Genomic DNA, 112,414 nt, shown 5'->3' with positions numbered 1-112,414 from the left:
CTTTGGAAAGGCGATCAGCACATCTTCACAGCAGTAAACGAAAGCATTTCCGATATGAACTTCGGGGCGGCTATTTTAGCTACGTTGTTTGCTTATGACGGATGGATTCTCCTTGCCGCTCTCGGCGGAGAAATGAAAAATCCCGAAAAGCTGCTGCCGCGTGCAATGACGGGCGGATTATTAATTGTAACGGCGATTTATATTTTCATTAATTTTGCATTGCTCCACATCCTGTCAGCGAACGAAATAGTCACGCTTGGTGAAAATGCGACAAGCACCGCGGCAACCATGCTGTTCGGGTCAATTGGCGGAAAGCTGATCAGTGTAGGGATTATCGTCAGCATCTTTGGGTGCTTAAATGGAAAGGTGCTTTCTTTCCCGCGTGTTTCATTTGCAATGGCGGAACGCAAACAGCTTCCATTTGCTGAAAAACTGTCACATGTACACCCGTCGTTCCGCACACCATGGATTGCAATTTCTTTTCAAATTGCTTTAGCTTTGATTATGATGCTGATCAGCAACCCTGATAAGCTCTCAGAAATCTCCATTTTCATGATCTACATCTTTTATGTGATGGCCTTTTTTGCAGTGTTTATTCTCCGCAAGCGAGCAAAGGGAAAAAAGCGCGCCTACAGTGTTCCGCTTTATCCATTTATGCCAATTCTGGCAATCGCGGGCTCCTTCTTTGTGTTAGGCAGCACACTCATTACAGATACAATGAGCTGCGGATTATCCATCCTCATCGGCCTTGCCGGACTGCCTGTCTATTACGGGATGAAAAAACGAAAAGCAAGCTGATAAAACGGTTCCCTTGTTTAGGGAACCGTTTTTTGGTGAAACAGAAGATAAAAGTTGACAGGAAAAACACAACTTTTGATATACTTTTTACGTTAAGCAGAAAGTTTTTGCAAACTTGGGTCGTTTTTTTAAAGCGAAGTAGGTCAAAATAAGGAGACACGATTTATCAAAAAAGTCAAGATACGTTTTTTTCGACTTTACCTGTTTTTTTTCGACAAAAGGCTATATAATAATTTGATGTGTGCATTGTTCATTCAAACTATGGAGGGTTTTTAATGATAAGAAGAAAAAAAGATAAGTTCTCACTCCTTTTAACAGAAATTGCAAAGAACATAGACGAAACTGCAGAATATTTTGTGAATTTTAAGGTCACTAACCAAACGACTCTTAAAGAATTTGCAGATACGTTAAAGGAATATGAAACAAAAGGTGACAATCATGTTCATGTCATGATTAAAGAGCTTAACAAAGCGTTCATCACTCCTATTGAGCGCGAAGATATCCTTCAGCTGACAAACAGCTTGGATGATGTGCTTGACGGAATCGAACATTTCTCTGCCATGATGGAGATTTTCTCAATTACTTCATCAGACGAGCATATCGATAAATTCAGCGGATACATCAGAGAATGCGCGAAAGAGATTTTGATTACGATCGAGCTGCTGGCAGAAAATCGCTTAAAGGATATTCAGCCTCACGCAATCAAAATAAAAGAGTATGAGCACAGCTGTGACAACTTGCACAGAAAATCATTAAAGAATCTTTTCGGAAATGAAACAGACCCAATCAAAGTCATTCAATATCGTGAAATTTACGAAACGCTTGAAGAAATCGCCGACTCTTGTCAAAGTGTTGCCAATAATCTTGAAACCATCATTATGAAAAACGCGTAACGAGGGGTAAAAATGGATATTCTATTAATATTAACGATACTAATAGTCATTTGTGCTCTGGCGTTTGATTTCATCAACGGGTTTCATGATACGGCAAACGCAATTGCGACTTCGGTATCGACAAAAGCGTTGAAACCGCGCCATGCCATTATATTGGCTGCTGTGATGAATTTTATCGGAGCAATGACGTTTACAGGTGTTGCCAAAACCATTACGAAAGACATCGTAGATCCTTATACGCTGGAAAATGGCTCTGTTGTCATTTTGGCTGCGCTACTCGCTGCAATTGCCTGGAACCTTATCACATGGTACTACGGTATCCCAAGCAGCTCATCCCATGCCATCATCGGCGCTATTGCCGGTGCAGCCATTGCGGCAGCCGGATTTGCAGCGTTAAACTATAAGGGCTTCATTAAAATCATTGAAGCACTGATCCTATCACCAATTATTGCCTTTGTCCTTGGTTTTATTCTTTATAGCATCGTTAAGCTGATTTTCAAAGACAGCAACTTGGCGAAAACGAATAAGCAATTCCGCAGAGTGCAGATTGTAACAGCTGCCCTGCAATCGTATACACACGGAACAAACGATGCACAAAAAGCAATGGGAATTATCACAATGGCTCTCATCACAGCGAATTTACATACTTCTGCTAATGATATTCCTACCTGGGTGCAATTCGCCTGCGCGACAGCCATGGGTCTCGGAACATCAATCGGCGGCTGGAAAATCATCAAAACCGTTGGCGGAAAGATCATGAAAATCCGTCCGGTAAACGGTGTTTCCGCTGACTTAACCGGAGCAGCCATTATTTTCGGCGCCACGTTTATTCATTTGCCGGTCAGTACAACCCACGTCATTTCTTCATCAATTCTTGGCGTCGGTGCGTCACACCGGGTAAAAGGCGTAAACTGGGGTACGGCCAAGCGAATGCTCATTACATGGGTCATCACGCTTCCGATTTCAGCGACACTAGGTGCCATCGCCTACTTTATTTTAAATATGATATTTTAATGTCACACCGCTTCTGTCAAAGGAGCGGTTTTTTTGATGGAACAGGAAAACCATCCGGATCTCTCGAATACAATAAGCAGAACCTATTTCAGATGTGAGGGATTCGAATATGGTTTTATTCTTTCAGATCATGGTCTGGTGCATCGTGGCCGGACTGGGGTTATACGTGTATGCCACGTGGCGTTTCGAAACGAAGGTCAAAGAAAAAATGTCCGCCATCCGGAAAACTTGGTATTTGCTGTTTGTTCTGGGCGCTATGGTATACTGGACATATGAGCCCACTTCCCTATTTACCCACTGGGAACGGTATCTCATTGTCGCAGTCAGTTTTGCTTTGATTGATGCTTTTATCTTCTTAAGTGCATACGTCAAAAAACTGGCCGGCAGCGAGCTTGAAACAGACACAAGAGAAATTCTTGAAGAAAACAACGAAATGCTCCACATATACCTTAATCGGCTGAAAACATACCAATACCTATTGAAAAACGAACCAATCCATGTTTATTATGGAAGTATAGATGCTTATGCTGAAGGTATTGATAAGCTGCTGAAAACCTATGCTGATAAAATGAACTTAACGGCCTCTCTTTGCCACTATTCGACACAGGCTGATAAAGACCGGTTAACCGAGCATATGGATGATCCGGCAGATGTACAAACACGGCTCGATCGAAAGGATGTTTATTACGACCAATACGGAAAAGTGGTTCTCATCCCTTTTACCATCGAGACACAGAACTATGTCATCAAGCTGACGTCTGACAGCATTGTCACGGAATTTGATTATTTGCTATTTACATCATTAACGAGCATATATGATTTGGTGCTGCCAATTGAGGAGGAAGGTGAAGGATAATGGAACGTGCGTTTCAAAACAGATGCGAGCCCAGAGCGGCGAAGCCGTTTAAAATCCTGAAAAAACGTTCAACCACCAGTGTCGCAAGCTATCAAGTCAGTCCGCATACAGCAAGAATCTTCAAAGAAAACGAACGGCTGATTGACGAGTATAAACGAAAAAAAGCATGATCACACTAAAAGGACAAGGGAAAACAGCTCTTGTCCTTATTCCTTTTCTTAAAGGGTTACATATAATAAATACAAACAGAGGATAATGTCAGGTGATACAGTGAAAAAATTGGTGAGGCGTGTGAAGTTTGTTGATTACGGAAGGTTTGGGCTTTCCGGGTACTCGCTTCGGGTGAGGGAGCGCAGTGCTGGAATTATTAAAAAGTTGAAGAAGAAAAAATAAATCCCGGAACCAGCTCCGGGATTTTTGTGGTCTGTGATCAGCTTAATTGCGCTGCGATCTTCGCTTTCGTCGCAGGTCCGTAAATACCGTCGGCAGTCAGGCCGTTAACAGACTGAAAACGCGCGACTGCGTCAGCTGTTTTCGGGCCGTAAATGCCGTCAATTCCGTTGTTGACAGCGCCTTTATCAGGGTAAAAATACAGAGCCGCAAGTGCTCGTTGCACCTGAAAGACGTGTTCTCCTGAGGTATAAGGTGTTGTCAATTGAATGATACCATCAGGGAGCGGATAGAGCTCGGGTTCTTCAGTGGACGATGGAGCACTTACAATTAATACTTGACCAACGCGAATAAGATTCGGGTCTTCGATATTGTTCCACTCTTGCAGCTGAGCAACCGTAACACCAAATGCTCTCGCTATGGATGTAAGCGTGTCGCTCTGTTTCACGACGTAAGTTTGGCTGCCGCCTCCCCCAATTCCTGCTTTGAACGAATCCCACGTATCTAACAATTTTCGCGGACATTCCTTCCCTGACCAATACTTATGAGGGACGACATTGGCGAGACTGATATTTTGTTCAGCCATTAATGTTTTGATGAGCCACTGGGCATTTGCTGTTGCTTTTGCAAAATCGCCATCGGCATTTTCGCAAATTTCAATTCCGATAGAAGCCCGGTTGCCACTGCCATTTCCGTCTCCCGCATGCCAGCCGTTTTCATTTAAAGGCAAATGCTGATAAATTTCTGTATCATCAACTGTAAAATGCCAGCTTGTCGTCGTATCAGGATTTTTCAAATAGCGGGCATGCGCTGCAGCATCTGCTCCTACTGCGGTATTCGCTGTATTGTGCACCGTAATGTAGAGCGGCGTCATTGCGTAGCCTGGACGGTTATTTGCGCCAACCGGAATAAAGTCTTGAATAATGTTAACCATTTTCATCTCTCCTTATTTCGTCAGATTATTGTCCCTTAACAAGTCGCGCTGTTTTTTCCCTTTTTCTGTTACATAGTTGTTTTTAAACCAAGCGGCAAGTGTCGTTCCAATTGTAAATGCAATGGAACCGGCTGAATAAAGGGCGTCAGCGAGCTGATTGACCTGCTCCTCCTGAATATCCAATGGTGATTTGCCGAGCATCAGCATGGTCTGGTTGATTAAAGCAATTAAAAGAAGCACCGTCCTGATGACCGTGCCCTTGTCAAACGTGTTCATGAAAATCCCCCTTTAATGCTGCAGCAGGCTGTACATAATGGCGATGGCTCCGCCAATGATGCCTGTAGACACTGCTGTAATGATGGCACCTGTGATGGTGCGTTTAATCCACGTGGTGTTTTCTTCAATTTTGTTTAATTTTTCGTTCAGCGTCATGATTTGCTGGTCTTGCCGGTCAGACACGCGTTCTAATGCAGAAACCCTCTGCTCAAGTGCTTTGTGCTCGCCTTTCATGTCTGCTAAATCTTGCTGAAACACATTCACATCTGCCTCTTGCTGCATCTCTCACTCCTCCTTCACATGCAGATCACCTCCCTTCCGAGGGCCGAGACTGTTATGAAACCGCGGTCCCTTTTACCGAAAGAGTACCGCCGGTGATACTGATAATCTCCATGATAATCTCCTTAAACCCTTTAATATCAAAGGCCCATGCCTCGGCTTTTCCTAATGTACTGGAGGCAGTGGTAGCATCATCAGTTTTCACGCCTCTGATCGGCAGTTTCTGTCCTGACACCGATTTGCCCCAAAATTTGACTTCGCTCATTTCTGCTGTGCCGCAGACTTCAACGAGTAAATGCGCGGCACCGTCAACAGGTAAGGCAGTCCCCTCGCCGGCGGACTCTGCATTTTCATGAAAGACAAAGTCAAATGTTTTGCGAGCCTCGACTTTCAGCCGTCCATCGTGTGTTTGATTCTCCGCAAAGTCAATCTGTAAAGGCGTTTTTCCATTGACACGCACATCCATCTCACCCGCACCGACTGATTGGTATAATACAAACTCAGATTGCTGAAGATTCCCGTTCACATAGCGGAAGCGGTAATAGCGTTTAGAAAGATATACCCAGTCCGTCGCTGTCAGGACACCTGCTGCGACATTAACTGCTGCTGTCGTTGTCCAAACATTGTTGTTGTCGCTTTCTTCTATAAAGAGCGTACCTTCACGATCTGCATACGCCCAGCCCTTCACTTTCGAAATCAGAACTGCGCCAAGCCTGTCCTGCCCGAGCTGACTATATGCCTCAGTCGCCTTTAAGGAAGCATTTGTTAAAATCTCCGCTACGCCTGACAAATTCGAAACAGGTGTCACAAAATCATTTTTTCCTCCTCGATAGGGCTTTACAGCGCCGGCTTTTCCAGTCCTATCGAGAGGAAATTCATATTGATACTTCACCATCTTCATCCTCCTTTGATCTAAAAACAGGCAAAATAAAAAAGCCTTACTACATGGCTTTACCGGTAATTTCTTTATACTGGTCAGCTGTGATCAGCTTTTTGTTCACACCCTCTGCCAGATCCTCAATTGAACAGTCTTTATATGCTAATGCTTGCTTTACCATATCTGCTGTCGCCCACTCATAATAGAGGGCAAGCACCCAATAATTCATTCAGAGTAATCTCCTTTCAAAGAAAGTAGTGAAAGCTTAATACCTGCCAGCTCGCTTCCCAAAGTTTTGTTCAGCTCATCAAGCTGCTTGCGTGCCAACTTTTCCTGCGACAACTCTTGAGCGAGAAGCTCTACCTGATCGGGCGGCTCGTACGGCGGGTTTTTTTGCAGCTCCTCCCACCAGGTTTCGAGTTCTTTTTGGGTTGGGATGGGGGCGCGCAGGTTCCACTCGGCTATATAAGACCCTTCCCCGTCATTCTGAACGATAAAATCTCTTGTTGGGTCTGCACTGGGGTATTTAAACATGATTGCTTCTGCGATCATCATTTTGCCTCCTATCTTATACTGTAGGATAGTTAAGTCCTCCAAGTTCTTGGATGTCTATATAGTTGTATAGCTCGTTAAAATCGGATACACCTCTTCTATCATCACCGCTATAATTGCAATAACAATAGATCTCTATATAGTCACCTTTGTTCATAGGAACAGTTACATTACCATTTAATCCAAGGTACATTTCATTTTGCTTATCAACAAAGTCCCCTCTCTTATGGTCAATTGGTTTATACAATGATCCATTGAGATAGAGTTTCAGATGAAAATTGATGTAAGCCGGTGTATTTATCATATACAGCCCAACTCCCACTAAAAACATTCCATCATTAGGAGCAACGAATCTACTATTATTTGTGTCAAAAGCATTATGACTATCTTTTATTTTGCGTTTAAACTGAATTTTTGTATGGTTAGCTTTATTTAAATATTGTATGCTGTTGGCCCGAATATTGGCATGTGCAAATCCAGAAATTTTATGCCAAGCTGTCCAGCCTGACCCACTCCACCAGTGCCGTATCCATGTACCAGTATTATCAAAATAACTACTTGATTCATTTCCAGTACCATAAAAATATTGAGTGAATCTATAATCATGATATTTCTCATTTTTGACGATTCCATAACCTAGTGGATAACCAGTTGTATTACCTTGCCCAATATCCATTAAAGTTAACCCCGGAGGATATTCATTCCCTCCAGTTCTTGCGTCTTGAATTGCACTAGACCCTGTAAGTACAGTTAACTTTTGATTTGTATAATTTGTGTCAACATAGTTTTTTGCATCAGCTAGCGCTTTATCTGCTATGGTTTGAGCACTTGCCTCAGTCTCGATCTTATTCCAGCCTTTAAACACGCCGTCTGTATGGATCGTTGCTGTCCAAAAGGCTCCGTCATAACTTCTAGAGGCCAAAATTGTTTTTCGCCCGCCACTCCCTGTTTCGATTACATCATAGTTATACCATGATCCATCTCCTGAAACAGGGTTGTTTGTTATGACATTCCCTAATGCATAATAAAAGCCAGAGGGCAGCGTTAATAAGTCAGTCCCATCTGGGATTTTAGTCCGGCAGCCTTGAGTATCAGTTAATTTATATAGTTGTGCATTATTCCATTTGTCCTTATCGTATTGTGTTACATGGATATCTGTTCTATTGGCATGTGCATCTATCTTTGACTGCGCCCCCGTTATAGACTCAATTTGATACCAATTGATCGCGCTGTCGTTAGCGTTATAGTAAAACCACCAAGCGTTACCTCTCACATCCACAGCATATCCAATGCCTATTCCTAGCTGACCGACCAATTGCATACCTCGAAGACTTGTGTTTGACGGGTTATCTGTGACCGCGTTTGTTCCATAGAAAGTGACAGTCCCGACATCTTTAAGCGAATCATAAAAAGATCCAGATGACAGGTTAATCTTTTGTGTCCCGTTATCGGCAGTTATTTTAAATAACTGTCCAGAATTCCATTTGTCTTTATCGCTTTTATTTACATGTATTTCAGTTTTTTCTTCATGGCTCCTCACCTTAACTTGAGCGCCTTCTGAAGTTTCTAATTGAACCCAATCAGTCCAGCCGGAATCATTCAGGGTTTTTCGCCATGTACCTCCTTCATAATCCATTGCCAAAGCTTCTCCATAAGATTTGCAGCCAATATACAATCCTCTAGTGGCAAACGGTGGGGTATTGATTCCAGTCTTATCAGTATAAAAGAAAAAGGTTTGATCCAATTCTTCCACAATTTTGTGAAAATCCAGACCATTTTGGATGCTTGCTAGATATTTTCCGTTTTCATCAGTTAGCTTAGTTAATTGTGCGTTGTTCCACTTTGTCCTCTCGCTAGATGAAATGTGTATGGTTTCATCTGAAATATGCTTGTCAAAATCCTTCTTCGACGCCTGCTGCACATTATCCACATTCCCCAGCCCGATTTGCGCCTTTGTTGTGTTGTGGGGGTTGTTCATGTCGTTTTTGTGGTCGGCCAGGTCGGTGTGGGCGTCTTTTATGCCTTTTTCCCAGCGGTTGACGTCATCTTCGTTGATTGGGTCGTCCGGAAGCCAGTCTGTTTTTTCTTCGTATGCCATGTTTACACCACCTCAAAAGTAAATCTGAAATCGAGTGTTCTGTTTTCGCTGACGTCCAGGTCAGTCTTTCTCTCTGTAATGACGTTGCCCAGCTCGTCAAAAATTTGTACCGTTTCGATATGCTTGATGTCTTCCTCACGTTTTGTCAGAACGGTGACGGTCGCACCGTCAATGGCAAGCTCTACTATTTCTGTTTTTTGGCCGTTGAGCAGCACGTGATCGATTCTGCTTTTTAGATCAGCCGCTGTGCGTTCTCTGTATATGGTTGAAATCAAGTTAAAACCACCTCATTGTTGTTAAGAGTGACAGAATAACCGACCTTGAGCTCACTGGCTGTTCGGTATCTGCGGTGATTCAGGATGACTGTATCTTTGATTTGCAGCGTCTCGTTCAATCCGCCTCTGAGAGTATACGCCAAATGAGCGGGCTTCATGTTTTCTATCGCTTCGATCAGCTCATTCATGTGCTGGAGGTCATCAACATTGATATCGACGTTAAATCGGTATTCGCCGGGAAGCAGGCGGACCTGTGCAGACGGGTTTTTCAGGAAACGGTTTACCGCCTGCTCAATGGCCCTGTATGTGATTGGCGGGATGTTCGACATTTTGGAAATGAGCCTCAATCGTCTGATCTCATCAGTGTCACCTGATTCCCGCGGTACGTTTAAAATCTTTTCCCAGCGGCTGAGCCCCCATGTCGCCGTCGGTACGAATAACTGATCCGTCAGATCAAATATGCTGTCATTTTGTTTATCAAACTCAGGCGCTTCCGCTTTCAGCAGCTCAGCCATTTCTTTAAGGCTGGTAAGAAACGGCGGCAGATACGCTGTCATGTCATCTTGTTTGCTCAATGATCTTCACCTGCCCAAGCTTAGGAATTTCCACGTCGCTCAGCACCAGATTTTCAGACGTGCCGTTGATTTGAATATTGGAGTAGTCACTGACTGATGGTGAATTATAGACGATATTGTTAATTTGAGAAAGGCGGATGACGTTATCTTCAAAAGCCATTTTCTTAAAGAGATTTAAAACGCCTTCCTCAATTTCTGACTTCACTTCATCAATTGAGTGATTGATCTCAGGCAGCACTTCGGCAGAAATCTCAACTTCTTTCCAGACCGCGCTCTCCACTGTGACAACGGCTCCGATTGGCGCCTGTCCCTCTCCCTGTCCTGGTTCAGGGTCGATATAATCTTTCACTTTTTGAATTAAAATAGGAGAAGCGGGCTCAAGATTCGCATTGGTGACGACAATTTTGACCGTGCCTTCACCGTTCCAAAGCGGGAAGATCTTTGCCTTTCCCACACCGTCCACTTCCTCAGCCCACTCTTTATAATGCATTTTATTGGCACTGACGGCCTCACGCCGAACCCTTGTAAAATACCGTTCTCGCAAGCTGTCATCTCCCTCTTCCTCGCGCCCCGGAATCAGGATTTCTTTGACAATGGCCGTTTCTAAACCGGGAATGGTATCCAATGACAGTAAATTGCGTCCGGTCAGATTGGCGTTTCCCGCTTCACCAGGTGTTTCACAGATGAGCGTCCCGTCTGCCGTATATTGAAAATAAAGATTATCCACGTAAAAGCGGGAGCCGACAGGAATAGTAACTCCAGATGTAAACTCTCCCGCTCTGACCGCCTTTGTCGCGGCTGTCCGTTCAATTCCCGCTTCCGCTGCACGCCTGTCTAAAAATTCGCCTTGTGCGGTATCAGAAAAAACTAGCTCAAGCACAGTATCCAGCCATATATAAGACTTCGCAAGCTCGGCCGCCGCTGGGGCTAACGCATTATAAATGACGCTGCCTTCTCTTGTGTCAATATCTGCGGAAATGCTGTTCAGCATACGCTCCATAATCGCTTCAAAAGTCTGATCTTCAAACATCTTCGCCAATCACCTCCTCAATCTCAAGCGTTCCTTCATCCGTCTCCACCACGAAGGACACATGAAACGCATCGCCTTGTTTTTCAATCTCAAAATCTGTTACAGCAGATATCCGGTCATCATAAACCAGCGCCTCTTCTATCAGCCTCGGAATCTCCATCTTTTTATAGGCATCCGTCGTCTCATGATCTGTCAGCACGTCCTGAAGCTCATTACCGACATTATGGCTATATACGGAATACGCATAGCGTTCTGTCTGTAAGGCGATATACACGAACTGCCTGATCGCTTCAAGCCCTGTAATCAGCTCATTCGTAATTCTTCCGTTTTCAAAATCTATTTTATACGTTTGCGAGGTTTCAATGACTTCGCTCTCATCTTCAAAATCCTCAAACTCCACTTCTGGTGTCAGGGCCATGATGCCCACTCCTTTTACATGCTAAATAAAAACCCCTTCGTACTGAAGCGGTTTTGTCTATACCTTATCTAAAATAAAAAACGATTGCCCGCCAGTCAGAGCCGCGGTCATGAGGCGATCCCCCAGCTCGAGTGCATCGTCTCCTCCGGACTGCATTCGTTTTGGGATAATGATGGCGTCTTCCGGTATGATCAGTTTGCTGTTTTCTTTTAATTTGATTTCCACAGGAGAAACTGAAACGACTTCAGCCGGGAGCAGTTCTACCGGAGACTCAGCGTCAATTGCGCCGACTGCCAAATGTTTTATAGCCTCACTTAATCTCATCAGGATACTCCTTCCGGCATCGTATTCTTTTCGACAACATCGATCGTCATCGTATGTTTCGTTCCTTTAAATTCATGCCGGTCCGTATCTACCCAATAGGTTTTCTTGATACCGGCCTCTGGAATCGAAATATAGACGGGCAAGCCGCTCTGCACTTCCGGGATGCCCACTGCCTGAATATTTTTCAGTTCTTTTTTCACGCCCTTTTTTTCAGCAAGGCGTACATCTGCCCGCTGCTGAAGCTGTGCCTGGTTGATGTCATCTGTGACCGTTTCCGTATATTGAAGCACACCGTATTTATTTAAGCCTGAACTGTCCTTAGCAGAGGCTTTATATGTCTTATTGTCCTTTTGCCGGCGAAGCACCACCCGAGTAGCAGTGTCGTTTATAGAAGTGCTGTATTGGTAGCCTGTGATATTGACGCCCGTTTCAAGCACCCATACCTCTGACGGATCTGGCCAAGCGCGCAGACCGAGCTTTCCTTTTTCCGAATACAGCTGGTAATGTCGTCCTGTCTGGCTTTTCGTCTGTTTCAGCGCTTTTAATATGATGTCATACAATGTCGTATCATTTTTAATGACAAGACTTTTGATCGTATGGCCTGTGTTCGCGATCGAGGTTGTCGGTATCTGGAAGTCACTAGCAATCCTTCTGATGATCTGGTCGGCCCGCTGATTGGAAAACACGTACATATCCTGGTTTTTGACCAGGTACTGCAGCATGTCATAAGCGCTGAAGGCAAGCGTATGCTCGTCCGGGGTTCTTGCAAAAACAATGCCCCGAAACAGCTCTTTTCCCTTCCATTTAAACAAGACCGTATCTCCTTCTGAGACACTGTAATACGTCTGGTCGCCCTGTTTGGTGACGATGGTCGCTTCAATGGAGCGCGGCGCCTGATAACGATGGCCTTCAAGCGATACGCTTTCTGCAACCAGCTCAAGCCACTCTGTGTCTTTAATGACGAACAGTTCTATCATCATACATCACCTGTTTCATTGCGGTATCTTTAATTTTTGGCCGGGAAAAATCCAGTGGCCCGGCTGCCTGATGTTCCGTTTGCTTCGTTTGATCATTGCTGTTTTATTGGCGTTCCAAATTTTGCGCCATTGAGTGCTGTTCCCGTAAAATCTGCCTGCAATGTCCCATAGCGTGTCTCCCTTTTTCACTGTGTACGTCTTCGGCGCAGCCTTCGACGGACGTTTTGCCTTTGTTTTTTTCTTCTGCTTGATTTTCCGCGGGGAAGCGGTTTTGTATTCTTTTAATACAATATCAAAATCCCGATCTCCTATTTCATTATCTCCCTCACTATATTTAAGGCTTTCAATACTGCATGTCATATTGATTTTTGTTCCCGTAATTAAAAATTGAACAGGCTTTTTTGCCTTCATCCATTTTTCAATTTTCGCAATGGCATTTTCCGGAGACGGGAGATTTTGATATTCAGCTATCGGCGTATACTTTTTTGGAAAAAAAGAAGAAAATGAAATTTCTTTTGCTCCGGGTTCTTCAATAAACGTTAGTTCACCCAATCCCGTTATCTTTACTGAGTCATTTTGTACACTATTCGCTATATCAATCGCTTCAGGAAGAACAGGGAATCGCAGCTTTTCTTTCCCCTGTGATATCCAAAATTCATAGATAGACTTAGTCAAAAGCCACGACCCCCTTTGTACTGGTGTTAATGTCTTTTTGTAATTCATCAAGTAATGCCTGCTTGATTTTCGCAACCAGGCCATCAGCATCCTGTCCATTATGGAAATGCTGATCGCCGTTAAACTCAATCTTTATTTCTTTCGTTCCGGCTGTTTGTATCGTTTGCCGTGTACCGGATGTAACTGCTGAAACTTGTCCTGAAGAAAGCTCAGACTGCTGGGATTGAGACGGATCTGTCACTTCCATACCAAGAGCTTGCGCAGCTCTCTGAAGGAGGTAGCGGCCTCGGATGCCCCGTTCCTCTGGGATGATCCATTCCCGCTTGTTTCCTTCACCGACACGGGCGATTTGTTCTTTTGTAATCAGCCCGCCGTTTGCGTAACCGACATACGGTCCGCCATGATTCAGGCTTTTAATACCCGGCACATTGTTGATTGATCCATATCTGCTTTTAATGTAGCCGATCGCAGCAGCTGCGTTGTGAATCGGGTTTTTAATGTTACCCATACCCGGTGCTTTATGGTCATTAAAGGTGCTTGGGATCGTCTGCATCAGCCCTTGTGACGGATGCCCCGCTTTTGCGTTGCTGTCCCACAAGTTAATTGCATTCGGATTGCCTCCGGATTCATGCTGCGCAATCGTCATGAGTCCCGGTAGCCAGCTCATCGGTGTCTTGGTGGCCATGAGAGCAGCCATAATCCATTGTTTTACGTTCCCGCCCATGGCTCCCATTCCGGAATAGGCAGCCGCCAGTGATCCAGCTTGTTTTTCAGCATATTTCTTTACATCTACTGAGCCAAGTCCTTTGACAACACCAATTGAAGCAAAACGCCCCAAGCTCATCATGACACGGGAAGGTGAATGAATATCTAGCTCCTCACGGAAAGCCTGCTCCACTCTCTTGGCCATATCCTTTGCTGCTTGTTTTACTTCACTGGATTTAGAATTCATACCTGTCACAAAGTTTCCGATCAAACCGGAGCCCCAGCTGTTCGATGTGTCTTTTGAACGCAGGAACGGTTTGTCAACATGTGTACTCACATACTGTGCAGTCCCTGTTTGGGTTGAGTTTTGTCCTTGCGCAAAGCCTTTGACCGTTCCTGTGCCCCATGAAGACGATTTGTTCACAGTGGCTTGATACGGCGTTTTAACTTTTGATTGCAAAAAGCCGTCCGTTCCGGTTGCTGTACCGTTTTGGCCCTTGGCATACCCGCTTACCATTTGTTTACCGTAATTTGGTGAAGCAGAAATCATTTGTGTAAATGGCGTATTGATGTTTTTCTTTTTCCAGTCTTCCATTTTGACCGGCTGATCGCTGATGCCTTTACCAAAGCCTTCTGAAAATTGCTGTCCGAGTGTGGACGCTTGGCCTGTAAGATTTACAGTGTTCATTGCTGGGGAGGCTGAGCCTGATAGAGGACTGACAGCTGCTCCTCCTGAAACAGATGCTGGACTTCCGCCAGAAGACGAAGCTGCTCCCATGTCGTCTACAACTTGCATACCCAGCTTAGACGCCGCTTGTGAAAGAAGCATCTTCCCCCGGCCTCGGTTGTTATCAACCGGGATAACGAATTCCTTGCCGGCTTCACCGATCCACGAGATGGTTGGTTTGGTGATGTAGCCGCCTGTGGCATTTTTATCCGGATCCTTACCTTTATTCGGATCACCGCCGCCGGTTACAAAATTAATTACTTTACTAGCTACGCCGCCAGCTTTATCCCAGATTTGCTTCACCCAGCCGAACGCTTTAGAAAAAGCTTCTGAAATCGCTTCTCCCACCTTTGTAAGAGGTTCTTGAATATTCTTTTTAAACCAGCCGCTCAGGCCTTTCCAAATGTTCTTAACGGTGTCTATCGCTTTTTTGAAAGCATCTGAGATTCCCTTGCCTACATCTGAGACTGTATTTTTGACCGGGTTCCAAACTGTATCCATGAACCATCCCGATACCGTACTGAAAACACTCTTAATCTTATTCCAAGCACCGGTCATTTTATCCCAGATTGTAGTTGCCGCTCCTATTACAGCAGATTTGACTGGCCCCCACACATTACTCATAAACCATGAAGCAACTGTACTGAACACATTTTTAATCGTCGTCCATGCATTTACGATTTTAGACCATATTGCTGTTGCTACACCCACAACTGCTGATGAAACCGGCGTCCAGACATTGTCCATAAACCATGTTGCCACCGTGCTGAATATCGTTTGAATCGTTGTCCATGCATTTACGATGTTGGACCATATGCTTGTTGCTACACCCACAACTGCAGTTGATACTGGCGTCCAGACATTGTCCATAAACCATGTTGATACAGTTCCCCAAGTATCCTGAATGGCTGACCAGGCATTTTGCGCACCCTCTGTAATGCTGTTCCATGTATCTTCTAGAGCGCCAGCATCAATTGCCTTGCCTAAACTTTCACCGCCGAAAGTACCGGCAATTCCTCCTACAACACCGCCAATAGCGGTCCCGACTCCCGGCACAACGCTTCCAATAGCCGCTCCTGCAGCGGCTCCTGCTAAACCTCCGCCGGCTGAACCTACTTTTTCACCAGCATTATCCTTATTGATACCGGCTAAGTCAGTAAGGGACAGTATTTCGCCTAATCCTGGTATTCCTTTTGCCGCTCCTTTTAAGCCCTTCAGTCCGCCTTTTAAGCCTTTTGATTCACCCAATGTTTTCAGAAGGCCTGAAAAACCTTTGCCTGATGCTCCTTTAGCAGATTTAGGTGTATTCACAGGATTTGTTTTATTCCCTTTTGTTGATGAACCGTTTCTATTTTTGACTTTTTTGCTTTTGCCTGTACTGATTCCGGCACAGCAGCAACCACAAGCCCCGCCCCATTTGCCGCCTGACTTTTTCGATTTTGAACCTGAAGATTTTTGGTTCATAGAAGGTTTTTTAGTGCGGTTTGAATTGTTAGAAGTTGAGTTCTTTGTATTGGCTTTTGAAGCTTTTTGTTTGCCTTTGCTTCCGCTGGATTTGCCGCCAAGCAACCCGCCAATATCCAGATTCCCCAGCTTCTCAGCAATGCCTTTTATAATTTTTTCAAAAAACTCTCCCACTTTTTCAATAATTTTATCTGGGCTGAATTTCTCGAATTTCTTGGCGATTTTTGAAACAATGTTATCAACAAACTTTTCTGCTTTATTAGCGATTTTATCCGGATTCAGGAAATTAAATTTCTCTGAAATTTTGTCAACAATATTTGTTACAAAGTCTTCCGCTTTAGTAATAATGGCGTCTGGACTGAATTTGCTGGCGACATCATCTACTTTTTTCATAAAGGAATCTGTAAACTTGTCAAGCTCGTTAAAAATGGTTTCCGGGCTGAATTTACTTACGACATCGTCCACTTTTTTCATGAAGGAATCTGTAAACTTGTCAAGCTCGTTAAAGATTGTTTCCGGGCTGAATTTACTTACGATATCATCCACTTTTTTCATGAAGGAATCTGTAAACTTATCAAGCTGCTTAAAAATCGCTTCTGGACTGAATTTGCTTGCGATATCATCCACTTTTTTCATAAAGGAATCTGTAAACTTGTCAAGCTGCTTAAAAATCGCTTCTGGACTGAATTTGCTTGCGATATCATCCACTTTTTTCATAAAGGAATCTGTAAACTTGTCAAGCTGCTTAAAAATCGCTTCTGGACTGAATTTACTTGCAATTGCATCCACTTTACTCATAAACGATGTTGTGAATTTATCCAGCTGCGACAAAATTGTCTCTGGACTGAACTTTGTCGCAATTGCATCCACTTTACTCATGAACGATGTTGTAAATTTATCCAGCTGTGCCAGAATCGTTTCTGGACTGAACTTCGTTGCAATTGCGTCCACTTTATTCATGAACGATGTTGTAAACTTATCCAACTGTGCCAAAATCGTCTCTGGACTGAACTTTGTTGCGATTGCGTCCACTTTACTCATGAACGATGTTGTGAATTTATCCAGCTGGGACAAAATTGTCTCTGGACTGAACTTTGTCGCGATTGCGTCCACCTTGCTCATGAACGATGTTGTGAACTTATCCAGCTGCGACAAAATTGTCTCTGGACTGAACTTTGTCGCAATCGCATCAACTTTGCTCATGAACGATGCTGTGAACTTATCCAGCTGTGCCAGAATCGTTTCTGGACTGAACTTCGTTGCAATTGCGTCCACTTTACTCATGAACGATGTTGTAAATTTATCCAGCTCTGTTAAGATTGTTTCCGGGCTGAATTTTGTGGCGATCTCATCCACCTTATTCATGAACGATGTTGTAAATTTATCCAGTTCTGTTAAGATTGTTTCCGGGCTGAACTTTGTAGCGATTTCATCCACCTTTTCCATGAATGAAGCAGCAAATTTGTCCAGTGCTGTCAAAATCGTTTCTGGATCAAACATGCTCGCAATATCTCCTGTATTTCCTCCTGCTGAAGGTGCTCCTTTCTCGGAGGGACCTGAGCTTCCCATGCTGTCAATTCTTTTCTGCAATGAATCCAGCTTATTTGACACCTTGTCATTAATAGCGAGCTCAAGTTTGTTGTCTTTTCCTGTTAAGGCATCAATACCAGCAGAAATACGACCGACTGTTTTCATGACGTGATCAATCACGCGTATCGTAACAGAGTAACCATTTTTAAGTGCAGTTTCCATATAGCGCTGTATTTTTTGCACAGCCGGCAACACTTGATCTTCTGCACTCAGCATAATCGTAAAGCCTTTAAAACCTGCCACGAGCTCTCTTAATCGTTCAAACTTTTCGGTTGCTTGGTCACTAGCATCTATTTTAATAGATACAGATGACGGCAATCCCTGCAATTGAACATTAACCTGCTGAATGATACTGCTGGCTTTATCCTCAGTTGAAATGGAGATCATTTGGGCGCCAAGCTTTTTCTTTAATGATTTTTGTATGCGATCAATTGTCCTTAATACAGTTTTGCTTTCTTTTCGTACATCAATAGCGCTTTTTCGCTGCACCATTTTTCTATATTTTTCAAGTGCTCTAAACCCATTCTGGATCTTTCTTAACTTTTTACTTACACGGTCTTCCATTTCAAACCTTGCTGTCAGCTTTGCCAATTACGATGCCCCTCCTTTCTTTGCTTGTTTTTCAAGGAGATCGAGCTTATATCCGATCAGTCCATACAACAGCGCTTTATAGTTTCTGGGCGCTTCGTAGAGCGCCAATAAATCTGATGGGGAATAGTGAAGCTCGTGCATCGCATAGTAGAGATACACGGCTTCTTTATGCCCATCCTTGATTAGTTTTTTGCTTCGTCTTCCAGATCCTCTAATTCATCTTCAAATCCATTAATCTCAATCGCTTTGTTTAACCAGTTCGCATACTCGCCTCCAACTGAGAGCACGCGTTTCGCAACTTCTACCGGGTCAGCCGTTTTGTAAGCTTCTCGAAGCTCTTTTGAACGGAAGTCCGGATAAACGGTTGATTCAACTGCGATTCGGGCATAAAAGCGTTGGCTGTCTAAATCTTTTACACGGCCTCTGCCTTTGACATTTTTATACGTTGTTGTTTCTTTCTCCAATTCATCAATGCGTTCCGTCGTGATCGCTTTAAAAATAAATGGCACGATGTTCCCTTTTTTATCAACAAAACGCTTTGAGATCGGCACTTTGATTTCCTCAGCTTCAATTGTTTTTCCCGGCATAAAAAAGGAAAGATCATATACGTTTTCGTTCTTCTCGCTCATGTAAAAAACTCCCTTGTCTATTGTTTGGTTTCATCTTTAAAAAACAGACCTTTCTGAGAAAGGTCTGCGTATGGGCTTGATTCAGCTTTGATTAAAACGTGTCAGATAGCTTTTCAGGGACGTCGAAGTCTTCGAATGTAAATGGAACTTCTTCCTCTAACGCTTCTGAATCGACATCAAGGCTTGCGATTTTGGCAGAGTCAAAGTTGACGTCGTACAGCGTGACTCGCTCTGTGCCCCGGCCGGAGGATTGATCATCCAGCACGGCTTGGAGCGTGAAATAAGGGTCGCTGCCTTTTTTGACATAGTCCATCATCAATAGCACGAATTTTGATGTGACTTTGTAAAACGTCGCGGTCCCTGTTCCATTTGCCCCTGTTGTTTTATGGCCTGTCATGCGGCGGCCCATAATGTTGACTTCAGATTTGTTTTTCTCAACGTTTGCTTCAAATGTTTTGATGTGCGCCATTTCCTCGCCATCGAGGAATAAACGGCCTTCTTTTCCTGAAATTGTGTTTTGTGCTTTTAATGCCATATTAGTTTACCTCCACATTAAAGTAGAATTTTTCTGCTGCGTCGACAGGCTGTACAGCCAGGTCAATCAAGAAGCCGTCACGATCTTCATTCATTGAAATTGTGATATCTTCATCGGAATCAAAGCCAGTGATGCCGCCTGCATCCTGAAGTGTTGTCATGTATTGCGTGATCATCGTTTTTACATACTGCAGTCCGTCTTCAGATGCCGGGATATCGCTTCCGCTGCCTTTTCTTGATTTAATTAAGGCTTTCAGCTCGCGTGTTAAATCATTATTCACAGCATCCAGGACACGAACGATTTTGTTCTTTGCAAATTTCTTGTTTTTCTCAGCTGTGAACGTCACGAGTGAGTTAATGTCCTTTTCTACGCTGACGGATTTATCACGGGCGTCGAATGTGAATAAAAATTCACCCTTGCCCAGACGTTCAACAATCGTATCGTGGTCAAGGCGGTGTAACACATCAACTGCGCCTTCGTACTCTACAAATGTAAGTGATTGGTTAAAGGTTGCTCCTGCACTCGCTCCAGCTACCCAAGCTGTTGCTTTGTCCGGTGTAACTTCCGTGCCATCTTCAAGCAGCACACCCTCGGTTACGTTGATGATGCCTTCATAATCACCGGCATAATTGGCTGTGACGCCTTGCACTTTTTGTCCTTGGCCGTCGCGCAGGCGTTTAATGAAAGCAGCAAACGTCGCCTTCAACTGGTCACCTTCTGCAACAGGCAGCGCAATCACATCAAAGCTCTCCGTTTCAGCCGCGGCTAAGAAATCTGTATAGTCGGAGTTGACAGGGGCTTTATCCGTACCGCCAGATAAACGGATTCCCGCGGATGCATTCAGCGTCTCAGCTGCAGTGTCTCCTTCTGATCCAGTGAGAGGAATCGTTGAAGAAAGATCGCCTGTTCCGGTAAAAGTGACATAGCCGTTAGCTGTTAATTCTTCAGCCTTTTTGACAGTCTGTTTATCAACCTCTGATTCGTCCATATATGTTGTCACATCGAAAGAATTAGCATCCAGCACATTTTGATTGATGCGGATGATAATGTCATTTCCTTTTGTTCCGCCATATACTGCAGTTGCTTTGACGCCTTCAGCAATATCAGCAGACGCTCGGACACCTTCGGTTAGACGGTACATCAATACCGTTTTCGCATTTTTCTTCGCTTCACGCAGCAGCAATAAAGACGGGTCATCAATGCTGAGGCCCACTTTTTTGTTTAGGTCTTCAACACTGGAAATGGAGACGAACGTTTTCGCTTCGCCCCAGCTTGATGCGACCGGAAGTGCGACTGTTCCCCGTTCACTGAGTGATACCCGCTCCTGTGCCGTCGTTTTAAAGTTAAAATAAATGCCTGCACGTTCTTTTTCTTTGCCTGTTGTAAATGTTCCGCCATTCATGATGACATGACCTCCTTGGTTAGAAATGTTTGAATCAATTGGTTGGCTTCTGATTTCGTCATACGTGGTTGATCCACGCCAAATAAAGCCCCCTGAAGAATATCCGGCTTAACGCCGAACAGTTCCTTCGCGTGCTTAATCAAATCCGCTGTATCAAATAGAGCTTCCCGGCTCTTTGTATGTACAGCCTTCTTCTGTTGTTTGTCCTTTGACACCGTTTATTTCACCCCGCTGTTCATGTCGATATCCTGTAAGACAGGCTGTTCTGTTTTGTGATAATAATATCGGCTGCTCCACCTGATCACCATGGCCGCCTCGCCCCTGTCTCCTACCCTTGTCTCGATTTGGGAGATGCGAACCATATCCCCCGTCTTCTCACCGGATTCACTCAGCAGCGGAATCATATTTCTCGCTTCTCTGATGGCATCCGCGAGCCTGTCCGCTTCATCCAGCGCCTGAACGGAGTCCAGATGAAACAGTTTTACATTGAGACTGTAGGTTTTTTTAAATGTGGAGACCGTATCTGTTTCCTCGAAAACAGATGGTGGCGGGACGTATAACGACGGCACCTGAAAGTGATCAGGAAGCTCGCGTTCATAAATGGGAACAGACCACCGGCTGTACAAAAACGCCATGATCGATCCTGTTTCACTGTTCATCCTGCTCCTCCTTTACAGCTTCTTCAGCCACTGGCGCAGTTTGCTTTCCAGCGATTTTTCAAACAGCTTTTCATATAAAAGCAGTGCATGATCCCAGTAGCCCGTGCCCGGTATCCATTTTCTCTTGAGCGCCATTCCCGTTGAAGCCGCCGGATCATAAATAAACCGTGAGCCTTGAAAACGCCCCGGCACCCATCTCACATCTTGTTTTGACGTCCAATGGCCGTCATTAAGAAATGAGGCGTAATCAAGCTGTGTCCCCACCTCAAGCGAAAGCCCGCCGCTTTGCACAATCCAGAGATTGTCCTCTGCGCCTTTCTCAAAGGAACTGAGCAGTTTTTCTGTATCAATTGTTTGTGTGCTGATGAGTTCAGATTGGACGATCTCCAGAAAATCTTGCCCGCACTCCTCAAGCCACCGGGACGCCTGTCTGGAAAAACCGCCTGAAGCCGCTTCTTTTAATGCCGTGTTCAGCTGTTTCAATCCCGCTATTTTCATAGGCTTTCATCCCTGACTGCGACGACCTCCCAATGATGATGCCTGATCCTATTCGGCAGCTTTAGTATATATTTATGATTCTCCCAAATGATTTTATCGTTCACGCGGATGTCCGCTGACAACGGAAAATGGACGAGAAAGCTATGATATACAGTTTGATCCGGCTTCTCCTGAATCAGCTGCTGTGTTTTTTCGGTAAAATAACAAGGGACATCTTGTTCATCGGGTGTATCGGGATATGAAATCACCGGCTGCAGCCTGTCTGCCGGAATCCCAAATCGGCCTGCAGACGGCGCTTGGGCTGCTTCATGATAAATGTCGCAACGGTGAATGAGCATCTGCTTGTAGCTCATAAAGATCTCACCTTCAGTCTGGAGGATTCAGGGACGTAGCCCGGCTTGATAAACTCTTCGAGCAAATGATACACCTCAGGCCGCTGAATCCCGCCTTCTCCGGAAACCGTGTAGGAATAATCCCCCATTTTCTCAGACTGATAGCTTGATGAGGCAGATTCATCGCTGTTGACAAGCGCAAAATACTGGGCAAGCTTTACTAAAGCCAGCTTCACCTTACCGGGCAGCGGATCATACAAGCTGTCTTCAAAGCGGTGGCCCGTGATGAGAGCCGCTTCTGCTTCCGCCTCGATGATATCCTGCGCCAGCAGCTCTTCCGGCCTGTTTTTCACCCGATCATAGACCGAATAGGAGGCTACGTCAGTCGGTTCAATGAGCATGAGCTGACCACCTCGTTTCTATTATTCTTTTACGTTAATTAATTTCGCGCAGGCATCCTCTTCCTCGAACTTGCTGTCCAGCTTGGCCGTTAAGACAATAATGAATTTACGGGAGCGGATGTCTTTGTCGACTTCAATTCGGATATTGCGGGAGAAGCCGAGAATGATATTTTTCGGATGTGTGAGAATGATATCAGAAGCGTCATATTGCGCGTCTCCCTCGCCGACTGTGTACGGCTGAATATTGGATACTCCTTTGACCGGTACGCCGAATGCTGTTGACAAGCCGCCCTGAACAGCCTGGTCCCCAAGGTTTGTCTGGCGGTCTGCCACGCGGTCCTTCCATTCAACTTCTAAGCCGTGAGACGTATAGAATCTGAATTCCTGAGGGATGCGCAAATATTTTGGCGGAACTGCCTTTAAGCCTTTCTTGAATGTCGCTCTGGACAGTTCTTCACCGTTCATGTCAACGATATGGGAAACCGCCTGTTTACGGATGCCGTCCAGCTGTGCCAGATACGGATCAGCTGATGCTGTATCACCGTTAACGATCAGCTCTTCAATATCAACTGCTGCGCGCTCTGCTAAAATTTGCATGATTGTCTGCTGCAGGCCGTCTTTTTCAATATTGTTTTCAAGTGTGTCATACGTAATGTTAATTTCCGCAATGACTTCCTTCGTGTTCAGCTGGACAGTGCTTGTCGTTGGAACTGTCAGCTCGTCGTTTGACAGTGCTTTTCCTTCTTGCGCAGCCCGCAGAATACGCTGGCCGAAGCCGATTTTCTCAAATTTTTGCGAGTCATTTTCCATTTGAATCACGCGGGATTCACTGAAAATGGTCGGCGTGTTTTGCACCATGCGGATAAAAGCCGATGCTTGCGCAGGGTTCATAAGCCCGCCGCTTTTTAAAGCAGAAAGCGACATTTCCGCTTTCCGAATGATCTCTTGATTTCTCAATTGATTTCCTCCTCCTTGACTGGTTTTACAGCAGTCCGCTCCAGATTGATTTTTTGACTTGCTCTGTATTGCCGCCCGTATCGTCCGCTGTCTGCTTAGACGCGCCTCGCGCTTTTTCCAAAGCCTCGATGCGTTCGATCAGCGGGGCAAGCATGTCTTCAACGAGCTTTTTCAGACGCTCGTCATCACCTGTCTGCTCCGGCTTTTCCTCCGTGTCTGTGTTTTTTTCAATCCGCTCAAGCCGTTTGAGCAGAGGGTAAAGCGCATGCTCGAATGATTCTTTCATGTCTTCTTTTCTCATTTCTTCAGTCTCCTTCCCTGTTTTGTCAGCAAGCATTTGCTTGAATACACTAAAGAACCCTGCTTTTTCGACCGGTTCTTCTTCATACACATCTGCAGTGCCAGCCATGCTGTAGCCGGTGATAATTCCAGCCTTAATCTGTTCCCACACCTCGTCAGACGCTCTTGTCACGAGTACCCATGAGCCCTTTGTAATCCGCTTTGACCCGATCATAAAATCATCGGGCGCCACATAGGACTCGACCACGACGCCGGTTCCGCCCTCAAAGCTGTGATTGATATCAATCTCCCGTGCCTCCGCGAGAAAACCGTGCGCCGCTTTTTCAATTTCCTCGGCGGTCATAAAATCGCCGTGGGCATCAGGAACATCAGGCTCATACACGATTCCGTACACGAGCTTTTGTTCATCCTGCTCACTTTTTGTAAACAGCCGAACCTTTTTTTCAAATGACGGAGGTGCGGCTGACTTCGTAAAGAAAAATTCTGTCTGGTTAGCCGCCTTGTCCACATAACTGACAAAGCTGATTTTGGCATTTCTTAATTCTCGCGCCACCTGCTTGATTCACCTCCCTTCAGGACGTTTTGATATCTTCGATGCTTTCTTTCAACTCCTGCATGAGCGCAGTCAGGTTTGTCTTTTCCGCATCCTGTCCTGCAGGCCGTTTATAAATGTCCTCCGGCCACTCCTCCAGTGTTTTGCCAAGCACCCGTCCGGCAAGGTCGCGTAAATCATTCGGCGAGACTGCTCCTGCTGTAATAAAAGGACCGAGCACCTTTGCAATCTCAAGCGGATCACGAAAGTCTGGTCCTTTTAATGTCAGCCTGACGTCATGGATATTCAGCTCCGGCAAAAGCAGCGTATTCAGTTTATTCACGAGCGTTTTTCGCTCCGGCTGAAAAACCTGCTCCTCCGTAATTTTTCTAGCAGTATCAGCTGTCGCCCGGTTGTATTCCTGGGCCTCGCCTGTATACAGCGGCGGGAGACGGAACGCGGAACGCAGCTTATTTCTGCTTTTTTCATCGTATTCAAGAAACAGGGCGTCGTTTTGGAGAATTTCAGCCAAGGATTTGATTTCCACGGAAACCGGCGTAATATCCTCGCCTCCGTGGAGATCCTTTTCTTTTGCGATTCCTTCCGCTTCGATCAGGAGAAATTTATGGGCGTTTTCAACACCTTCAAGATCATTCATGTATTCCTGCAGCTCCCGGTAAGAAGCTTCAGACAGCATCCCGTTTTCCACTGTAATCGCAGCGGGGACGTGACGTCCCTGCTTAAAATACATAAAATTGAGCTCTTCTGCTTTTCGGGCCCCGTATAAATTGACAATATTGCCGATCCAGCGGGGTACACCGTATACGCCGCTTCCGATTTTGAGGTGAATGGCTTCATTTGCTTGATACTTCTCTGCCAATGTGTTTACATATTCACCTGTGCGCATATCCATTTTTCGCGGATCGCCGTATTCTTTAAAAAACACTTTCTTTCCATTGATCATCTGCACATATTTTCGGAAGCGTTTTTGCCTTTTGATCCTTTTCATTTTCCCGTTTTCTTCATATACAAATGAAACCTCTACAGGCTCGCCGGCTCCGCATACACGCATATATTTCACATCTAAATATTCGATGCCGGCAGGTTTTCCCGCCCCGTCGCGAAGCACTTCCATAAATCCGTTGCCTGTTTTTTCTCTGTCTTCGATGGCATAGCCTAAAATCATTTCAGCTGATTCATCAAAGTGAAGACATTTATAAAAGGCTTCGAGTCTGGCCCAGTCTTTTTCCGCTCTTTTCTTTTTTGCCTGATCGACATCACTTGCGTTGACATCAAATGTGTACTCAACATCGAATCCAAAGCCTGTAATATTCACTCTGTACGCATCAATGCATTGCTGAAGAATAGTCGAGTATTCGGCAATGGTTTTGAGCTCGATGATATTGTAGGGCGGAGCGATAATGTCCTCTCCGTACAGCTCAGAAAAGTCATCTTCATAGATTTGCTTTGTCTGAGGAGCCGCGGCATTGGCTTTAAATACAGTTGCTCTGACTGTTTGATTGTGCATGATTTATGACCTCCTCCTTTCTCGGTTCGGCCGGATTCGTTTGTGTGCTGTCTCTTTCATATCAGCAACCTCATAATCATCAAGCGCATACCAAATGGCAGAAAGCGTATGCGGGTCAATCGTGAATTCATCCTCAATCAGAGCTCCGTTTTTATCTTTGGCATACGTAAGTGTCTTGAGCTCATAGATGACATTTTCACAGCGATCCGAACAGAAGATTTTTTTGAACCGTTTTACCTTTTTGGTATATTGAAGCCTGGAGCCGGGAAACTTTCTGGCTCCAACCATCCGAAAGCCCTGCTGGCGGAAATATTGAATGCTTTTCGGCTCAGCCGAGTCGGCTTTGATCAATTCCTGTGTCTCAATAAACTCACGCAGCTCCTCAGCCGTCCTGTCATCTGTCATTTTGTTTTGATAATACTCCCAATAAATGTAGAGGTATTTTTTCTCAGGATCTACAGCAAGCCGGACGACGGCATTATAGGATTCCTCGAATCCAAAATCCATGCCTGTACGAAAGATTGGCTTGCTGATGGCTGCGATACATTTTTTCACTTGATCATGCGGGAGTACCTCGAACTGCGGCAGCACCCTGATCCCGTTGACGCCGAATCGTCCTTTGCGGGCAATCCGGTACAGGTCAGGATCATACTCTTTGAGTCCGTCAAGCTGTTTCAGATAGCTTTCCGGGAGAAAAAGATTGTCGTTAGCGGTGGAATGATGGTAATACGTATCTCCCTTCACAATTGTCCGCTTTTCGTAAAGTTCGCTGTCATCCAGCACAAACCGTTTCTTGCGTTCATCCCGAAAAAAATGCCTATACGTCCAATTGGAGGTGCCGACGGGATTGGTGGTACAGATCATATGAAGCTTCAGCTCAGGATGGCGAAGACGTCCGATTAATTCCTTGAACCCCTCATACTTCACCTCTGAGCACTCTTCAATCCATATTAATGAAATGTTATGAACCGATTTTAATTTTGCCGGATTGTCCATTCCTTTGAACATGATCCGGCTGCCATTGTGAAATCGCAGCTGCAGCGGGGAAGAAAGAGATGCCACAGCCTTTGTGAGACCGAGCTCTTCGATCACCTCTTGAAACAAGGCGAAGGTCGAATCCCGATGGGTATCGAACACCTCCCGGATCACAAGGGCCGTCCGTTTTTCCTTCAGCAGCTTTAGCACGATTTTCAATGCGGTATGATAGCTTTTGGAGGAGCCGTAGCCGCCGACGAGAAATTGGTACGTCTGCTCCCAATTGAACACGTAATCTTCGAAATGAGGGTTGATTTCTTTTACAATCATGACTTGCCCTCTTTTCGTTTGATCATAATTTCAATCGGCTCCTGGCTGTCATCTGTTTTCTCCGCTTTTTGTTTGGCAAGCTTCAATTTCTCATTTTCAATTTTTTGTTTAAATTGATCTGGAAACAAATCAAAATATAAGGACAGCTTCTCAAGCGCCTTCATTTTATCTGCAAGCTTGATGGCAATGCCTTCTTTGCCAAGCTTTGCTTCCGTTACAATGGTGCCGTCAACGAGCCCCGAGTCTTTGACATCGACAAAGCTGACTTCCTTCATAATCGGGTTATCATCTTCATCAAACAGCGGACCCGATTTCCCGACAGCCTGGACCTCTTTTTTTCCAAAGGTCACATAGTCCGTAATATCCGCAAACGCGATCTTGATATAAACCTGCAGCACATCCATCGCTTCAATAAACATCTCATTGACCATTTCTTTTTTAATGCGTTTGATTTCAGCAGCAACCTTTTCGTTTTTTAAGAGCCGGCTGCCCGTCACATGAGCGCTGTCCGGAGAATAGCCCGCTTTGATTGCTGACTGTGTGGCATTGAAGCTTTTGACGTAATACAGGCAAAACAGCCGCTGGCGTTCATTTAATTCATCGTTGTCTATAGGGCGCTGTTTTTGTTCGTTTTTGGACGCAGAAAACAGGGCCTCTTTCCATTTGTCTTGTTTTTTCCAGATGCCGATTGTTTTCGCGGAAACACCGATTGTGTCCGCAATCGCCCGATTTGTGATCTTTCCTTGATGATGTTGATAGATTGCTAATGCTTGTTCGCGCTGTTGTGTTTTCATGCTACGGCATCACCGCCACCTCCAGCATGGTTGTTTATTCATAAAAGCGGCTGATCATGCCAGCCGCTTATGTGTCATGCTCTATTCACTTATAGGTGGCAAACGTATGACAAGCTTTCATGCAAGTGATCGATTCATGTCTTCCTGCTGTCTTTGCATCTTTAAACTCGCCCGTTTAATCGTCGTTTGCACTGTCGATTTTTTCACGCCGAGAAGATCGGCGATCCGTTCATAAGAAAAACATTCTACCTTATGCAGCAAAAACATTTCCTTTTCTCTGTCCGTTAACAGGGCTAATGCTTCTCGAATTTTCTCTCTGTCTTCTTCTGATACCTGTCCGTCCGGCTCAAACATCATAGCGCTGGAAAATGATTCGATGATTCTCGGGTCTTTGATCATCAGCCGCTGGTAGGCATCACGCCGGTCAATCGCCCGTCTGATGCCGGGCTGCCTTCCTTTTTCAAGCCATTCTGTTACATATTCAAGATCAGTAATCATATTTCTGATGATTTTTTTATCCTTCAGCTCTTCAGCTGAGAGCACGGATTCATCTGCCTCAGCGAGCGGTTTATATTGGTTTCTTGTTTGTTTGAGCGTGCGTTTATATTCAAATAGTAAGTCTTGCATTCTATGATCCTCCTCATTTTTGGCAAATAAAAAACGGACACCAATCAACGCACAAATGCTGTGCAGTTGATCAGTGTCCGCAGGCTTTCCGTCTTGGACGTATTCTGTTTTCGCTTTAATTTAATTTGTAGCCGATTTCAAATTCCACACGGGCAAGATCGCCCTTTCTTGTTTCGACGAGCGTTTTTCCATGCTCCGGCGCTTCTGTGATCCATGCTTCTTGCTTGATGCCATCCACAATAATGACACGGATTTTCCCTTCCTCCAGCTGGCTCTTAAGCGTGATGGAATCGATATGCAGCAGTTTTTTAGGATGAATCATGTTTTATTTCCTCCCCTTTTCGGTGCAGCGCTTGCTTCAGCTTTTTCTAATAGCTGAATGATGCGCTCCTTTGAATGAACAGAATTCCCTTTCAGAAAATCAAGAGCTGCTTTAGACGCTTCCAGCAATTCAGGCGCAGCGGCCATCAAAGCGGCATTGCTTTTTTGCGAATAAGAGCTGAGGTCAAATACAGCGGCAATCAGCCGTCCGTTTGAATATGGGAATCTTTCTTTTTCTTCTTCACTGTAAGCTGAATAAATATAGATCGGTTTCGTATCCCCGCACGGGACAGCACGCCACGGCGCAGGGCTTTTCTCTGCCTGTTTTGTCTTTGCCAACACTTTCACTTCCCGTCGTCCTTATACCATTGTTCAATGTTTTTTTCTGTTCGCTTTGCCCGAAACAGCAAAGCGATTAGTGCAGTCAGCTGTTTAATCATAGATATTCAGCCTCGCTTTTCCCGCTGTCAGCATTTGCTCCAGCTTTTGAATGACAGGCGTTAAGTCAGTGCCGGACCGGCAGTTCGGACATGGATGAAAAACGACTCCAATACCGGTATGTTCCACAATGACTTTCTTTGTTTGACAAAGCTTACACATTATCTGACGCCCTCCAATCTATGGTTAAGCTCGTAGGCTGCTCCTTTGATAATCACTAAATAGTCACTGCACATCTCATAGATTCTCGTGCCGAGCGCTTCATCGACCCGTACAAGTCCTTCAATTGTCAGCTCGCTCGAAAGCAAAATCGGTTTATGATTTAAGTAGCGATAATTGAGTACCGAATACATTTGCTCTAATTGCCAATCTGTAGCGCGGGGTTTGCCGTTAACCGGTTTAAACAGGTCATCTATGAACAGCACATCCGCCTGCTTCATCCGGTTCAGCTTCGCTTCTAATAGGGCAAAATCATTTTTCAGATCAGTAAAGCCTTCCACGAACGGAAAATAAATGACAGGCACATAGCATGTTCTCATTAATTCGTTGGCAGCGGCAGTCAAAAGGTGTGTTTTCCCTGATCCGGGCTGTCCTAAAAGGGCAATGCTGTTTTTTCGGCAATCCTTGATTTGTTCATAATCGGCAACATACTCTTTTGTACACTCAAATGCGTCTTTTATGGCCTGCGGCTTTCCCTCCGTGCGGAATTCCTTGAAGCCGAGCTGTCTGAAAGCGTGGGTAATCTCACTTGCACCCAGCAGCCGCTTCACTTTCCGTTCTGCCATGCAGCTGCACATCGTCCAGACTTCCAGGCCATTCTGCCTGACGAGATAACCTCCCTGATCCTTGCAGCGCAGGCAATCATACCTGCTTGCGTCTGATTCGGCCGGTTTGTCCGCCAGTAATGGACGTCTCCCTCTTCTCAGCTCGTCCAAAATCTGTTCGATTGTTCGTTTTGTCATGTTTTTTCATCCTCTCATGCTGAATTGCGGCATTCTTTTTGGCTTGCTGCGCGAAAAATCTGTCTTCAATGAATTTCGAGCAGTAGCGAAAAGCCTTGATTGTTTCAGAAGCGGCGGTCCGCCGGTTTTCAAAAGCCTGAAAGCATTCTTCAAGCCATTTGATTGTTTGCGTGACAGGAACGCCGATGGCAACAATGCGGGCGATGGCTTGATAATCTCTTGAGGAAGGATACACGGTGCGTCCTTCTTGAGCCGACCGTAATTGTGTAAACCGCTTCGCAATGTGATCCACTGCATCATCAGCAGCAGTATATTTGTTTGTTTTATCTATATCTGTACGGTCGTTTGTGTCCGGTGTCTGCGGCGAAAATGGCCGTTCTTTTAGACTCCCGTGTACAGTATTGTCCGATCTGAAGCTGAATTTTTTGGAATGCTTGACCGAAATCATCAGTCCGTATGGCGCACGGACGGCCTTTATGTAATCATGGTTTTCGAGAAGCTCCAGCCATCTTCTGACGGTTTTTTCACTTACGCCGAAGACTGCCGCCATTTCTCTCGCTTTTAACGGCTTATGGCCGAGTACGATGCCCCAGCTTACGCCGTCTTTTTCGATTTCTTTTGTTGTTGAGCTGATAAACCAGAGAAACAGCCATAGCGCCGGGCCAATTTTGTCATAATGTTCTGAATTCAATAACCCTGAATACGTCGGAAAAGGATAGCTTTTATCGTTTTTCATTGTACGCCGCTTCTCCCTTTAACATCATGTATGCTTGAAACTGCTCTTGCGTTTCAAAGTGGAACACCGGAAGGCCGCATGCCGTAAACGAAATGGTGCCGCCGGATTGTCCGAGATGGCGCTGATCTATGGGATTTTCACTAAAAACAATTTGGATTGGATACATGTGATCACTCTCCTGGTTTGTTTTCGATACATTTCGTATCAACTGTTACCAAGTATAAACGATACGAACTGTATCATCAAGTTATTTTTGATACTTTTTTTATCATAACTTTATTTTGATACATATTGTATCTATAATCATAAGTAACGTAGGGAGTTTAAAAAAGAGAGGTCATAGTATGATAGGCGGCAGATTGAAGAGTCTCAGAGGGAAAAGGACACAGGAAGAAATCGCATCACACATCGGTGTGTCACGGGCACGATATTCCCACTATGAAAATGGGCGAAGCGAACCTGATTACGACACACTCCAAAAGCTGGCTGATTACTTTCAAGTAACGACTGATTACTTATTAACGGGAAAAGACAAAAAATCCGATGACGATATGTTCTCAGATCCGGACCTGCAGCTTGCATACCGCGATATGCAGGATTTTTCCCCAGAAAGCAAACAGCAGGCCATCGAATTTATCAACTATTTAAAAGAAAAAGAGAAAAACCGCAAACCGAAAAATAAATAAATCGTTCTCTGTTCTCTAAAACATATAAAAAGTAGACCGATATAAAGAAAAAAGTGTTTATTTTTTAAAGAAAAGGGAAAGATTTCTACACTACTTTCCAGTCCTATACGGGCTTTTCTTTCTCGCTAAAAACAGAACAAATGTTCGAAAGGGAGTATTCAATTGGGCGATTACTTATCACATCTGGAAGAATACGTTAAAAATTTATACGGCCGGCTGGGCATCACATCCCCTCATCACATTGACATGCTGAAAATCGCAAAGGATCTGGATATTTGGGTGCATTTTGAGGATATGGGGAGCATGATGGTGAAATACGACGGCATGTACAGTATCGTATTGAACCAAAAAAAGTCACGGGAAGAGCAATGGGAGGATTTTGGCCATGAGCTGTGCCACGTGTTAAAGCATGCAGGCAATCATTTTCAGATGAACAAGCTCTTCAGAGAGCTTCAAGAATTCCAGGCAAATCAATTTATGTACCACTTCTGTGTGCCAACCTTTATGCTGTTGCAGATGGAACTGCCGCAATGGAGAAGCCAGGCACTCGCCACAATTGCGGCGGTATTCCGGGTAACAAAGGAATTTGCTGATAAAAGGCTTGACATGTTTGAACGGCGTAAAGCAGGTATTCAATTTCAGAAGCGGCTCGCTTATTTATTATCTCACAAGCGGCCAAATGCGTACGAGGAAGGCGATCAGCAGCACTTGCAGGTGGCTGAGGAAAAAGCGTTATATCATATTGGCAAAAACATCTGATCAAATACGGGCTAAGGATATATTCCTCAGCCCAGAAGAGAACCTAACATTTCGACATTGGGGGAACTGTATTATGCAGCCACATGGGCGCCGGTTTAAGATGAGGCGCAGATGCGAACGCAATCGGAGCCGGGATATACCTGAATTCACCCCGGCCGTCAAAGGCTTCCCCATGTGCCCATCTTCCTTGCGAGCTTTCATCCCCCCTGGAAAAGTTAAACAAATCATAGGAGACTTCTTGCTTTTCGAGCTCACGTGGAAACGTCGTCGGGACGACAATATCCCGTTCTCTTTCCTCCAGCTCTTTAATGGCCGCGTACCACATATTTTGATGATAGGTATCCCTTGCAATCAAAAATGACAGCATATCTCTTACCCCTGGATCATCGGTCATGGCATAAAGCCGTGTCACCTGAAGGCGTCCTTGGGCCTCCGCATTTAAGTTAGCGCGAAAATCGGCCAGCAGGTTTCCGCTTGAGATAATGTATTTTGCATTCCACGGATAGCCCTCACTATCTGATGCCATCGCCCCCAATCCGGACACAATCGCGTGCTGAGGATTCATCCCTGACATGACTGCTGCGATAGCAGGATTGCTTTTATAAGCATCCTCCTGTACATCCGCGGGTGCATTGTCCAGAAGCCTGGAAATCATCGTTGCCAGCATTTCTACGTGCCCGATCTCTTCGGTACCCACATCATATAACAAATCTTTATACTTAGCATCCGCCCTGCAGTTAAACCCTTGAAACAAATACTGCATCATGACGCTAATTTCACCGAATTGGCCGCCGAGCACCTCTTGAAGTTTTTTCGCATAAACCGGATCGGGATGAGCTGGCTTTGCTTGATATTGAAGCTCTTTTATATGATAAAACATGAATCATTCCTCCCTACACTTTCGCACAATCCCAGCGTATGAAGGAATAGGCTGACAGTGCAGGTCCCGTTTCGTTTTATGTATAAAAGCCAAGCTTGACGGCTTCCACATATCGATCAAACAAGTCGTTTTGTATGTAGCTTTTATCACGGCACCCAAAATTGCAGAACAGCGCGTTTCTTTGTGCCGTGCTCACCTCCAATTGCAGCCCCATTTCTCTTTTCGTCCGATTGACAATATTGCTTGGGTGTACACCTGCCAGGCGGTCTTTCTCATTAGTTAGCTCGGCGCTAAAACCCGCTTCATTCAGACGCTCACAAATGAGCTTGGCTTTTTTTCGATCAGCCCCGCCGACCAAAGTATGCGGGATGTTTGGATCATAATACCCGTGAAACGCTAATGCGTAATGGTGGTCATTTACTTTTTCTAAAGCCAGCGGCTCATCAAAACGAATGCTGGTGAGATGCAAGGAACGATTGTTTCGCTGTTTTACACCCTCAAACAAATAGATGGAGCATCGATCCGAAAATGCCCGCACCAGTTCACTGACGCCAGGCTCAATTCTGCCGCCGTGGGGACCGAGGACGATAAGCTCACTTCCGTTTTTCTCCTCATAAATAATCCGGTACTCCGACTCAGAAGCAGAAAGGGCCGCAAAGCTGTCATACATATCTTTCATTTTGAACGCCCCCTTTACCAGTCAGCACAAGTTTACTCTACTCATCCATGAATGAAAACCTTTTTTATAGTATGATTTGATAGAATACGCAGAGGAGGTATATGATGGGGTTTATTGATGGATTACTCGGCAATGCGTCAACACTGTCAACGGCTGCTGTAAAAGAAGAGCTTGCTTATATTTTACTTGAGGGTGAGAAGGTTGAAGCCGCGTTTAAGCTGGTTCGCGATTTGATTGTCTTCACTGACAAGCGGCTTATTCTTGTGGACAAGCAGGGAATCACAGGCAAGAAAACGGAGTTTCAATCGATTCCGTACAAAAGCATTTCCAGATTCAGCGTGGAAACGGCCGGCCGCTTTGACCTCGATTCAGAGCTGAAAATTTGGATCTCCGGCGCAGAGCTCCCCGCTGTCTCAAAGCAGTTTAAAAAAGATGAGAGCATTTATGATATTCAAAAGGTGCTTGCCGCAGTCTGTATGTAAGATAAAAAGACGGAAGCTTCACAGCTTCCGTCTTTTCATTTACAGCTTTTCCTCCAGCTTCGCTTTCGTTTTCGGACCGTAAATCCCATCAGCCGTTAAACCGCTGACAGACTGAAAACGTTTCACTGCATTTGCTGTTTTCGGGCCATAAACGCCGTCAACGCCGTGATTTTTCGCTCCTTTATCAGGATAAAAATAAAGAGCGGCTAAAGCGGTCTGCACCTGCTTTACTTTTGTCCCTTTCGTCAGCGGGCTTGTCACTTTGATCACGCCGGATGGGAGCGGATATGAGAATGCGGCATGGCTTTTAGAAGCAGATGCCGTCTGAGGCAGTTTGATCACTTGTCCGACTTTAATGTAATTCGGGTCAGTAATATGATTGATGCTTTGCAGCGTTTTCACACTGACTCCGTGTGATGCGGCAATCCCTGACAATGTGTCGCCTTTTTTCACATGATATACAGACGCTGAAGAAGAGACTGCAGCTTTTTTAGCTGATACGCCACCGTTTAATTCCTTTTCAATTGCCGCCTTCACTTGATCCCAGCGCCCCTCTGATAAAATGCGGTGCGGGCAATACTTTCCGTTCCAGTCCTGGTGCTTTCTCACACGATCGATGCCCCAGCCGCGCTCCTTCAAAAGCTGTGCAACAAATGAAATCGCCAAGGCTTCAGCTGCCTCATACTTCGGGCCTCCCGATTTGCTGTAGCAAATCTCAACACCGATTGATTTGCGGTTTCCCGGACCGTTTGTGCCGTCACCTGTGTGCCAAGCGTTTCGGTTAAGCGGCAGACCTTGAATCACCTCTTGATCATCGACCGCAAAATGAAAGCTTGTCGAGCTTGTGTTCCCGATCATATAGCTGATTTCATTGGCCGCTGACGCATCGTTTGCCGTGTTGTGAATGGTAATGTATTCAGCGGACATTGCATTAGGACACTTCAACGCGTATTTCGCCTCAGAAACCAAATTTTTCTTTACTGGAATGCTCACCTATCATCTCTCCTTTTCTTTTTTCATAAATAGGTGGCATTAGTAGGACGAAAAGCTCATATCATCTATCACCGTAATATGGATAAATGTGTTAAACTGAAGTTCACGGAGGGTCTGAATATGTATACATATTTAATGCTGACAATGAGAACGGAGAAATTTAATCAGGAGCATGTGGCTGGGCACTATGAATTTCTGGATCGTTTACAAGCAGAAAAACGTTTAAAAATGTTTGGGCCATTTAGCGACGCCACAGGCGGAGCGTATGTCATCGAAGCAGATTCACTGGAAGAGGCAGCGGAAATCGGCCATGCGGATCCGCTGGTGGCAAGTGGATCTTCTGAGCTGACGATAAAAGAATGGAAGCTGAAGAAATAAAAAAGACCCCTAAGGGTCTTTTTTTATGCATTATGTTTGATTGCGTGCCGCAATATAAAATGTTTTCCCTTCTGTGTTTGCTGTTTCACCTGCATGAACCATCACCTGAGTAAAGCTGAACCCGACCGCAACGAGCAACAAACCTGACATCCATTTAGATTTCATATAAACAATCTCCTCTCTGGATTTGTTTTTGTGCGTGCACCATTTTCTCATAAAATGAAAGTGCTTTTTCGGGCTGTCCGTTTTCTATATAGAATTGGGCAGCATCATGCGCCAGCTCTTCAATATAAGGATACAGCATATGTTCTTCAAGAAATTGAAAGGTGTGTGAGACCGATTCTGTGTCAATGTTTTTTCCGTATAACGCATGTAAAAATTGAAAAAGCTCCACAAATAATTCATCACTGTATTGACGGGCGATTTCCAATCCTTCACGATACTTTTTTTGCGCTTCGGCGTCATTTTTTTGTTTATACAGAACTTGTGTTAAAGAGTAGATAGAATGCGGAAGATTATCGAACTTTTCCGACTTGCAAATAGAAACAGATTTCTCAAAGTATTCGGCTGCCTTTTGCAGTTCACCCATTTTCTCATAGCAGTTTCCGAGATTATACAGGGCGGAACTGATCAGGCGGGGATTGCCTTCTTTCTTTGCAAGATCTAAAGCCAGTTCTAAGTGGGGCAATGCTCTTTCTGGATACTGCATATCATCATAATTACCTGCAATAACGAATTCACATTGGATTCTGCGGACGGTGTACGTTTCATACATTTGGTATGTTTCTAATGCCTGAACGGCGTAGCTCATCGAAACATAGGTTTGTTTTAAATTATAAAAAATCTCAGCCATTTTAAAAGCAAACTCGGCTTTCTCAATATCATCCGAGACGAGGGCAAGATTCTTTTCTGCCCGTTTATAGTACATCATGGCACTGACAAACATCTTCTGCTTAAATTCATACATTCCTCGAAAAAAATTAAAGTAATATTCGAGAAGCCCTGTCAGCTTGTACTGATTCCCTTCGATGTCTTCTAATAATTCTGAAAACTCTAGCTGCGACGTGTCCTCTCCAAAAGGCTTAATGTAATCCAGCATGACACGATGCCTGAACTCCATTAAAGAATAATACAGCAGCAAATCTTGGTCTTCTTCCATATCCTCAATTTCTCTTTCTACTTCGAGCTTGACCCGTTCGGCTTCAGCGACGTGGAACTGCCGGATATGAGTATACCATTCATTAATTTTAAGCCCGACATAAGAGGACGGAATCGTCTGCTTCATCCTCAATTAATCCCCCCTTTTGAATTACCCGAGATATGTCATATTTTATCATATTTACAAGAAAAAGAAGAACGCAAAATAACCGCAATTGTCGAATTTCGGCTAACCGCAACAAAAAAGCACGGGTTTTTCAAACACCCGTGCTTTCTTTTAGTGAAAACCGACTTTGTTTCTTTCCATCCAGCTTCCCCGCTGGCTTTTTCTTTGCTCTCCTGTCATGTCTTTCACCATGGTTTCAATATGGTGATTCCCTTCTTGGTGCCATTGAAGGGCTGAAGATACATATAATTCTCCCAGCTGTGCAAAGGAAAAGCCTTCTGTAAGTTTTGCGGCGTTTTTTATTTCTCCTTCACTCAAAAAGATGCCAAAGCCTCTCATTTTCATATATTCCAGCCGCAGCTCTTCATCCGGAAGCCCGATTTCATAGGCACGGTCAAATCGCCCTGCACGATTCATCAAACCTGGATCGATCTCTTCGGGATAGTTTGTCGTACCGATGAGAAATAGCCCCTCTTTTGATGTCGCGCCGTCCAGCGTATTGAGAAAAAAGGACCGCACATCTTCCGGCATCGAATCTATATCCTCGATAACCAGTACTGCAGGAGCGAGGCGTCTCGCTGCCTGAAAGACTTCTTCTATTGTCTCGCTCGACGTAAATTCAGTAATTTGCCAATAAGCAACAGGTGCATCGATACTGCCTGCGATCGACTTCACTAACGTCGTCTTTCCGTTTCCAGGAGGTCCATATAACAGAATGCCGCGCTTGTAAGGGATGTCATATGTTTGATAAAACGATTTATCACTATGAAAAAACTGATCAATTGATCTGTATATCTCCTTTTTCAATAGCGGATTCATGATGACTTGACTTCGCTGAACCTCTCTGACAATGGCTTCCTGCTCTCTTGAAGTCCCTCCATCTCCATCCGTAAACACGGTCACTTTCCGCTTGCTTTTTTCCCAAAGACGCGGTCTGACTCCCTCCAGAAATGCACGCATCCTTTCATCGTTAACCGCAAACAGACAATCAAAACTCATAATGCTCCCATCTTGAAAATATGGAATTCTGGCAAAAGCAACTCCCTTTTCGGGATACGCGTATACACTGTTTCTTATAGACTTATGGACGGTATAATCCGGTTCTTTCTCATCTTCATCGTAAGCAAAGGTTTTCTTTTCAAGCTTTTCAAATATATATGCCACATGCTCAGGCTCCAATGAACCGCTGCGGACATCTTCTACAAGAAGCTCCCAGTATTCCGTATTTGGATCATCACTGGCATAGAGCTCATAGAATACACCGTATTGATCATAAAGCGTTTCTTCAATCCGTGTGATAAGGTAACCGAAAGTGCCGTAGCCCGCCGCAGCTCTTTCATTCTCTTTTTCTTCGTACTGATAAATGAAAGGTATGTTAGTCATGTTTATACTCCATTTCATGTTTTGTGAACGTTATATATACGATTGACATAGCATTTTGTTTCATCCCACAGCATATTACTTGTGAATTCATAACCGTTGATATAGGATTTCATTGCACCATTTATTTTTACATATGGAGGAGATCATAATGAGCCAATCCAATCAAATTGTCAGCCATTTTTTATCCCATCGAAACGTGACCAATGAGCTTGCCGAAAAAATCAGCAAAGACCATTACAGCTACAAACCGGCAGAAACATCAATGTCAGCAGAAGAGCTGGTCAAACACATTCTTACGTCTTTCCACTTGTTCGCAAATGTCATTAAGGAAGGCAATGCCTCACCATTTCAAAACAAGCAGGAAGAAACAGAAACAGATCTCAATGTTCTGGCAAAAACATATACAGAAAAAACGGCCGCTATCCTTGAACAGCTGACTGAAGAGCAGCTGGACAGAGAAATTGATCTGACATCCGCTTTCGGCAGAAAAGTCACAGGCCGCGCGCTGCTTCAGCTTGCAATGGAGCATGAAATTCACCATAAAGGCAACCTGTTCGTGTATGTGCGGGAAATGGGTCACACTGAGCTTCCTTTCTATCAGCAGCGCATGTAGCGTAAACAAGCAAAAAGATACCTGTTAAGAGGTATCTTTTTTTTGCGCCTTTAGTACTTCTCGATTTCGTCCAGACACTCATTATAGGGCAAATGAATAGAGATATTGAGCATACCAAAATTTCAAGCAGCTAACGTACAAAAATTCAAAAAATTTAATTGATTAACGCGTCCTAATCATATATAATCTGATAAAAATAGTCGGGTTTTCAGGAGGCCTTTATCATGAGTGTAAGCATCATATTGATGGGTTTGTTTGTCGGAGCCTTAGTCGGATTGACGGGAGTGGGTGGAGCGGCCTTATTAACTCCCCTTTTAATTGTGCTTGGAATTAATCCTTCCATCGCGGTCGGTACAGATCTTGTATATAACTCGATCACAAAGCTCTTTGGCGTTGCCTCCCATTGGCGGCAGAAAACGATTAACTTTAAATTGGTAAAATACTTAGCCATCGGCAGTATTCCGAGTGCTTCGCTAGCCATTGGCATCTTGCATTTGTTCCCCGCCTTTCACCAGCATCAGGAAGAAATTATTAAGCACGCTCTAGGATATGTGTTAACGCTGGTTGCCATTTCAATCATCGTTCGTTTGTTTTTGGATAGAAAACTTCGTCCCAACCGCTGGCAGCTGATGCCGCTTGAAAATAAGCGGGCGCTGACGATTCTTATTGGTGTTGTGTTTGGGTTTATCGTCGGCTTAACATCAATCGGTTCCGGCTCATTATTTGCAATTGCCATGATTTACTTATTTAACATGAAAGCGTCACAGATTGTCGGAACCGATATCGCGCATGCATTTCTTCTTGTTACGGCAGCAGGCATTTTGAACGCTAGCTTCGGAAGCGTGGATTACATGCTGGCAGCTAATCTGCTCATTGGTTCAATTCCCGGCGTGCTGATCGGAAGCCATCTTTCGCCTCGATTCTCCCCGCGTCCGCTGCAATTTATTATGGCGTCCATTATTTTAGTCAGCGGTTTAAAATTGATTTAATGAAGAAGGCTATCTGCGCTTGAAGGATAGCCTTTTCTTATTATAGCGTCACACCCGATTTAAAAATGGCGAGTTCTCTGAAATCATTTTTTTCATGGTTCACAAGCTGGCCGCTTGCCACCTCAATCATATAGTGGATAAACTCACGCAGCACATATTCCTCATGAACATCATCCTCTGCTAAAAGGCCTGCGTTAAAATCAATCCAATGCGGCTTCGCTTCATACAGCTCGGTGTTTGTCGCTACTTTCACCGTCGGGACAAAGGTGCCAAACGGCGTGCCTCTCCCCGTTGTAAAGAGGACAATTTGGCAGCCGGCCGCCGCCAATGCGGAGGAGGCGATCAAATCATTGCCTGGCGCGCTCAAAAGCGTCAGCCCTCTTGTCTTGAGCACTTCCCCGTATTTCAAGACATCCGTGACAAGAGAAATCCCCGCTTTTTGCGTACAGCCCAGCGATTTATCCTCAAGTGTAGAAATGCCGCCCGCTTTGTTGCCCGGTGAAGGATTTTCGTACACCGGCTGATCATGTTTGATAAAATATTGTTTAAAATCATTGATTAATTGGACTATCTTATGAAACACTTCTTCATTGGCAGCCCGCTGCATCAGGATGGTTTCTGCGCCGAACATTTCCGGTACTTCCGTCAGCACCGTGCTCCCTCCCTGTGCAATGAGATAATCAGAAAAACGGCCTAGCAGCGGGTTTGCGGTTATGCCGGAAAAACCGTCCGAACCTCCGCATTTCAGCCCGATCTTCAGTTCAGACAGCGGAATGTCTTCTCTCTTATCTCCTTTGGCCGCTTCATGAATTTCCTTCAGCAAAGCAACGCCTACCTCCATTTCGTCGGTCACCGACTGGGATTCCAGAAACTTCACCCGCTTCAAGTTCACATCTTGCAGTGCTTCCTTCATTCTTGCCAGCTCATTGTTTTCACAGCCAAGCCCTAACACCAAGACGCCGCCGGCATTTGGATGGCGAATGGCATTCAGCAGGATTTGCTTCGTATTTTCGTGATCATCGCCAAGCTGCGAGCATCCGTATTGATGCTTTAACACCAGTACGTTATCAAATGGAGCGATATCCCCTGTTTCTCTGACAAAACGCTGCAGCATTTTTTCTGCTATTCCATTGACACAGCCGACAGTTGGGACAATCCACAATTCATTCCGTACACCCGCATCTCCGTTTTCTCTTCTAAAACCTTTAAACGTCCGGTTCTCATTAGTATACGGATTTTCATCAAATCTTGGTGTATAGCTGTATGATTGGATATCAGACAGGTTTGTTTTCGTATTATGGACATGAATATGCTCTCCGATCGAGATATCTTGTGATGCATGACCGATTGGAAACCCGTACTTGATGATGCTGTCATTTTCTTTAATAGGCTGCAATGCAATCTTGTGGCCTCTTTTTATATCATCCTTTACTTCAATCGACACGCCGTCCGCATGCAGCCTCTCTCCCTTTTGGATATCCCGCAGAGCAAGAAGGACATTATCTTGCTTATGAATCTTTATAAACGACTTCAACGTACCTCTCCCCCTTGTATGCAGTATTGTTCAAGAGCCCGCTGCATGCCCAGCTCATGAATAAGATTCAAGTAAACAGCGACTCTATCAGTCAGCTTCGGTATCTCATTGAGATCTGCCCCCCACAGCCGCTGTTCGCCTAACACTCTTGATGCAATCCGAAGCATGTCGCCATCCTCCTGACACCAAACCTCTTTGAAAAATTGAAGAACTGCCGGATCATCCTGCAATGTCTCGTTATCATGATAAAAATACAGAAGAGCGCTGAAAGAAAACACCAAGCGTTCAGGAAGCTGTCCCTTTTGTTCAGCATATTCCTTAAGAGTCGGCAGGTTTCTCGTTTTGAATTTGGAAACGGAGTTCAATGCAATGCTTTCCAGGTAATGCTTAATATATGGGTTTTTAAAACGGTTCAGCACATCGTCAGCATACTGAGAAAGACCTTCCATTTTTAAAACAGGAAGAATTTCGTCGTCAATCAGCTCTCTTATAAATCGCCCAACTTCCGGATGCTCGACAGCATCCCTAACAGTTTTTAAGCCGTATAATAAAGCCACTGGCGTCATTGCTGTATGAGCGCCATTTAAAATTCTTACTTTTTTAGTCCGGTATGGGGTGAGGTCGCTGACGATCTTTGTATGGAGCCCTGCAGCCGCAAAGGGAAGTTCTTTTCCAATCCAATCAGGCCCCTCGATAACCCATAAATAATATTGCTCTCCCACAACTATCAAATCATCCTGATAGCCAAGATCCGCCGTGATCTCATCAATGCTGTCGACGGGAAAACCCGGAACAATCCGGTCTACTAAACTATTACAAAATGTATTAGCCTCATGAATCCACTGTGTAAATCCTTCCTCCAGCTTCCACAGACCTGCATAATGAAGAACCGTTTCCTTCAGCTTTTCACCGTTGTTCTCAATCAGCTCACATGGGATTAGGACACACCCTTTTGTCTGATCTCCTTTAAAAGCCTGATAGCGGAAGTAGAGAAATGCAGTTAATTTCCCAGGGAATGTTTTTTGCGGCCTATCCTCTAAACGATCTTTTTCATCACATACAATCCCAGCCTCAGTGGTGTTGGAGATGATAAACCGAAGCCTTTCGCTTGATGCCAATTCTTTGTATGCTTCATAATCAGAAAACAGGTCAATCCCCCGGCTGATTGAGTTGATAATCATATGCTCGTTTACCGCTTCTCCGTCTTTCATTCCTTGTAAAAAAAGCGTATATAATCCATCTTGCTGATTTAATCGTTTGATTTTTTCTGAGCCTCTTGGCTGGACAACTGCCACGCTCCCATTAAAATTAGCGTGTTGATTCAATTGATCAATCTGCCAATCAACAAATCCCCGAAGAAAGTTTCCTTCTCCGAATTGGAGAATTTTTTCTGGATACCGAGTATAGTGATCGTACACATTTTTATTCAGTTTCTGCATCCTTATTGCCTCCCTCTTTTTATGCACACGTTAACATTTTTCTTTATAAAAGAATGCCCGCTGAAAAACGGGGCATCACGTCGTCAATCGTCTGACTGAATCACGCACCATGAATTCTGTGTTTTCCAAGATTTTTTCTGCTTTTGTTTCGGGCTCGCTGATCAGAGACAAGAGTTTTTGCGCACCGAGCACGCTGATTTTCTCCACTGGGCGCTTTACTGTTGTAAGTCTTGGCGTGATGTACTGTGAAAACCCAATATCATCAAACCCGATCACCGAAATATCATCAGGAACGCGCAGGCCCTTTGCGAATATCGCATTCATCGCTCCGATTGCCATGTCATCATTCGAACAAAAAACAGCGGTTGGAGGATTCGGCAGTGCCAGCAGCCTCTCCATCGCTTGAAAGCCGCTTTCCATATCGTACTGTCCTTTGACACTGTATTCATGCTTGATCGGAATATGATGTTGAATCAGTGCAGATAAGTAGCCTTCCTTTCGCTGCTGGGAGGATTTAAAGCCTTCGATCCCCTCGATGATGGCGATGTCTTGATGGCCGGACTGAATGAAGTATTCTACAGCTTCTTGAGAGCCTTCCTTGTCATTGGACAAAATATTCGTGATGGTGCGATCATCAATATCACGATTCAGCACGACAAGCGGAATGTTTTTTTCGCGAATATGGTAAATGAAAGAATTATCAATGTCACTTTGGCTCATTAAAATGATGCCGTCATACCTCATCGGTGTAACGGAGTCATAGTTTTTCAGATCATCAATGCCGCGCACATACAGATTGTAATCCTCACTTATGGCTTGATTGACGCCTTTGATTGTGTCTGCAAAGAAGCTGTGTGAGGTTCCGTTTGTAATGCTTGTAAAGAATAGCCCGATCGTATGCGACTTTTGCATCGCCAGGCTTTTCGCATTTACATTTGGTGTATAGTTGAGCTGCTCTGCTAGCTCTAATATCTTTTTCTTCGTATGTTCTTTGATGTAAGGACTGTTGTTGAGTGCTCTGGAAACGGTTGTGTGGGATACGTTTGCGAGTTTTGCGATATCTTTTATGGTTACCATCTAATTCCCTTCCTTATCATACCGGCTGCGATTATTTACTGTATATTGTATCATCAAACATACCGCCTCTCCCACTATATTTCCAGATTAATAAGACACAGGATTCTCAGCTTCTGTTCCTGCTGGCTTGCCAATGATTGGACGGACAAAACGAATCACAGCAAGTGAAGCGAAGACAGCCAGCCCTCCGGCAAGCAAAAATGCTCCAGAAAACGTGCCTGTTTGGTCAACAATAAATCCGGTTAGAGCCGGGCCGATAATTCCTGCCGTGTTGGCGAGGAAATGCATGAAGCCGCCAACAGAACCGACATTGTTTTGATCAACCACATCTTGAATGACAGCCCAATAGATAGCACCGGTCAAATAAAGAAAGAACACTGACAGAGCGACAAGAGTGACAGCCCCCGCAGTCGTTGCCACAAGCCCGGCAAAACCAATCAGGACAGCTGATGAAAACAAACACGTGACAAGCACAACCTTGCGCGAGAACAGCACACCTTTTCGGGCCGTTTTTTTGTACACATAGTCAGAAACAAATCCCCCCGCAGCCAGCCCGATAAAGCCTAAAATCCACGGGATGACCGTGATGACACTCATCGATTCAACACTTAATCCCCGTTCGTCGACAAGATAGCTCGGAAACCACGTCAAAAAGAAGAAGAGGATGTAGTTGTAAGCGAAAAAAGCGAACGCCGTGAACAGGACCGTTTTTTGCTTCAGGTAAAAGGTGAGCGGAATTTTTTCTCCGGGAGACGTTTCTGCTTTTATTGCCGGTGCTTCCTTCATCGTCTCTTGCGGCTTTTCTTTGACAAACTTGAACCAGAGCACTGCCCATATCAATCCAATAATCATAATGAGAACGAAGGATACCTTCCAGCTGAACGCCACTGCGATCATGCCGACTATCGGGCCAGAAATGGCTCCCCCGAGCGGCGTGCCGCTGTTGGTTACACCGATAACAGACGCCCGCTGGGTCGGCGGGAACCAGTTGTTCACCATCTTGTTGATGGTCGCCGAAAGCGGGCCTTCTCCCATTCCGAAGAGAATGCGTATAATCAGCAGGCTGACAAAGCCAAAAGCGAGGGCGACTGCTCCGCTAAACAGCGACCAAACAACCATCGCGACAAACAAGGTCAGCTTTGCCCCATAGCGGTCGGATGCCACGCCCCCAAGAAAGTTAAAAATGGCATAACCAATCGAAAAACTGCTGAAAATCAAGCCCATTTGCGTGGCAGACAATGTGAGATCATCCTGAATAAAAGGAGCTGCAATGGAAAGCGCCGAGCGATCCAGGTAATTAATCACCCCTGCCAGGAACAAAAAAAGGATAACGGGAAGCTTATCTTTTGAAAACATCTCAACCTCACCCCTATGTTGGTTCAGTTTCTGTTGCATCGCTTTCGTTACACACCTGAATAAGCCATAAATCCTCCATCGACAGGAACGGTGATCCCAGTGACAAAACCGGAATAGGATTCATCCGCCAGCCAAAGAAGCGTACCGAGCAAATCCTCGGGTTTTCCGAAGCGCTTCATCGGTGTTCCCGCAATAATTTTGTGAGATCGGCTGGTGAACGTTCCGTCTTGGTTGATCAGCAGATCATGATTTTGTTTTGTCAGAAAGAAGCCTGGGGCAATCGCATTGACCCGCAGCCCGGTTTCGGCAAAATGAACAGCCATCCACATCGTAAAATTATTGATCGATGCTTTGGCGGCACTGTATGCCGGAACCTTCGTCATAGGTGAATAAGCACTCATCGAAGAAAGATTGATAATCGCCGGTGAATCGGCTTTCAGCAGCTCTTTTCCAAACACTTGCGAGGCCAGAAACGCACCGGTGAAATTGGTGGAGAATACAGTTAGAAAGCCCCTCTCATCCATATCAAAAAAGGATTGGCCTTCTCCCGCTTCTTCATATGTCTCCACATCGGTTATCGCGGCAGGATGATTGCCGCCAGCCCCGTTAATTAACAGATCAACAGCGCCAAATTGGCCAAGGATGTCTTCCTTTGCCCGCTCCAGTGACATCCTGTCCAGCACATCCGCAGCAACAGCGCACGCTGTGCCGCCAGCCGCCGTTATCTCCTTCACGACCGCTTGGCCTTTTTCAGCCGTCCGATTCAATATCGCCACCTTCATGCCATGACGGGCTAGCTCCCGTGCCATCGCAGAGCAAAGCACGCCGCTGCCGCCAGTGATGACAGCCGTTTTACCAGCCAGGTTCTCATGCAGCAATCTCATACGTCCACCTCTTTTTTTGCCATTGCTTCATAGGCGTCCCACAGCCCGTTCAAATACATGATGCCAAGTGCCCGATCGTATAAGCCATATCCCGGGCGGCATTGCTCGCCCCAAAGATGGCGCCCATGATCCGGTCTGACATATCCTTCGTAATCCTGCTTATGCAGTTCTTCCATCACGCCTTGAATGTTGATTGAACCATCCTTTGTTAAATGAGATGTTTCAATAAAATCGCCATTCTCATAAATTTTCACATTGCGAATATGTGAAAATGGAGCGATGCCGGCATACGTTTTAGCGATCTCCACCATGTCGTTAGCGGGATTGGCTCCCATTGAACCTGTACAAAGGGTGATACAATTAGACGGTGAATCTGATATCGCCCGCAGTTTCTTATAGCTTGCCTCTCCTGTGATAATGCGCGGCAGTCCGAAAATCGGCCACGGCGGGTCATCCGGATGAATGGCCATTTGAACACCATAGGCCTCAGCAACAGGAAGAATTTCCTGCAAAAAGAATGATAAATTGTCCCATAGCTTTTCTTCATCGACCGTTCTGTAGGCAGCAAAAAGCTCTTTGATCCGAGCCAATTTTTCGGGCTCCCACCCCGGCAGTGTCATGTCAGATGCTTCCTCCACCGTCCGAATCAGCTCTTGAGGATCAAGGCTTTCCACCTTGGCCTTTTCAAAAAACAGAGCGGTCGATCCATCTTCTAGCGGCCGGAACATGTCCGTGCGTGTCCAGTCAAAAACCGGCATAAAATTATAGCAGATCACTTTCACGCCAAATCCGGCAAGGTTGCGGATCGTTTGCTTGTAGTTTTCAATATACCGGCTGCGTTCTTCGTTCCCAAGTTTAATCGCTTCGTGAACATTCACGCTTTCTACAACTTCAGCATGAAAACCATAGGATTGAATATATTCGGTCTCGGCTCTGATTTCTTCTTTTTCCCACACGTCGCCGACAGGCTTTTGATGGAGAGCCCAAACGATGCCTTTGACTCCGGGAATTTGCTTCACGTGTTCAAGTGTGACTGTATCGTTGCCTCGTCCATACCATCGGAATGTCATATTCATGCTCGCACCTCCGGATTCAGTCATTTAATCAAACGTGATGACGGCTTTCCGCACCTGATCTGGATGCTCCTTAATAAACTGAAATGCGTGATGAACGTCATCAACTGAAAATGTATGGGTCACCAGCCCGTTATGCACTAACCGGCCTCCATTCAAAAGCTCTACTACTTTTGGAAACTGATTGGTCTGCAATCGCGATCCGGTTATCGTGACTTCTTTTTTTGTAATCGGCAGCTGTGAAATCTGAGCCGCTCTTTCATCAAATCCAAGCACAACCACATGTCCCGCCGGTGACACAGCCTCAATTGAAAGTGCAAAAGTCTCCGGCAGGCAAACAGCATCAATGACCACGTTTGCTCCTTCATTCCCAGTCCATTCAAGGACACGCTCGGCAACATGTTCTGCTTGGACATTTACAACAGCATCGGCGCCGTTTTCTTTCGCAAATGCCAGCCGCTCGTTGTTCAAGTCAGTCATCATGACAGCAGCGCCCGCCAGCTTTGCCATTTTCAACACACAGATCCCGATGGGCCCCGCTCCCTGGATCAGGACGGTATCACCTTTTTTCACCTGGCCTCTCCACACTGCCTGGGCGCCTATCGTATAAGGCTCGGCCATGACCGCTTCCTCCCAAGGCAAGTCCTTTGAGACCGCGTGAAGCTGCCTTTCCGGAAGCACAATATATTCCCGCAAGCCTCCGTCCTCATGTACGCCAAATACAGAAAGCTTGGCGCAAACATTCGGCCGCCCTTTGCGGCAGGCGTAACATGTGCCGCAATAAGAAATCGGCTCAATCACCACATGGTCACCGGGTTTTAGGCTCTGAACTTTCGCACCAACTTCCTCCACTAGTCCCGTTACCTCGTGTCCGATAACTCTCGGGAGGGTAGCAAGCGGATTCGTTCCATGATAAATGTGCATGTCTGAACCGCAAATGCCGACTCGCTTGACTTTCACGAGCACTTCATCTTCCTTTGAAAGAACTGGCTTCTTCACCTCCGCTGTCACCAGATCATACGCTTTTCGCACTTGAACCGCTTTCATTTTACTCACCTGCTTTTTAAGAATTCATACACGCTCCGGGCGATAGAAATTCCGTTTTTCTTATTTCTTTCTTCATGCAGCTGCTCGATCTCGCCGGGCACATACACTCTTTCGAATCCAACAGCCGGCGGTGATTGCTGCAGTTCATCAATCATGGCATCCATCTGCTCTAAAAACGTATCCCAGTCAGTAAAAAAGGCTGGATTGATCGCACAAACGTAATGCCCCAGCTTTCTTTTTTGATCAAGGCCGCTGTACATTTTGGCAATATGAGGGCCAAAAGCCGCGCCCGCCAGCAATCCTGAAAATACATCCACCACAATCGATAGTCCATAGCCTTTCGGGCCCCCGAATGTTGAAAGTGAGACGACCTTGTCAGGATCAGTTACTGCTTCTCCGCTTTCATCGACTCCCCATCCTTCAGGAATTTCTTTGCCCTCTTCACGGGCCTGCAGAATCTTCCCAAAAGCCACTTTGGATGTCGCCATATCTAGGATAAACGGTTTTTTATGCTTAGCCGGAACACCGTAAGCAATCGGATTTGTCCCTAAAAAAGGAGTCCTCCCCCCAAACGGGACAACGATACTGTCTGTATGCGTCATTGCTATTCCGATCAGCTTTTCGTCAGCCGCTTTTTGCACAAAATAGCTTAGCGCTCCGCAATGGCTGCTGTTTACGGCCGTGACCATGCCGACTCCTTTTTTCTTCGCCATGTCAATTGCATGGTCCATCGCCATGTCGCAATTCACATGACCGAAACCATCGTCTCCGTCAAGCACCCCGGTCACAGGCCCCGTTTCTTTAAAAACAGGCTGTGCCCCAGGATTGATCCCTCCCGCTAAAAGCCTGTTCACATAGTGTTCTGTGCGCAGCACGCCATGCGAATGTACATTGCGCAAATCAGCGTGCACGAGAACATCTGCTACTTTTTCAGCATCTCGTTCATTCAAACCGGCACCGGCCAGCTTTTGCCGAACGAGTTCCTTTGCTTCTTTAGCTGCAATTGTTATCGTTTTCAAGCAAGTGCCTCCTTCCTTTTCAGTTTTTTGGGCACTCTCCTAGCGAACCCCCTACAAACACATTTTATTTACAAATTATTTTAAATATTCTATATATTATATTGTCAGATCTTTTGCTGAAGATCCTGAACGATCTGAGCATGCTGCTGGTCTGTGAGTTTATAAAGAAAGCCGATAATGATCATCGCTAATGCCAAAGCAATGGCCGGATACAGAAGCAGAAGCGCTTTGATGCCAATCAGCGCCTGTGCTGTCTGGACTGCATTCGGGACATAGCCGATAATCCCCAAACCGATCCCCGAGAGAAAGCCAGACAAAGATTGAGCAAGCTTTCTTGAGAAATTGAAAAGTGAATATGTCGTTGCTTCCTTCCGTTCACCGGATTTCCATTCGCCATAGTCGATAATATCGGAGACAAGAGCCCACGTGATGCCATTTGGGATACTGATTCCGATAAAGGCGATACTGGCAAGAATTGTAAAAACATATACGTTAGATGGGAGCATAAAGTTGATCAGATCCGCGGCCACACTGATGCCGAAGCCGATCATTGCCGTTCGTTTCTTTCCAAACATCTTGACGAGCTTTGGAAGGAATACGACGCCCAAAAAGGAAGAACCAATAATGATGAAGTTCATATAAGCCATTAATTCAACATTGCCCAAGTTATATTGTGCGAAATAGACGAGCATGGCGGATTTAATGTTGTATGCGGAAATTGAAAAAATCGTCATCAGGACAAGGGTTAACAGCGGTTTATTTGTAATAAATGTTTTGACGACAGATGAGAGTGTTAATTTTTCTTTTGGTGCTTCCGATATGACAATGCGCTCTTTGCAGTTGCGGTAGCAAATATAAAACCAAAACACACCGAGCGCGGCGAATAAGCCCATGACCACCGGGTAGCCGACCTTCGGATTATCAAACTTGACGAGCAGCGGCATCACGGCCACACTTGTGATAAACAAGGCGCCAAGTGATCCGATTTGGCGGAACGTCGAAATGGAGGTCCGGTCCTCAGAATTTTGAGTCATCGCTGCCCCTAATGAGCCGTACGGAATATTCACAAACGAATAGCCGATGCCCCAAATCATATAGGATGCATATGCATAAATCAGTTTTCCGGTCGTTGATACATTGGGAGACAGAAAAATAAGAACAGTAAGCACCGCAAGCACGATGCTGCCGATTAATAGATAAGGCCTGAATTTCCCCCGTTTGCCAATGTTTTTGCGATAATCGATTGATGAACCGACAATTGGATCTGTTATCGCTGCAAACAGCTTACTGACTAAAAAAATGCCGCCGGCCATCGCAGCGGGGATTCCCGCTACATCAGTGAAATACTTCAATAAATAAATCTGGCCGAGATCAAACATAAAACCGTTGCCAAAATCACCAAAACCATAGGACATTTTCTCTTTCAATGAAAGCCTTTTTTCCGTTTCGACCGACACAACCTTATTTGCCAGTTCAGTTCGCATGTTCCACCTCTGTGTCTTAAGAATTTTCGGATAGTGATCCGCTCAGCGATGCTGAGCGGACACTTTGTTACACGTTTGCTTTCTCTTCTTGAAATTGGAAGTAGTGTTTCGCATTGTCATAGCAAATCCCCTGAACGATGCTTCCCAGAAGCTCCATATCGCGCGGCACTTCGCCGTTTTCCACCCATTCTCCAATCAAATTGCAGACGATCCGCCTGAAATATTCGTGACGCGTATACGAAAGAAAGCTTCTGGAATCGGTGAGCATGCCAATAAAACGGCTGAAAAGGCCAACATTTGATAACGCTTTCATTTGATCGAGCATCCCGTCTTTAGTATCGTTAAACCACCAGGCTGTGCCGAATTGTATTTTTCCTGGGGTAATACCGTCCTGAAAACTGTTGATCATGCTGGCGATGACATAGTTATCATTTGGATTCAGTGAATATAAAATCGTTTTCGGCAGTTGGTTCTTCATCTCAACTGAGTTCAGCAGCTTGTATAAAGGCTTAGCAATTTCTTCATCGTTCATTGAATCATAGCCTGTATCAGGTCCGAGTCTTTTCATCATTTTTGTATTCGTGTTTCTTAAAGCGTTGATATGAAACTGCATCGCCCAATCGAGCTCCGCATACAAACCGCAAAGAAACTGAAGCGTATGTGTCTTAAATTTCTTCTCATCTTCATAAGAAACCTCTGTTCCTTGTAATCTGTCAGAAAAAATCCGTCCAGCTTCTTCTTTTGTTGTTTCGGCAAATACCATTGAATCTATCGCGTGATCAGAAACTCTGCCGCCGGCTGAGTGGAAGAATCGCACTCGTTTTTCCAACGCATTTAAAAACTCATCATAGGTTGTAATCGATATGGCGGCGGCATCTTCAAGCGCCTGCACCCACTCAGGAAAGCCTTCACGATTGATCTCAAGTCCTTTATCCGGCCGAAATCCAGGCAGCACGCTGACAGGAAAGTCTTTGTCTTCTCTTAATAATAGATGGTATTCAAGAGAATCAACAGGGTCATCTGTGGTGCACACGACCTTTACATTTGATTTCACGATTAAATCCCTTGCCCCGAAGCCTTCCCCTTTGAGCAGTTCATTTGTCCGTTTCCATATAGCCGGCCCAGACTTCTCGTTTAAAATCTCATAAATGCCAAAAAAACGCTGCAATTCTAAGTGAGTCCAGTTATAGAGCGGATTGCCGATCGCCATCGGCACGGTTTTCGCCCAAGCCATAAATTTCTCCTCATCAGGCGCATCTCCGGTGATGTATGTCTCCTCAATTCCATTGGCTCTCATGATGCGCCATTTATAATGGTCACCATACAGCCAGGCTTCCGTGATGTTTTGAAATGTCTTATTTTCATAGATTTCTTTCGGACTTAAGTGGCAGTGGTAATCAATAATTGGCATGTCTTTCGCAAAATTATGATAGAGGCTGACAGCGGTTTCATTTTTCAATAAAAAGTTTTCGCCCATGAAGGGTTCCATGTCCTCACCGTCTTTCATTCTATTTCAAAATGTTAACGTTAACATTTTGATTTGTTTTTATTTTACCTTTATATTCCTCTGGGATCAATCTCTTTTTTGAAAATAAAATGTTAACGCTGTCATAAACATAAAAAAAGACATTGCCAGAAAGCACTCGGTAAGGAACGCTTTTGGCAATGTCAGATTCATTAAAAGGATTAGTAAGCCAGGCTGAAAAGTCCTTTAATGTGTGTTAAGTAACGTACGTTACTTGCTTCTTTCATCAAGGAAGCAGGAAGACCTTTAAGCGGTGTAGAATTAGCACCAATGATGGCAACCGCGTCTTTGCGTCCAAGGCTTGCAAGTGTACCAGAGTTTACTGGCTTGAATGTTTCAAGCGTTTTGCCTTCCAGGTAAGCGAATAGGTTGTAACCGATCAGCTCACCCATTTGCCATGCGATTTGTGCAGTTGGCGGGTATGGACGGCCGTCTGGACCGAAGTAAACTGCGCTGTCTCCAGCAACGAATACATCTTCATGAGATGTAGATTGCAGGAAGTCATTTACAGTCGCGCGTCCGCGGTTCACTTCTAGACCTGATTCACCGACTAATGGGTTACCTTGTACGCCGCCAGTCCAAACAAATGTGTTGGCAACAACTTTAGATCCGTCTTTCAGATCAATTACGTTTCCTTCTACATTTGTAACAGGAAGACCTGTTAAGAACTCAACGCCGCGTTTTTCAAGGCTTGCAGTCGCACGCTCGATAAGATCATCCGGAAGAACAGGAAGGATCTTCGGACCTGCTTCAACAAGTTTCAATTTGATTTCTTTATGGTCTACGCCGTATTTTTTCGCAAGGTTCGGCATGATGTCAGCAAGCTCACCAACAAGCTCAACACCTGTTAAGCCGCCGCCGCCGATAAGGATTGTTGCATCTGCTTCGTTTTTCGTTTTAGAGTACTCGCGCACACGATCTTCAACATGCTGGAAGACTTTGTTCGCATCAGCAGCAGATTTCAATACCATGCTGTTTTCTTCAAGACCTGGGATGCCGAAGTAAGCCGTTACAGAACCAAGACCTACAACAAGCGCATCGTAAGTTAATGTAGAACCGTCAGCAAGCGCAACTTCTTTTTTATCAACAGAGAAAGAGCTTACTTCCGCAATTTTAAGATCAATGTCTTTGCCTTTGAAAAGTTTTTCTAATGGCATTGCAACCGCTTTTTCAGACACGTTGCCTGCAGCAAGGCGGTGTAATTCCGTAATGATTTGGTGAGTAGGGTATTTGTTTACCACTGTCACGCGTGCTTGTTCTTTTGTGTAATGTTTGCGAACTGTTAGAGCAGAAAGAACTCCGCCATAACCAGCGCCTAGAATGACAATATGTTTTGACATCGTATATCCTCCGTCCTTTATATCAATTTGAATCTGAGATTATTTTTGGTTTTCGCGTTCGTTCATGACTTCAAGGTAGCTGTTAGCAAAACGGAACAGCTTTTGAGCTTGAGGATCTTTCAGCATACGCAATAGGCCGAAAAGACCAATTGTTTCGTTGCTTGCTTCCGCGCGGTCTTTTGCTTCGATCGCAGTCGCAGCTACTTCTTTCGCTGTTTCTTTTACAGGCTCAAGAATTTCAGTGATCGCACCGACTGTGTCGCTTTTTAACACTTCGTCAGTCGCTACAGACTGAGCGAAATCATAAGACTTCGTTAAAATATTCACTAACTCAGTCAGCTTCGGAAGCTGGTCAACTAAAACAGTCAATGATTCTTGAACTTCTGGCTTTAATAGCTGATCAATAAGATCTTGCTGGCTTTGGCTGACAGACGCATTTGTTTGATCGATTGTTTCTGGCATATCCAATTCTCCTTTACTATAAGCAGTTTGCTGATTTTTTTGGAAAGGGTAGTGCCTCTCCCTGTCTCACGCTTTTAAGGCATAAGAATAAGGATTGTGAATTCGTGCACAATCATTTACAAAAATAAATGTTTACTACCCAGTTTTTCATCTTGCCATATTCAGTATTATTTTTATCTAAAAATAAACAATTGAATAAGTCAAAATCCTTTACTCTCTCTGAAAATAGCAAACACAAAAAACTCCAATTCGATTACCTTCTATATGATAACACTTTTTGAACAAAATTTGAACGTGAATTGCTTCGATTATGAAATTAATTTATATGGAGCTCATGTCATATCGTTTCTGCGGCACTAGTTATTGACAATCCAGCAATTTCTCCCCTTCACTTTACCCATATTTCCAATAGAGGCTCTCTTTTTCCTGTGATCGGATCATTCGCCGGCAACGCCGCCTGCTTAATCTGTTTGAGCGCTTCCTCCCGCTCATTCGGTTTCCCCGTCTTCATATCATACTGAACGCCACCGGGATAGGCGCCAAGGACAGTAAAATCGGGACTTGAGCTGAGCTTTTTATGTCCGACTCCGGCTGGAATCACGACTGCGTCGCCTGATTTGAAAGGGATGGCAGCCCCTTTTTCTCCCCCAAACTGAATCACAGCCTCTCCCCTAAGGGCAATCAGGACTTCATGCGTATTGCTGTGATAATGATGGTATGGAAAAACACTCCCTGACCAGCTGTTTGACCAGCCATGCCGGATGACGATCCGCTCTGCCAGTCCGGTGTCCTTAAGCGCGTTTTGATACACCACGAGCGGAAAATCAGGGTGATTCGGAATCCTGCCGTCATCCGGAAAGAAGTATGTCTGTGTCTCTTTTTCCATCAATTACACCTCCCTTTTTTGTCTTCCACACATAGCGGTTCGCAAAACATGATGTTTTTCTCATGATTCCATTGATCTGCATGATACCGAATAGTATAGTATAAAAAAATAATGCCAGAATGAGGGATATCATGAAAGCTATCGTTATCGGAATATTGGCTTCACTCTTTTTCGCCGTTACCTTTATATTAAACAGAGCGATGGAGTTATCAGGAGGCAGCTGGCTTTGGAGCTCTTCGCTGCGCTTTATTTTTATGGTGCCGTTTTTATGTTTGATTGTCATCATGAGAGGGACATTCACGCCTCTCTTACTAGAGATGAGGAAAAAGCCGTTTTATTGGATCAAATGGAGCTTCGTCGGCTTCGTGCTTTTTTACGCGCCGATTACATTTGCGGCTGCATACGGTCCGGGGTGGCTCATAGCCGGAACCTGGCAAATTACAATTGTAGCCGGGGTGCTCTTATCTCCTTTGTTTTATGTCAAACAAGATATGCCGGGCGGTCCGCAGCTCGTTCGCCAAAAGATTCCCCTGGTTTCACTTGGCACTTCCATGATCATCCTGATTGGAGCGGCTCTGATTCAGCTTCAGCATGCAGAATCGCTTTCTGGGAGGATGCTGCTTTTCAGTGTGCTGCCGGTTGTCATTGCGGCTTTTGCCTATCCGTTAGGAAACAGGAGAATGCTCGAAGAATACGGAGGCCGGCTTGATACATTTCAGCGCGTGCTTGGAATGACATTGGCAAGCCTTCCATTCTGGCTTATATTAGCAGCTTACGGCTGGTGGTCAGATGGCCTTCCAACAGCAAGCCAAACCGTTCAATCCTTTATCGTTGCCGTCAGCTCAGGCATCATCGCGACGGTTTTATTTTTCTGGGCCACTGATATGGTAAGAGACAATCCGCAAAAACTCGCAGCTGTTGAAGCCACTCAATCCGGTGAAGTGATTTTCGCGCTGCTTGGTGAAATTGTTCTGCTGTCAGGCGTTTTCCCATCTCTTTTATCATTTGCCGGTTTATTCATTATAATAGCGGGGATGATGTTACATACCTTCGCTTCACATCCGAGAAAACCGAAAAAGAAAGCACAGTCAAATCTGACTGCGTAGCATCTGCAGGAGAATGGGTGAAAGCCTGTTCTCCTTTATTTGTGCTACCAAAAGGGGTCTGTTTCACGTTATAGTTAAATATAATGTCAGCCTACTTATATTGAAAGGTGATTATTGTAATGGAAGCAAACGATCAAACACAAAACATACCAGCCATCTCCTTCAGATCAGTCAGAAAAAGCTATAAACAAGATGGACAAACCTATGATGTGCTGCAGGATGTCACCGGAGACATTCAACAGGGTGCAATCGTAGCCGTTTTAGGTCCTTCCGGCTCAGGCAAAAGCACCCTCCTTTCTATGTGTAATTTAATGAGAACGCCTGACAGCGGCGAAGTCAACATATACGGAAAGGAAGTCAGAGAATGGAATGTCAATGAACTGAGGAGAACAGCAGCCCTCGCGTTTCAATCGGCTCCCGTGCTCGACGGGACAGTGCGTGACAATTTAAGTCTTGTACAAAGGCTGCATCAATCCCAGCTGTACTCTCCTGAAAAGCTGGCTTCTCTTGCAGGGCTGCCGCCAGAGCTGTTAGACAGAAGCGCCAGAGACTTATCGGGCGGGCAGCGGCAAAGACTGTCACTGGCCAGAACGCTCTCAAATCCTTTCTCCATTCTATTGTTGGACGAAATCACGTCGGCCTTGGACCCGGTTTCTGCTCTTGAGATTGAAGAACTGATCAAACGTCAGCATCAAGAGAAAAAATGGACAGTCATGTGGGTCACTCATAATATGGAGCAGGCAAAACGAATAGCCGATACCATTTGGTTTATGGCAGATGGCCGGCTGCTTGAAATCGCTGAAACCGACACATTTTTCTCCGCTCCGCAGCATGAAGCAGCGAAAGAATTTTTGAAGGGAGGCACTCGGTAATGGATTACCTTTCTCTCTCTTTAACGATGATCTTTGTTTTGATCGCCTTGTTTTTATCAAAATCCTTTAAAGCCGGTGTAGAAAAAGATATGATCATCGCCACCATCCGGGCCGCGGTGCAGCTGCTTATCATCGGTTATGTTTTGTCGCTGATTTTTCGCGGAGACCACCCTGTTTTTATCCTGCTGATGGTGCTGTTAATGCTCGCGGTGGCGGCGCAAAATGTCATCAAGCGAAAGAAAAATACTATCGGTTCGTTTTGGAGGGTGTTTGCCGCGTTAGCAATCGTAGAAATTGTGACGCAGGGAATTCTGCTGTCCCTTCATATCATTCCGCTTACGGCACGATATGTCATTCCGATCAGCGGGATGGTCATCGGAAATTCGATGGTGCTCTCAAGTTTGTTTCTAAACCGGCTTAACTCAGAAGTCGGCGTTCGCAAAGAAGAAATTCAATTAATATTGTCACTTGGCGGCACACCGAAGCAATCCATACAGCGCATTCTTACCTCAGCGATGAAAATGAGTATGATCCCGACGCTCGAAAGCCAGAAAACACTGGGTCTTGTCCAGCTTCCCGGCATGATGACTGGCCAGATTCTAGCCGGCGCGGACCCGATTCAGGCAGTACGCTTTCAACTCTTAATCGTGTTTACAACGATGGCCTCAGCCGCGCTGACTTGTGTAATCTTAAGCGTGCTGACATACCCATCATTATTCACCGTTCATCATCAGCTGAAGCAGAATGAATGACAGACAAAAGCCGCTTTCCGAGGGAAAAGCGGCTTTTTGTACTTGTTATTCCTTTTCTTCATAATACTTGGCCAGCTCAACAATCATTGCACCCATCCGCTCAATCTCTGGCGTAAGCAGTCTCGTAATGCCCTCTTCCCGCAGTGCTTCAGCAGTCACTTTTCCGACAGCAGCTGCGATGGCGCGTTCTTCGAATACCTTCTTCACTTCATTGATATAACCTCGCCCCTTAGCAAAATCAAACAGGGAACGAACCTGAATGGCCGTTGTAAAACAAACGGCATCGACCTCACCGTTCATCAGCTCTCGGCATAACCGCTCCACCGTTTCCTCCTCCGGCGGGATGTGCTGATAAGGCAGAATCGGCAGGACAGACGCGCCTTTTTCTTCAAGAAATGCCATGAGAGCCGGCGCTTTTTCGCCATGAAGCTGCACCATGACTGTTTTTCCTGAAAAGTCGTGAGGCTCCAAAGAACGGATTAAGCCTCTTGTTGTCCCGTCTTCATCCGAAGCTTCCGGTGTGATTCCAAGCTTTTTCAGCGCAGACAGCGTTTTGTATCCCCGGCATGCCGCTTTCGCTTGGCGAATGGCCTGCAGAAACTCATCTTTCAGTCCAATTTTCTCTGCCATATCGACAAGAGTCTCCAACCCGATGCCTGTCGTGAAAATGACCCAGTCAGCTTTTTCTTCCGCAAACGTCCGCAAATCCGGCTCCACCTGCTTCTCTGCTAAGTAAACTGTACCTTGGAGAGGCCGGATGACAGGGATTCCGCCCTGTTTTTCAATGATTGTACTGATTTCTTCCGTTTTTCGTGAGCCACCGATTGCCACACGTTTTCCAAGTAACCCTTTTCCCATACCCGTTTCCTCTCCTCTTTGCATAGGCTTTTTATGTATACAAGCTTAATAAAGCTATTGTGGCGCAAACCAAGGGAGAAATCAAGATAAACCCAACCTCCTAAAATCCATTGAATACGCCGGAAGCTTGCTGTAAGATAAACAGCAGACACGTCTTGTAACGGAGGATCGACATGGATACAAAAAAAGAAGAATATGAAACAAAAGGCTACGATACATCGATTGTTTACGAATTCAATGAATATCCGGATGCCCGCAGCGGGCGCTGCGACAACTGTGATTACACACTGTTCAAAAGCTCTGTAAAAGGAGGAAAATTTCTTAGAGAATGCCGGAGATGCGGGATGAAAAAAAATATTTAAACAGAAAACCGAAATCAAATTGATTTCGGTTTTTATGTTTTTACTGCGGGACAGCGGATTTTTTCATAAACGCTTCAATCTCAGCTGCCGCACGCTCTGCTCCGCCAGCTTCTTTTACATCCTTTTGCATATTCTTGACGCGGCTGAGCAGCTCTTGATCACTGGATACAGCCTGAACCGCTTCCTGCAGGCTGGAAACAGTCACTTCCTCTTTCGGCAAATAAACGCCAAGGCCTAATTCATCAACCCGATTTGCAGTGAGCTCTTGCTCATACATTTGCGGAATGACGACAAGCGGCACACCTGCGTTCATCGCTTCCATCGTACTGTTCATCCCGCCATGAGAGATGAACAAATCAGCTTTCTCTAACACCTCAAGCTGCGGCACACTTTGGCGAATGGTAAAGTTAGCAGGAATATCCTCCAAGCTTTCTGGATCAATCGTTTTCCCAACCGACATGATCACTTGCCATGAAGAATCCCGAAATGCCTTGATGCACATCTTGTAAAATTCCGGCCATGCGTTAAACGCCGTACCCAAAGAAATCAGCATAAGCGGGCGATCATCCTTGTCAATCAACAGGCTTTCTTTCTCCGTCCGTTCTCCGAGAGAGGGGCCGACAAAACAGAAACGGTCATCGAACGTCTCATGCTGAATCTGAAAAGACTTCGGCATAAAGACAATATTTAATGCTTCCGGCACAGCTAACTGTTCAAATGAAACAGCCGGCAACTTCTCTTGCTCCAAGTAGGCTTTAAATTCAGCCTCTGCTTCTCTTATTTTTTTCAGCATGTCTTCATTTCCTAACTGAAAGGATTCATTTTGGGCATATGACGAACAGAGCTTAATGACCGGAACATTAAGCTTTTCAGCAAACAATTTACCAGCCAGCGCAACAAAGTCATAGATGATCAGATCAGGCTGATCATCCTTATATAACTCCTCAAGCTGCGGCAGAATGCTGAGTGATTCTTTCAAAAGGCTGAGGGGCGCGTCATTCTTTTCCATCATCTCCCTGATTTGCTTAGGATCAATATTCAAGGATGTATGATAGAGCAATGCTTCTCCACCGGCTTGCTGAACAGCGGGCGCAAACTCCTCAGTCGTCGCGTACGTGACACGGTGCCCTTTCTCACAAAGCTTCTCTACTAAAGCAAGCGTAGGATTGACATGTCCGTACGCCGGGATATTGATCATCGAAATATGGTACTTTTTCATGAATCTCCAGTCTCCTTATCTATTACATTTTTACACGGAAGCTCTTTAATCCGTATATCACACTGTTTTCAATCGGAGTGATACTGACGTACTCCATATGAGGAATAGCAGAAATCAAAGACGTTAACGCGATATTTGCTTCAAGACGGGCAAGCGGGGCCCCAAGGCAAAAATGGATGCCGTGGCCAAACGCAATATGCGGATTGGGATGGCGGCGGATATCAAACATGTGCGGCCTGTCAAACTTTGCTTCATCACGATTTGCCGATGCCACAAACGCCAAAACCATATCACCTTCTTTAATCAGGTGCCCCCCGATCTCCGTATCCCGCTTGGCAATGCGCCTCAAAACCGGGGCGGGCGCTCTGAAACGCAGGGCTTCCTCCACTGCCTGAGGCATCAGTTCAGGATGGCTGCGCAGTTCCTCGTAAACGCCTGGCGTTTCTAATATGCTGTACATCGCATTTGAAATCAGGTTTGTAGTGGTTTCATTTCCGGCCACCAGCAGCAGCGTGCAAAACGGAATCAGCTCTTCACCGGACAGCTTCTCGCCTGTTTCTTCCGCTTCCACTAAAATAGAAATAATATCCTGCGCCGGTTTGTTTCGCTTTTCTTCTATGATGCCGGCAAAAAACGCAGCCAGTTCTTCCTCACACTTATCTCGTTCTTCCAAAAAGGCTTTTTCAGCTTCTTCACTTTTATCCCTCGGTGTACTGACCAGAAGATCAGACCATGCTTTAAACTGATCCATATGCGCTGAAGGCACTCCCAGTAGCTCAGATATCACAATAACCGGAAGCGGGTATGAAAAATCGTGAACAAGGTCAAACTCACTGCGCCCCTGAAATTTTTGAATCAGTTCATCTGTGATTTCTTGAATTCTCGGTTCCCATTGCTTCATCACGCGCGGAGTAAAGGCTTTATTCACGACTGAACGGATTTTTGTATGCTTCGGCGGGTCCATGTTAATGATGGAATTTCCAATAGAGCTTGTCTGCTGCGGCATGTAACTGGAAAACAGCTCTTTATCCCCAACAACTTTTTTGACATCATCATAAAGAAAAACGCTCCACACTTGGTTTTCTTCATCAAAGGAAACAGGTGCATCCTTTCTCATCGATTCGTACCATGGAAACGGATGATACGCATCCTGTTTGTTTTTCCCATTGAGCAGCGCTCGCTGCAAGGCTTGCCGGCGGTTTAACACACTCATTATGGTCACTCCCTTGAAAAAATTCAGCAATGAATGTTCCACTTCACCTCCCGCTTTCGAAAAAGAGAGGGACTACCACAAATAATTAAATTGATAACAGCAGGCAGGCGATCACGATGTTCGATGCAGGCATCATATATTCCCCCTCGAATTTCGTTCATCTTACCATAATCTTTCAATTTTTTTCTATTCTGCACTGCTGTTTTGGCTCACAACGTGACCTTAGGCATAAGCACGCAAATCCAATATGGATTCAATTGCACCGCTCCGCTCAAAAAACGTCTCTGTTTTCAACCAAATGCACTAACTCCAAAAATGACTTTCCCATTATGTAAAATAAGCTGATTCTATGATTAAATAGAAGGTAAAAGGTGAAGGAGAGAACAACGTGGCAGCACAGACTAATTACAAAAAACAAGTTGTCGGCATCCTACTTTCACTTGCATTCGTACTGTTTGTGTTCTCTTTTTCTGAGAGACATGAAAAACCGCTTGTTGAGGGAAAAAAACAGGAAAACTGGCATACTGTCGTCGACAAAGCCTCTGTCAAAATTTATGGCAGCCGATTAGTTGAAGAAAACAAATTAAAGCAAAAACTCGGCCATAAACAAGCCGATTCTATTTTGACCCTTCTGAAACTCGCCAACGAAAAACACATTACATTATAAAAAAGAAAGAGCCCACAGGCTCTTTCTTTTTTAGTCAAATATCGTTTTCTTGTCCGGATGGCGCAAAAAGTCAAACAGCATGCTAAGCTGTGAGGGTGTGTTTCGTTTTGGAGAAAGCGGCGGGAGGCTGTCTTCCGGAAAAAAAGCGGCATGATTCGTCTCGATCCCTGTTTCCCCCTGCCCGCCCGTCATGCTGCATGCGATGAAGATTTTATAATAGTGATAAGGCTGAGGGGGATGAGAGTGTTTATGGCTGTCTAGCACGGCCAGCAATCGAGACGGCTCTGTATCGTACCCCGACTCTTCTTTGATTTCCTTGACGACGTTTTCAGCTGGCGATAAACCAATCTCGCAAAATCCACCCGGCAGCGACCACAGCTCATCATGCTTCTCCCGGACAAGCAAAATCTGATTCTCTCGGAATACTGCGCCGCGAACATCCGCTTTCGGTGTTGGATAGCCGCTCTCCCCACTCCATAAATCAGTGATAACTTCAATGTTCGTCTGTGAGTAATCCGCCATCATTTCCGCGCTAAGCTTCATTAGCTCTTCGTACCTCTCCCTGTCGTACACATCCTTGGAAAAAGCAAGCCCCGCCTGTGCGATCGCCCGAATCCGCTGTACCCGATCCAGCCATTTGGTTTGCACTTTTATCACTCTCCCCTTCACATTATTTGTCACTATAAAAAAAGCACGCTTCTTCCCTGATGAAAACGTGCTTTTTTTTAATGCTATTTTTCTAATTTTATCAAATAATCTATATTGTATTTTGCGCTTTCTTCAATTCTATCACTTCCAGTATCTATTAAAAAAGGGTTATACACTAATGTGTAATTTTTTTGTTCCCCTTTGGGTATTACATAACTAACTACTCCTGTCACCTTTTTTCCTGACGCCAGATTCCCCCCCAAAAACATTTTTCCTTTATCCTCCAATGAAATGACTGAGCGAACTGATTTATTCTTCTTGTCTTTCAGATCTAATCCTAATCGGTTGTATTCCATTGAACCTTTTCCAACGTATTCTAGGGTCACTTCTATAATTAACCGCTCTTCATTATCTTTTACTGTTTTTGTTTTATCATAGTCTTTTCCACCCAAATCTCCATATTGGCCATTCTGTTCACGATCCACTTTATTCACCGTGAAATTAATATCATTTACTTTAATTGTTTCTCCTATTTTATGTATTTGATCATCTTTTTTGGTCTTCGGCTCACCGCCTTTTTTCAATTCCTTATCAAGTTCCTTTTCAAGCTCTTCTTGCGATTTTTTCTCTTTCGGTTTTTCCTTCTCTGACGCATCGCTCGATTGGCTGCACGCAGAAAGCGCTAACCCGATCGTCAAAACAAATAATAGTAATAAGACTTTTTTCATGATTGTTCCCCCATCTAAAGTAATCGATTTCTATTATAATCAGATTTTTCCTTTTCCTAACAGGTAAGAAAGTAACGATTATTTCTATCTCATTCAACACAATCTTACTTCTTCCTAGTATTTGAATATTTTTTACTAGTCCAATAGACCTTTTCATCAAAAAACCCGAGCTGGCTGAAGCCGCTCGGGTGGGAGGTCAATCTCGCTTATTCATTCCTCTTTTCTCTCGAGGTTCCTGATGATGTTTTTGGTGTTCCGGAGGCTGCGTCGTGCGTTCCAGCTCCTTTGTATCTTGTCCCATTCCTTTTAAAAAGGAAAAGAGCAGTGTAATTGATTTGTTGATTTCCGGGTCTTTTAGCGAGCGGATAATATCAAAATAACCTGTCTTTTCTTCGCTGTTTTTCTGCTCTACGGCGCTTGCTACACCCGCATTCACTTTCAAAATGAGAGGCTCGAGCTGCTTCACGTCCAGCATGCCGAGTGTCCCAAACAGAAGAAGCAGATTTTTCAGCGTATTGGCTGTTTCCTCTGTATCTGCCTTTTTCACCAGGATATCAAGAACTTTATCCCCTTGGCCAAAAAGGCCGCGGAGCAACGGCAGGACACCGCGCTCGTTCATATGGCCCAGCATATGCAAGGTTTCGAGAATCGCTTCTTTGTGGTCAATTAGAGCATCTTCAATTTCCCGCAAATCACGCTTTCGCTGATCCTCTTCTGTTACCTCGATTTTTTGGATTCGTTTAATCGCTTTAGCCATTATGGCCCATCCCCCTTTTCACAGCGTCACCAGGGAAAATATAATCCTTCCGCGCCCATTTCTTATGAACCTGCACACCGATTTGCGGCTGCGGATTGCCGTTGCGGTGGTTGATCTTAGGCAGCGGGCTGATTCCGTCGTGCTTCAAAATTTCCATCTTGGCCGATGTTTCTTTGTAAGCAGGCGTATCGGTATCCTTATCGGCATGGCTGCCTGTTAACAGGTTGATCGCCGCTTCCCCTGAATCGTTCATTGGCAGATATACTTCCTTCCCTTTGACTCGATCAGTAATCAGGCACTTCACTTTGACATTTCCGAAAGGCGATGTGAGCCTGACGAGGGTTCCGTCCTGAATCCCTCGTTCTGCCGCAAGCTCAGGAGAAATTTCTAAGAACACTTCCGGTGTTTTCTCGGAAATCCCTTTTGATTTGTAAGTCAGATTCCCTTCGTGGAAATGCTCCAAGAGCCGCCCATTGTTGACATGGATATCATATTCCTCACCGAATTCCTCAGGCTCTGTCCACTGGACAGGGTAGAGAATGGCCTTGCCGTCCGGGAAAGGGAAGCGCTCTGTAAAGAGTAAAGGTGAATCCTTTCCATCAGCGTTTACAGGCCATTGCAGGGAATTATAGCCCTCAAGACGTTCATAGGTGACACCGGCATAAATCGGCGACAGCTTGGCTGCTTCCTCCATAATGTCTGCAGGATGCTTATAGTGCCAGCCGGCGCCAAGCTTATTGGCAACCTCCATAATAATCTGCCAATCCGGCTTTGATTCACCCAGCGGTTCAAATACCTGATACAAACGCTGAATCCGGCGTTCTGTGTTTGTAAACGTTCCTTCTTTTTCAAGGCTTGGGCTCGCAGGAAGAACCACATCAGCAAACTCCGCTGTACGTGAAAGGAAAATGTCCTGCACCACAAAGAAATCAAGCTTTTCATATGCGGCGTGTACATGATTGATATTGGAATCCACCAGGCCCATTTCTTCACCTTTTACATACATCGCTTTCAGCTGTCCGGAATGGATTTTTTCAATCATTTCGTGGTTGGTCATACCCGGCTCTTTCGGCAGCGGCACACCCCACACACGCTCGTATTTTTGGCGGACTTGTTCATCCGTCACTTTTTCATAGCCTGGCATTCTGTCAGGCATACTCCCGAAGTCACTTGCTCCCTGCACGTTATTATGACCGCGCAATGGGTAAGAACCTGCTCCCGGTTTTCCGTAGTTTCCTGTCACAAGCAGCAGGTTAGAGATCGCCGTGCTCGTGTCGCTTCCTCCAATATGCTGTGTCACGCCCATCGCCCACAATGCGCACACACTGTCAGCTTGCCCGATCATCTCTGCCATTTGGATAAGGGTTTCTCGATCAATCCCGGTTTTCTCCTCAGCATATTCAAGTGTGTACGGCGCGAGGCTTTTTACATATTCATCCCGTCCGTTCACTCTTTCTCTCAAAAATCGTTCATCGGCCTTGCCGTTTTCTATTAAATATTTGGCGATCGCATTCAGCCAGACGATATCCGATCCGGCACGCGGCTGGACAAATAAATCGGAGCGTTCTGCCATTTCGTGTTTTCTGATATCCGCGACGATCACTTTCTGCCCTCTCAGCTTATGAGCCCGTTTAATCCGAGTGGATAAGACTGGATGCGACTCAGACGTGTTCGAACCGATAATCAAAACAAGGTCCGCTTGCGCGATATCTGTAATTGATCCTGAATCACCGCCATAGCCGACTGTCCGGAACAGGCCGGCAGTCGCAGGAGATTGGCAATAGCGAGAGCAGTTGTCCACATTATTTGTGCCAATGACCCCTCTGGCCAGCTTTTGCATAAGATAGGATTCTTCATTTGTACATTTAGAAGATGTAATAAAAGCGAGAGAATCCGGGCCAAACGCCTCTTTTAATTCAGTGAACTTGCTGGCGATCAGCGATAACGCCTCCTCCCACTCTGCTTCACGGAAATGGTCACCTTCACGGATCAGCGGCTTTGTCAGGCGTTCTTCGCTGTTAACGAAATCCCAGCCGAACTTGCCTTTCACACAAGTAGAAATGCCGTTGGCTGGCGCTTCCTCCTGCGGCTCTACTTTCAGAATGTCTCTGCCCTTTGTCCAGACATCAAAGCTGCAGCCGACGCCGCAATACGTGCAGACGGTTTTCGTTTTTTTGATTCGTTCATCGCGCATAGCGGATTCCATATCAGAAATCGCGAGAATCGAGCCGTAGCCTGTCTCTACGCCTTTCGTGATCTCGATCATCGGTCGCAGCGTTTCGTTATTGATGCCTGTTAAATATCCGGCTTCCCCTTCCATTCCTTTTTCCATCATCGCGTTGCACGGACAGACCGTTGAACAATGGCCGCATGACACACATGACGACTCATTGATCGGCACGTCGTTATCCCAAATGACGCGCGGGCGTTTCCGCTCCCAGTCAATGGTCAGCGTTTCAGTTACCTGAACGTCCTGGCATGCTTCAACACAGCGTCCGCACAAAATACATTGATCTGGATCATACCGATAAAACGGATGGGATTCATCCTTATGGTATGGCTTGTGATCAAACGGAATGCTTTGGTGATTGATTTTCATTTCCTTCACCGTATTATGTATTTCGCATCCCCCATTGTTGTAATCGCAAACTGTACAATAAAGCTCATGATTATATAAAATCTTGTCCATCCCGATGACCTGCGCTTTTTTCACGTCAGGTGAGAGCGTATCAATGATATCCCCATCCTTTAATTCAGCGGAGCACGACCTCTTCAGCTCACCATTGATGCTGACGATGCACGTATCACATGTTTCAATCGGTCCTAAGCTTGGATGATAGCAAACTTGCGGCACTTCAATCGAGCTGTTATTCAAAAGCTGCAGCACCGTCTGTTCCTCGGACGCTTCCATTTCAACGCCGTTTATTGTGATTTTTTTCTTGCCAGCCATCTCCATTCCCCTTTCTTGCTTTATATACCGAATTACCTATTTCAGTTCCCTTACAACAACTCAATAAAACATACAAAGCGCACTCACATGTTTTATTGCACTAACACCGGGAAACGGGATGGTAGATCAATAAGGAGGGATCAACATGAAAAAGACAATGTCTGCTATTACCGCTGCGGCAGCAGTAACAAGCTGTTTTACCGGCTTTGGGGCTGCGTCCTTTTCAGCACCGGCAAAGGCCGCAGCTCAAACAAACACGCTCTCAGAAAACACGAATCAATCAGCCGCCGAGCTTGTCAAAAACCTCTATAACACCGCCTATAAAGGGGAAATGCCTCAGCAGGCGCAAGGCCTTACCATTAACAAAAGCACAAAAGGGGATGTCCACGCTGCGTTTGGAGAACCGGAAAGACCAGTCGGGGGAGACAATCGATTTGATTTATATCACTGGAATATGGGACAGCCGGGCTACGGATTTTCCTATCATAAAGACATGACAATTTCAGAAATCCGCTACTTTGGAACCGGTGTGGAACGGCAGCTGAATTTAGGCGGAGTTACGCCGGAAGTGCTGCAGAAGCAATTAGGACCAGCAAATCGGGTGTTAACCGTCCCGTTTACCGATGAAATCGATTATGTATATGATACAGGCCGCTATGAACTCCATTTTGTAATAGGCACGGATCAGACAGCCGACCATGTAAACCTAAAAGCAAAATAAACACCCTACGCGGCTATTCAGCCGCTTTTTTAGTGGACAAATAAAAGCTATATTCCTTACAATACAGGGAGATGAAGCAGAGACGGGGTATCAATTCGCAATGAAGCGAAATCGTTGGATATATGCAGTTTTCACCGTACTGATCATTGGGCTGGGGCTTGGATCCAGAGCATTCTCCAGTGTTCTTCCTGATACCCTCAATACTTATCTGGGAGACTCGTTGTGGGCCGCCATGATCTTTACGGGATGCGGATTTCTATTTCGGAAGCTGAAGACAATGATAACGGGCATTATCAGTCTTTCTTTCTGTTTTGTCATTGAATTCAGCCAGCTCTATCATGCCGAATGGATCGACCAGATTAGGGATACTTCTCTTGGCGGGCTTGTACTGGGGTACGGTTTTTTATGGAGCGATATCGAAGCATATACAATCGGAATTGCCGCCTGCGCAGCCATAGAACTGCTGGTTTTGGGAATCAAAAAGCGCCGCTGTATGTGACGCTTTTTTCATGTAGAAAACAGCCCGCATTGAGAAAGAATGGTCTTCGCATCCAAACGCGTGGCCTCGCTTATCGTGATATGATGTTGATTCATAAATGACTGAACGGCATGATAGCCAACTGCATAACCCGCAAAAGCCGATAAACCTGCAGGCTTAAAGCCTTGGTCGTTAGCAATTGGATCACCAAACATATAACGGCTGACTTCCGAAAATTCTTTCACATCCAGCACCTCATTGATCACATCAATGGAATATTGCAAATCCTCATGATCAAAACGAGTCACCCAAGGGCCCAATCGTTCCGTACCAAACAGCTCTCTGGCGAATGATTCCGCCAATCCTTCAATCACAAGATAATCCCCGACACTTACAGAGCCATGATGAAAATCTATATACGAAAACCGCACATGATGATGAAACTCATGAGCAATAATTGAAGGAATCCTTGGCAGGTTATAACGGTTCGAATCAATCCATACATGAATAAAGCCCGGTATCCCGCCAAACCCGCAGTAGCCTTTTTGCAGCTGAAGTTTATTTGGATCAGCGATATAAAGGCCGAATTTGATCTCCTCTGCATTCACCCGCAGCTGTTCGCGCTCAGCAAAAAATATGCATTGCCGAAGTGCAGATTCAGCTGTCTCTGAAACATGTGATTCTTTCAGTATTTGCAGTGCTTTCTGGCCGCTTTCAGCATCACGGACATCCAAATAGCCCAGCATTTTCGCAGCCATGATCACATCATAGCCGTTTGGCTCCTTCGCTTTCAGCGGAACTTGGATGGCGGTCCACATCTTTTCAAACGGCCTCATCATCGTATACCGAAATACATCTTCTCTTTTCTGTTCTTCCATTGAAAACAGCTTTTCGTATTGCTCAAAGGTCTTTTCCATTACTAGATTCATCCTGATTCCCTCCTTGTCAAAAACATACGATATGCCGCAGCGTAAGGGTCAACAGCGAAAATTAAACCATTTTTCACTGTAAAATCATACAAACCCGCCGATAGGTAAGGCATAGGAGGTGGAACGATGGATATTCCTGCTTTATCAGTTGCAATGCATCAAGCATCCCTTGCCCAGAATGTTAATATCGCTTTAACGAAAAAAATGCTGGACACCGCCCAGCAAAATGCCGATCAAACCTTAAAGATGATTCAGCATCCGACTCTCGGACAAACCATTGATGTAAAAGCTTAACCTCACACCAAAGGCGGCCAATAACTCCATCCTCCCGGCCGCCTTTATTGTTCACAAAAAAGCATGCATGTTTTGATTGTTCCTCCGTATGATTTATTGTTTGCCATATTAAGGAGGTCATAAAGGATATGAAAAGACTGTTTACGAAGGCTTCATTGGTGTTATTCGCAGTAGTATTTATTTTTGCCGTCAAAGGAGTACCCGCCAATGCGGAAACCCATGCCTACGATGGAAAAAGCCCTTATTACAATGATTGTGCGTCCACTGGCTCTACAAAAAAATCCTCAAACTTAGTGAATGCCAGCAATCAAGTCATCGGAGTAGTCGAGCTTAAATTCAGCAGTACATGTAAAACGGCTTGGGCAAAAATCACGATGAATAATACATTGACGTCTGGCTTTGAAGCAAATGCGGAGATTACCCGAAACACGGACGGAAAGAGATATAATTGTGATTCTGCAGGCGGCAATGGAAAAGCGGTGGCCGGCCAAAAGTCTTGCTATACACCGATGGTATATGATTTAGATCCAAGGACTTCTTACGCTTTCGGCAAGTATTCAGGACCAAACTTAAATGTTTGGGCGACCACAGGCTCTTATTAAATAGAAAAAAGGCTGTCCGTACGGACAGCCTTTTGTAATTTATTTCGCTTCTCTTTGTTTTTTAACCTCTTCAAGCTGAGAAACCGTCACCAATTGATATCCTTGATCGGTGAGCTTTTTCATAATTTCATCGGCCGCATCAGCAGAGGTGCGGTAAATATCGTGAATTAAAATGGTTCTTCCATCTCCCGCCTGACTCATGACACGGTCAACGATTGTTTTTTTGTTACGGTCTTTCCAATCTTCCGGGTCAACATCCCATAACGCAACATCCATTTTCATTTGACTCCGCAGTTCATCATTAATGCCGCCGTATGGGGGTCTTACAAGCGTCGGGCGGTATCCGCTAATTTTTTCAATGATGTCTTGCGTGTCATTGATCTGCTTTAACGCTTCTTTCACTGAAAGCCTTGTGAGAAGTGGATGGCTCCATGAATGGTTCCCCACCTCATTTCCTTCTTTCAGCATTCTTATTAGCGTTTCCGGATAATATTGAACCCTGCTCCCCAAAACAAAAAACGTGGCATGACCCTTATATTTCTTCAAGGAGTCTAGAATTTGATTTGTTGTCGCAGGATTCGGGCCGTCGTCGAAAGTAAGCGCAATGACTTTTTGATTTGGATCAACCGTTTCCTCTTTGGGTAAAGAAATCACTTCATGCTTCGGCTTTTGTTCTTTGATTTTATTTTTATTTTTTGCTTTATCAATATATTGTTCTTTCAGAATGTCTTTCAAAAGACTTTTCTTAATGGCAATCGATTGCTCTCCAAGATAGCCTGCTGCAACCTGATATGTGTCAAAGTAAAGTTCGATATAATCCTCCTTGATGGCAAAGCGGCTGAAATTTTCTTTTTTCGGAGCCGTCCCTTCCTTTAACAGTGCATCGTCCGCTGCAATGTCCTTATTCTTTTTCAGTTCGTGATAAGCGATTAACGAAAGCTTATGTAAGTAGTCAGCGTCCTCTTTGAAAATATCATCAATGGAAAGAAACGCTTGTTTACTAAAATCATAGTTAAACGTTTTTTTCACGGTTTGCCCGTGTGCCCCGCCGATGTATTTATATTCATTAAATACAATCGCCACTGTCTGTTTGGCATAATGGACAATTTTATAATCAACATTTAATTCGTTGCGTTTTGTCGTATGCTCTTGGTCAACGTCTTTTGTTTCCTTTTGAAATTGACGAACCTCTTTTTCTGCGAATCTTTTTAATGCCGAATCCATTTTTTCATTTTTGAAAACGGGATAGTTAACGGCGTAATTAAAAGTTTTCCCGTCATTCACAAGCGTTGCGATCTCAACATTCCCATATTGAGAATCAGTTCTTACTTTATTCATGACCGTTTCTTTTTTCAATGAATGATTATGGAAAAAGCCGATAAGGCCCACCACACATACAACTGCTATTAATACATGAAACCATTTGATTCTTTTTGCCAACAACAAAAACTCCTTCTTTCGTAGCCATTTCGATTTACTCTTCATCAGTTGGAACTGTATCTATTTAGAAATGCTTTTGTAACATTGTAGTAACATTTATTTCACATTTGTAATACTATGAGATTTAGAAGTTCATGTCAATCCTTTTTAAGGAATTTCATCATAAAAAAACCGAGTTTCATAAATGTACATACACCCAACTTAAGCATCAAGAATATGGTAAAAGGAATAAAAAAAGCTAGGGAGGTTTTCCTCTTGGATTACCCTTTGAATGAACAGCCATTTGAACAAATTACCCCTTATGATGAAAGACAGCCTTATTATTATCCGCGTCCGAGACGGCCATTTTATCCGCCTTATTATTATCCGTTCTACCCGTTTTATCCGCGCCCGCCTTATTACTACCCGCGCCCGCGCCCGCCTTACTACCCTTGGTACGGTTACGGCGGCGGTTATGGCGGAGGATATGGCGGAGGTTACGGTTACTAGTCGCCGCATATCAAAATGGGGGCAGTCCAGCTCCCCATTTTTTTATTTTAAAAATGACAATATCATGACAAATATAGGAAATAATTGTGATTCCGTATCCCTCTTGTTACGATAACAAAAGCATGCAGTTTTAGGGGGAGGCGTCTATTTTTGGAGAATACAAGAGATTCTGCAGCCATATCTGAAACAAAATACATAAAAGCTTCAAACCGGGTAACCATTTACGATTTTATCAAACTTGCAAAACCCGGCATTATCATATCAAACTCGATAGCAGCCTTCGGCGGGTTTTGGATCGCGTTTGCAAGCGCAGAAAAAACGTTAACCGGCATGGCTTTTTTGATGACAATGGTAACAGCAATGTTGGGAACCGCGTTTGTGATGGCTTCCGGCACTGTCTATAACAACTATTTTGATCGGCATATGGACGCAAAAATGGCACGCACTCGCAGCAGGGCCTCGGTCACAGGGAAAATGCCGCCAGCCATGATCTTAACATATGGCTCTGTTTTAGGGATCGCAGGTCTTGCCATGCTTTATTCCCTCAATCCATTAACGGCCTTTCTCGGACTGGCCGCCTTTATTTTTTATGCGATCATCTATACGGTATGGGTGAAACGAACGTCTGTGTGGAGCACATTTGTCGGGAGCTTTCCAGGTGCTGCGCCGCCATTGATGGGGTATTGTGCCGTAACCGGTGACCTCAGTATGACAGCAGTGCTGTTGTACACGATTATGTTTCTGTGGCAGCCGCCGCATTTTTGGGCGATTGGGATAAGACGCAAAGAGGAATATCGTGCCGCTGGCGTTCCGCTCTTGCCAGTAGTCAAAGGCAACCATGTAACAAAAATAAAAATGATGCAATATATTGCCGTCCTGGTGCCGGTCACGCTATTATTTCCTTTCTCTCTCGGCACCGGCCATATAAGCCCATTTTATTTTTTAGCCGCCTTGGTTCTCGGAGGCATATGGATCAAAAAAAGCATCAAAGGATTCAAAACAGACGATGACGTGAAGTGGGCAAAGGATATGTTTGTCTACTCACTTATTTATTTTTGCTTGCTGTTCTTCATCATGATGATCGATTCATTTATGATGTTTCTGATCAGATGATGCAAAAAGAGCCACACATTAATGTGACTCTTTTTTGTTTGGAAAAACAGCATCTAATAGAAATGTCATGGCAAAAAACACAACCATGCAAATCAAAAATCGTATAATCTCACTCAAAATCCAGCTATCAGCTATGCGCATACCATCGGTTTCTCGGAGGATTGCGCATATTGAAAAAATCATGAGTATGTTTTTTAGGGTTTCTTTGTTCATAAAATACCATCGCTTTCTCGATAGGATGACTTAAAGGCAATGAGATAAGTCATCAAGATATAAAATATGTCGCATCGTTGCATGTTTTGATTGAAAGAAATCATTGTTTTTTTGCCAGCCAATTGTAAAGCTCAGGCAAACAGATGAAAACCGTTTCTGTGAAAAAGCAGATTAATCGAATGCTTCTATACTCTCTCCACAAATAAATACATTTGTTTCTCTAATCTATAAACCCTCACTCTTTTTCCATCATCAGGTATTATAAGCCAAAAACAAACAAAAAAATAGACTTGCGTTTGAGTTGTATGGAAGTGAAATTGCAAGAATAACCCATACGGTGGTAATATATTGTTTAATTTTCCCATATTCATAGATTTGGAGGTCATACAAAAGTGAAGGGAATATTTTTAGTTGTTCAGCTTGGATTTTCTATTATGATATTTCTGTTTTTAGCTGCTGTTAATTGGTATCAAGGAAGCGAGCTTGTTTCAGATCGATTTGATTGGAACTATACTGCTAAACTCTCAAAACTGCTAAATGGAATTGATACCGTCAGCAGCCCCAAACAAATTTCACAGCTTGATTTTTTCATCTATTCCGCTAAACACTACCCTGTTATGAGTGCGTTAATGATCATCTCTTTCTTATATGTTCTGGCCGCTCTTTTTTTACTTATATACTCAGTCAAATGCAATAAGCAAGAGATTCATTTGGACTGCTGACCCGGTGAAATTCGTTTTTATAGCCCATTAACTCTTCAAGATGTTCCTGTGTTTAGTGAGGCAGACCTTAACCTATGTTTTCGGAACTTCTTGCTCAATTATGCGTATACCTTAATAGGAGGAATCAAACGATGAAAGAATATGAATTCGTAAGAGTTGAGCTGAGTACGATGAGAAGAAGGCCTAAAGAAGACTACCAGCAAATCATCCATGATTATGCGAAAAGAGGCTGGAGATTTGTTCAGATTTTCGCTCCCAGTATAGATGGGTATGGGGCAGCTGCTTATTTTGAAATCATATTTGAAAGGGATGCGGAAAAAGCTTAATCGATATGACTAAGCTTTTTTGTTTCCCCCTATATCTGCATCTATACAATTTCTGCAAATGCGGCATCACATGATCTTGCTAAATCCTGTGGCGCCAACTTTAGCTGCATACCGATTTTCCCTGCACTCACAATGATAAAATCAAGCGTTTCTGCAGATGAATCAATATAGGTCGGGAACAATTTTTTCATGCCAATTGGCGAGCAGCCGCCGCGAAGATAGCCAGTTACCGCTAATAGCTCCTTCATTGCAATCATTTCTATTTTCTTTTCCCCTGTCACCTTTGCTGCCTTTTTTACATCTAACTCTTCTGCAACGGGTACAACAAAGACATAATAATGATTTGTTCCTGCTGCTGCAACCAACGTTTTATATACATATTTCAAAGGATAACCGATTTTTTCCGCAACAGAGATGCCATCTACCGGCTGGCCGTCTGTTTTATACCCTAATACCTCATAAGAGATGTTCTGCTGTTCTATCAGACGAACCGCATTTGTTTTTGCCATTTTTTTCGCCATTGTTTTCACCCACTATCAAAATGATGTATGTCTAACTTCTTGCAGTAATATGTAAATTCTATCATCCTAACCTGCATTTTCAAGGTTACTAGCATTGAATCAACGAAAGGACAAATTGATTTCCTTGGACGCCTATAGCCCATTATTAGACTACATGGAACAAAACAGGAATGAACAAATAACTCTCACATACAATTTGTATGAATGGAAAATAAAGGAGTGGTTGCTTTGTATCATTACTTTTATGGCCCTGCGTTAATTCCTTACTTTTCACATACTCATAACCCTCAAAGAAGTCCAGACTTTTCAGAAAGACAGCGAAGAAGAGAAATCACATTGACTGTAGATGGCTTTGTCCCCCCATCTTCCACCGAAGATCTTGGAGACGGCTTTTATTCTTACGCATGGACGAACCAACAGGTCATCAATCCAGGTGAATACTTAGTTTGTCATCTTGAAGGAAGAGATATCAACGTGATAAATGGTGGGTTCACTCCGCGCGATACTGCTCCATTGTATGCGGTAGCAAGCTTTCCAAGACGAAGAAACCAATGGGTCATTATCATTCATAATCCTGTGCAAACCCAAAGAGCCATATCGCTTTATTTGATTGCGAAAAGGTAGCACAACATGTTATCAGAAACCCTGCATTCAGGAACAGAAAAACGGGTAGGGACACATTAACATCAGCATTTTCCTACCCGTTTTTGGGCTGGGCAAACTCTCACCTGTCACTCTTTCAATTCCCCTCAATTTCTTCATCTTTCTCTACTGCCAAGGTATCAGAGAAAATTGTTATATGTTATCATTATTCCCAGTAAAAAGAAAAGAGGATTAGATATATGGTTCTCCTTGAGACGAATCGATTACGATTAAAAACGATTGATATTCCCCTTCTTGACGCCGCGTCTAAACAAGATCATCAGGCTATCAAAGACTTAGGTTATGAAACAAATGGTGAATGGCCAAATTCTGATTTTTTTGAAGCGATACCTTATTTCCGCGAGATTTTAGTCAAAAACAATGGAACAAAAGGATTTGATTCATGGATTATTGTAAAGAAGGACAGCCATGAAATTGTTGGGGGAACTGGATTTTTAGGTGACCCAGACGAAAATGGCATGATTGAAATCGGTTTTGCAACAAATAAAAGTCATCGCCGCAAAGGTTATTGTGTGGAAGCCGCCCAAAAACTAATAAACTGGGCATTAAGCCAAGAAACAGTAAACCGGATCACCGCAAGATGCGAACATGATAATCTAGGCTCACAAAAAACCTTGGAGAAGTTAGGGTTTATATTGAATCATAAATCAGCGGATTATAAACATTGGATATATGTTACAAAGTAGAGTCCTTAATTACAAAAGCAGGCACTGCGCCTGCTTTTGTTTGGATTATTTACCTTTGTGCTTCTTTTTCGCTTTTTGCTTTTTGAGCATATACCTTTGCTCTTTTACATGTTCTCGTTGTTCTTTCATTATTTGTTTTTTCTTTTGCTTTCTTGCTTCAAGCTCTAGCTTTATCGCCTCTTGAGCTTTAGAAGCTACTCCGGCGTTTTTCAACTCTTTTGAAACCTGGCGCTGCAATCTTTTTGGATTGATCTTTTTTTGACGTCTGCCTTGTAAACTCACTCCTTCCTGCTCAGCTTGGGCCAACATATTCAGGAGTTGGTTATGAACAAACTCTAATACTTCAGAATCCCTCGGCTCTTTGCCAAAAAGATGACGAAAGGCTCTTAGCTTTCCATTGTCCACAACTTCAACAACGCCTACCCAAAACTGACCATCGTAGTAAATCGTTAATTTCATAACGATTCCCTCCTCATAAAAGATATTAAAGAATGATGGACATCCCGAGGAGGGGAAGGTTACTGACATTCTCAATCATGCATCCGGACTACCAACCGAATCGTGTTTTTTCATTCTTTACCATATACAGAAAAGAGTGTAACATTTCTTCTCCAACTATTAAACTCTTATTTTATTTAGATCATTGCTGGAGAATAGGCGTCTTCACTCGCAAATTTATTTCTCAAGCCCTGCATGTTACAGATGGGAGACGATACATTCTGCATATCCTTCGAGTTTAAATTCTCCAAGACCGTAAGGCAGCAACATATGATCTCCTTTTTTGAAAGGATAGACATACTCACCAGAGATCATACGGCCCTCCCCTTCAATCACACTGATAAGAAGGAATGGTTTTTGCTGCTTTAAGCTTGCTGATCCTGATAAGTTCCATTTCCCCACCGAAAAGTAAGCGCATTCAACCAATGTCGTTGTAAGCAAATCCTCAATTTGTTTATGGTGAACTGTATGCCGTTCTGGAATAGACGGGACCTCTATCACTTCGATGCTCTTTTTCAGATGAAGCTCGCGCAGCTTGCCTTCTGCATCTTTTCGGTCATAATCATATAATCTGTAGGTTGTGTCAGAGTTCTGCTGCGTCTCCAAAGCAAGAATTCCTTTTCCAATCGCATGAACAGTACCGCTTGGCACATAGAAAAAATCCCCCGGCTTTACCTTTACACGGCGCAAGAGCTCATCCCATTCTCCACGCTCGATCATGGTAGTTAGTTCTTCCTTTGTTGTTGCATTGTGGCCATAAATAATCTCGGCATCTTTTTGGCAATCAATAATGTACCAGCATTCTGTTTTTCCAAGCTCACCGTTTTCATGTATGTTGGCATATTCATCATTCGGATGCACCTGAACAGATAAGTCCTGGTCAGCATCTAATATTTTTGTAAGCAGAGGGAAACGGTCCCCTTCAAGCTGTCCGAATAAATGTCTGTGATGTTCCCATAATTCGCTGAGCGTGAACCCCTTATACATTCCGTTTTGAACAACGCTTTGACCATTTTGATGCGCGGCAAAAGCCCAGCACTCTCCTGTTCGTTGTGACGGAATGGTATAGCCAAAATCAGCTAAAGCGGTCCCGCCCCAAATTCTTTCTTTGAAAATAGGCTTGAAAAATAACGGTTCAATCGTCATGAAAATCCCCCGCTTTATTCGATTTCTTCTAGCAGCTTGTATGCTTCTTCTGTTGTTTGCACGGAGAGCAGCCGCTCCCTATAATTGTCATCCATTAGCTTTCGAGATAGCATCTGCAGTATTTTGAGATGCTGGTTTCCCCCGCTCTCTTTCGGTACAGCAATCATAAAGATTAATTTAGCTTCTGATCCATCCAGGCTATTCCAATTAACACCTGATCGTTTGATCCCAAAGGCAACACTCGGCTCCCTGACCGCCTCAGACTTTCCGTGCGGAATCGCGATATTCATGCCAATCGCCGTTGTTCCCTGTTGTTCACGATTCAAAATGGCTTGTTTAAACCCGCTCTCTGAAAGCAGCGCACCTCTTCGGGACAATTTCTGAATCAATTCATCTATGATGTCATCCCTCGTTTCCCCCGATAAATTTGGTTCAATTAATTCCGGGCTGATAATGTCTGTCAGTTTTTTAAATTCCGACATCTTAGCTTTTTGGCTTTGAATTGGCTGCTTTATTTCATTTGCTGCCGCAGCTTCACTTGGCGCGGAGGGCGGTGCAGTTTCACTGAGCACAGGAGACGCCGTAATATCCTTTTTTAGTACATTGACGAACAGAGCAGTGACAAGAGATCCTGCAATCACAGCAATAAAAAACATCAAGACATGATCAACTGCGCCAAGCACTGCAACGATAGGTCCGCCGTGCGCCACTCTGTCTCCCACATTGCCAATCATGGCTATCACAGAACCTGTCATTGAGCCTGCCATAATACTTGGAATAACGCGCAGAGGGTCCTGCGCCGCAAATGGAATCGCTCCTTCAGTAATGCCGAAGAGCCCCATCGTAAATGCCGCTTTCCCCATTTCTCTTTGAGATGCCTCGAATTTTCTTTTTCCTAAAAACGTCGCAATGCCAAGGCCAATCGGCGGGATACAAATAGCGACAGCAATTGGTCCCATAATTTCATAATTTCCTTCTCCAATCATTGCCGATCCAAACAGAAATGCCACCTTATTTACGGGACCCCCCATATCAAATGAGATCATCGCCCCTAAAATCAATGCCAGAAGGATCGAGCTCGACCCTTTCATCCCCGCCAGCCAAACTGTTAAAGAGGCGAAAATTTGAGCTACAGGCGCGCCTATCAAAAATACAAACGCTAAACCTACAATCAGTGATGCAAACACCGGAATAATAATAATCGGCATAATCGGCTGGATGGCTTTTGGAACTTTTAATTTTTTGATCCAAAGTGCAGCGTATCCGGCCAAAAACCCGGCAATAATCCCCCCGAGGAATCCGGCGCCGCTTGCGCTGTCATAAAAACTTCCAGTCGCCGCAATATATCCGCCGATCATCCCTGGCACAAGCCCCGGTTTATCAGCGATGCTATAGGCGATATAGCCGGCTAAAATCGGAATCATAAATGAAAATGAAGCACTGCCGATCTGTTCAATCGTTTTCCAGAAGGAATCATCCGGAATAACTAAGCCTTTAGGTGTTTTCTCCCCTCCAAGCGTTAATGCAACCGCTATCAATAATCCGCCGACAACAATGAAAGGAACCATAAATGAAACGCCGTTCATTAAATGACGGTAAATTGGATTTTGTTTCTTCTCCTGATGATTACCGGATTCCGATTTTAAAGCGGAACGATAGACCGGTATATCCCCGTTAAGAGCTTTTTGAATCAATTCTTCCGGTTTGCGGATGCCGTCCTGTACCCCCACAGACAGCAGTTTTTTGCCTATAAACCGGTCTTTGTTTACCGAACGGTCTGCAGCAATAATGATTGCGTCCGCTTCGCGAATTTCGTCTTCGGTTAGCTTATTTTCAACACCAATCCCTCCCTGGGTCTCAACTTTGATGCTAACGCCCAGTCTGTCAGCAGCTTTTTGCAGATTTTCCGCTGCCATATACGTATGGGCGATTCCATTCGGACAAGATGTAATCGCTAAAAGTTTCATAGGAAACCTCCTTTAAAGTGTGAATAATAAGATCTTGTCTCAACTGTATACCGAAATCAGCTCATTAAAATCGCTTTTTTTACCATAGGTTCCGGTAATAAAGGCATTTTTCCCTATAACAAAAAAAGCAAGGAATAATCCCTGCTTTAATAATCCAAATGAGATAAAAATGTCATGACATTGGCTTCTTTCGTCAGCTTCTGGACGAAGGCCGGCTGCTCGCTAAGATATGAAAGCTCGCTAAACAGCTGCTTTGTCATGGTTTGATCCTCGTGTTTGACAGCCAGCATAAAAACGAGCGAAACTTTTTCATTTCCCCATTCAAGCGGCTCCTTTAATGTGGCAATCGCGATTGCTGATTGTTTAATAAATTTAGCGTTTGCATGAGGAATGGCAATGCCTGACCCAATATTTGTCGCCGACATTTTTTCCCTCATCACCGCATGAACCGCATAGTCCTTATCAACATAGCCTTTCTCAAACAAAGCTGTCGCCAGCTGTTCGATTAACTTGTAGCGATGCTCCGCCTCCTGCTGCAAAAAAACCAAAAAAGGAGTCGTATTGTTCAGCATCTGAAACGTTTTTTGTTTTTGGCGGTGTGATTCGCCCAGCTGACGTATAAACGCACTTAATTTCTTCTCTTCGCCAGGCTCTAAAAGCGGAGATACAACAATATGGGGAACCGTAATATTCTCCAGCGCAATGGTGGATATGACAAGATCAATATCCTCATGCTTTTTGATATAATCCTTTAAATCGGCCTTTGCAATACAAGCCATTACAGCGATTTGGTGATATTTCCGTTCAATTTTTGTCCGCAGCAATTGTGACATCCCAATCCCCATGTGGCAGACGATAATCGCCTTTTTATGTGTTTCGCTGCTGCACTGCATCCGTTCGATCGCTGCCTGAAAATGCAATGTCAAATACGCTGCCTCTTCCTCAGGAATATGAAGATCAAACGTTTGATTGATCTCTTCCAAAACATCAATGATGAGGTGGAACAAATAAGGGTACATCTTTTTGATGTCATTGAGCATAGGATTTGCTACAGAAAGATCGTAGCTCAGCCGTTGCAGCACAGTATTGAGATGAATGTTCAAACCATTGATCAAATCCTGATCCTTATGAAAATCCATCATTTTCAGCTCTGAAACACGATTGATTAAATGCCCTACAATCTTAGGAAGCACAGCATTTTCAAGGTTCTCTTCTGTCTGCAATGGATAACGAACTTTACCGCCCAATATATGTAATGTTAAGTACACGGCTTCTTCTTCTGGGAAGCGGATTGCAAAAACCGGTTCAAGCCGCTGTAAACAAGCAAATGTCCATTGATATTCTTTCTTCTTTTTTACTGCCGCCATTTCTTTTGGGGACAATGAAATCGGCTGCTTCATTTTGATGCGGCGGACCATTAACAATGTATGCAGCAGCAAACTTTCAAACGTTTCGTCTGTGAAATAGAGGGAATGCTTTTTTTGTAGTGATTTGATTTCTTTCGTCACAAAGTCTACTTCATAATGTAAAAACTTACTTTTAATAAATTGGCTGGTAAACGCTGTATTGTGGATCAAATCAGATATTCTTGCCAATGCCTTTCTTTTATTTCTTTCGTTCCCTTCAACCTTTAATCCAAGCCGCTGCCTAGAAACCAGCGTGAGATCAAAACGCTTCAGCCACTCTTCTACTGCGTATAAATCCTTTTTTATGGAAGATCGATTGACAAAATGCCGAGCAGCAATGTCTTTTGCGGAAACAGGCTTCGGATTCATTAATAAGTCATAAGCAATGTGCAGCATTCTTTCTTCATCGCTCCGCTGCCTAGAAGAAAAATGTTCAGTATGTAATTGTTGGCTTAGCCAGGTCCTTTCTTGTTCTTCTATATGTAAATAAACGCCCAACCCTGGTTTTCGAATAAGCTGTGCATGAGAATGCTCATTTAGATAATCCTCGATCACTTTCAAATCATTCCGGATTGTTTTTTCAGAACACTGTACCCTATCTGCGAAATCTTGCACAACTAAATAGTCATCAGGTTCAGATAACAACAGATACAAAATCTCTTTTTGTCTTGTATTTATGTATTCCATCTGTTTTTCTATCCTTCCTGTCAGTATCTACTTGAGCAAATTGATAGTATAAGTATACTATATAAGAAACCGTTTACATTATAAAATAAAATCATAGAGACAAAAGTTTCGTTTTTTACCGAAGCTTCCGGAAAAATACGATTTTTATATTCTTTGAGTTTGCTATGTAATGTATTTTTTATCGTATACAGCAGAAATTCATAAAAATACTCCAATTCTTCACCTATTTAGAACGAAGATTTTCTAATGTATGAGTACGAAAGTAAGAACATGATGAAGAAAAGTGATTTGGTATCTTCGGGGATAAAGTGCAGGTAACAAAATTCCCACACGCTCAACAAACTAATAACCATCAAATGTGTGCTATTAACATTTTAAGGATGGCCATTCTCTCTCAGCAGTTTTCCATCATAAATAAACTCTGTGCAGGGCACACAATAGTCTTAGCTCAAATCAGTTGATCGTTCACATATTATTAACATTTATTTACAAGGAAAATAATTACTTTTGCTGAATTGTTATAGTGCAAGACAAAAAACTTTAAAGGAGTGTTTCAAAATGAATTTCAAAAAAACTGTTGTTTCTGCTTTATCGATTTCTGCGTTAGCTCTGTCGGTCAGCGGGGTAGCTTCAGCTCATGAAATAAACTCCACACCTACTGAAGTAAAGAACATTTCTATTTCACCTACACATGTTATCAAGATTCAAGACTATAATTTACCTCTAAAAGTTGGAGAAACCTATTCTGTTAAAAATAATTCAGCTACTCGTTATTGGACTGATAACCAAAAAGTTGCGGAAGTCGATCAAAATGGTTTAGTGACGGCTAAATCAAAAGGGAAAGCCACGATTACTTTGTTTAAAGGTACTGCAGTATTCGGAAAAGTATATGTAACGGTTTATTAATCTCTTATCCGCCAGATTTTCTGGATGCAAAACATGCATGAATAAAATAAGGTCCCCCTCTAAAAAGAGAAGGGACCTTATTTTATTTCAATTGCGCTTCAAGTTTAGATTTAGTTTTGGGAATACATCATACATTGGTGTATATTGTGTTTCAGTAGCTTAGCCCCGAATAAATCCACCTTCTGAATGAATAATTTGTCCAGTTATCCATTCAGCCTCATCACTTGCAAGAAAAGCAATCATTCGTGCTGCATCATCTGGTGTGCCAATACGCCCCATTGGAAATTTAGGTGAAAGAAAATTTCTTATTTCATCTGTCATCCATGTAGAAATGGTAACAAGTTATCCAAAGAATATAATCCATGAAATCAAACAGAGCTGACTTTGAATACATTTCAAAATCAGCTCAAAAAAAACATTTTCGTCTCAAAAAATATTAAATAGAAAAAATAAGAGTTGGACAACAATTTACTACTTAATCACAAGTGGCTGATTCTAAGTCATTGAATGTCTTTTTTTTAAAGAGCCTTTCAATCATTCACATTGCTTTTCATTAACCATTCTACTTCCGTTAATTCTTGTTTTTGAACGTCTATTGTGTGTTTTTTCGTGAAATGGGTTTTCACAGCTTCTTCGTTTTCCCAAATCTCCCAAAGCATTATTTTACGTTCTGATGGCTCAAGCGGATAAGCATGGAATGTAATACAACCCTCTTCTTTGTTCGTTTCTTCCTCAAGTTTTTTGAATTCCTTCATTATCTCATTAAGGTCTTTATCACTGATGATTTTTAAACATGCCGTTATGTAATGCATCGAAATTCCCCCTCCTATCATTTTATGGCTTTTCATTATAACATTTTCTTGAAAAATAAATATAACTGCGACATTGATTGCTCGAGTTAATCAATCGCTGTATGTAAAGGATTTAAAAATTGAAATCAAATAAAAAACCTTCATTTTATAGGAAGGTTTAAAAGTTATTTTATCAAGTTTGTGAAATATGTTTGGTATAGTTTCACTGTAAAGTCTGTAGCGAAACCACGTACTAAAACAAATGACAAGCCCCGGATAAGCTTAATCTCTATTTAAAAGTTATACAGTCATTCTCACCTTTGAATTTGTGTTTGAGTTTCAACCATTTTTTGATGATAGAGGTTTCAAATTCTTTTGAGTTTGCATAAGCAGGTGCAGTCCCAAAGGCAATGTCTTCAACATAAGAATCGTTACTTTTTTCTAAGTATTCTATGGTTTGATTAACTCCATGTTGATCCACCGCACGAATCATCTTAATAACATTCATTGATTTTAATACCAACTTCTGACGATGGTAAATGCGGATTCACAGGACACCACTAATATATCTTTCTAACGTTTAACCGAAAAAAACCGCAATTTGCTTGCGGTCTATATTATTACGTTTATATTTTTGCGCATTCCCATCTGTTTCTGGCTACAATAGTTTAGTTAGAGTTATCCCAGATACCCAAGTCAGAATATAGCCACTCAAGACAGTGTAGGGCGCAATTTCATTTATGAGAGATTTAGAGAAGATGAAATATAAGACAAAAAAGATAACTGCCGCTCCGCTTAAAACGTAAAATGCTTTTTTGTTTTTAACAGTTAATCGTTTCGATTGTGTGATCTTGTTAAAAAGCAATGGGCTTCCAGTGTAAATGCCGAAGAAAAATGTAACAATAATAGACCACAACAAACCAACAATCGAAAAATAATCCTGATGAAAAAAACCATCAAAAGACCATCTACTTAAAAAAATAAAGCCAAGTAAATAAACAAATGACAATATAACCTTGACCAATTACATCCCTCCCCTTCATTCAATATACACCCGCCAAAAGATTGTTTAAATGGGCAAGCATCATTTACCTTTTAATGGTAAAATCACCTCTAAAAAAATCATTGACAAAACGGCTAAGTATGCAATTTCCAATTCTGATTACACGTTTGTAAAGTATGGTGGCAACCGCCACGGTCATATGGAATTACATTCACACCAAAGGGAAACTGTTACACACATCTCGTTTCTATTAAGTAAAAGAGCCTTCCTGATAGTTAAATAGAGTAAGAGTCATAACAGTTATTTGCTTTTGTTCTTCAAAATATTGATGCCTCGTTACCTCTGCGTATTCGTTTAATCGGTTTCCCTTTCCGAACATCATCCATAAAAAAACGCCTCCTATTCCGGTTTAATAGAATAAGAACGTTCAAACATGGTAACGGTCACCGCTACCCTGCATTCCTAATACGCCTAAGTCAACGCAATAAAAAATGGCTATAAACATTGATATAACGCCTCTAACCGCCGTGTCTGATTCCGACTGGGTTCGAACCAGCGACCTCTACCCTATCAAGGTAGTGATTATCTTCTGAGCTGTTAATTTTTATTCCTGACAAATACTACCGCTGAGAGAATTGCTAATGCAGTCTTAAACGATCCAAAAAATATAAAGAAAATCGAAAATTGGATTGATGATCCTAAAAAACCTAAATTAATGTTAAAATACAAGGGCGATGGAGAAATAATCGGCAGAAGTGTAACAAGAAATTCAGAACTAGTAGAGAACGTTACAAACGCAAAAATTATACTCAAAAAAGATAACAACGGTAACTTTATTCTTACAGGATATCCAACCAAATAGAAAGAGAGGAAGTATCATGGATGAAAGTTATGATTTCTTAGACGAATTAGAAAATTTTTTAGGTGCAACATTTCATCAAGATATCAGATCCCCTGAACACGCATTAGACGAATTTATTGAGGAAATTAGTAAAGAAGGTTTGCTATTTACAGTTAAGTTTTGTGAAGAGTTTCTAAATAGCGATCTAACTAAAGAAAAAAAGGAAGACATTATAAAGTGTAATGCAGAAATATATTTCCCGACACTTGGATTACCACCTATAGAATGGTTGAAAAGTGTAATAGAAAAACTAAAAGAAGCTATTTAAAAGAAACACTGAAAGGCCCCTATTTTAAGAGGGCCTTTTTATATTACTTCAATTTCGCTTTTGTAGCTGGTTCATAATAGCCATCGATACCTGAAGAAAATACAATTAGCTATTAGAAAATTGTAATAAAGAAGATTTATATTGGATCAGTGAAGTATTTGAAGATTTAGCTAAAAGTTTACAAAGTAAAGAACTTATTAATTGTTTAAGAAAAATTAGATGAAAAATACCCTGACTTAGAGATGACAAATGATATTGATATAGCAGAAAGTTATATAGAATAAGATACGTACTATCTCTTAGATTTGAAGTTAATCGTTCTTAGTAGTGATAAGTAATGATTGAACCGAAATTCCTGATCCTGTGTTTAGATTCCTTGGTGGGTATTTCTAACAGGATATTGATTCTCCAGAGTCAGCACTGGACGAATACTTAGAAGAGATTCCAAAAGAAGAGCAAGAAACTGATATAGTTGCATTGAAAGATTTTATTAACAGCGATTATTCGGATGAAGAAAAGAATGGTTTTATCGATGAAGCTGCTGACGGAGTGGACGTTCTTAGTTACGGCGTATCTCCAATCATATGGCTCGAACAAGTTATTCAAAAAATCGAAAAGAATATTGAAACTTTATAATCCATTAAACCTAGCATAGAAACAGAGCTGATTTTGAATTCACTTCAAATTCAGCTTAAAAAACTTCCGTCCCCAATCCGTCCCCAACTCGATGAATGATGACAAAATCAATAAATAAACAAAGTAAAAAACCCTTGCTGCGCAAGGGTTTAAGCTATGATTCCGACTGGGCTCGAACCAGCGACCTCTACCCTGTCAAGGTAGCGCTCTCCCAGCTGAGCTACGGAATCATGATATGTATGTGTTACTGGGTATGTTGTTGTCTTTCTGACAAGTTCTATTATATAACCTCCTCCTCTATTCGTCAACTGCTTTTTTAGAAAAACTTTTTTTGGACTTGCTGTTCCGTTCCCCGGCTATTATAATATGTCTTAATTTTCTAACAATAGAGGTGATGGGGTTTTGCATTCTTTGATTTCTTCTGATGATGTATGGGTATTATGGGGGTTTATTGCGGTGTGGGCGGCAGTGAGCATCGGGCTGGAGCAGCGCTTTAAGTGGGCGTCTGCTGTGTCGGGCGCTATTATCGCCCTTGCAGGTGCTATGGTGTTTACAAATGTAGGAGTGCTTCCTGTTGAGTCGCCTGTGTATGACACTGTGTGGTCTTATGTGGTACCACTGGCGATACCACTTTTATTGTTTCAGATCAATGTTCGGCAAATTTTTAAGGAAAGCAGGCGTTTGCTGTTTATTTTTCTGATTAGCTCCGCTGGCACTGTGCTTGGGAGCATTCTTGCTTTTTTTCTACTTAAACAGCATATTCCTTACTTAGATAAAATCGGTGGGATGATCAGCGCCTCTTATATCGGCGGCGGGGTCAACTTTGCGGCGATGGCGGCAAAATTTGAGACGCCTGGTGAATATGTGTCGGCTACCGTTGTGGCTGATAATTTTATGATGGCGCTTTTGTTTTTTATTTTAATCAGCATTCCTGCACTCAAATGGTTTCAGCGGCATTATGCCATGCCGTTTGAAGAGAAAGTAAAAGCCGATGGAAACAGCGGAAACAGTGCTGAAAGCTATTGGAAACGGAAGGATATTTCCTTAAAGGATATCGCTTTTAATGCCGGTGCCGCTTTCGCGCTTGTTGCGGTTAGTATGAAGGTTTCCGGTTATTTTAAAAGCATTTTTTCTCATCCCCTGCTGACCGGTACGCTTGGCGATCAGTACCTAGTTCTTACGTCTTTAACTGTTCTTATCATTTTTCTTTTCCCGCGTTTTTTTGAAAGGCTCAATGGATCTCAGGAGCTTGGAACCTTTTTGATTTATTTGTTTTTTGTGGTGATCGGCATTCCTGCCGATCTCCGCTTAATCGTCACGAATGCGCCTCTTATTCTATTATTCGTGTTTATCATTGCGATTAGCAATTTAGCGGTTTCCTTAGCTGCCGGAAAATTGTTCCGTGTGCGGCTTGAAGAAATTCTGCTCGCCGTCAACGCTACTGTCGGGGGACCGACAAGCTTGTCGGTACGCTCGGCTACTTAATCGGCAACTATGTTGGCACTTTTATGGGAAATTGGTTTTCTTCCTTCTTATAAAAAGGATATTTGCATTTCCCTGAGAATAATGTAAGAGGAATGCTGACATGAGAACGGAGAGATCACTATATGTTAAAAGGAAAAACCATTTATGTTAGACCTTTAGAAGTAACGGATGCCGAAGAAAATCTGGGGCTGCAAAGCGAAAATCGAGATTTTTTCGAACAGTTTTCTATGATACGCGCAGACGATTACTATACGGTTGAGGGGCAAAGAAAACGAATAACCGAGTATCAGGAAAGACTTGAGAAAGATGAAGAATATCATTTTGGCATCTTTACAGCGTCAGACGATAGATTAATCGGGACGGTTTCGCTCTTTCAAATCATCCGTGGCGCGCTGCAAACTGCGTTCATCGGGTATTTTTTAGACAAAGCCCATAATGGAAAGGGCATTATGACAGAGGCAGTCAGATTGGTTGTTGATTATGCGTTCCACGAATTGAAACTGCATCGGATTGAAGCCGGTGTGATGCCCCGTAATCTCGGGTCCATGCGTGTTTTAGAAAAAGCGGGATTTCATAAAGAAGGCATCGCCCGAAAAAATGTAAAAATTAATGGCGTTTGGGAGGATCATCAAGTCCTCGCGATTCTGAATCCTGATGACGAACAATAATAAAAGAAGCCGGACCATCCCCGGCTTCTTTTTTAACGAACCGCAACTGGAGCAATTTCTTTCAGCGCTTGTTCGAAATCGTGTTCTAAATCGTCTGCATGTTCGACGCCGACACTCAGACGGAGCAGGCCATCAGTGATACCGCGTTTTTCACGCTCTTCCTTAGGCATTGCCGCGTGAGACATCGTTGCCGGATAGGACAAAATCGATTCCACGGCGCCAAGGCTGACAGCGAAGACTGGAAGTGACACATTCTCGACTAACTTCTTAACGGCCTCTTTGCTTTCAAGCTCAAAAGATAGTACGGCGCCCGCTCCCGTTGACTGGCTTTTATGGGTTTCAGCGCCGGGATGATCAGCCAGTCCCGGATAATACACGCGCTTCACCGCCGGATGCTTTTGGAAAAATTCCGCAAGCCGCTGGGCTGTTTGACTCGCCTTCTCTAAACGGACCTGCAATGTTTTTAATCCGCGCAGGACAAGCCAGCAATCCTGTACGCCAAGGACGGCGCCGAACGCGTTTTGCAGCTTATACAGCTGCTTCCCAAGCTCTTCATCTTTGACAGCAGCCAAACCTGAGAGCACATCGCTGTGTCCGCTTAAGAATTTTGTCGCGCTGTGAAGTACAATATCCACGCCGAGGTCAAGCGGACGCTGCAGTGCCGGTGTCATGAATGTATTGTCCAGAAAGGTCAGACAGCCGTTTTCTTTTGCAAGCTGAACAATCGCTTTAATATCCGTAATCCCAAGTGTCGGATTTGATGGCGTCTCCATATAAATGACCTTTGTGTTCGGCTTGATGCTCCGCGCCACTTCATTACGATCCGTCATGTCGACAAACGTATGCTCAATGCCAAACCGGGTCAGCACCTCTGTCACCATACGGAAGGTTCCGCCGTATACATCTTCTGTCACAAGAACGTGATCACCCTGTGACAGCAGTAAAAATGCTGTTGAGATGGCAGCCATGCCTGAACTGAAAGCAAATCCTCTTGTTCCGCCTTCCAGTGCGGCAATTGTTTCTTCGAGAGCTGTTCTTGTCGGCGTGCCAGAGCGGCTGTAATCATATGCCCCGAACTCTTCAAATGAAGATTGGTGAAAAGTCGAGGCGTGCTGAATCGGTACACTGACCGCCCCGGTTCCGCCGTCTGTTTTAAATGGATTGTGCACGAGCTGGGTTTCCAGCGTCCAATTGTGTTTACTCAAAAGAAACAGCTCCCTCTTTGACCTGACATAATGCCTGTTTTAGATCCTCTTTTAAATCTTCCGCATGTTCAATACCGACAGAAAAGCGCAGCAACCGATTGCACACCCCGTTTGCGATGCGGATCTCTTCAGGAATATCCATGTGCGTCTGGGTCGCAGGGTATGTAATAAAGCTTTCCACCCCGCCGAGGCTTTCTGCAAAACAAATGGTCTTCAGCGCTTTTAAAAACGGATTGACCCATTCTTCTTTTTGCAGACGGAAGGACAGCATGCCGCCTTTTCCGGGATACAGCACATCCGAAATTTCTTCCTGCTCTTCTAAAAACGCCGCAAGCTCCTGCGCGTTTGCCTGATGCTGACGCATTCTGAGGCTCAGCGTCTTCATTCCTCTCATCAGAAGCCACGAATCAAATGGCGGCAGGACGGCGCCGATCGCATTTTGATGCTGAAACATTTCCTCTCCGAGCCGCTCATCCTTCACCACGACAAGTCCAGCAAGCAGATCGTTATGCCCGCCTAAATACTTGGTTGCGCTGTGAATGACAATGTCAGCTCCCAGCTCAAGCGGCCGCTGCAAGACCGGTGTATAAAATGTATTATCTACAATCAGCAGAAGACCGTGCTCCTTTGTAATCCGGGCAATATGTTCAATGTCCGCCTCCTGCATAAGGGGGTTTGTCGGCGTTTCCACAAACACCGCTTTTGTATTCGGCGTAATCTTAGAGCGTAAACAGTCCTCATCGCTGAAATCATCATAATGAAAAGTCAATCCGTATTTTTTCCATTCATTTTCAAATAAACGGTACGTGCCGCCATATAGGTCCGATGAAACGATCAGTTCATCTCCGCTTTTAAACAGCGCCATAATCGTTTGGATAGCAGCCATTCCCGAACTAAAGGCAAGCCCTCTCGCGCCGTTTTCTAAGTTAGCGATCGCGTCCTCAACAAGCTGGCGTGTCGGATTTTTTGTGCGGACATAATCAAATCCGGTAGATTCTCCGATCCCTCTGTGGCGGTATGCTGTTGATAAATAGATAGGAGCACTTACTGTTCCCGTGACTTCATCGCTACGGTTCCCAATTTGAGCTAATTTCGTTTCAACGTGCTGTGACATATAGCTGACACCTTCCCTTTTCAAAATAAAAACCCCTTCTTCATAAGAAGAAGGGGTTTAACGCTTCTTCTTATCTTCCAAGCATAAAAAACGCTTGCTGGATTTAGCACCTTGGCGCTTTGCACATGCAAAACAAGCCGGTTGCTGAGGTTTCTAAGGGCCAGTCCCTCCACCTCTCACGATAAGAAATATCGATTTCAATTTTCTGATTGTTTTATATTAGCGCAATTCACAGTTTATTTCAACACTTTTTTCTTCGTGTGCCGAACCGTTTAAAGAGAGAAATTTCTAATAATTCATGGTACAATAATTGAAAATGCAAGAAAGTATAGTGATGTCCTGGAGGAATGTTTTTATGGCACCGAAAAACGGCACAGTGCAAGAAAAGAAATTCTTTTCAAAAGAGCTTAACGAGGAAATGACCTTGCTTGTTTATCTGCCGTCCAACTACTCCCCGCTTTATAAATACCATGTCATTATCGCACAGGACGGCCACGATTATTTCAGGCTGGGGAGAATCGGCAGACAGGTTGAGGAATTGCTGTCGAAACACGAAATAGACCGGTGCATTATTATCGGTGTTCCCTATAAGGATGTAAAAGAGCGCAGAAACACCTATCATCCGGAGGGTTCAAAATTTTCGGCGTATAAACGGTTCATCGCCCATGAGCTCGTTCCTTTTGCAGATGATGAGTATCCAACCTATCAGATCGGTTATGGCCGAACCCTGATCGGTGATTCGCTCGGAGCGACCGTATCACTTATGACAGCGCTTGATTATCCGAATATGTTTGGCAACATCATCATGCAGTCTCCCTATGTTGACAAACACGTACTAGAAGCCGTGAAACAGTCAGGCGATATCCAACACCTCTCTATTTATCACCAAATCGGAACAAAAGAAACTGACGTCCACACGACAGACGGGAACATTCTGGACTTTACAGAACCGAACCAGGAGCTGAAGCAGCTGCTGGAGAAGAAGCTTTCCGATTATGATTTTGAGCCATTTGACGGAGACCACAAATGGACATACTGGCAGCCGCTCATCACCCCGGCGCTGAAAAAAATGCTTTAACACTCTATCATACTTTATTTCCAGGAGGGACATAATATGAAATACGGAATCGTTTTATTTCCATCAAAAAAGCTCCAAGACCTTGCAAACTCTTACAGAAAGCGTTATGACCCAAGCTACTCTCTAATCCCGCCTCATTTGACGCTGAGAGCATCCTTTGAATGCGCGGAGGAGAAAGCGGATCAGCTCGTATCACATTTAAGAAACATCGCAAAAGAGTCCCACCCACTCGTTCTCAAAATGACAAAATACAGCTCATTTGCGCCTGTCAACAATGTCATTTACATCAAAGCAGAACCGACGGAAGAGTTAAAAACACTCAATGAAAAGCTATACACCGGTGTGTTGGCAGGAGAACAGGAATATAATTTCGTTCCGCATGTGACGGTCGGCCAAAATCTTTCCGACGATGAGCATTCAGATGTGCTGGGACAATTAAAAATGCAGGAAGTGTCGCATGAAGAAATCGTTGACCGTTTCCACTTGCTTTACCAGTTGGAAAACGGATCGTGGACAGTATATGAAACCTTCTTGCTAGGCAGAGGAGAATAATGTTTGAAAGCAGTTATCGCAAAAAATGAAGAACAACTGAAAGATGCATTCTATGTAAGAGAAGAAGTCTTTGTCAAAGAACAAAACGTGCCTGCTGAAGAAGAAATTGACGAACTTGAAAATGAGTCAGAGCATATCGTCGTGTATGACGGTGAAAAGCCTGTCGGTGCCGGAAGATGGCGCATGAAGGACGGCTACGGCAAGTTAGAGCGGATTTGCGTACTGAAAAGCCACCGCTCAGCCGGTGTCGGCGGCATCATTATGAAAGCGCTCGAAAAAGCCGCGGCAGACGGAGGCGCTTCCGGTTTCATTTTAAACGCGCAAACACAGGCTGTGCCGTTTTACAAGAAACACGGGTATCGCGTGCTTTCTGAAAAAGAATTCCTCGATGCCGGCATTCCGCACTTACAAATGATGAAGGACTGAACGCATCCGGATCTTTTGAGATCCGGATTTTTACTGCATATAAAAAAACCGTTCTCTGGTATGAACGGTTTTTTATACATATCGATTAATATATGTGCCCATTCCTTTTTCTCGCAATCTCTTATAAAGAGAGCGCTTACGTTTCATCTCGTTTACTTTTCTTTCAGCGGCCGTTTGATTCTCCTGCTGCTTTTCCAGTTCTTTGTATACCCGCTGAAACGGGACATAGCTGATTTTTTCGGTTCCGGCATAATCCTGCTTATGTCCAATCGTTCTATTAGCATATTGAGCGTATTGCTGGTTTTGAATGTGACCTGCATATATCATACAATACCCACCCCTCTGCTGTCTCTTTTCCCTTAAACTTACTTTTTGAAACACATTTCTTTTGATATGATAGTCATTGTCTGTAATGAACACCTTTTGATTGGGAGGACCCCTTTTTGAAATGCGCCCGACTGAATGATCGAATTATACATTTACATACATATTCGAGAGAACATTATCAATTCCTCTTTGAAGAAGGAATAAAAGGACATTTATTTTGTTCTCATTGCGGAAATCCCGTTTTGTTACGGCTTAACATCGCCGATCCGCCAGAGTTTATCCATCGCCAGCCAGGCGATTTCCCGGCATGTGAGGAGGCGTGTGCTCCGAAGCCCGCCAAAGAGGAAAAAAAAGAAGATGATCAGGAATCTGGTGTCATTCGTTTGCCCAAGGGAAAAGCGATCGCCGCTGACCCGTCTCCAGCTGTCACGGAATGGCACCGTCCAAGAAGCATTAAACCAGGAACACCATTTGTGCCAAAAACAATAGAACCCGATACGAGCCTTTTTCCGTCTGTCGGCTTAAACACGGATCAGCTGAAAGCGGTCACGGAAACAGAAGGTCCGCTGCTTGTGCTTGCAGGTGCGGGGAGCGGAAAAACACGGGTGCTGACAGCCCGTGCCGCCCACATGATCGAACACTTAGGCATACCGCCTGAAAATATGCTGCTTGTCACCTTTACAACAAAAGCTGTCGCTGAAATGAAAGAGCGTATGGCGAACCAGTACGGATTACAGCCGGCAAAAGTCAGAAGACTTGTGACAGGAACATTCCACAGTCTGTTTTATAAGATCTTGTATCACTCTAATTCTGCTAAATGGAACGGTGAGCATCTGCTGAAAATGGAGTGGCAGCGGGAACAATATATCAAAAAAGCACTCTATGAAGAAGGCATCGATGAGAAAGAATTCCCAGTTGACCAAGCCCTGCAGCAGATCGGTTTTTGGAAAAACACTTATGTCCCAAATGAACGCATCCCTCTAAAAGATGAGTGGGAAAAACAAGTTTATCGTTTATATGAACATTATGAACGCCAGAAAAAAGAACACAGCCAATTTGATTTTGATGACATGGCTTCAGCCTGCTATGAATTGTTTATCGAGCGGCCTGACCTTCTGGAACAGTATCAATCTCGGTTTACGTATATCTTAATTGATGAGTTTCAGGACATTAATCCGGTTCAATACAAAATCATGCAAATGCTCGCCAGCCCGGAGCAAAACCTGTGCTGTGTCGGAGACGATGACCAGTCCATCTACGCGTTTCGCGGAAGCAATCCGTCTTTCATTCTTGATTTTCAAAAGGATTATCCGGGAGCGAAGACGATCTATTTAACTGCGAACTACAGGTCTACGCACCCGATCGTCTCTAGTGCTGATATCGTTGTGAAAAAGAACAAAAACAGATATGCCAAAACGCTTGAAGCGGCCCGCGATGACATTCAGGTCCCTGTGCTGTTTTATCCTTATGATGAAGAGGAAGAAGCCACAATGGTCGTTTCCGATATCAAAGAAAAAATTCAAAATGGAGCCAGTCCAGAAGACTTTGCGGTTCTTTACCGCACAAACAGCGGAGGCCGTGCTATATATGAAAGGCTTCATCAATCGTCAATTCCGTATACAGCTGACCGCGGCGTCCAATCGTTTTACAGCAGACGGATCGTCCGCCAGATTCTCGCCTACTTGTACGCCAGCCAAAATGAGGATGACACCGAGGCGATTAAACACTTGCTTCCCGCCTTGTTTTTAAAACAGTCCGCTTTGAATACGCTGAAGGCGCTCTCGATCACAGAGGACTGTACCATGATCAAAGCGCTGGCCAAATTGCCTGATCTGAAGCCATTCCAGCTGGACAAAATCAAGAAAATCGTACCGTTTTTTGCAAGCCTCCGCACGATGAAGCCCGTAGAAGCCATCACCTTTGCAGAAGGAAAAATGGGCTTCTCCGAGTATTTAAAAAAGCGGGGCAATGAGGGCAACAAGCTGGAAAAAGGTTCCGATGACCTGCGCGACATCAAGGTTGTCGCCAAGAAGTTCAAAACGATTCCTGACTTTCTTGCCCACGTAGACCATATGAGGGCCGCTGAGAAAAACAGAACGGATGAAGATGGCGTTCAGCTGATGACCATTCACCGGTCAAAAGGCCTTGAATTCAAAACAGTCTACGTGTTAGGCACTGTAGACGGCTCGATTCCGCACGATTTCTCATTAGAAACGGCAAGAAAAGGAGACGAGGCCGCTCTTGAGGAGGAAAGACGCCTTTTATATGTAGCCATGACCCGGGCGAAACAGCATTTATATTTGTCTTGCCCCGCTAACAGGCGCGGCAAAACAGCCAACCGCTCAAGATTTTTGTATCCCCTTCTACAAAAAACAAGACAGCCCTTGCATCATTAACAGCCCGGCAGATTACTGCCGGGTTTTTACTGTAAAAAAAGGCCCGCTGCAGTGAGTCAGCCAGGCCATCCACTTATTTATTATCCATCATTTTAGAAATCGTGCCAAAATCAAGCTTTTCTTTTCCGCTTGTAATAGATTCCACAATTTTATCTTCTAATTCTTTTGGCACGCGTCTGTTTGCCATCTGCGCTACGCGGTTAATCACACTGCGCACTGTATTTTCATCTTTAAAATTAGCGTTTTGGAGTGATCCGGCAAGATTCATTACATCCTGCATCTTCACACCTGTTTTCTTTTCGATGTTCTTAAAAAATTGATTATCCATAATGCGCCTCCTTTTGGCGGAGTAATACGGTATTGTATGAATGCACATAATACAATGTGCTTTTCCAACATTTTTAAAAATAAACACAAGGCAAGGAAGCACGGGTTATAACCCGTACTTCCTCAATACATCTTAAAAGAAAGATGCACCTACGATGATGAGGAGAATGAATAATACGACCAACAAAACAAATGTTGAACCATAGCCGCCGCCGTAACCGCCAGCATAACCGCCATAACAGCCGCCGCCGTAGCCGCCGCCGAATCCGTATCCAAAGCCCATAGATAAGCACCTCCTTTACTCTCTATACACTATGTGAGCTGCTTGGATCGGCTTGGATATTCGCATAGGGCGTTTGCGGATTTACGATTGATCATATTGAGCTTGATGTTTTTTAAGTAAGGCCTCTGTTTTTTCAGCCAGCTCTTCAATCTCATCTTCAAATTCCAGACCGGCTTTATCAAATGCATCCAAGTCTTTTCTGATACTGCCCATCGTGTCTTCATGCTTTTTTTGCTTTTGTTCGTGAGGTTCATATCTTCCTTCTATCCATTTTTCAAACTCATTCACTTTTATCCCCCCGCTTATGATATATGCTGAGCAAGGCCGCCCCGTTAAAAAAACAAAAAACCGGAGTTCTCCGGTTTCTTTGCCAGGCTATTGAGGCTTTTTCTTTTTATTTCCGCACCCGCAGCCTTTCTTTTTTATCTTTTTTGATTGATACGATGAATCTGTATATGGAGATTTTTGGGAAGGTTTATGATGCTGATTCATTTTTGTCCCCTTCCTTTCCTTATGTCATATATGCTACTTTATGCGTATTCTGACAGAAAGTTGCTGGTAGTAACGCCTTATTCTTGCAGCCATTTTGATACGAGCGTTTCTATGATGCCGGCAAGGCCGGCGATCGCTAAAAGTAAAATCAGCCACTGCGCCGCTTGCGGGATCAACGCCTGGCATAAAATCAAAAAGCCGGCGCACCACACGCCTGTGCACCAATAGCAGCTCAGCAATTCACCAATAAACGCCCTGACACCGGTTCCCTTAATCACGATATAGGTTTCAATGTTCCCGTCCACATCCTTTTCTTCCTTCTCTTCATGAAACAGACTGCGAAGCGGCGCCATAATCGTGTCAAACACCAGCAGGCGGGCGAGCCGAAAGACCGCAAGCGATAGAAGAACAATTGTCAGCCCATTTATAACCACTCGTTCACTCCTTTGCCAATCATGATCCCTTCACATATATGCCAAAACCCTATTCTTCATGAATTGTATCTTGTCCGGCAGAAAATTGGTTATTTTTATTATTCCGCTCTGCACCCCATTTGCATTATATAGAGTATGGATAAGAAAGGAGTGAAGGTTATGTCATTTGAAGAAAAAGTCGAATCCCTGCACCCTGCAATATTTGAGCAATTATCAAGCGAATTCGAACAGCAGATCGAAGTGATTGATTGCGAAAATATCACAATTGACACGTCACATATAACAGCTGCCCTTTCTATACAAGCCTTTGTGACAACCATGATTATCGTGGCGACTCAGCTCGTCATCGCCGACGAGGATTTGGCTGACGCAGTAGCAAGTGAAATTCTTATTCTCGATAGCTCCCAAATCAAAAAAAGAACCATCATTAAAATTATCAACAGCCGCAACGTCAAAATTACTTTGTCTGCCGACGAGATAATAACCTTTGTACAAATCTTGCTTCAGGTGTTAAACAGCATTCTTAGTGAACTTGACGTCCTTTAACCCTTTCTTTTCACAAACTTAAAAGACGAGGTGAAAACAAATGTCAGATAACGATAAATTCAAAGAAGAGCTTGAAAAGCTTCCGGAAGCTGATCCAATGACGAAAATGCTGGTTCAAAACATCTTTCTTAAACACGGTGTCACGAAAGACAAAATGAAAAAAGTATCAGATGAAGAAAAAGAAATGCTCTTGAATCTGGTAAAAGACTTGCAGGCTAAATCAGCTGCATTAGTTGAAAATCAAAAGAAGAAAAAAGAAGAAGCCGCCGCGCAAGAGAAAAAGAACGAAAAACCGCTAAGCCGGAGAGAACAATTAATTGAACAGCTCAGACAAAGACGTCAAAACAATAACAATTCAAACCAATCATAAAAAATAGGGTTCTTCATCAGGATATATGCCTCAGTCAAAGTAAGAGGCTCGCTCATTTAATAACAGTAAAAGAAAAGGAGGAATAGATATGGAAAGCAGACCATACTCTTGGGTTGCACTTGATCCTGACTGTGACCATCCGTTAGACGAAAAAGAAAAAGATAAAAAAGAAGAAAGAAAATGTCATTGCGATGTTTGCTGTAATGGCAATGGGTTTTTTGGCAACGACAATGCCTTCATTGACCAAAATCTGGCTCAGGCAAATCTCAATAAACAAGTCTCCGATGAAACAATTATTATCAGAGACTCTTGTGATATCAACGTTTCATCTACAGACGTTCAAGCCGTAACATCAGTTGTAACGGCGGTTAATGCAGCTGTCCTAACAGTAGCTCTCACATCCATTGCAGACGGAGTAATTGCCGAATTAGTCGCACAAGATTTATTGCAGCTTTCAGCTAATAAACAAGTAAACCGCCAAAAACTTCTCATCGAATGCTCCCGGGGCGTAAATATCACAACAGTAGATGCTGATATAGCAACATTGGTTTCCACAGCTACTAACACACTTGTGGCACTCTTAGCCATCACACTCGTCCTCTAACTCTAAAAGCAGAGCTAAAAACGCTCTGCTTTTTCTTATTTTCCAAGCATATGATGAATATATAGACGTTCACCCACACCAAGTGGGGCACGGGTACATATGTTGTTAAGGACTAAAGTCAAATACCCTATAAAGAAGGAGCTGAAATCAATGAGCTGCGGAAAAACCCATGGCCGGCATGAGAACTGTGTATGCGATGCAGTGGAAAAGATTTTAGCAGAGCAGGAGGCAGTTGAAGAACAGTGTCCGACTGGCTGCTATACCAACCTTTTAAACCCTACGATTGCTGGAAAAGACACAATTCCGTTTCTCGTTTTTGATAAAAAAGGCGGATTGTTCTCCACATTCGGAAACGTAGGGGGATTTGTGGATGATATGCAATGCTTTGAATCCATTTTCTTCCGCGTCGAAAAATTATGCGATTGCTGTGCAACACTTTCTATTTTACGCCCGGTCGATGTCAAAGGCGATACCTTAAGTGTTTGCCACCCTTGCGACCCGGATTTCTTCGGGCTAGAAAAAACAGATTTCTGCATTGAAGTGGATCTCGGATGCTTCTGCGCGATTCAGTGCCTGTCACCAGAGCTAGTTGACAGAACATCGCCTCACAAAGATAAAAAGCATCATCACAATGGATAAACACTTGTAAAGAGGAATCCCCTTCCAAACTCTATTACAGGTGCAAATCATTCAGCTGCTTCCAGCGTGAGGCAGCTGACTCTCCATCATTTCGCCAGTCTCAAATTTATAAGGCAGGAGGGATAATATGAGCCAGAAAACATCAAGCTGCGTGCGTGAAGCTGTAGAAAATATTGAAGATCTGCAAAACGCTGTTGAAGAAGACTGCCCGACCGGCTGCCACTCTAAGCTTTTATCTGTAAGCCATTCGTTAGGCGACACAGTGCCTTTTGCAATATTTACATCAAAATCAACGCCATTAGTCGCCTTCGGAAATGTCGGCGAACTCGATAACGGCCCTTGCTTTAATACAGTATTTTTCAGGGTCGAAAGAGTGCATGGAAGCTGCGCAACACTGTCATTATTAATCGCATTTGACGAACACAAACACATTTTGGACTTCACCGATAAAGATACGGTGTGTGAAGTGTTCCGACTCGAAAAAACGAACTACTGTATTGAAGTTGACTTAGACTGCTTCTGCGCAATCAACTGCTTAAATCCTCGATTAATCAATCGTACACATCATCATTAATCATAAGCTGGAAAAGCTTGCAGGCCTGCAGGCTTTTCTCTATGTAAAAAAAGCTGTCCGGCAACATCAGCCGGGCAGCTTTTTTCTTTTTCGTTAAAAACCGAGCGGGTGCAGAGAGGTAATATCATCGATTGCCAGCTCGGTTGGGGCTCCGTTTCCGGTTGTTCGAAGCAGGACAGAATCATTTCTTCTTCCGACAATCACGCCCCTGTACGTTCTTCCATTGGCTTCAATCAAACAAAGCGCTCTCGGCATGTTATGAGGCAGCTTTGTTAAAAAATCAATTTTTTCGTGGATCGTCATCTTGCTCATCGGTTTTTTCACTTTTCGTGCCGGCGGTGCTTTTTCCTCCGCTTTATCAGCACTATGGACAGCTTCCGGTTCTTTTTCAGGCTTCCGGGCCTCAAGTGAAGGCTCTTCCTTTTTTTCTGCTTTCGGGGGCTCGTGTTCGACGGGTTCTTCTACGGCCTGCGGCTCTGCTTTCTCCTCCGGCTGGTTCTTTATGTTCTCTGGCTCCCTCACCTCTTGTGTTTGCTGACTCACTGGTTCGGCTGCAGGCTTTTGGTCTGCTTGCAGGACATCTTGTGCCACAACTTCCTCCTGCTGCTTCTCATGGTAAGCCGGCTTTTCCTCAGCTTTTGGAGGAGCGGGTTTGTCGGCCTTTCTTTTGATGACAATCTCCTGCATGGATGACCTTGTGGTTTCTGCATAATCCGGCTGAACAATATACATGAGCGGTTTTTTATCCGCGTTTCTTTTCTTATTAGACATCTTCATCCCTCCGATTGTGTCATATTCTATCTATATGACAGAAAGCTGAAAATCAGAAGAAATAAAAAAGCAATCCCTATTCGGGATTGCTTGATATAGATCCTGCTTAGCGGGCAGTGATATGGAAACCTGAATCAACGTGAAGATTTTCACCTGTAATCCCGCGGGACATATCGCTGAATAAGAACGCAGCTGTATCGCCCACTTCTTCAGGTGTTGTCGTGCGGCGAAGCGGCGCACGCTCTTCGATATCTTTTAAAATGGAGTTGAAATCGCTGATGCCTTTAGCAGATAATGTTCTGATCGGACCGGCAGAAATGCTGTTAACGCGGATATTTTCTTTTCCCAAGTCAGCAGCTAAGTATTTCACACTTGCATCAAGAGAAGCTTTCGCTACACCCATGACGTTGTAGTTTGGCATCACAAGCTCTCCGCCAAGGTACGTCAAAGTGACAATGCTTCCGCCTTCAGTCATCATCGGACGTGCCGCTTTAACAACAGCAGTCAGAGAATATGAGCTGATGTTATGAGCCAAAAGGAAGCCATCACGATTTGTGTTTAAGTATTCGCCGACAAGCTCTTCTTTGTTGGCAAACGCGATACAATGCGCGATACCGTGGATTACACCGACCTGCTCCTTAATGCTTGCGAAGCAAGTTTCGATTTCTGCGTCGTTTGTTACATCGCAAGGAAGGATGATGGAATCGTTGCGGTCTAACGTTCCGGCAAGCTCATGAACAGATTTCTCCAAGCGTTCGCCTGCATATGTGAAGATCAAACGTGCACCCGCTTCATGTAAAGAACGCGCAATGCCCCAGGCGATGCTGCGTTTGTTGGCTACCCCCATCACAACAATGTTGCGGCCTTCAAGTGAAAAATTCATATGTATAAAGCCTCCTATATTTAATAAAGACATAGTATTAGTACCTGATCTTAATTCCTATCATATCATAACCTTGTCCAGATGAAAAGCGCATACCGTAGCAAACGCAAAAGAGATCACCATCAGCTGGTGATCTCATCGGCTTGTATTTAAGCTGTTTCGTTTAAAAGCGAAATGGTTTGTCGGCCCGTGTCCCGATCCGATGCCGAGCGTATTTTCCACCGCTTCACGGACAAAGTTGGCCGCAACCTCAAATGCCTGATGGATGCTGTCTCCTTTAGCCGTTTGGGCCGTTAAAGCCGCAGCAAAGGTGCAGCCTGTGCCATGCGTATGCTTCGTATTGATATAAGGATGGGTGATTTGCATAAACATGCTGCCATCAAAAAGAAGGTCAGTAATGTGATTGTCCTCAGGCTGGTGCCCGCCTTTGATAATGACATGCTGCGCACCCATCTTGACGAGCTGCTCCGCTGCTTTTTTCCGGTCATCCAGCGAGCTGATTGTCATTCCTGTCAGCGTTTCTGCTTCCGGGACATTCGGCGTAATCGCGTAGCTTCTTGGAATGAGCAACTCCTTTAAGGTGGCAACTGACTCATCACGCAGCAAGGATGCCCCGCCCTTTGCGATCATAACCGGATCAACAATTACACGATTGAATCCGTACTCGTCAATTTTTCTTGCCACTTCTTCAATCATGTCGGCATTCCAGAGCATTCCCGTTTTGACTGCATCCGGTCTCAAATCCTCAGCAACAGCGTCAATTTGCTGTCTCAACGCCTCTACAGTCAGCGGATGCACCCCATGAACGCCAAGCGTATTTTGAGCGGTTACCGCTGTAATCGCAGACATTCCGAATACATCAAGCTCTTGAAAGGTTTTAATATCAGCCTGTATCCCTGCGCCGCCGCCTGAATCTGATCCGGCGATTGTCAATGCTTTATATATACTCATTACACTACACTCCTTTTATTACCCGATCCATTTATGATAAATGGATTTTGCCCGGGCAATATCATTTGTTCCATGGATCAAAGCTCTGCCGTCCCGGAACAGCACCATTTTCATATCATCCGAGCGGCAGGAAATTAAATACGGGTTCGCAGCTACTTCAAGCCCGGCCTGCCTCAGCTGACCGGCAAGCGCTTCAAGATCCGCTTCTTTCGTAATAGATGATCTGATCTGCACCGTGTTCCTGCCGCACAATACAGCCGCTTTTGTTTGATTTTCATATGACAAAAACGGAAAATCCTTTGTGCCGCAGCTTGGGCATGCGTCATGTTTGAGACTGGCCGCTCTCACTTCTGACCGCTCATTTTTCCACAAATCAAAGGAGCGCAGCACCGGCTCGCACTCCTCTCCCGTCAGCAGCTTCAGTGCATCTGTTACCTGAAAGACTGCTACCTGCAAAACAGCCGGACTGATGATGCCGGCTGTGTCACATGTTGCTCCGCCAATCGGAAGTGTATCGAGCAAGCAATGCAGGCAAGGAGTAGAACCCGGCACCACGGTAAAGGTGAGGCCGTAGCTCCCTACACAGGCACCGTAAAGAAAAGGAATCCCTTCCTTTACCGCAGCATCATTTACGATCAGGCGGGTTTCAAAATTATCAGCCGCATCCACTATAATTGATGCATCCCTAATCAGCTCGAAGATATTTTCTGCTGTCACATCCATGACAAGGCCGGTCACATCAACATCGCTGTTAATCGAACGGAGACGGCGCTCCGCAGCGGCTGCTTTCGGCATTTCTTTTTTGACATCATCTTCTGTATAAAGCTGTTGGCGCTGGAGGTTGCTCCATTCAACATAATCTCTGTCGGCAATTTTCACAGAGCCGACTCCCGCTCTCACCAGCATTTCTGCACTGGCTGTTCCGAGCGCGCCGGCGCCGATAATCACGGCGCGCGCTTCTTTCAATTTTTTCTGGCCGGATGGGCCGATCGGAGCAAACAGCTCCTGCCTTGAATACCTGCCTGTCATACAGGAAGACCTTCTCCCGGACTGCTTGCCGTTCCGTATTGCTTAAGCGGGATTCGGCCCGCCTCATAAGAAAGGCGCCCTGCTTCCACTGCGAGCTTCATGGCACGAGCCATTTTCACGGGATCGTCAGCGCCAGATACAGCCGTATTGAGCAGTACGCCATCCGCTCCAAGCTCCATTGCGTATGCCGCATCTTTAGGCGAGCCGATTCCCGCATCCACGATGACCGGCACTTTCGCCTGTTCAATAATAAACGACAGATTCAAAGGATTTAAGATTCCTTGTCCTGATCCAATCGGAGATGCACCCGGCATGATGGCATGAACGCCGAGCTCTTCCAGCTTTATCGCCAGCACAACGTCATCCGACGTGTACGGGAGCACAATAAAGCCTTCTTCAAGAAGCTGTTCAGACGCTTTTAATGTCTCAACAGGGTCAGGCAGCAAGGAACGGCTGCATCCGATGACTTCAACTTTAATCATGTCACAAAGGCCTGACGCTTTCGCCAGCCTTGCAATCCGAACCGCTTCTTCAGCAGTACTGGCGCCCGCTGTATTCGGCAAAAGCGTATATTTGGATAAATCAAGCTGTTCCAAAAAATTCGGCTGAGATGCTTCAAAGATGTTCATTCTCCTTACAGCAAATGTTAAAATATCAGACTCAGAAACAGCTACTGCTTCCTTTTGAATGTCAAACGATGGGTATTTCCCCGTGCCCAGCAGCAATCTTGATTGAAATGATTTTCCGCCAATTGTTAACATGCTCATCCGCCTCCTACAAAATGGACAATTTCAATGACATCACGATCACAAAGCTCAACCTCGTGATAACGTTCTTTCCCGATTATTTCTTTATTTCTTTCCACGATAACGATTTTATTTTCAAGCTGATACGACGCCAGCAGGTCTTGAATTGTACCTGTGTCTTTTTCCCACTTCACGTCTTTACCGTTCAGCTGTAGCATCATATCTGAACCGCCTCCTTGCGATCAATTCGGAATGCGTGCAGCCAGTCTTGGTTGACCTCTTTATTCATGATGAGATCACTGATCAAAGCGCCCGTTGCGGGAGCAAGCAGGATCCCGTTTCTGAAATGGCCAGCCGCAAATAAAATACGGCTGTCCTCAGGATGTCTGCCGATGTACGGTTTTCCATCCTTTGTTCCCGGACGGAGTCCCGCCCAAAAACGATCCACCTTCATATTCTGTATAGCCGGCAGCATCGTTTTTGCTTTTTTCATAACGGATTCCAATCCGCCAAGATCCGGTGTTTCACTCCAGTCCCCCGGCTTCATTGTCGCGCCGACAACCAGTCTTCCGCTTTTTCTCGGTACGATATAGCAGTGATCATGGTAAAGCGTTTTTGTCAACGGGATATCATCATTCCAAACGGACAGGCACTCCCCTTTTACAGGGAGAAAAGCATTGTTCAGTCCAAGCTGTTTAAAAAACATTCCGCTCCACACCCCGCTGGCAACGACAACATGATTAGCCCATACGTCTCCGCTAGGGGTCTTGATGAACAGGGCTTCACCGTCACGTTCGACATGCAGGACGGGCGTATGCTCAAAAATCTCCGCCCCAAGCATTTTTGCTGCTTTCACATATGCCTTGCAAACAAAATAAGGCTCCACATGCACATCATCCTGAATAAAAGATGCACCAAAGATGTCACCAGACGCATACGGCTCTTTTTCTAACACCTCTTCTTTTGAATACCAGCTGACAGAGTCCAAATCGTCCATCTGTCTCAGCTGCAGCACATCTTCTTCAGAAAATGCAAGCTTAAACATACCGCCGTTATGCTGCCTGATATCCACACCGGATAATGCATAAAGCTCTTCTCCAAGACCTTTGTACAGACGCTGACTGTGCATGGCGAAATCAAAAAACGCGTCACGTTCCTCGCATTCGGCATGGGCGCCCAGCATTCCGGCAGCGGCACTTGTCGTTCTGCCGCCCATTGTTCCGCTTTCAAACAATGCGGTGCTTTTGTTTTCCTTTGCCAAATAATAAGCAATCGCGGAACCGATAATTCCTCCTCCAATCACCACTGCTTCATAATGCCTTTTCATAGCGCATCTCCTTTAGCTTGCGGGAATATCGTCTGGCTGCTTCCAAGGGCTCAGCGGAAGAGAAAATTCCTGACATAACAGCGATGCCGTCTGCCCCTGCTTGTTTTACGTCGCTTAACCTGTCCGGCGTCATCCCCCCGATGGCTATAACCGGGATGGAAATCCGCTGTTTGATATCTGACAGCAAAGATACTCCTCTGCCTTCAAGACCCTTTTTGCAATCCGTTTCAAACACATGGCCGAACAGCACGTAGTCCGCGTCTTCCTTTTCTGCTTGAACCGCTTCCTCCAGTGAATGCACCGACCTCCCGATATGAAGGTGTGGAAATCTGGCTCTGACCTGCTTCGGTGAAAAGCTGCCGCTTGGCAGCTGCACACGGTGAATAGTAGAGAAAAGTGCAATATCCACGCGCCCGTTCATCACCAGCTTTCGTTTATCTATACCGCCTTCAAAAATAAGCTCGAGCAGTTTCAAAATATCCGCCGCCGATTTTGAGCGTTCCCGAATATGAATAAAATCAACTTCATTCTGAATCGAAATGATGGTTCTCGCTAGCTCTTCTACCGGCTTGCTGTCATCCGTTATGGCGTGAAGCTCCACATTCCTCCACCTCTTTTATGGCGCTGTCAGACCAGCCTTCTTTTCGATAGGCCATTCCCCAAAATTGATATTCATAGTAGCTGGAGATGACAAAATTCTCTTTCATCTTGGCACGCACTTCCTCCGTGCTGTTTTCCGCCAGCTCATCAAAGCGGTTGATTTGCTCCTCGACCTGTTGTCTAAACCAATCACCGCCATATGTGCCAATCCACTTCTGATAAATTGGATGCCCCGGATCACAATGCAGCAATTTCTCACCAACCTCGTAATAGAGCCAATAGCATGGCAGCAGGGCCGCTAAGATTTCTGCGAAATTCCCGCTCAAAACCGAACGGTACATATGGGATGTATAAGAATACGCAGTAGGAGACGGCTTAAACGCCTTACGCTCTTCCTCGCTGATTTCCAACAGCTCGGCAAACTCCCGATGAAGCGCCATTTCCGCCTCATATGTACCTTGGGCATGGCTTGCCATCCGCCCCGTTGTATAAAGGTCCTTCGCATAAGCGGCGCCAAATGACTGCACCTTTGCAAAATGCGTTAAATAATAGGAATCCTGAAGTACGTAGTATTTAAAACGGTCAATCGGAAGCGTTCCGTCACCGATTCCTTGAACGAACGGATGGACAAAGCTCCCCTCCCACCATTCTGCGGCTGCACTGCGGCATTCTTCTGAAAACTTCACAAATCATTCCCCCTCTGAAAATAAAAAAACCACTTTCCCGCAAGGAAAAGTGGTTTGGAATTGGCATAGTAAAATAACACAAATACCGCTCCACTTCCCTACGCAGGTCTGAACCTGTTCAAGTTATGAGGGTCTAAAAGTCACACTTTTATCTCAGCCCTTATGAAGGACACCCCTAGTGGTTAAACGAATACATATTGAATTGTTCTGCACCTCTATATTAACACGAATCCTTATTTGGTCAAGATTTATCCTTCCAATGTTTTCTTAAGATCCGTTACGTACCCCCGAGATCCGGTGACAATTAAACGGTCTCCAAGTTTCAGCCTTGTATCCCCATGAGGAACGATGCTGTCCACACCTCTGAAGATCCTGACAAAGATGACGTCACCTGTTAAAGGGAATTCCCGTAAAATGACACCATCATATTTACTGTTCTCCATATTAATTTGATACAGCGAAGACTCTTGGTTCGTGAGCAGCTTCATGACGCCAGGCGCTTCAATCAGTGCGCGAAGCAGCGTTTTTGTCGACAGCAGAATAGAAAAGATGCTGATTCCCTGCTCCTTCAGGGCTGCTTCATGCTCCGGTGATCCTACGCTTGCAATGACTCTTTCTGTGCCTTTTTCTTTTGCAAGTAATGCAATGTCTGCATTCATATCTTCATTTCCTGTCGCCACAACGAGGATATCCGTTTCAAAAATGCCGAGTGATTCAAGCGTCTCGTGTTCATAGTCAGAAATTGTTTCAACAGCAAACACTGATTCTGACAGCTTTTCCTCCGCATTCTCTTGGTAGACGTGTACAACACGCACGTCATACTCTTCCTCTGGCAATTCAAGTGTAACAGGCAAAGTCATTTGATTGGCGCCAATGAACGTAATCGTCTTTTTCTCCTCCGGCTGCTCTTCCCGTTTGTATAATTTTTTAAAACAGATCGGCGTAAAAATACTTGCAATGACGGCTACTAAAATTAGCGCTCCTGACATATTTGCACTGATCACGTGAAGCTGCTGGCCGATTGTTGCAGCGGCAATCACGAGCGAAAGCGTTGATGTCAGCAGGAAACCAGACGCGAAAATGGTTCGGTTATCATACCACTTCTTTAAGTACATGACAGGAATGATTTTGCTGACTAACAGCGCCAGCAGCAGGAGCGGAATCATGATTAAAATTGTTTTATCCTGAAAAAGAGTCCAAATATCAAGCTTCACACCGACCATCACAAAGAAAATCGGTATTAAGAACCCATAACCAAATGAGTCCAGCTGCTGAACAAGTTCTTTGTTTGGCGAAAGCAGGGAAACGAGAACCCCCGCTAAGAAAGCGCCGAGAATATTTTCAGCCCCAAGTGATTCAGACAGGGCAACGAGTACAATAATTAACGTAAAAATGGCACGCGTCCCGATCTGGATCGTCCCTTTTGACATGGATTGAACAAAAGAGCGATGTTTGAAGACCCGGCCGAAAAAGTAAAGCACCACTCCGGCCGCAAACAGAATCATCAGGAGCCACATGTTTCCGCTGTCCTCTCCGTATAAAGAAGAAAAAACAGCAAGAAGAATCATCGTGGCCAAATCAGCAATAACAGCAACAAGCAAAATAATCTGCCCGATATTCGAATTCATGATCCGTTCTTCTTTTAATGTTGGAACGACAACGCCTAATGAAATCGTTGAAATAATCAGGGTCATCAAAAATGCATTTTGGATAAATCCGGCCAAGACGAACCCATAGGACAAGAGCAATGATAAAATAAAAATACCGACGAAAATAACAGATGCCGCAGCAAACGTATTCGGCGCTTCCTTGCCATTCGGCAGGAACTGCTTTTTCTTTCCTTTCTCAAACGACGAAAAATCAATTTCAAGCCCGCTTAAAAACATTAAAAAGATAAATCCGAGCATAGAGAGTGTCTGGAGCCAGGTGTCACCCTCCACAACTAAATTAAGGCCGCTTTTCCCAATTATCAGCCCCATAATGATTTCAGCAACAACAACCGGGATGCTGAGTTTAAACCGATGCAAAAGGATGGGTGTCAAAAATGCAACGATAAGTACAACAACTAAAGATGCGACAGATGTATGCGCCATAATCAGAACCTCCTTTTTAAGTCAGGGTTATGCTAGTTCTCACTCAGAGAACAAAACCTCATTTTTAAAAAACATAACGCGATTTTAACAAGGGTGATGATGAAAAATAAAGTGATAAGGTCTTAATCCTGTTTAGAAAATGATTCTTCTTCTATAATTTGCACATAAAAGCTTGTGATGACTCACAACACTTTGCTTCATAATAAATAAAACAATCGGTAAGGAGGATACCGCATGGCTTACGATATCATCAGCGATATTCATGGCTGCTATGACGAAATGACTGCATTAATCCAAAAGCTTGGCTATACAATCAAAAATGGAGTACCTATCCATGAAGAAGGCAGGGTGCTTGTTTTTGCCGGAGATTTAACTGACAGAGGGCCCAAATCGATAGAGGTCATCCGATTTGTAGCCGGCGCTTACGAAAAAGGCGCTGTGCGTTATGTCCCGGGAAACCATTGCAATAAATTATATCGTTACTTAAAAGGAAATCCGGTAAAAGTGATGCATGGTCTCGAAACTACAGCGGCAGAGCTTGAGGAACTTTCTAAAGATGAGAGAAAATCAGTCAGCGAACAGTTTATGAAGCTGTACGAAACAGCGCCGCTTTACGACATCTTACATAATGGAGAATTAGTTGTCGCCCATGCTGGCATAAGAGCTGACGATATCGGCAAATATACCCGGAGAGTGAAGGACTTTGTGCTTTACGGTGACGTGACGGGTGAAACATATCCGGACGGCAGACCCGTCAGACGTGATTGGGCGGCAGCCTATAACGGAAAGGCTTGGGTGGTATACGGTCATACACCTGTGAAAGAGCCTCGGAAGGTCAAGCGCACCATCAACATTGATACAGGCTGCGTGTTCGGAAATCAACTGACAGGCTTTCGCTTTCCAGAAATAGAAACCGTCTCTGTTCCAAGCTCCCTGCCTTACGACGAATCAAGATTTCGCCCCATATAAAAAAGGAGAGAATCAATGATTCTCTCCTTTTATCAGTTTTCTCATATCCTGAGGCAGTGGAGCATGAAACGTCATGTTCTCCTGTGTCAGCGGATGGATAAACGAAAGATGCTCGCTGTGCAGAGCCTGCCGGCCAATTTCCTGTCTCGTTCCGCCGTACAGTGTATCGCCGCACAACGGGTGCCCGAGATAACTCATATGAACACGAATTTGATGGGTTCGTCCAGTCTCAAGCTGCAACGTCACCGAGGTCATATCGTCATTTGCACATGTGACGTAAAAATGCGTAACAGCCTTCTGGCCGTCTGGCGTTACCGTCCGTTCAATTATACTGTCAGGATGTCTGCCAATCGGAGCATCGACTGTTCCCTCCATCTGTGCCATCCGCCCGTGAACCACTGCCGCATACCGGCGTTTCACAAGGCCGTTTTTTTGCGCAGACGATAAAATGGAGTGGGCAAATCGATGCTTGGCAACAAGCATGACACCTGATGTATCCCGGTCTAACCGGGTGACAAGATGAACTGTCGCCCTCACTCCGGTTGATTGATAATGATCAATAATTCCATTGGCAATGCTGCCGGAGGAGTGCTCTCTCGAAGGGATTGATGACACATACGGCTGCTTGTTTATCACAAGCACATGTTCATCCTCATAAAGGATATCGAGCGGAACAGGCTCTGCCAACAGCGTCTCGCTCACCTGCTCCTCAGGAAACTTCACGATAAGAAGATCTCCCTCTTTCAAAACGTATTTGACCGTCACATGCTCACCGTTAATCTGCAGGTCTCCCCCGCCAAACTTAATATCGGTCAGCAGACGTTTCGAAATTCCCAGTTCACTGGCATATTCCTTTACAGTCATCCCGTCCTCAGCGGAAGTAATGTTCTTTCTGATAAAAAAATGCTCCACGATATGTCCTCTTTCTATTCACCTTTTCCAATAAACGAATCCTGGACTCTTTTCCAAAATGGAAACGGACGGAATCTCGCAAACCGCACTTTTTCGGATGCAACTTGGCAGCGGATCGACTTTACATCCTTATGGAGAAGGGTTAAGTGGTCAATCGTCACTTGAAAGTCAACTTCGTTTCTCGGCTTAATCATGCAATCATGATGGGATGGGAGAAGCAGAGGTGACCCCACCGTACGGAACACGCGGTTATTAATTGAAGCCATTTCCGCAAGCTGGATCGCCCTGATAGACGGATGGATAATCGCTCCGCCCAGCGCCTTATTGTAGGCTGTGCTGCCTGATGGAGTTGACAGGCAGAGGCCGTCGCCCCGGAAGGTTTCAAAGAGCTGCCCTTTGATTTCCACATCAGCAACAAGGCTTCCTTCGATGCTTTTAATCGTACATTCATTTAAAGCTAAGTATCTTTCTTCCCGCTCGTTTTCGTGATAGGTCACAATGACTTCGAGAAGCGGATATTCGACTGTATGATACGGCGTTTTCGCGATGGCAAGAACAAGTTTTTCAATTTCATGAGGAACCCAGTCGGCATAAAAACCCAGATGACCTGTGTGAACGCCGACAAATGCTGTTTTGTCCAAGCGGTCGCTGTATCTGTGAAAAGCATACAAAAGCGTTCCGTCGCCTCCGACTGAAATAACGATTTCCGGTTCATTTTCATCCAGTTCCATATCAAAATCCAATAAATACGCCTGTATTTTGCTTTTCAGCGTATCAGAAACTTGATCTCCTTTTGATGATACGGCAAATTTCATGCTCTTCT

133 protein-coding genes, 1 tRNA gene, 4 pseudogenes and 2 riboswitches (1 of these 140 only partly in view) are annotated in these 112,414 nt (G+C 44.3%); of the genes and pseudogenes, 44 read left to right on the top strand and 94 right to left on the bottom strand.

Going from position 1 to position 112,414, the window contains the following annotated elements; all coding sequences use genetic code 11:
- The 6 genes from steT to spoIISC form a co-directional block, all read left to right on the top strand.
- Positions 1-798: the 3' portion of a serine/threonine exchanger gene (gene steT / locus FB592_RS07695; protein ID WP_021479457.1), read on the top strand. The gene continues 519 nt to the left of window position 1, outside the view; only the last 798 of its 1,317 coding nucleotides appear in the window; its start codon lies beyond the left edge, outside the window; the stop codon is at positions 796-798.
- 275 nt (positions 799-1,073) lie between these two features.
- Positions 1,074-1,691, top strand: coding sequence for a DUF47 domain-containing protein (locus tag FB592_RS07690; protein WP_003218470.1), 618 nt, complete (start codon positions 1,074-1,076; stop codon positions 1,689-1,691).
- 12 nt (positions 1,692-1,703) lie between these two features.
- Complete coding sequence (locus tag FB592_RS07685; protein WP_014479569.1) at positions 1,704-2,705, top strand: inorganic phosphate transporter; 1,002 nt, start codon at positions 1,704-1,706, stop codon at positions 2,703-2,705.
- A 109-nt stretch (positions 2,706-2,814) separates the two neighbouring features.
- Entirely contained in the window at positions 2,815-3,561 is a 747-nt protein-coding gene (spoIISA, locus tag FB592_RS07680) for a toxin-antitoxin-antitoxin system toxin SpoIISA (protein ID WP_141949422.1), read from the top strand.
- Complete coding sequence (spoIISB, locus tag FB592_RS07675) at positions 3,561-3,731, top strand: three component toxin-antitoxin-antitoxin system antitoxin SpoIISB (RefSeq protein WP_003232646.1); 171 nt, start codon at positions 3,561-3,563, stop codon at positions 3,729-3,731. Before spoIISA ends, spoIISB begins: the two co-directional genes overlap by 1 nt.
- Positions 3,732-3,816: 85 nt before the next feature.
- Complete coding sequence (gene spoIISC / locus FB592_RS07670) at positions 3,817-3,954, top strand: three component toxin-antitoxin-antitoxin system antitoxin SpoIISC (protein ID WP_003232648.1); 138 nt, start codon at positions 3,817-3,819, stop codon at positions 3,952-3,954.
- A gap of 37 nt (positions 3,955-3,991) precedes the next feature.
- Here spoIISC and FB592_RS07665 read toward each other — a convergent pair whose 3' ends face one another.
- From FB592_RS07665 to FB592_RS07490, 36 genes are all read right to left on the bottom strand, one after another.
- A complete protein-coding gene (locus tag FB592_RS07665) occupies positions 3,992-4,885 on the bottom strand; it encodes an N-acetylmuramoyl-L-alanine amidase (RefSeq protein WP_141949421.1) in 894 nt (297 codons plus the stop codon).
- Positions 4,886-4,897: 12 nt separating this feature from the next.
- Positions 4,898-5,161, bottom strand: a complete 264-nt coding sequence (locus tag FB592_RS07660; protein WP_003232653.1) for a phage holin — start codon at positions 5,159-5,161, stop codon at positions 4,898-4,900.
- 12 nt (positions 5,162-5,173) lie between these two features.
- A complete protein-coding gene (locus tag FB592_RS07655; protein ID WP_003232655.1) occupies positions 5,174-5,443 on the bottom strand; it encodes a hemolysin XhlA family protein in 270 nt (89 codons plus the stop codon).
- Between the two features lie 52 nt (positions 5,444-5,495).
- Positions 5,496-6,335: a phage-like element PBSX protein XepA gene (gene xepA / locus FB592_RS07650; RefSeq protein WP_038828711.1), complete on the bottom strand. Its 840-nt coding sequence runs from the start codon at positions 6,333-6,335 to the stop codon at positions 5,496-5,498.
- A 46-nt stretch (positions 6,336-6,381) separates the two neighbouring features.
- The gene (locus FB592_RS07645) at positions 6,382-6,546 is read right to left on the bottom strand and encodes an XkdX family protein (RefSeq protein WP_014479563.1); all 165 of its coding nucleotides are present in this window, start codon (positions 6,544-6,546) and stop codon (positions 6,382-6,384) included.
- A complete protein-coding gene (locus FB592_RS07640) occupies positions 6,543-6,872 on the bottom strand; it encodes an XkdW family protein (RefSeq protein ID WP_141949420.1) in 330 nt (109 codons plus the stop codon). The genes FB592_RS07645 and FB592_RS07640 overlap by 4 nt, the downstream gene beginning before the upstream one ends.
- A 13-nt stretch (positions 6,873-6,885) precedes the next feature.
- Positions 6,886-8,967, bottom strand: coding sequence for a hypothetical protein (locus tag FB592_RS07635; RefSeq protein ID WP_049139759.1), 2,082 nt, complete (start codon positions 8,965-8,967; stop codon positions 6,886-6,888).
- 2 nt (positions 8,968-8,969) lie between these two features.
- A complete protein-coding gene (locus FB592_RS07630; RefSeq protein WP_003232665.1) occupies positions 8,970-9,242 on the bottom strand; it encodes a hypothetical protein in 273 nt (90 codons plus the stop codon).
- The gene (locus tag FB592_RS07625) at positions 9,239-9,817 is read right to left on the bottom strand and encodes a YmfQ family protein (RefSeq protein WP_015483131.1); all 579 of its coding nucleotides are present in this window, start codon (positions 9,815-9,817) and stop codon (positions 9,239-9,241) included. The genes FB592_RS07630 and FB592_RS07625 overlap by 4 nt, the downstream gene beginning before the upstream one ends.
- Complete coding sequence (locus FB592_RS07620; RefSeq protein WP_003232669.1) at positions 9,801-10,847, bottom strand: baseplate J/gp47 family protein; 1,047 nt, start codon at positions 10,845-10,847, stop codon at positions 9,801-9,803. Before FB592_RS07620 ends, FB592_RS07625 begins: the two co-directional genes overlap by 17 nt.
- A complete protein-coding gene (locus FB592_RS07615) occupies positions 10,840-11,265 on the bottom strand; it encodes a DUF2634 domain-containing protein (protein ID WP_014663657.1) in 426 nt (141 codons plus the stop codon). Before FB592_RS07615 ends, FB592_RS07620 begins: the two co-directional genes overlap by 8 nt.
- Before the next feature lie 57 nt (positions 11,266-11,322).
- Complete coding sequence (locus tag FB592_RS07610) at positions 11,323-11,589, bottom strand: DUF2577 family protein (protein WP_046160310.1); 267 nt, start codon at positions 11,587-11,589, stop codon at positions 11,323-11,325.
- Complete coding sequence (locus FB592_RS07605; RefSeq protein ID WP_003245730.1) at positions 11,589-12,566, bottom strand: phage-like element PBSX protein XkdQ; 978 nt, start codon at positions 12,564-12,566, stop codon at positions 11,589-11,591. The genes FB592_RS07610 and FB592_RS07605 overlap by 1 nt, the downstream gene beginning before the upstream one ends.
- A 15-nt stretch (positions 12,567-12,581) precedes the next feature.
- The gene (locus FB592_RS07600) at positions 12,582-13,241 is read right to left on the bottom strand and encodes a LysM peptidoglycan-binding domain-containing protein (protein WP_038828716.1); all 660 of its coding nucleotides are present in this window, start codon (positions 13,239-13,241) and stop codon (positions 12,582-12,584) included.
- Positions 13,234-18,318, bottom strand: coding sequence for a transglycosylase SLT domain-containing protein (locus FB592_RS07595; protein WP_141949419.1), 5,085 nt, complete (start codon positions 18,316-18,318; stop codon positions 13,234-13,236). The genes FB592_RS07600 and FB592_RS07595 overlap by 8 nt, the downstream gene beginning before the upstream one ends.
- Positions 18,319-18,459 (bottom strand): hypothetical protein, encoded by a 141-nt coding sequence (locus FB592_RS07590; RefSeq protein ID WP_014479557.1) that lies wholly within the window; start codon positions 18,457-18,459, stop codon positions 18,319-18,321.
- Positions 18,460-18,500: 41 nt separating this feature from the next.
- Positions 18,501-18,947 (bottom strand): phage tail assembly chaperone, encoded by a 447-nt coding sequence (locus FB592_RS07585; RefSeq protein WP_014479556.1) that lies wholly within the window; start codon positions 18,945-18,947, stop codon positions 18,501-18,503.
- A 91-nt stretch (positions 18,948-19,038) separates the two neighbouring features.
- Entirely contained in the window at positions 19,039-19,482 is a 444-nt protein-coding gene (locus tag FB592_RS07580; protein ID WP_003232677.1) for a phage tail tube protein, read from the bottom strand.
- Position 19,483: 1 nt separating this feature from the next.
- Complete coding sequence (locus tag FB592_RS07575) at positions 19,484-20,884, bottom strand: phage tail sheath family protein (RefSeq protein ID WP_003245369.1); 1,401 nt, start codon at positions 20,882-20,884, stop codon at positions 19,484-19,486.
- Positions 20,881-21,099, bottom strand: a complete 219-nt coding sequence (locus tag FB592_RS07570; RefSeq protein WP_003232679.1) for a YqzN/YkzM domain-containing protein — start codon at positions 21,097-21,099, stop codon at positions 20,881-20,883. Before FB592_RS07570 ends, FB592_RS07575 begins: the two co-directional genes overlap by 4 nt.
- A 3-nt stretch (positions 21,100-21,102) precedes the next feature.
- Entirely contained in the window at positions 21,103-21,543 is a 441-nt protein-coding gene (locus FB592_RS07565) for a phage-like element PBSX protein XkdJ (protein ID WP_003232680.1), read from the bottom strand.
- 12 nt (positions 21,544-21,555) lie between these two features.
- Positions 21,556-22,041: an HK97 gp10 family phage protein gene (locus tag FB592_RS07560; RefSeq protein ID WP_049140764.1), complete on the bottom strand. Its 486-nt coding sequence runs from the start codon at positions 22,039-22,041 to the stop codon at positions 21,556-21,558.
- Positions 22,038-22,394 (bottom strand): YqbH/XkdH family protein, encoded by a 357-nt coding sequence (locus FB592_RS07555; protein WP_049140763.1) that lies wholly within the window; start codon positions 22,392-22,394, stop codon positions 22,038-22,040. The genes FB592_RS07560 and FB592_RS07555 overlap by 4 nt, the downstream gene beginning before the upstream one ends.
- The gene (yqbG, locus tag FB592_RS07550; protein WP_021479474.1) at positions 22,391-22,774 is read right to left on the bottom strand and encodes a protein YqbG; all 384 of its coding nucleotides are present in this window, start codon (positions 22,772-22,774) and stop codon (positions 22,391-22,393) included. Before yqbG ends, FB592_RS07555 begins: the two co-directional genes overlap by 4 nt.
- A gap of 21 nt (positions 22,775-22,795) precedes the next feature.
- Positions 22,796-23,731, bottom strand: coding sequence for a phage major capsid protein (locus FB592_RS07545; RefSeq protein WP_003232690.1), 936 nt, complete (start codon positions 23,729-23,731; stop codon positions 22,796-22,798).
- Between the two features lie 25 nt (positions 23,732-23,756).
- On the bottom strand, positions 23,757-24,584 hold the full coding sequence (locus tag FB592_RS07540) for an XkdF-like putative serine protease domain-containing protein (RefSeq protein WP_064671282.1): 828 nt from the start codon (positions 24,582-24,584) through the stop codon (positions 23,757-23,759).
- A gap of 19 nt (positions 24,585-24,603) precedes the next feature.
- The gene (locus FB592_RS07535; RefSeq protein WP_003232695.1) at positions 24,604-26,091 is read right to left on the bottom strand and encodes a phage portal protein; all 1,488 of its coding nucleotides are present in this window, start codon (positions 26,089-26,091) and stop codon (positions 24,604-24,606) included.
- Positions 26,092-26,094: 3 nt separating this feature from the next.
- Complete coding sequence (locus FB592_RS07530; protein WP_019712462.1) at positions 26,095-27,396, bottom strand: PBSX family phage terminase large subunit; 1,302 nt, start codon at positions 27,394-27,396, stop codon at positions 26,095-26,097.
- Positions 27,393-28,190, bottom strand: a complete 798-nt coding sequence (gene xtmA, locus FB592_RS07525; protein ID WP_064671281.1) for a phage terminase small subunit — start codon at positions 28,188-28,190, stop codon at positions 27,393-27,395. The genes FB592_RS07530 and xtmA overlap by 4 nt, the downstream gene beginning before the upstream one ends.
- A gap of 117 nt (positions 28,191-28,307) precedes the next feature.
- Complete coding sequence (locus tag FB592_RS07520; RefSeq protein ID WP_101502029.1) at positions 28,308-28,817, bottom strand: sigma-70 family RNA polymerase sigma factor; 510 nt, start codon at positions 28,815-28,817, stop codon at positions 28,308-28,310.
- Between the two features lie 115 nt (positions 28,818-28,932).
- Complete coding sequence (gene xtrA, locus FB592_RS07515) at positions 28,933-29,139, bottom strand: phage-like element PBSX protein XtrA (protein ID WP_014476537.1); 207 nt, start codon at positions 29,137-29,139, stop codon at positions 28,933-28,935.
- Positions 29,136-29,486: a phage-like element PBSX protein XkdD gene (gene xkdD / locus FB592_RS07510; RefSeq protein ID WP_021479479.1), complete on the bottom strand. Its 351-nt coding sequence runs from the start codon at positions 29,484-29,486 to the stop codon at positions 29,136-29,138. Before xkdD ends, xtrA begins: the two co-directional genes overlap by 4 nt.
- Before the next feature lie 84 nt (positions 29,487-29,570).
- Positions 29,571-29,738, bottom strand: coding sequence for a hypothetical protein (locus tag FB592_RS07505; protein WP_003245588.1), 168 nt, complete (start codon positions 29,736-29,738; stop codon positions 29,571-29,573).
- Positions 29,738-30,538, bottom strand: coding sequence for an ATP-binding protein (locus FB592_RS07500; protein ID WP_010886492.1), 801 nt, complete (start codon positions 30,536-30,538; stop codon positions 29,738-29,740). The genes FB592_RS07505 and FB592_RS07500 overlap by 1 nt, the downstream gene beginning before the upstream one ends.
- A complete protein-coding gene (locus FB592_RS07495; protein WP_003245799.1) occupies positions 30,438-31,274 on the bottom strand; it encodes a phage-like element PBSX protein XkdB in 837 nt (278 codons plus the stop codon). Before FB592_RS07495 ends, FB592_RS07500 begins: the two co-directional genes overlap by 101 nt.
- Complete coding sequence (locus FB592_RS07490; protein WP_003232712.1) at positions 31,261-31,440, bottom strand: hypothetical protein; 180 nt, start codon at positions 31,438-31,440, stop codon at positions 31,261-31,263. The genes FB592_RS07495 and FB592_RS07490 overlap by 14 nt, the downstream gene beginning before the upstream one ends.
- A gap of 178 nt (positions 31,441-31,618) precedes the next feature.
- Here FB592_RS07490 and xre point away from each other — a divergent pair, with 178 nt between their 5' ends.
- Positions 31,619-31,960, top strand: a complete 342-nt coding sequence (gene xre / locus FB592_RS07485) for an HTH-type transcriptional regulator Xre (RefSeq protein ID WP_003232719.1) — start codon at positions 31,619-31,621, stop codon at positions 31,958-31,960.
- Between the two features lie 162 nt (positions 31,961-32,122).
- On the top strand, positions 32,123-32,719 hold the full coding sequence (locus tag FB592_RS07480; protein ID WP_003232721.1) for an ImmA/IrrE family metallo-endopeptidase: 597 nt from the start codon (positions 32,123-32,125) through the stop codon (positions 32,717-32,719).
- A gap of 43 nt (positions 32,720-32,762) precedes the next feature.
- Here FB592_RS07480 and FB592_RS07475 read toward each other — a convergent pair whose 3' ends face one another.
- Both FB592_RS07475 and FB592_RS07470 read right to left on the bottom strand, forming a co-directional pair.
- Positions 32,763-33,599, bottom strand: a complete 837-nt coding sequence (locus FB592_RS07475; RefSeq protein ID WP_003245071.1) for a manganese catalase — start codon at positions 33,597-33,599, stop codon at positions 32,763-32,765.
- A 76-nt stretch (positions 33,600-33,675) separates the two neighbouring features.
- Positions 33,676-34,278, bottom strand: coding sequence for a poly-gamma-glutamate hydrolase family protein (locus FB592_RS07470; protein ID WP_141949418.1), 603 nt, complete (start codon positions 34,276-34,278; stop codon positions 33,676-33,678).
- Positions 34,279-34,382: 104 nt separating this feature from the next.
- Here FB592_RS07470 and FB592_RS07465 point away from each other — a divergent pair, with 104 nt between their 5' ends.
- Entirely contained in the window at positions 34,383-34,760 is a 378-nt protein-coding gene (locus FB592_RS07465) for a PH domain-containing protein (protein WP_049140760.1), read from the top strand.
- A 39-nt stretch (positions 34,761-34,799) separates the two neighbouring features.
- Here the strand turns inward: FB592_RS07465 and FB592_RS07460 are convergent, their stop codons facing one another.
- Complete coding sequence (locus FB592_RS07460; RefSeq protein WP_141949417.1) at positions 34,800-35,753, bottom strand: N-acetylmuramoyl-L-alanine amidase; 954 nt, start codon at positions 35,751-35,753, stop codon at positions 34,800-34,802.
- 120 nt (positions 35,754-35,873) lie between these two features.
- On the opposite strand from FB592_RS07460, the gene FB592_RS07455 reads away from it, so the two are divergent.
- Positions 35,874-36,131: a YciI family protein gene (locus tag FB592_RS07455; RefSeq protein WP_003232731.1), complete on the top strand. Its 258-nt coding sequence runs from the start codon at positions 35,874-35,876 to the stop codon at positions 36,129-36,131.
- A gap of 30 nt (positions 36,132-36,161) precedes the next feature.
- Here the strand turns inward: FB592_RS07455 and phrA are convergent, their stop codons facing one another.
- The 3 genes from phrA to yjoB all read right to left on the bottom strand — a co-directional run bounded on the left by phrA (position 36,162) and on the right by yjoB (position 38,838).
- Positions 36,162-36,296 carry a phosphatase RapA inhibitor PhrA gene (gene phrA, locus FB592_RS07450; RefSeq protein WP_141949416.1) on the bottom strand — a complete coding sequence of 45 codons (135 nt, stop codon included), beginning with the start codon at positions 36,294-36,296 and terminating at the stop codon, positions 36,162-36,164.
- Positions 36,286-37,422, bottom strand: a complete 1,137-nt coding sequence (gene rapA / locus FB592_RS07445) for a response regulator aspartate phosphatase RapA (protein WP_015252291.1) — start codon at positions 37,420-37,422, stop codon at positions 36,286-36,288. Before rapA ends, phrA begins: the two co-directional genes overlap by 11 nt.
- A 144-nt stretch (positions 37,423-37,566) precedes the next feature.
- Entirely contained in the window at positions 37,567-38,838 is a 1,272-nt protein-coding gene (gene yjoB, locus FB592_RS07440; protein ID WP_003232739.1) for an ATPase YjoB, read from the bottom strand.
- Positions 38,839-38,986: 148 nt separating this feature from the next.
- Between yjoB and FB592_RS07435 the strand changes: the two genes are divergently transcribed.
- Both FB592_RS07435 and FB592_RS07430 read left to right on the top strand, forming a co-directional pair.
- Positions 38,987-39,451: a DinB family protein gene (locus tag FB592_RS07435; protein WP_014479541.1), complete on the top strand. Its 465-nt coding sequence runs from the start codon at positions 38,987-38,989 to the stop codon at positions 39,449-39,451.
- Positions 39,452-39,675: 224 nt separating this feature from the next.
- Positions 39,676-40,440, top strand: a complete 765-nt coding sequence (locus FB592_RS07430) for a sulfite exporter TauE/SafE family protein (RefSeq protein WP_014476525.1) — start codon at positions 39,676-39,678, stop codon at positions 40,438-40,440.
- A 40-nt stretch (positions 40,441-40,480) separates the two neighbouring features.
- Here the strand turns inward: FB592_RS07430 and FB592_RS07425 are convergent, their stop codons facing one another.
- The 13 genes from FB592_RS07425 to FB592_RS07365 all read right to left on the bottom strand — a co-directional run bounded on the left by FB592_RS07425 (position 40,481) and on the right by FB592_RS07365 (position 55,566).
- Positions 40,481-41,974 (bottom strand): UxaA family hydrolase, encoded by a 1,494-nt coding sequence (locus FB592_RS07425; protein ID WP_141949415.1) that lies wholly within the window; start codon positions 41,972-41,974, stop codon positions 40,481-40,483.
- On the bottom strand, positions 41,971-43,413 hold the full coding sequence (locus tag FB592_RS07420; RefSeq protein WP_141949414.1) for a tagaturonate reductase: 1,443 nt from the start codon (positions 43,411-43,413) through the stop codon (positions 41,971-41,973). The genes FB592_RS07425 and FB592_RS07420 overlap by 4 nt, the downstream gene beginning before the upstream one ends.
- A 75-nt stretch (positions 43,414-43,488) precedes the next feature.
- Positions 43,489-44,490 carry a LacI family DNA-binding transcriptional regulator gene (locus tag FB592_RS07415; RefSeq protein ID WP_021479486.1) on the bottom strand — a complete coding sequence of 334 codons (1,002 nt, stop codon included), beginning with the start codon at positions 44,488-44,490 and terminating at the stop codon, positions 43,489-43,491.
- Between the two features lie 87 nt (positions 44,491-44,577).
- Positions 44,578-45,846, bottom strand: a complete 1,269-nt coding sequence (locus tag FB592_RS07410; protein WP_021479487.1) for an MFS transporter — start codon at positions 45,844-45,846, stop codon at positions 44,578-44,580.
- 47 nt (positions 45,847-45,893) lie between these two features.
- Positions 45,894-46,730, bottom strand: a complete 837-nt coding sequence (locus FB592_RS07405) for an SDR family oxidoreductase (RefSeq protein ID WP_128740268.1) — start codon at positions 46,728-46,730, stop codon at positions 45,894-45,896.
- On the bottom strand, positions 46,727-47,806 hold the full coding sequence (gene uxuA, locus FB592_RS07400) for a mannonate dehydratase (RefSeq protein WP_032725498.1): 1,080 nt from the start codon (positions 47,804-47,806) through the stop codon (positions 46,727-46,729). Before uxuA ends, FB592_RS07405 begins: the two co-directional genes overlap by 4 nt.
- Positions 47,807-47,830: 24 nt before the next feature.
- Entirely contained in the window at positions 47,831-48,850 is a 1,020-nt protein-coding gene (locus tag FB592_RS07395) for a zinc-binding alcohol dehydrogenase family protein (RefSeq protein WP_128740266.1), read from the bottom strand.
- Positions 48,851-48,855: 5 nt separating this feature from the next.
- On the bottom strand, positions 48,856-49,869 hold the full coding sequence (allD, locus tag FB592_RS07390) for an ureidoglycolate dehydrogenase (protein WP_128441558.1): 1,014 nt from the start codon (positions 49,867-49,869) through the stop codon (positions 48,856-48,858).
- A 104-nt stretch (positions 49,870-49,973) separates the two neighbouring features.
- Positions 49,974-51,353: an MFS transporter gene (locus FB592_RS07385; protein ID WP_038828740.1), complete on the bottom strand. Its 1,380-nt coding sequence runs from the start codon at positions 51,351-51,353 to the stop codon at positions 49,974-49,976.
- 67 nt (positions 51,354-51,420) lie between these two features.
- On the bottom strand, positions 51,421-52,842 hold the full coding sequence (gene uxaC, locus FB592_RS07380) for a glucuronate isomerase (RefSeq protein WP_029726244.1): 1,422 nt from the start codon (positions 52,840-52,842) through the stop codon (positions 51,421-51,423).
- Between the two features lie 197 nt (positions 52,843-53,039).
- A complete protein-coding gene (locus FB592_RS07375) occupies positions 53,040-54,218 on the bottom strand; it encodes an NAD(P)/FAD-dependent oxidoreductase (RefSeq protein ID WP_003232765.1) in 1,179 nt (392 codons plus the stop codon).
- A gap of 39 nt (positions 54,219-54,257) precedes the next feature.
- Complete coding sequence (locus tag FB592_RS07370) at positions 54,258-54,680, bottom strand: helical membrane plugin domain-containing protein (RefSeq protein ID WP_003220510.1); 423 nt, start codon at positions 54,678-54,680, stop codon at positions 54,258-54,260.
- A gap of 388 nt (positions 54,681-55,068) precedes the next feature.
- Complete coding sequence (locus tag FB592_RS07365) at positions 55,069-55,566, bottom strand: cupin domain-containing protein (RefSeq protein ID WP_033884358.1); 498 nt, start codon at positions 55,564-55,566, stop codon at positions 55,069-55,071.
- Between the two features lie 131 nt (positions 55,567-55,697).
- Here FB592_RS07365 and FB592_RS07360 point away from each other — a divergent pair, with 131 nt between their 5' ends.
- The 3 genes from FB592_RS07360 to FB592_RS07350 all read left to right on the top strand — a co-directional run bounded on the left by FB592_RS07360 (position 55,698) and on the right by FB592_RS07350 (position 58,296).
- A complete protein-coding gene (locus FB592_RS07360) occupies positions 55,698-56,672 on the top strand; it encodes a DMT family transporter (protein ID WP_141949413.1) in 975 nt (324 codons plus the stop codon).
- Positions 56,673-56,791: 119 nt separating this feature from the next.
- Positions 56,792-57,544, top strand: a complete 753-nt coding sequence (locus FB592_RS07355; RefSeq protein WP_141949412.1) for an ABC transporter ATP-binding protein — start codon at positions 56,792-56,794, stop codon at positions 57,542-57,544.
- Positions 57,544-58,296 (top strand): ABC transporter permease, encoded by a 753-nt coding sequence (locus FB592_RS07350; protein WP_101502016.1) that lies wholly within the window; start codon positions 57,544-57,546, stop codon positions 58,294-58,296. Before FB592_RS07355 ends, FB592_RS07350 begins: the two co-directional genes overlap by 1 nt.
- Positions 58,297-58,341: 45 nt before the next feature.
- On the opposite strand, the gene FB592_RS07345 is transcribed toward FB592_RS07350, so the two are convergent.
- The gene (locus FB592_RS07345; protein ID WP_101502015.1) at positions 58,342-59,154 is read right to left on the bottom strand and encodes a uroporphyrinogen-III synthase; all 813 of its coding nucleotides are present in this window, start codon (positions 59,152-59,154) and stop codon (positions 58,342-58,344) included.
- Between the two features lie 173 nt (positions 59,155-59,327).
- On the opposite strand from FB592_RS07345, the gene FB592_RS07340 reads away from it, so the two are divergent.
- Positions 59,328-59,516: a DUF8096 family protein gene (locus FB592_RS07340; RefSeq protein ID WP_021479499.1), complete on the top strand. Its 189-nt coding sequence runs from the start codon at positions 59,328-59,330 to the stop codon at positions 59,514-59,516.
- Positions 59,517-59,556: 40 nt separating this feature from the next.
- Here FB592_RS07340 and FB592_RS07335 read toward each other — a convergent pair whose 3' ends face one another.
- Positions 59,557-60,735, bottom strand: coding sequence for a glycosyltransferase (locus FB592_RS07335; protein ID WP_128740265.1), 1,179 nt, complete (start codon positions 60,733-60,735; stop codon positions 59,557-59,559).
- Positions 60,736-60,757: 22 nt separating this feature from the next.
- Positions 60,758-61,948, bottom strand: a complete 1,191-nt coding sequence (gene yjiB / locus FB592_RS07330; protein WP_019712505.1) for a monooxygenase YjiB — start codon at positions 61,946-61,948, stop codon at positions 60,758-60,760.
- Between the two features lie 388 nt (positions 61,949-62,336).
- On the opposite strand from yjiB, the gene FB592_RS07325 reads away from it, so the two are divergent.
- Positions 62,337-62,615, top strand: coding sequence for a hypothetical protein (locus tag FB592_RS07325; protein ID WP_042974212.1), 279 nt, complete (start codon positions 62,337-62,339; stop codon positions 62,613-62,615).
- A gap of 30 nt (positions 62,616-62,645) precedes the next feature.
- On the opposite strand, the gene FB592_RS07320 is transcribed toward FB592_RS07325, so the two are convergent.
- From FB592_RS07320 to fdhF, 4 genes are all read right to left on the bottom strand, one after another.
- On the bottom strand, positions 62,646-63,272 hold the full coding sequence (locus FB592_RS07320; RefSeq protein ID WP_101502013.1) for an NUDIX hydrolase: 627 nt from the start codon (positions 63,270-63,272) through the stop codon (positions 62,646-62,648).
- A 74-nt stretch (positions 63,273-63,346) separates the two neighbouring features.
- A complete protein-coding gene (locus tag FB592_RS07315) occupies positions 63,347-63,991 on the bottom strand; it encodes a DUF4352 domain-containing protein (protein ID WP_021479503.1) in 645 nt (214 codons plus the stop codon).
- Between the two features lie 196 nt (positions 63,992-64,187).
- Positions 64,188-64,748 carry a helical membrane plugin domain-containing protein gene (locus FB592_RS07310; RefSeq protein WP_003232799.1) on the bottom strand — a complete coding sequence of 187 codons (561 nt, stop codon included), beginning with the start codon at positions 64,746-64,748 and terminating at the stop codon, positions 64,188-64,190.
- The gene (gene fdhF / locus FB592_RS07305; RefSeq protein ID WP_141949411.1) at positions 64,741-67,698 is read right to left on the bottom strand and encodes a formate dehydrogenase subunit alpha; all 2,958 of its coding nucleotides are present in this window, start codon (positions 67,696-67,698) and stop codon (positions 64,741-64,743) included. Before fdhF ends, FB592_RS07310 begins: the two co-directional genes overlap by 8 nt.
- Positions 67,699-67,843: 145 nt before the next feature.
- On the opposite strand from fdhF, the gene FB592_RS07300 reads away from it, so the two are divergent.
- Entirely contained in the window at positions 67,844-68,419 is a 576-nt protein-coding gene (locus FB592_RS07300) for a YjgB family protein (protein ID WP_014476503.1), read from the top strand.
- Positions 68,420-68,519: 100 nt separating this feature from the next.
- A complete protein-coding gene (locus FB592_RS07295; RefSeq protein ID WP_017697549.1) occupies positions 68,520-68,918 on the top strand; it encodes a ribosomal maturation YjgA family protein in 399 nt (132 codons plus the stop codon).
- Positions 68,919-68,926: 8 nt separating this feature from the next.
- Here FB592_RS07295 and FB592_RS07290 read toward each other — a convergent pair whose 3' ends face one another.
- Complete coding sequence (locus tag FB592_RS07290; protein WP_141949410.1) at positions 68,927-69,826, bottom strand: DUF2268 domain-containing putative Zn-dependent protease; 900 nt, start codon at positions 69,824-69,826, stop codon at positions 68,927-68,929.
- A 126-nt stretch (positions 69,827-69,952) separates the two neighbouring features.
- Here FB592_RS07290 and FB592_RS07285 point away from each other — a divergent pair, with 126 nt between their 5' ends.
- A complete protein-coding gene (locus FB592_RS07285) occupies positions 69,953-70,120 on the top strand; it encodes a YjfB family protein (RefSeq protein ID WP_014476499.1) in 168 nt (55 codons plus the stop codon).
- 128 nt (positions 70,121-70,248) lie between these two features.
- Positions 70,249-70,722 (top strand): YjfA family protein, encoded by a 474-nt coding sequence (locus FB592_RS07280; protein ID WP_038828764.1) that lies wholly within the window; start codon positions 70,249-70,251, stop codon positions 70,720-70,722.
- Between the two features lie 39 nt (positions 70,723-70,761).
- Here FB592_RS07280 and pdaC read toward each other — a convergent pair whose 3' ends face one another.
- On the bottom strand, positions 70,762-72,165 hold the full coding sequence (pdaC, locus tag FB592_RS07275; RefSeq protein WP_032725486.1) for a peptidoglycan-N-acetylmuramic acid deacetylase PdaC: 1,404 nt from the start codon (positions 72,163-72,165) through the stop codon (positions 70,762-70,764).
- Between the two features lie 252 nt (positions 72,166-72,417).
- Here pdaC and cotT point away from each other — a divergent pair, with 252 nt between their 5' ends.
- The 4 genes from cotT (at position 72,418) to FB592_RS07250 (ending at position 75,025) form a co-directional block, all read left to right on the top strand.
- Positions 72,418-72,651: a spore coat protein CotT gene (gene cotT, locus FB592_RS07270; RefSeq protein ID WP_014479515.1), complete on the top strand. Its 234-nt coding sequence runs from the start codon at positions 72,418-72,420 to the stop codon at positions 72,649-72,651.
- A 111-nt stretch (positions 72,652-72,762) separates the two neighbouring features.
- On the top strand, positions 72,763-73,764 hold the full coding sequence (gene cyoE, locus FB592_RS07265; protein ID WP_174616633.1) for a heme o synthase: 1,002 nt from the start codon (positions 72,763-72,765) through the stop codon (positions 73,762-73,764).
- A gap of 605 nt (positions 73,765-74,369) precedes the next feature.
- Complete coding sequence (locus FB592_RS07255) at positions 74,370-74,699, top strand: YjdJ family protein (RefSeq protein WP_141949409.1); 330 nt, start codon at positions 74,370-74,372, stop codon at positions 74,697-74,699.
- 131 nt (positions 74,700-74,830) lie between these two features.
- On the top strand, positions 74,831-75,025 hold the full coding sequence (locus FB592_RS07250) for a DUF4177 domain-containing protein (RefSeq protein ID WP_003232825.1): 195 nt from the start codon (positions 74,831-74,833) through the stop codon (positions 75,023-75,025).
- A gap of 41 nt (positions 75,026-75,066) precedes the next feature.
- Here the strand turns inward: FB592_RS07250 and ybaK are convergent, their stop codons facing one another.
- Complete coding sequence (gene ybaK / locus FB592_RS07245; protein ID WP_072174191.1) at positions 75,067-75,546, bottom strand: Cys-tRNA(Pro) deacylase; 480 nt, start codon at positions 75,544-75,546, stop codon at positions 75,067-75,069.
- Positions 75,547-75,774: 228 nt separating this feature from the next.
- Between ybaK and FB592_RS07240 the strand changes: the two genes are divergently transcribed.
- Together FB592_RS07240 and FB592_RS07235 are read left to right on the top strand one after the other, a co-directional pair.
- Positions 75,775-76,170 (top strand): hypothetical protein, encoded by a 396-nt coding sequence (locus FB592_RS07240; protein ID WP_009967031.1) that lies wholly within the window; start codon positions 75,775-75,777, stop codon positions 76,168-76,170.
- A gap of 218 nt (positions 76,171-76,388) precedes the next feature.
- Entirely contained in the window at positions 76,389-76,895 is a 507-nt protein-coding gene (locus FB592_RS07235) for a GNAT family N-acetyltransferase (protein WP_021479509.1), read from the top strand.
- 45 nt (positions 76,896-76,940) lie between these two features.
- On the opposite strand, the gene FB592_RS07230 is transcribed toward FB592_RS07235, so the two are convergent.
- The 4 genes from FB592_RS07230 to manR all read right to left on the bottom strand — a co-directional run bounded on the left by FB592_RS07230 (position 76,941) and on the right by manR (position 82,599).
- Complete coding sequence (locus tag FB592_RS07230; RefSeq protein WP_141949408.1) at positions 76,941-77,423, bottom strand: YjdF family protein; 483 nt, start codon at positions 77,421-77,423, stop codon at positions 76,941-76,943.
- A gap of 168 nt (positions 77,424-77,591) precedes the next feature.
- A complete protein-coding gene (gene manA, locus FB592_RS07225) occupies positions 77,592-78,539 on the bottom strand; it encodes a mannose-6-phosphate isomerase, class I (protein ID WP_141949407.1) in 948 nt (315 codons plus the stop codon).
- Between the two features lie 14 nt (positions 78,540-78,553).
- Positions 78,554-80,506 (bottom strand): PTS mannose transporter subunit IIABC, encoded by a 1,953-nt coding sequence (gene manP, locus FB592_RS07220; protein WP_141949406.1) that lies wholly within the window; start codon positions 80,504-80,506, stop codon positions 78,554-78,556.
- A gap of 146 nt (positions 80,507-80,652) precedes the next feature.
- Positions 80,653-82,599 carry a mannose transport/utilization transcriptional regulator ManR gene (gene manR, locus FB592_RS07215; RefSeq protein WP_141949405.1) on the bottom strand — a complete coding sequence of 649 codons (1,947 nt, stop codon included), beginning with the start codon at positions 82,597-82,599 and terminating at the stop codon, positions 80,653-80,655.
- A gap of 558 nt (positions 82,600-83,157) precedes the next feature.
- Between manR and FB592_RS07205 the strand changes: the two genes are divergently transcribed.
- Entirely contained in the window at positions 83,158-83,505 is a 348-nt protein-coding gene (locus FB592_RS07205) for a BLB8/JUQZ-1 family protein (RefSeq protein WP_003232839.1), read from the top strand.
- Positions 83,506-83,664: 159 nt separating this feature from the next.
- Here FB592_RS07205 and FB592_RS07200 read toward each other — a convergent pair.
- The 5 genes and pseudogenes from FB592_RS07200 to FB592_RS21065 all read right to left on the bottom strand — a co-directional run.
- A pseudogene (locus tag FB592_RS07200) lies at positions 83,665-83,841 on the bottom strand (SDR family oxidoreductase); the annotation flags it as partial.
- Between the two features lie 194 nt (positions 83,842-84,035).
- Entirely contained in the window at positions 84,036-84,353 is a 318-nt protein-coding gene (locus FB592_RS07195) for a putative quinol monooxygenase (protein WP_015252322.1), read from the bottom strand.
- A gap of 232 nt (positions 84,354-84,585) precedes the next feature.
- Complete coding sequence (locus tag FB592_RS07190; RefSeq protein ID WP_038828777.1) at positions 84,586-84,804, bottom strand: hypothetical protein; 219 nt, start codon at positions 84,802-84,804, stop codon at positions 84,586-84,588.
- A 150-nt stretch (positions 84,805-84,954) separates the two neighbouring features.
- Positions 84,955-85,320, bottom strand: a complete 366-nt coding sequence (locus FB592_RS07185; RefSeq protein WP_038828779.1) for a hypothetical protein — start codon at positions 85,318-85,320, stop codon at positions 84,955-84,957.
- A gap of 229 nt (positions 85,321-85,549) precedes the next feature.
- Positions 85,550-85,681, bottom strand: coding sequence for a hypothetical protein (locus FB592_RS21065; RefSeq protein ID WP_260438889.1), 132 nt, complete (start codon positions 85,679-85,681; stop codon positions 85,550-85,552).
- A 228-nt stretch (positions 85,682-85,909) separates the two neighbouring features.
- On the opposite strand from FB592_RS21065, the gene FB592_RS07180 reads away from it, so the two are divergent.
- From FB592_RS07180 to FB592_RS21055, 4 genes and pseudogenes are all read left to right on the top strand, one after another.
- Positions 85,910-86,161, top strand: coding sequence for an RNase A-like domain-containing protein (locus FB592_RS07180; RefSeq protein ID WP_250622533.1), 252 nt, complete (start codon positions 85,910-85,912; stop codon positions 86,159-86,161).
- Positions 86,162-86,177: 16 nt separating this feature from the next.
- A complete protein-coding gene (locus FB592_RS07175) occupies positions 86,178-86,468 on the top strand; it encodes a contact-dependent growth inhibition system immunity protein (protein ID WP_038828781.1) in 291 nt (96 codons plus the stop codon).
- Between the two features lie 92 nt (positions 86,469-86,560).
- A pseudogene (locus tag FB592_RS21060) lies at positions 86,561-86,752 on the top strand (hypothetical protein); the annotation flags it as partial.
- 67 nt (positions 86,753-86,819) lie between these two features.
- Positions 86,820-87,104: pseudogene (locus FB592_RS21055) on the top strand (contact-dependent growth inhibition system immunity protein).
- A 157-nt stretch (positions 87,105-87,261) separates the two neighbouring features.
- On the opposite strand, the gene FB592_RS07160 reads toward FB592_RS21055, so the two are convergent.
- A tRNA-Val gene (locus tag FB592_RS07160) sits at positions 87,262-87,334 on the bottom strand.
- 172 nt (positions 87,335-87,506) lie between these two features.
- Here FB592_RS07160 and FB592_RS07155 point away from each other — a divergent pair.
- Both FB592_RS07155 and FB592_RS07150 read left to right on the top strand, forming a co-directional pair.
- A pseudogene (locus tag FB592_RS07155) lies at positions 87,507-88,642 on the top strand (DUF819 family protein).
- Positions 88,643-88,711: 69 nt separating this feature from the next.
- Positions 88,712-89,257 (top strand): GNAT family N-acetyltransferase, encoded by a 546-nt coding sequence (locus FB592_RS07150; protein WP_003245116.1) that lies wholly within the window; start codon positions 88,712-88,714, stop codon positions 89,255-89,257.
- 32 nt (positions 89,258-89,289) lie between these two features.
- On the opposite strand, the gene metC is transcribed toward FB592_RS07150, so the two are convergent.
- Together metC and metI are read right to left on the bottom strand one after the other, a co-directional pair.
- Positions 89,290-90,462 (bottom strand): cystathionine beta-lyase, encoded by a 1,173-nt coding sequence (metC, locus tag FB592_RS07145; RefSeq protein WP_014479474.1) that lies wholly within the window; start codon positions 90,460-90,462, stop codon positions 89,290-89,292.
- On the bottom strand, positions 90,455-91,576 hold the full coding sequence (gene metI / locus FB592_RS07140) for a cystathionine gamma-synthase/O-acetylhomoserine thiolyase (RefSeq protein WP_003232857.1): 1,122 nt from the start codon (positions 91,574-91,576) through the stop codon (positions 90,455-90,457). The genes metC and metI overlap by 8 nt, the downstream gene beginning before the upstream one ends.
- Positions 91,577-91,643: 67 nt before the next feature.
- Positions 91,644-91,764: riboswitch (SAM riboswitch) on the bottom strand.
- A gap of 167 nt (positions 91,765-91,931) precedes the next feature.
- On the opposite strand from metI, the gene FB592_RS07135 reads away from it, so the two are divergent.
- The 3 genes from FB592_RS07135 to FB592_RS07125 are packed head-to-tail and all read left to right on the top strand — an operon-like array spanning position 91,932 to position 93,632.
- Positions 91,932-92,654, top strand: a complete 723-nt coding sequence (locus FB592_RS07135) for an esterase family protein (protein WP_101502001.1) — start codon at positions 91,932-91,934, stop codon at positions 92,652-92,654.
- Between the two features lie 36 nt (positions 92,655-92,690).
- Positions 92,691-93,206: a YjcG family protein gene (locus FB592_RS07130; RefSeq protein ID WP_003232861.1), complete on the top strand. Its 516-nt coding sequence runs from the start codon at positions 92,691-92,693 to the stop codon at positions 93,204-93,206.
- Positions 93,207-93,209: 3 nt separating this feature from the next.
- Positions 93,210-93,632 carry a GNAT family N-acetyltransferase gene (locus FB592_RS07125; RefSeq protein ID WP_003245407.1) on the top strand — a complete coding sequence of 141 codons (423 nt, stop codon included), beginning with the start codon at positions 93,210-93,212 and terminating at the stop codon, positions 93,630-93,632.
- A gap of 72 nt (positions 93,633-93,704) precedes the next feature.
- On the opposite strand, the gene FB592_RS07120 is transcribed toward FB592_RS07125, so the two are convergent.
- On the bottom strand, positions 93,705-93,959 hold the full coding sequence (locus FB592_RS07120) for a hypothetical protein (protein ID WP_038828785.1): 255 nt from the start codon (positions 93,957-93,959) through the stop codon (positions 93,705-93,707).
- Positions 93,960-94,075: 116 nt separating this feature from the next.
- On the opposite strand from FB592_RS07120, the gene FB592_RS07115 reads away from it, so the two are divergent.
- Positions 94,076-96,355, top strand: a complete 2,280-nt coding sequence (locus tag FB592_RS07115) for an ATP-dependent helicase (protein ID WP_141949404.1) — start codon at positions 94,076-94,078, stop codon at positions 96,353-96,355.
- A gap of 73 nt (positions 96,356-96,428) precedes the next feature.
- Here FB592_RS07115 and spoVIF read toward each other — a convergent pair whose 3' ends face one another.
- The 4 genes from spoVIF to yjcA form a co-directional block, all read right to left on the bottom strand.
- A complete protein-coding gene (spoVIF, locus tag FB592_RS07110; protein WP_003232870.1) occupies positions 96,429-96,683 on the bottom strand; it encodes a sporulation-specific transcription regulator SpoVIF in 255 nt (84 codons plus the stop codon).
- A gap of 132 nt (positions 96,684-96,815) precedes the next feature.
- Positions 96,816-96,965, bottom strand: coding sequence for a sporulation protein YjcZ (yjcZ, locus tag FB592_RS07105; RefSeq protein WP_003232872.1), 150 nt, complete (start codon positions 96,963-96,965; stop codon positions 96,816-96,818).
- An 81-nt stretch (positions 96,966-97,046) separates the two neighbouring features.
- Positions 97,047-97,253, bottom strand: coding sequence for a hypothetical protein (locus tag FB592_RS07100; RefSeq protein ID WP_014479470.1), 207 nt, complete (start codon positions 97,251-97,253; stop codon positions 97,047-97,049).
- 281 nt (positions 97,254-97,534) lie between these two features.
- Positions 97,535-97,891, bottom strand: coding sequence for a sporulation protein YjcA (gene yjcA / locus FB592_RS07095; protein ID WP_041850968.1), 357 nt, complete (start codon positions 97,889-97,891; stop codon positions 97,535-97,537).
- Positions 97,892-98,050: 159 nt separating this feature from the next.
- Here yjcA and cotV point away from each other — a divergent pair, with 159 nt between their 5' ends.
- The 5 genes from cotV (at position 98,051) to cotZ (ending at position 100,624) form a co-directional block, all read left to right on the top strand.
- Positions 98,051-98,437: a spore coat protein CotV gene (gene cotV / locus FB592_RS07090; protein ID WP_041850969.1), complete on the top strand. Its 387-nt coding sequence runs from the start codon at positions 98,051-98,053 to the stop codon at positions 98,435-98,437.
- A gap of 40 nt (positions 98,438-98,477) precedes the next feature.
- Positions 98,478-98,807, top strand: a complete 330-nt coding sequence (cotW, locus tag FB592_RS07085) for a spore coat protein CotW (protein ID WP_041850970.1) — start codon at positions 98,478-98,480, stop codon at positions 98,805-98,807.
- An 88-nt stretch (positions 98,808-98,895) separates the two neighbouring features.
- Complete coding sequence (cotX, locus tag FB592_RS07080) at positions 98,896-99,411, top strand: spore coat protein CotX (RefSeq protein WP_014476454.1); 516 nt, start codon at positions 98,896-98,898, stop codon at positions 99,409-99,411.
- Between the two features lie 150 nt (positions 99,412-99,561).
- Positions 99,562-100,050, top strand: coding sequence for a spore coat protein CotY (gene cotY, locus FB592_RS07075; RefSeq protein ID WP_003239243.1), 489 nt, complete (start codon positions 99,562-99,564; stop codon positions 100,048-100,050).
- 127 nt (positions 100,051-100,177) lie between these two features.
- Positions 100,178-100,624 (top strand): spore coat protein CotZ, encoded by a 447-nt coding sequence (cotZ, locus tag FB592_RS07070; protein ID WP_003244982.1) that lies wholly within the window; start codon positions 100,178-100,180, stop codon positions 100,622-100,624.
- A 93-nt stretch (positions 100,625-100,717) separates the two neighbouring features.
- Here cotZ and cotO read toward each other — a convergent pair whose 3' ends face one another.
- The 10 genes from cotO to FB592_RS07020 all read right to left on the bottom strand — a co-directional run bounded on the left by cotO (position 100,718) and on the right by FB592_RS07020 (position 109,710).
- Entirely contained in the window at positions 100,718-101,401 is a 684-nt protein-coding gene (gene cotO, locus FB592_RS07065) for a spore coat protein CotO (RefSeq protein ID WP_134991579.1), read from the bottom strand.
- A 100-nt stretch (positions 101,402-101,501) separates the two neighbouring features.
- Positions 101,502-102,278, bottom strand: coding sequence for an enoyl-ACP reductase FabI (gene fabI / locus FB592_RS07060; RefSeq protein WP_003232896.1), 777 nt, complete (start codon positions 102,276-102,278; stop codon positions 101,502-101,504).
- 135 nt (positions 102,279-102,413) lie between these two features.
- The gene (gene thiD, locus FB592_RS07055) at positions 102,414-103,229 is read right to left on the bottom strand and encodes a bifunctional hydroxymethylpyrimidine kinase/phosphomethylpyrimidine kinase (RefSeq protein ID WP_014479462.1); all 816 of its coding nucleotides are present in this window, start codon (positions 103,227-103,229) and stop codon (positions 102,414-102,416) included.
- Between the two features lie 18 nt (positions 103,230-103,247).
- Positions 103,248-104,258 carry a thiazole biosynthesis adenylyltransferase ThiF gene (gene thiF / locus FB592_RS07050; protein WP_033883575.1) on the bottom strand — a complete coding sequence of 337 codons (1,011 nt, stop codon included), beginning with the start codon at positions 104,256-104,258 and terminating at the stop codon, positions 103,248-103,250.
- On the bottom strand, positions 104,255-105,025 hold the full coding sequence (gene thiG, locus FB592_RS07045) for a thiazole synthase (RefSeq protein WP_141949403.1): 771 nt from the start codon (positions 105,023-105,025) through the stop codon (positions 104,255-104,257). Before thiG ends, thiF begins: the two co-directional genes overlap by 4 nt.
- Complete coding sequence (thiS, locus tag FB592_RS07040; protein WP_072173897.1) at positions 105,022-105,222, bottom strand: sulfur carrier protein ThiS; 201 nt, start codon at positions 105,220-105,222, stop codon at positions 105,022-105,024. The genes thiG and thiS overlap by 4 nt, the downstream gene beginning before the upstream one ends.
- Entirely contained in the window at positions 105,222-106,331 is a 1,110-nt protein-coding gene (thiO, locus tag FB592_RS07035) for a glycine oxidase ThiO (protein ID WP_015715675.1), read from the bottom strand. The genes thiS and thiO overlap by 1 nt, the downstream gene beginning before the upstream one ends.
- Entirely contained in the window at positions 106,315-106,932 is a 618-nt protein-coding gene (tenI, locus tag FB592_RS07030; protein WP_072173819.1) for a thiazole tautomerase TenI, read from the bottom strand. Before tenI ends, thiO begins: the two co-directional genes overlap by 17 nt.
- A complete protein-coding gene (gene tenA, locus FB592_RS07025) occupies positions 106,907-107,617 on the bottom strand; it encodes a thiaminase II (protein ID WP_003232909.1) in 711 nt (236 codons plus the stop codon). Before tenA ends, tenI begins: the two co-directional genes overlap by 26 nt.
- A gap of 78 nt (positions 107,618-107,695) precedes the next feature.
- A riboswitch (TPP riboswitch) is annotated at positions 107,696-107,804 on the bottom strand.
- Positions 107,805-107,865: 61 nt separating this feature from the next.
- On the bottom strand, positions 107,866-109,710 hold the full coding sequence (locus tag FB592_RS07020; protein ID WP_015715673.1) for a monovalent cation:proton antiporter family protein: 1,845 nt from the start codon (positions 109,708-109,710) through the stop codon (positions 107,866-107,868).
- A gap of 234 nt (positions 109,711-109,944) precedes the next feature.
- Between FB592_RS07020 and prpE the strand changes: the two genes are divergently transcribed.
- Positions 109,945-110,679, top strand: coding sequence for a bis(5'-nucleosyl)-tetraphosphatase PrpE (prpE, locus tag FB592_RS07015; protein ID WP_032725412.1), 735 nt, complete (start codon positions 109,945-109,947; stop codon positions 110,677-110,679).
- Positions 110,680-110,691: 12 nt separating this feature from the next.
- On the opposite strand, the gene FB592_RS07010 is transcribed toward prpE, so the two are convergent.
- Both FB592_RS07010 and FB592_RS07005 read right to left on the bottom strand, forming a co-directional pair.
- On the bottom strand, positions 110,692-111,591 hold the full coding sequence (locus FB592_RS07010) for an RluA family pseudouridine synthase (RefSeq protein WP_175291444.1): 900 nt from the start codon (positions 111,589-111,591) through the stop codon (positions 110,692-110,694).
- 14 nt (positions 111,592-111,605) lie between these two features.
- Complete coding sequence (locus FB592_RS07005; RefSeq protein WP_003232918.1) at positions 111,606-112,406, bottom strand: NAD kinase; 801 nt, start codon at positions 112,404-112,406, stop codon at positions 111,606-111,608.
- Between the last annotated feature and the right edge of the window lie 8 nt (positions 112,407-112,414).

Origin of the sequence: Bacillus sp. SJZ110 (genome assembly GCF_006715455.1) — a bacterium.
In the GTDB taxonomy this organism is placed as follows: domain Bacteria; phylum Bacillota; class Bacilli; order Bacillales; family Bacillaceae; genus Bacillus; species Bacillus subtilis.
This window is presented reverse-complemented; position numbering and strand designations above follow the sequence as displayed.

Excerpts from the sequence above, each read along its gene's own strand:
- FB592_RS07575 (WP_003245369.1), bottom strand. The coding sequence starts at position 20,884 with ATGAATGGCGGAACATTTACAACAGGCAAAGAAAAAGAACGTGCAGGC.
- FB592_RS07490 (WP_003232712.1), bottom strand. The coding sequence starts at position 31,440 with ATGTATCCAATCCAAATTGTTTTTAGTGAAAATCCCATAGATCAGCGC.
- manP (WP_141949406.1), bottom strand. The coding sequence starts at position 80,506 with ATGAAACTTTTAGCGATTACATCTTGTCCGAATGGAATCGCCCATACG.
- FB592_RS07120 (WP_038828785.1), bottom strand. The coding sequence starts at position 93,959 with ATGATATATGCAGGTCACATTCAAAACCAGCAATACGCTCAATATGCT.
- cotV (WP_041850969.1), top strand. The coding sequence starts at position 98,051 with ATGTCATTTGAAGAAAAAGTCGAATCCCTGCACCCTGCAATATTTGAG.
- FB592_RS07235 (WP_021479509.1), top strand. The coding sequence starts at position 76,389 with ATGGTTCTCCTTGAGACGAATCGATTACGATTAAAAACGATTGATATT.
- xtmA (WP_064671281.1), bottom strand. The coding sequence starts at position 28,190 with ATGAAAACACAACAGCGCGAACAAGCATTAGCAATCTATCAACATCAT.
- FB592_RS07360 (WP_141949413.1), top strand. The coding sequence starts at position 55,698 with ATGAAAGCTATCGTTATCGGAATATTGGCTTCACTCTTTTTCGCCGTT.
- FB592_RS07430 (WP_014476525.1), top strand. The coding sequence starts at position 39,676 with ATGAGTGTAAGCATCATATTGATGGGTTTGTTTGTCGGAGCCTTAGTC.
- FB592_RS07020 (WP_015715673.1), bottom strand. The coding sequence starts at position 109,710 with ATGGCGCATACATCTGTCGCATCTTTAGTTGTTGTACTTATCGTTGCA.
- FB592_RS07205 (WP_003232839.1), top strand. The coding sequence starts at position 83,158 with ATGAATTTCAAAAAAACTGTTGTTTCTGCTTTATCGATTTCTGCGTTA.
- FB592_RS07190 (WP_038828777.1), bottom strand. The coding sequence starts at position 84,804 with ATGAATGTTATTAAGATGATTCGTGCGGTGGATCAACATGGAGTTAAT.
- yjiB (WP_019712505.1), bottom strand. The coding sequence starts at position 61,948 with ATGAGTGTGTTAAACCGCCGGCAAGCCTTGCAGCGAGCGCTGCTCAAT.
- FB592_RS07435 (WP_014479541.1), top strand. The coding sequence starts at position 38,987 with ATGAGCCAATCCAATCAAATTGTCAGCCATTTTTTATCCCATCGAAAC.
- FB592_RS07335 (WP_128740265.1), bottom strand. The coding sequence starts at position 60,735 with ATGAAAAAGTACCATATTTCGATGATCAATATCCCGGCGTACGGACAT.
- FB592_RS07280 (WP_038828764.1), top strand. The coding sequence starts at position 70,249 with ATGAAAAGACTGTTTACGAAGGCTTCATTGGTGTTATTCGCAGTAGTA.
- ybaK (WP_072174191.1), bottom strand. The coding sequence starts at position 75,546 with ATGGCGAAAAAAATGGCAAAAACAAATGCGGTTCGTCTGATAGAACAG.
- xtrA (WP_014476537.1), bottom strand. The coding sequence starts at position 29,139 with ATGATTCATCCTAAAAAACTGCTGCATATCGATTCCATCACGCTTAAG.
- yjoB (WP_003232739.1), bottom strand. The coding sequence starts at position 38,838 with ATGACTAACATACCTTTCATTTATCAGTACGAAGAAAAAGAGAATGAA.
- FB592_RS07635 (WP_049139759.1), bottom strand. The coding sequence starts at position 8,967 with ATGGCATACGAAGAAAAAACAGACTGGCTTCCGGACGACCCAATCAAC.
- FB592_RS07005 (WP_003232918.1), bottom strand. The coding sequence starts at position 112,406 with ATGAAATTTGCCGTATCATCAAAAGGAGATCAAGTTTCTGATACGCTG.
- FB592_RS07610 (WP_046160310.1), bottom strand. The coding sequence starts at position 11,589 with ATGAGATTAAGTGAGGCTATAAAACATTTGGCAGTCGGCGCAATTGAC.
- FB592_RS07495 (WP_003245799.1), bottom strand. The coding sequence starts at position 31,274 with ATGAAAAACGATAAAAGCTATCCTTTTCCGACGTATTCAGGGTTATTG.
- fabI (WP_003232896.1), bottom strand. The coding sequence starts at position 102,278 with ATGAATTTTTCACTTGAAGGCCGCAACATTGTTGTGATGGGGGTAGCC.
- FB592_RS07295 (WP_017697549.1), top strand. The coding sequence starts at position 68,520 with ATGAAGCGAAATCGTTGGATATATGCAGTTTTCACCGTACTGATCATT.
- FB592_RS07405 (WP_128740268.1), bottom strand. The coding sequence starts at position 46,730 with ATGAGATTGCTGCATGAGAACCTGGCTGGTAAAACGGCTGTCATCACT.
- FB592_RS07470 (WP_141949418.1), bottom strand. The coding sequence starts at position 34,278 with ATGAAAGATATGTATGACAGCTTTGCGGCCCTTTCTGCTTCTGAGTCG.
- FB592_RS07685 (WP_014479569.1), top strand. The coding sequence starts at position 1,704 with ATGGATATTCTATTAATATTAACGATACTAATAGTCATTTGTGCTCTG.
- FB592_RS07195 (WP_015252322.1), bottom strand. The coding sequence starts at position 84,353 with ATGAAAAGCCATAAAATGATAGGAGGGGGAATTTCGATGCATTACATA.
- FB592_RS07310 (WP_003232799.1), bottom strand. The coding sequence starts at position 64,748 with ATGGCTAAAGCGATTAAACGAATCCAAAAAATCGAGGTAACAGAAGAG.
- manR (WP_141949405.1), bottom strand. The coding sequence starts at position 82,599 with ATGGAATACATAAATACAAGACAAAAAGAGATTTTGTATCTGTTGTTA.
- FB592_RS07315 (WP_021479503.1), bottom strand. The coding sequence starts at position 63,991 with ATGAAAAAAGTCTTATTACTATTATTTGTTTTGACGATCGGGTTAGCG.
- cotZ (WP_003244982.1), top strand. The coding sequence starts at position 100,178 with ATGAGCCAGAAAACATCAAGCTGCGTGCGTGAAGCTGTAGAAAATATT.
- FB592_RS07605 (WP_003245730.1), bottom strand. The coding sequence starts at position 12,566 with ATGATAGAACTGTTCGTCATTAAAGACACAGAGTGGCTTGAGCTGGTT.
- FB592_RS07355 (WP_141949412.1), top strand. The coding sequence starts at position 56,792 with ATGGAAGCAAACGATCAAACACAAAACATACCAGCCATCTCCTTCAGA.
- FB592_RS07455 (WP_003232731.1), top strand. The coding sequence starts at position 35,874 with ATGTATACATATTTAATGCTGACAATGAGAACGGAGAAATTTAATCAG.
- FB592_RS07660 (WP_003232653.1), bottom strand. The coding sequence starts at position 5,161 with ATGAACACGTTTGACAAGGGCACGGTCATCAGGACGGTGCTTCTTTTA.
- FB592_RS07560 (WP_049140764.1), bottom strand. The coding sequence starts at position 22,041 with ATGAAAATAGCGGGATTGAAACAGCTGAACACGGCATTAAAAGAAGCG.
- FB592_RS07475 (WP_003245071.1), bottom strand. The coding sequence starts at position 33,599 with ATGTTTTATCATATAAAAGAGCTTCAATATCAAGCAAAGCCAGCTCAT.
- FB592_RS07420 (WP_141949414.1), bottom strand. The coding sequence starts at position 43,413 with ATGCAGAAACTGAATAAAAATGTGTACGATCACTATACTCGGTATCCA.
- metI (WP_003232857.1), bottom strand. The coding sequence starts at position 91,576 with ATGTCACAGCACGTTGAAACGAAATTAGCTCAAATTGGGAACCGTAGC.
- FB592_RS07590 (WP_014479557.1), bottom strand. The coding sequence starts at position 18,459 with ATGCACGAGCTTCACTATTCCCCATCAGATTTATTGGCGCTCTACGAA.
- FB592_RS07285 (WP_014476499.1), top strand. The coding sequence starts at position 69,953 with ATGGATATTCCTGCTTTATCAGTTGCAATGCATCAAGCATCCCTTGCC.
- FB592_RS07365 (WP_033884358.1), bottom strand. The coding sequence starts at position 55,566 with ATGGAAAAAGAGACACAGACATACTTCTTTCCGGATGACGGCAGGATT.
- FB592_RS07585 (WP_014479556.1), bottom strand. The coding sequence starts at position 18,947 with ATGAGCGAGAAGAACGAAAACGTATATGATCTTTCCTTTTTTATGCCG.
- FB592_RS07150 (WP_003245116.1), top strand. The coding sequence starts at position 88,712 with ATGTTAAAAGGAAAAACCATTTATGTTAGACCTTTAGAAGTAACGGAT.
- spoIISA (WP_141949422.1), top strand. The coding sequence starts at position 2,815 with ATGGTTTTATTCTTTCAGATCATGGTCTGGTGCATCGTGGCCGGACTG.
- FB592_RS07520 (WP_101502029.1), bottom strand. The coding sequence starts at position 28,817 with ATGCAAGACTTACTATTTGAATATAAACGCACGCTCAAACAAACAAGA.
- uxaC (WP_029726244.1), bottom strand. The coding sequence starts at position 52,842 with ATGGAACCCTTCATGGGCGAAAACTTTTTATTGAAAAATGAAACCGCT.
- thiG (WP_141949403.1), bottom strand. The coding sequence starts at position 105,025 with ATGAGCATGTTAACAATTGGCGGAAAATCATTTCAATCAAGATTGCTG.
- FB592_RS07135 (WP_101502001.1), top strand. The coding sequence starts at position 91,932 with ATGGCACCGAAAAACGGCACAGTGCAAGAAAAGAAATTCTTTTCAAAA.
- FB592_RS07375 (WP_003232765.1), bottom strand. The coding sequence starts at position 54,218 with ATGTCAAAACATATTGTCATTCTAGGCGCTGGTTATGGCGGAGTTCTT.
- xre (WP_003232719.1), top strand. The coding sequence starts at position 31,619 with ATGATAGGCGGCAGATTGAAGAGTCTCAGAGGGAAAAGGACACAGGAA.
- FB592_RS07250 (WP_003232825.1), top strand. The coding sequence starts at position 74,831 with ATGAAAGAATATGAATTCGTAAGAGTTGAGCTGAGTACGATGAGAAGA.
- FB592_RS07345 (WP_101502015.1), bottom strand. The coding sequence starts at position 59,154 with ATGGGAAAAGGGTTACTTGGAAAACGTGTGGCAATCGGTGGCTCACGA.
- FB592_RS07580 (WP_003232677.1), bottom strand. The coding sequence starts at position 19,482 with ATGGCATTAAAAGCACAAAACACAATTTCAGGAAAAGAAGGCCGTTTA.
- FB592_RS07385 (WP_038828740.1), bottom strand. The coding sequence starts at position 51,353 with ATGCGAACTGAACTGGCAAATAAGGTTGTGTCGGTCGAAACGGAAAAA.
- spoIISB (WP_003232646.1), top strand. The coding sequence starts at position 3,561 with ATGGAACGTGCGTTTCAAAACAGATGCGAGCCCAGAGCGGCGAAGCCG.
- thiO (WP_015715675.1), bottom strand. The coding sequence starts at position 106,331 with ATGAAAAGGCATTATGAAGCAGTGGTGATTGGAGGAGGAATTATCGGT.
- FB592_RS07640 (WP_141949420.1), bottom strand. The coding sequence starts at position 6,872 with ATGATGATCGCAGAAGCAATCATGTTTAAATACCCCAGTGCAGACCCA.
- FB592_RS07535 (WP_003232695.1), bottom strand. The coding sequence starts at position 26,091 with ATGCACAATCAAACAGTCAGAGCAACTGTATTTAAAGCCAATGCCGCG.
- FB592_RS07410 (WP_021479487.1), bottom strand. The coding sequence starts at position 45,846 with ATGTTTTCAAAAGATAAGCTTCCCGTTATCCTTTTTTTGTTCCTGGCA.
- cotW (WP_041850970.1), top strand. The coding sequence starts at position 98,478 with ATGTCAGATAACGATAAATTCAAAGAAGAGCTTGAAAAGCTTCCGGAA.
- FB592_RS07395 (WP_128740266.1), bottom strand. The coding sequence starts at position 48,850 with ATGAAAGCGGTTCAAGTGCGAAAAGCGTATGATCTGGTGACAGCGGAG.
- FB592_RS07565 (WP_003232680.1), bottom strand. The coding sequence starts at position 21,543 with ATGAACAGTGAAACAGGATCGATCATGGCGTTTTTGTACAGCCGGTGG.
- FB592_RS07130 (WP_003232861.1), top strand. The coding sequence starts at position 92,691 with ATGAAATACGGAATCGTTTTATTTCCATCAAAAAAGCTCCAAGACCTT.
- FB592_RS07645 (WP_014479563.1), bottom strand. The coding sequence starts at position 6,546 with ATGAATTATTGGGTGCTTGCCCTCTATTATGAGTGGGCGACAGCAGAT.
- FB592_RS07465 (WP_049140760.1), top strand. The coding sequence starts at position 34,383 with ATGGGGTTTATTGATGGATTACTCGGCAATGCGTCAACACTGTCAACG.
- FB592_RS07615 (WP_014663657.1), bottom strand. The coding sequence starts at position 11,265 with ATGGCCCTGACACCAGAAGTGGAGTTTGAGGATTTTGAAGATGAGAGC.
- spoVIF (WP_003232870.1), bottom strand. The coding sequence starts at position 96,683 with ATGGATAATCAATTTTTTAAGAACATCGAAAAGAAAACAGGTGTGAAG.
- xepA (WP_038828711.1), bottom strand. The coding sequence starts at position 6,335 with ATGGTGAAGTATCAATATGAATTTCCTCTCGATAGGACTGGAAAAGCC.
- FB592_RS07655 (WP_003232655.1), bottom strand. The coding sequence starts at position 5,443 with ATGCAGCAAGAGGCAGATGTGAATGTGTTTCAGCAAGATTTAGCAGAC.
- FB592_RS07415 (WP_021479486.1), bottom strand. The coding sequence starts at position 44,490 with ATGGTAACCATAAAAGATATCGCAAAACTCGCAAACGTATCCCACACA.
- FB592_RS07665 (WP_141949421.1), bottom strand. The coding sequence starts at position 4,885 with ATGGTTAACATTATTCAAGACTTTATTCCGGTTGGCGCAAATAACCGT.
- FB592_RS07370 (WP_003220510.1), bottom strand. The coding sequence starts at position 54,680 with ATGCCAGAAACAATCGATCAAACAAATGCGTCTGTCAGCCAAAGCCAG.
- thiS (WP_072173897.1), bottom strand. The coding sequence starts at position 105,222 with ATGCTACAGCTGAACGGTAAAGACGTGAAGTGGGAAAAAGACACAGGT.
- FB592_RS07620 (WP_003232669.1), bottom strand. The coding sequence starts at position 10,847 with ATGTTTGAAGATCAGACTTTTGAAGCGATTATGGAGCGTATGCTGAAC.
- FB592_RS07690 (WP_003218470.1), top strand. The coding sequence starts at position 1,074 with ATGATAAGAAGAAAAAAAGATAAGTTCTCACTCCTTTTAACAGAAATT.
- fdhF (WP_141949411.1), bottom strand. The coding sequence starts at position 67,698 with ATGGCTGGCAAGAAAAAAATCACAATAAACGGCGTTGAAATGGAAGCG.
- cotY (WP_003239243.1), top strand. The coding sequence starts at position 99,562 with ATGAGCTGCGGAAAAACCCATGGCCGGCATGAGAACTGTGTATGCGAT.
- yqbG (WP_021479474.1), bottom strand. The coding sequence starts at position 22,774 with ATGCTCATTGAACCGACTGACGTAGCCTCCTATTCGGTCTATGATCGG.
- FB592_RS21065 (WP_260438889.1), bottom strand. The coding sequence starts at position 85,681 with ATGATGTTCGGAAAGGGAAACCGATTAAACGAATACGCAGAGGTAACG.
- manA (WP_141949407.1), bottom strand. The coding sequence starts at position 78,539 with ATGACGATTGAACCGTTATTTTTCAAGCCTATTTTCAAAGAAAGAATT.
- thiD (WP_014479462.1), bottom strand. The coding sequence starts at position 103,229 with ATGAGTATATATAAAGCATTGACAATCGCCGGATCAGATTCAGGCGGC.
- FB592_RS07555 (WP_049140763.1), bottom strand. The coding sequence starts at position 22,394 with ATGAGCTACAAGCAGATGCTCATTCACCGTTGCGACATTTATCATGAA.
- uxuA (WP_032725498.1), bottom strand. The coding sequence starts at position 47,806 with ATGAATATGACATTCCGATGGTATGGACGAGGCAACGATACAGTCACA.
- FB592_RS07175 (WP_038828781.1), top strand. The coding sequence starts at position 86,178 with ATGGATGAAAGTTATGATTTCTTAGACGAATTAGAAAATTTTTTAGGT.
- spoIISC (WP_003232648.1), top strand. The coding sequence starts at position 3,817 with ATGTCAGGTGATACAGTGAAAAAATTGGTGAGGCGTGTGAAGTTTGTT.
- FB592_RS07505 (WP_003245588.1), bottom strand. The coding sequence starts at position 29,738 with ATGTGTAAGCTTTGTCAAACAAAGAAAGTCATTGTGGAACATACCGGT.
- cotO (WP_134991579.1), bottom strand. The coding sequence starts at position 101,401 with ATGAAGATGTCTAATAAGAAAAGAAACGCGGATAAAAAACCGCTCATG.
- FB592_RS07530 (WP_019712462.1), bottom strand. The coding sequence starts at position 27,396 with ATGATTGTAAAAGAAATCAACCCTCATTTCGAAGATTACGTGTTCAAT.
- FB592_RS07300 (WP_014476503.1), top strand. The coding sequence starts at position 67,844 with ATGAAAAAGACAATGTCTGCTATTACCGCTGCGGCAGCAGTAACAAGC.
- prpE (WP_032725412.1), top strand. The coding sequence starts at position 109,945 with ATGGCTTACGATATCATCAGCGATATTCATGGCTGCTATGACGAAATG.
- phrA (WP_141949416.1), bottom strand. The coding sequence starts at position 36,296 with ATGAAATCTAAATGGATGTCAGGTTTGTTGCTCGTTGCGGTCGGGTTC.
- cotX (WP_014476454.1), top strand. The coding sequence starts at position 98,896 with ATGGAAAGCAGACCATACTCTTGGGTTGCACTTGATCCTGACTGTGAC.
- FB592_RS07340 (WP_021479499.1), top strand. The coding sequence starts at position 59,328 with ATGGATACAAAAAAAGAAGAATATGAAACAAAAGGCTACGATACATCG.
- FB592_RS07290 (WP_141949410.1), bottom strand. The coding sequence starts at position 69,826 with ATGAATCTAGTAATGGAAAAGACCTTTGAGCAATACGAAAAGCTGTTT.
- thiF (WP_033883575.1), bottom strand. The coding sequence starts at position 104,258 with ATGACAGGCAGGTATTCAAGGCAGGAGCTGTTTGCTCCGATCGGCCCA.
- yjcZ (WP_003232872.1), bottom strand. The coding sequence starts at position 96,965 with ATGGGCTTTGGATACGGATTCGGCGGCGGCTACGGCGGCGGCTGTTAT.
- FB592_RS07350 (WP_101502016.1), top strand. The coding sequence starts at position 57,544 with ATGGATTACCTTTCTCTCTCTTTAACGATGATCTTTGTTTTGATCGCC.
- FB592_RS07500 (WP_010886492.1), bottom strand. The coding sequence starts at position 30,538 with ATGACAAAACGAACAATCGAACAGATTTTGGACGAGCTGAGAAGAGGG.
- FB592_RS07230 (WP_141949408.1), bottom strand. The coding sequence starts at position 77,423 with ATGTCAGTAACCTTCCCCTCCTCGGGATGTCCATCATTCTTTAATATC.